Annotated in this window: 101 protein-coding genes, 2 tRNA genes and 2 pseudogenes (2 of these 105 running past the window's edge); 27 read left to right on the top strand and 78 right to left on the bottom strand. The window is 39.8% G+C overall.

What is annotated here, in order from left to right:
- From D9Y29_RS11020 to D9Y29_RS10935, 18 genes and pseudogenes are all read right to left on the bottom strand, one after another.
- A protein-coding gene (locus D9Y29_RS11020; RefSeq protein WP_164735366.1) for a bifunctional DNA primase/polymerase crosses the window boundary here: on the bottom strand, window positions 1-512 show its 5' portion. It extends 454 nt beyond the left edge of the window; 512 of the gene's 966 nt are visible here — the first part of the coding sequence; it begins with the start codon at window positions 510-512; the stop codon falls past the left edge of the window.
- Window positions 487-876 carry a hypothetical protein gene (locus D9Y29_RS11015; RefSeq protein WP_127127982.1) on the bottom strand — a complete coding sequence of 130 codons (390 nt, stop codon included), beginning with the start codon at window positions 874-876 and terminating at the stop codon, window positions 487-489. Before D9Y29_RS11015 ends, D9Y29_RS11020 begins: the two co-directional genes overlap by 26 nt.
- A gap of 5 nt (window positions 877-881) precedes the next feature.
- Complete coding sequence (locus D9Y29_RS11010) at window positions 882-1,241, bottom strand: hypothetical protein (RefSeq protein ID WP_127127980.1); 360 nt, start codon at window positions 1,239-1,241, stop codon at window positions 882-884.
- Between the two features lie 288 nt (window positions 1,242-1,529).
- Window positions 1,530-2,609 (bottom strand): hypothetical protein, encoded by a 1,080-nt coding sequence (locus tag D9Y29_RS11005; RefSeq protein WP_127127978.1) that lies wholly within the window; start codon window positions 2,607-2,609, stop codon window positions 1,530-1,532.
- Window positions 2,610-2,622: 13 nt separating this feature from the next.
- Entirely contained in the window at window positions 2,623-3,450 is an 828-nt protein-coding gene (locus D9Y29_RS11000) for a DUF4138 domain-containing protein (protein WP_127127976.1), read from the bottom strand.
- A gap of 26 nt (window positions 3,451-3,476) precedes the next feature.
- A complete protein-coding gene (gene traM, locus D9Y29_RS10995) occupies window positions 3,477-4,619 on the bottom strand; it encodes a conjugative transposon protein TraM (protein ID WP_127127974.1) in 1,143 nt (380 codons plus the stop codon).
- Window positions 4,600-5,004: a hypothetical protein gene (locus D9Y29_RS10990; protein ID WP_127127972.1), complete on the bottom strand. Its 405-nt coding sequence runs from the start codon at window positions 5,002-5,004 to the stop codon at window positions 4,600-4,602. The genes traM and D9Y29_RS10990 overlap by 20 nt, the downstream gene beginning before the upstream one ends.
- A gap of 10 nt (window positions 5,005-5,014) precedes the next feature.
- Window positions 5,015-5,626, bottom strand: a complete 612-nt coding sequence (traK, locus tag D9Y29_RS10985) for a conjugative transposon protein TraK (RefSeq protein ID WP_127127970.1) — start codon at window positions 5,624-5,626, stop codon at window positions 5,015-5,017.
- A 9-nt stretch (window positions 5,627-5,635) separates the two neighbouring features.
- On the bottom strand, window positions 5,636-6,832 hold the full coding sequence (locus tag D9Y29_RS10980) for a TraJ family protein (protein ID WP_127127968.1): 1,197 nt from the start codon (window positions 6,830-6,832) through the stop codon (window positions 5,636-5,638).
- Between the two features lie 4 nt (window positions 6,833-6,836).
- Entirely contained in the window at window positions 6,837-7,466 is a 630-nt protein-coding gene (locus D9Y29_RS10975) for a TerB family tellurite resistance protein (protein ID WP_241237896.1), read from the bottom strand.
- A 10-nt stretch (window positions 7,467-7,476) separates the two neighbouring features.
- The gene (locus D9Y29_RS10970) at window positions 7,477-8,124 is read right to left on the bottom strand and encodes a hypothetical protein (RefSeq protein WP_127127964.1); all 648 of its coding nucleotides are present in this window, start codon (window positions 8,122-8,124) and stop codon (window positions 7,477-7,479) included.
- Complete coding sequence (locus D9Y29_RS10965) at window positions 8,121-9,026, bottom strand: hypothetical protein (RefSeq protein WP_127127962.1); 906 nt, start codon at window positions 9,024-9,026, stop codon at window positions 8,121-8,123. Before D9Y29_RS10965 ends, D9Y29_RS10970 begins: the two co-directional genes overlap by 4 nt.
- Window positions 9,027-9,035: 9 nt before the next feature.
- Window positions 9,036-9,704 carry a conjugal transfer protein TraI gene (locus D9Y29_RS10960; RefSeq protein WP_127127960.1) on the bottom strand — a complete coding sequence of 223 codons (669 nt, stop codon included), beginning with the start codon at window positions 9,702-9,704 and terminating at the stop codon, window positions 9,036-9,038.
- Between the two features lie 14 nt (window positions 9,705-9,718).
- A pseudogene (locus D9Y29_RS26755) lies at window positions 9,719-12,238 on the bottom strand (TraG family conjugative transposon ATPase).
- Complete coding sequence (locus D9Y29_RS10950; protein WP_127127958.1) at window positions 12,195-12,560, bottom strand: DUF4133 domain-containing protein; 366 nt, start codon at window positions 12,558-12,560, stop codon at window positions 12,195-12,197. Before D9Y29_RS10950 ends, D9Y29_RS26755 begins: the two are co-directional and overlap by 44 nt.
- Window positions 12,561-12,565: 5 nt before the next feature.
- Window positions 12,566-12,910 (bottom strand): DUF4134 domain-containing protein, encoded by a 345-nt coding sequence (locus D9Y29_RS10945; RefSeq protein WP_127127956.1) that lies wholly within the window; start codon window positions 12,908-12,910, stop codon window positions 12,566-12,568.
- 128 nt (window positions 12,911-13,038) lie between these two features.
- Complete coding sequence (locus D9Y29_RS10940) at window positions 13,039-13,593, bottom strand: hypothetical protein (protein ID WP_127127954.1); 555 nt, start codon at window positions 13,591-13,593, stop codon at window positions 13,039-13,041.
- Window positions 13,594-13,688: 95 nt separating this feature from the next.
- Window positions 13,689-14,540: an RteC domain-containing protein gene (locus D9Y29_RS10935; protein ID WP_127127952.1), complete on the bottom strand. Its 852-nt coding sequence runs from the start codon at window positions 14,538-14,540 to the stop codon at window positions 13,689-13,691.
- Window positions 14,541-14,802: 262 nt separating this feature from the next.
- Between D9Y29_RS10935 and D9Y29_RS10930 the strand changes: the two genes are divergently transcribed.
- The 5 genes and pseudogenes from D9Y29_RS10930 (at window position 14,803) to D9Y29_RS10915 (ending at window position 18,511) form a co-directional block, all read left to right on the top strand.
- Window positions 14,803-15,024 (top strand): LytR/AlgR family response regulator transcription factor, encoded by a 222-nt coding sequence (locus tag D9Y29_RS10930; protein WP_127127950.1) that lies wholly within the window; start codon window positions 14,803-14,805, stop codon window positions 15,022-15,024.
- A gap of 146 nt (window positions 15,025-15,170) precedes the next feature.
- Entirely contained in the window at window positions 15,171-15,878 is a 708-nt protein-coding gene (locus D9Y29_RS10925) for an ISL3 family transposase (protein WP_127127948.1), read from the top strand.
- Between the two features lie 167 nt (window positions 15,879-16,045).
- Window positions 16,046-16,132 (top strand): annotated as a pseudogene (locus D9Y29_RS27040) (helix-turn-helix domain-containing protein); the annotation flags it as partial.
- Between the two features lie 192 nt (window positions 16,133-16,324).
- A complete protein-coding gene (locus tag D9Y29_RS27035) occupies window positions 16,325-16,774 on the top strand; it encodes a transposase (protein ID WP_420902510.1) in 450 nt (149 codons plus the stop codon).
- 159 nt (window positions 16,775-16,933) lie between these two features.
- Window positions 16,934-18,511, top strand: a complete 1,578-nt coding sequence (locus D9Y29_RS10915) for an AAA family ATPase (RefSeq protein WP_127127944.1) — start codon at window positions 16,934-16,936, stop codon at window positions 18,509-18,511.
- Window positions 18,512-18,513: 2 nt separating this feature from the next.
- Here the strand turns inward: D9Y29_RS10915 and D9Y29_RS10910 are convergent, their stop codons facing one another.
- Window positions 18,514-19,398: a DNA adenine methylase gene (locus D9Y29_RS10910; protein WP_127127942.1), complete on the bottom strand. Its 885-nt coding sequence runs from the start codon at window positions 19,396-19,398 to the stop codon at window positions 18,514-18,516.
- Complete coding sequence (locus D9Y29_RS10905; RefSeq protein WP_127127940.1) at window positions 19,398-20,852, bottom strand: hypothetical protein; 1,455 nt, start codon at window positions 20,850-20,852, stop codon at window positions 19,398-19,400. The genes D9Y29_RS10910 and D9Y29_RS10905 overlap by 1 nt, the downstream gene beginning before the upstream one ends.
- Before the next feature lie 192 nt (window positions 20,853-21,044).
- Here D9Y29_RS10905 and D9Y29_RS10900 point away from each other — a divergent pair, with 192 nt between their 5' ends.
- Window positions 21,045-22,973: an NACHT domain-containing protein gene (locus tag D9Y29_RS10900; RefSeq protein ID WP_127127938.1), complete on the top strand. Its 1,929-nt coding sequence runs from the start codon at window positions 21,045-21,047 to the stop codon at window positions 22,971-22,973.
- A 12-nt stretch (window positions 22,974-22,985) separates the two neighbouring features.
- Window positions 22,986-23,777: a tetratricopeptide repeat protein gene (locus D9Y29_RS10895; protein ID WP_127127936.1), complete on the top strand. Its 792-nt coding sequence runs from the start codon at window positions 22,986-22,988 to the stop codon at window positions 23,775-23,777.
- An 11-nt stretch (window positions 23,778-23,788) separates the two neighbouring features.
- Here the strand turns inward: D9Y29_RS10895 and D9Y29_RS27030 are convergent, their stop codons facing one another.
- Window positions 23,789-24,034: an HNH endonuclease gene (locus D9Y29_RS27030; protein WP_127127934.1), complete on the bottom strand. Its 246-nt coding sequence runs from the start codon at window positions 24,032-24,034 to the stop codon at window positions 23,789-23,791.
- A gap of 324 nt (window positions 24,035-24,358) precedes the next feature.
- On the opposite strand from D9Y29_RS27030, the gene istA reads away from it, so the two are divergent.
- The gene (gene istA, locus D9Y29_RS10885) at window positions 24,359-25,201 is read left to right on the top strand and encodes an IS21 family transposase (RefSeq protein WP_164735364.1); all 843 of its coding nucleotides are present in this window, start codon (window positions 24,359-24,361) and stop codon (window positions 25,199-25,201) included.
- Between the two features lie 220 nt (window positions 25,202-25,421).
- Here istA and D9Y29_RS10880 read toward each other — a convergent pair whose 3' ends face one another.
- From D9Y29_RS10880 to D9Y29_RS26515, 6 genes are all read right to left on the bottom strand, one after another.
- Window positions 25,422-26,066 carry a hypothetical protein gene (locus tag D9Y29_RS10880; RefSeq protein WP_127127930.1) on the bottom strand — a complete coding sequence of 215 codons (645 nt, stop codon included), beginning with the start codon at window positions 26,064-26,066 and terminating at the stop codon, window positions 25,422-25,424.
- 11 nt (window positions 26,067-26,077) lie between these two features.
- On the bottom strand, window positions 26,078-26,785 hold the full coding sequence (locus D9Y29_RS10875; protein ID WP_127127928.1) for a LuxR C-terminal-related transcriptional regulator: 708 nt from the start codon (window positions 26,783-26,785) through the stop codon (window positions 26,078-26,080).
- 86 nt (window positions 26,786-26,871) lie between these two features.
- The gene (locus D9Y29_RS10870; protein WP_127127926.1) at window positions 26,872-27,351 is read right to left on the bottom strand and encodes a hypothetical protein; all 480 of its coding nucleotides are present in this window, start codon (window positions 27,349-27,351) and stop codon (window positions 26,872-26,874) included.
- Window positions 27,352-27,356: 5 nt separating this feature from the next.
- Entirely contained in the window at window positions 27,357-27,791 is a 435-nt protein-coding gene (locus tag D9Y29_RS10865) for a hypothetical protein (RefSeq protein WP_127127924.1), read from the bottom strand.
- A gap of 46 nt (window positions 27,792-27,837) precedes the next feature.
- Window positions 27,838-28,395 (bottom strand): RNA polymerase sigma factor, encoded by a 558-nt coding sequence (locus tag D9Y29_RS10860; protein WP_164735363.1) that lies wholly within the window; start codon window positions 28,393-28,395, stop codon window positions 27,838-27,840.
- Complete coding sequence (locus D9Y29_RS26515) at window positions 28,374-28,526, bottom strand: hypothetical protein (RefSeq protein WP_164735362.1); 153 nt, start codon at window positions 28,524-28,526, stop codon at window positions 28,374-28,376. Before D9Y29_RS26515 ends, D9Y29_RS10860 begins: the two co-directional genes overlap by 22 nt.
- A 1,245-nt stretch (window positions 28,527-29,771) precedes the next feature.
- On the opposite strand from D9Y29_RS26515, the gene D9Y29_RS10855 reads away from it, so the two are divergent.
- Entirely contained in the window at window positions 29,772-31,112 is a 1,341-nt protein-coding gene (locus D9Y29_RS10855) for a TlpA family protein disulfide reductase (protein WP_164735361.1), read from the top strand.
- 56 nt (window positions 31,113-31,168) lie between these two features.
- Here D9Y29_RS10855 and D9Y29_RS10850 read toward each other — a convergent pair whose 3' ends face one another.
- From D9Y29_RS10850 to D9Y29_RS10820, 7 genes are all read right to left on the bottom strand, one after another.
- Complete coding sequence (locus tag D9Y29_RS10850; protein WP_127127918.1) at window positions 31,169-31,555, bottom strand: hypothetical protein; 387 nt, start codon at window positions 31,553-31,555, stop codon at window positions 31,169-31,171.
- Between the two features lie 151 nt (window positions 31,556-31,706).
- A complete protein-coding gene (locus tag D9Y29_RS10845; RefSeq protein ID WP_127127916.1) occupies window positions 31,707-32,078 on the bottom strand; it encodes a hypothetical protein in 372 nt (123 codons plus the stop codon).
- A 25-nt stretch (window positions 32,079-32,103) separates the two neighbouring features.
- Window positions 32,104-32,580 carry a MauE/DoxX family redox-associated membrane protein gene (locus tag D9Y29_RS10840; RefSeq protein ID WP_127127914.1) on the bottom strand — a complete coding sequence of 159 codons (477 nt, stop codon included), beginning with the start codon at window positions 32,578-32,580 and terminating at the stop codon, window positions 32,104-32,106.
- 463 nt (window positions 32,581-33,043) lie between these two features.
- A complete protein-coding gene (locus tag D9Y29_RS10835) occupies window positions 33,044-34,492 on the bottom strand; it encodes a helix-turn-helix domain-containing protein (protein ID WP_127127912.1) in 1,449 nt (482 codons plus the stop codon).
- Window positions 34,493-35,575: 1,083 nt separating this feature from the next.
- Window positions 35,576-36,214, bottom strand: coding sequence for an RNA polymerase sigma factor (locus D9Y29_RS10830; protein WP_127127910.1), 639 nt, complete (start codon window positions 36,212-36,214; stop codon window positions 35,576-35,578).
- 1,000 nt (window positions 36,215-37,214) lie between these two features.
- Entirely contained in the window at window positions 37,215-38,615 is a 1,401-nt protein-coding gene (locus D9Y29_RS10825; RefSeq protein WP_127127908.1) for a RagB/SusD family nutrient uptake outer membrane protein, read from the bottom strand.
- Window positions 38,616-38,764: 149 nt separating this feature from the next.
- Window positions 38,765-42,286 carry a SusC/RagA family TonB-linked outer membrane protein gene (locus tag D9Y29_RS10820; protein WP_164735360.1) on the bottom strand — a complete coding sequence of 1,174 codons (3,522 nt, stop codon included), beginning with the start codon at window positions 42,284-42,286 and terminating at the stop codon, window positions 38,765-38,767.
- Window positions 42,287-42,597: 311 nt separating this feature from the next.
- Here D9Y29_RS10820 and D9Y29_RS10815 point away from each other — a divergent pair, with 311 nt between their 5' ends.
- Window positions 42,598-42,804 (top strand): hypothetical protein, encoded by a 207-nt coding sequence (locus D9Y29_RS10815; RefSeq protein ID WP_127127904.1) that lies wholly within the window; start codon window positions 42,598-42,600, stop codon window positions 42,802-42,804.
- A 418-nt stretch (window positions 42,805-43,222) separates the two neighbouring features.
- Here D9Y29_RS10815 and D9Y29_RS10810 read toward each other — a convergent pair whose 3' ends face one another.
- Together D9Y29_RS10810 and D9Y29_RS10805 are read right to left on the bottom strand one after the other, a co-directional pair.
- Window positions 43,223-44,443, bottom strand: a complete 1,221-nt coding sequence (locus tag D9Y29_RS10810) for a FecR family protein (RefSeq protein WP_164735359.1) — start codon at window positions 44,441-44,443, stop codon at window positions 43,223-43,225.
- Window positions 44,444-44,605: 162 nt separating this feature from the next.
- The gene (locus tag D9Y29_RS10805) at window positions 44,606-45,196 is read right to left on the bottom strand and encodes an RNA polymerase sigma factor (RefSeq protein WP_127127900.1); all 591 of its coding nucleotides are present in this window, start codon (window positions 45,194-45,196) and stop codon (window positions 44,606-44,608) included.
- 271 nt (window positions 45,197-45,467) lie between these two features.
- Here D9Y29_RS10805 and D9Y29_RS10800 point away from each other — a divergent pair, with 271 nt between their 5' ends.
- The 6 genes from D9Y29_RS10800 (at window position 45,468) to D9Y29_RS10775 (ending at window position 50,062) form a co-directional block, all read left to right on the top strand.
- The gene (locus D9Y29_RS10800) at window positions 45,468-46,052 is read left to right on the top strand and encodes a Crp/Fnr family transcriptional regulator (RefSeq protein ID WP_127127898.1); all 585 of its coding nucleotides are present in this window, start codon (window positions 45,468-45,470) and stop codon (window positions 46,050-46,052) included.
- Between the two features lie 137 nt (window positions 46,053-46,189).
- A complete protein-coding gene (locus tag D9Y29_RS26870; protein WP_277601119.1) occupies window positions 46,190-46,708 on the top strand; it encodes a response regulator transcription factor in 519 nt (172 codons plus the stop codon).
- 22 nt (window positions 46,709-46,730) lie between these two features.
- Complete coding sequence (locus tag D9Y29_RS10790; protein WP_127127896.1) at window positions 46,731-48,074, top strand: hypothetical protein; 1,344 nt, start codon at window positions 46,731-46,733, stop codon at window positions 48,072-48,074.
- Window positions 48,065-48,481: a hypothetical protein gene (locus D9Y29_RS10785; RefSeq protein ID WP_127127894.1), complete on the top strand. Its 417-nt coding sequence runs from the start codon at window positions 48,065-48,067 to the stop codon at window positions 48,479-48,481. The genes D9Y29_RS10790 and D9Y29_RS10785 overlap by 10 nt, the downstream gene beginning before the upstream one ends.
- A 958-nt stretch (window positions 48,482-49,439) precedes the next feature.
- On the top strand, window positions 49,440-49,730 hold the full coding sequence (locus D9Y29_RS10780) for a helix-turn-helix domain-containing protein (protein WP_127127892.1): 291 nt from the start codon (window positions 49,440-49,442) through the stop codon (window positions 49,728-49,730).
- A gap of 2 nt (window positions 49,731-49,732) precedes the next feature.
- A complete protein-coding gene (locus tag D9Y29_RS10775) occupies window positions 49,733-50,062 on the top strand; it encodes a DNA-directed RNA polymerase subunit alpha C-terminal domain-containing protein (protein WP_164735358.1) in 330 nt (109 codons plus the stop codon).
- A gap of 164 nt (window positions 50,063-50,226) precedes the next feature.
- Here D9Y29_RS10775 and D9Y29_RS10770 read toward each other — a convergent pair whose 3' ends face one another.
- Both D9Y29_RS10770 and D9Y29_RS10765 read right to left on the bottom strand, forming a co-directional pair.
- On the bottom strand, window positions 50,227-51,510 hold the full coding sequence (locus D9Y29_RS10770) for a hypothetical protein (protein WP_127127888.1): 1,284 nt from the start codon (window positions 51,508-51,510) through the stop codon (window positions 50,227-50,229).
- A gap of 112 nt (window positions 51,511-51,622) precedes the next feature.
- Window positions 51,623-52,474, bottom strand: coding sequence for a caspase family protein (locus D9Y29_RS10765; protein WP_127127886.1), 852 nt, complete (start codon window positions 52,472-52,474; stop codon window positions 51,623-51,625).
- 149 nt (window positions 52,475-52,623) lie between these two features.
- Between D9Y29_RS10765 and D9Y29_RS10760 the strand changes: the two genes are divergently transcribed.
- Window positions 52,624-54,678 carry a DUF4365 domain-containing protein gene (locus D9Y29_RS10760; RefSeq protein WP_127127884.1) on the top strand — a complete coding sequence of 685 codons (2,055 nt, stop codon included), beginning with the start codon at window positions 52,624-52,626 and terminating at the stop codon, window positions 54,676-54,678.
- A 542-nt stretch (window positions 54,679-55,220) separates the two neighbouring features.
- On the opposite strand, the gene D9Y29_RS10755 is transcribed toward D9Y29_RS10760, so the two are convergent.
- The 11 genes from D9Y29_RS10755 to D9Y29_RS10705 all read right to left on the bottom strand — a co-directional run bounded on the left by D9Y29_RS10755 (window position 55,221) and on the right by D9Y29_RS10705 (window position 63,658).
- A complete protein-coding gene (locus tag D9Y29_RS10755) occupies window positions 55,221-55,541 on the bottom strand; it encodes a DUF6922 domain-containing protein (protein WP_127127882.1) in 321 nt (106 codons plus the stop codon).
- Window positions 55,542-55,606: 65 nt separating this feature from the next.
- On the bottom strand, window positions 55,607-56,053 hold the full coding sequence (locus tag D9Y29_RS10750; protein ID WP_127127880.1) for a hypothetical protein: 447 nt from the start codon (window positions 56,051-56,053) through the stop codon (window positions 55,607-55,609).
- A gap of 80 nt (window positions 56,054-56,133) precedes the next feature.
- On the bottom strand, window positions 56,134-56,970 hold the full coding sequence (locus D9Y29_RS10745) for a hypothetical protein (RefSeq protein ID WP_127127878.1): 837 nt from the start codon (window positions 56,968-56,970) through the stop codon (window positions 56,134-56,136).
- Window positions 56,971-56,995: 25 nt separating this feature from the next.
- Window positions 56,996-59,023, bottom strand: a complete 2,028-nt coding sequence (gene mobC / locus D9Y29_RS10740) for a conjugal transfer protein MobC (protein WP_127127876.1) — start codon at window positions 59,021-59,023, stop codon at window positions 56,996-56,998.
- 32 nt (window positions 59,024-59,055) lie between these two features.
- The gene (locus D9Y29_RS10735; RefSeq protein ID WP_127127874.1) at window positions 59,056-60,270 is read right to left on the bottom strand and encodes a relaxase/mobilization nuclease domain-containing protein; all 1,215 of its coding nucleotides are present in this window, start codon (window positions 60,268-60,270) and stop codon (window positions 59,056-59,058) included.
- On the bottom strand, window positions 60,255-60,656 hold the full coding sequence (locus D9Y29_RS10730) for a plasmid mobilization protein (RefSeq protein ID WP_127127872.1): 402 nt from the start codon (window positions 60,654-60,656) through the stop codon (window positions 60,255-60,257). The genes D9Y29_RS10735 and D9Y29_RS10730 overlap by 16 nt, the downstream gene beginning before the upstream one ends.
- Window positions 60,657-60,739: 83 nt before the next feature.
- A complete protein-coding gene (locus D9Y29_RS10725; protein ID WP_127127870.1) occupies window positions 60,740-61,171 on the bottom strand; it encodes a hypothetical protein in 432 nt (143 codons plus the stop codon).
- A 479-nt stretch (window positions 61,172-61,650) separates the two neighbouring features.
- A complete protein-coding gene (locus tag D9Y29_RS10720) occupies window positions 61,651-62,097 on the bottom strand; it encodes a hypothetical protein (protein WP_127127868.1) in 447 nt (148 codons plus the stop codon).
- 28 nt (window positions 62,098-62,125) lie between these two features.
- On the bottom strand, window positions 62,126-62,365 hold the full coding sequence (locus D9Y29_RS10715) for a hypothetical protein (protein WP_127127866.1): 240 nt from the start codon (window positions 62,363-62,365) through the stop codon (window positions 62,126-62,128).
- 38 nt (window positions 62,366-62,403) lie between these two features.
- Window positions 62,404-62,724: a helix-turn-helix domain-containing protein gene (locus D9Y29_RS10710; protein WP_127127864.1), complete on the bottom strand. Its 321-nt coding sequence runs from the start codon at window positions 62,722-62,724 to the stop codon at window positions 62,404-62,406.
- A gap of 478 nt (window positions 62,725-63,202) precedes the next feature.
- Window positions 63,203-63,658, bottom strand: a complete 456-nt coding sequence (locus D9Y29_RS10705) for a JAB domain-containing protein (RefSeq protein ID WP_127127862.1) — start codon at window positions 63,656-63,658, stop codon at window positions 63,203-63,205.
- 487 nt (window positions 63,659-64,145) lie between these two features.
- On the opposite strand from D9Y29_RS10705, the gene D9Y29_RS10700 reads away from it, so the two are divergent.
- Complete coding sequence (locus D9Y29_RS10700; RefSeq protein WP_127127860.1) at window positions 64,146-65,198, top strand: P-loop NTPase fold protein; 1,053 nt, start codon at window positions 64,146-64,148, stop codon at window positions 65,196-65,198.
- Window positions 65,199-65,313: 115 nt separating this feature from the next.
- Window positions 65,314-65,730, top strand: a complete 417-nt coding sequence (locus tag D9Y29_RS10695; protein ID WP_127127858.1) for a response regulator — start codon at window positions 65,314-65,316, stop codon at window positions 65,728-65,730.
- Window positions 65,731-65,842: 112 nt separating this feature from the next.
- Here the strand turns inward: D9Y29_RS10695 and D9Y29_RS10690 are convergent, their stop codons facing one another.
- From D9Y29_RS10690 to D9Y29_RS10675, 4 genes are all read right to left on the bottom strand, one after another.
- On the bottom strand, window positions 65,843-66,172 hold the full coding sequence (locus D9Y29_RS10690; protein ID WP_127127856.1) for a YegP family protein: 330 nt from the start codon (window positions 66,170-66,172) through the stop codon (window positions 65,843-65,845).
- A 167-nt stretch (window positions 66,173-66,339) separates the two neighbouring features.
- Window positions 66,340-67,662: a site-specific integrase gene (locus tag D9Y29_RS10685; RefSeq protein ID WP_127127854.1), complete on the bottom strand. Its 1,323-nt coding sequence runs from the start codon at window positions 67,660-67,662 to the stop codon at window positions 66,340-66,342.
- 207 nt (window positions 67,663-67,869) lie between these two features.
- A tRNA-Lys gene (locus tag D9Y29_RS10680) sits at window positions 67,870-67,942 on the bottom strand.
- 113 nt (window positions 67,943-68,055) lie between these two features.
- Window positions 68,056-69,660 (bottom strand): hypothetical protein, encoded by a 1,605-nt coding sequence (locus D9Y29_RS10675; RefSeq protein ID WP_127127852.1) that lies wholly within the window; start codon window positions 69,658-69,660, stop codon window positions 68,056-68,058.
- Between the two features lie 107 nt (window positions 69,661-69,767).
- Between D9Y29_RS10675 and D9Y29_RS10670 the strand changes: the two genes are divergently transcribed.
- The gene (locus D9Y29_RS10670; RefSeq protein WP_127127850.1) at window positions 69,768-70,271 is read left to right on the top strand and encodes a YdeI/OmpD-associated family protein; all 504 of its coding nucleotides are present in this window, start codon (window positions 69,768-69,770) and stop codon (window positions 70,269-70,271) included.
- Between the two features lie 224 nt (window positions 70,272-70,495).
- On the top strand, window positions 70,496-72,763 hold the full coding sequence (gene katG / locus D9Y29_RS10665; protein WP_127127848.1) for a catalase/peroxidase HPI: 2,268 nt from the start codon (window positions 70,496-70,498) through the stop codon (window positions 72,761-72,763).
- A gap of 59 nt (window positions 72,764-72,822) precedes the next feature.
- On the opposite strand, the gene D9Y29_RS10660 is transcribed toward katG, so the two are convergent.
- The 7 genes from D9Y29_RS10660 to D9Y29_RS10630 form a co-directional block, all read right to left on the bottom strand.
- Window positions 72,823-73,644, bottom strand: a complete 822-nt coding sequence (locus tag D9Y29_RS10660) for an alpha/beta fold hydrolase (RefSeq protein ID WP_127127846.1) — start codon at window positions 73,642-73,644, stop codon at window positions 72,823-72,825.
- Window positions 73,645-73,905: 261 nt separating this feature from the next.
- Window positions 73,906-74,898, bottom strand: a complete 993-nt coding sequence (locus D9Y29_RS10655; RefSeq protein WP_127127844.1) for a 2-hydroxyacid dehydrogenase — start codon at window positions 74,896-74,898, stop codon at window positions 73,906-73,908.
- Between the two features lie 76 nt (window positions 74,899-74,974).
- The gene (gene nagA, locus D9Y29_RS10650; protein WP_127127842.1) at window positions 74,975-76,081 is read right to left on the bottom strand and encodes an N-acetylglucosamine-6-phosphate deacetylase; all 1,107 of its coding nucleotides are present in this window, start codon (window positions 76,079-76,081) and stop codon (window positions 74,975-74,977) included.
- 11 nt (window positions 76,082-76,092) lie between these two features.
- Entirely contained in the window at window positions 76,093-76,854 is a 762-nt protein-coding gene (locus tag D9Y29_RS10645; protein WP_127127840.1) for a sugar isomerase domain-containing protein, read from the bottom strand.
- A 6-nt stretch (window positions 76,855-76,860) separates the two neighbouring features.
- Window positions 76,861-78,018, bottom strand: a complete 1,158-nt coding sequence (locus D9Y29_RS10640; RefSeq protein WP_164735357.1) for an MFS transporter — start codon at window positions 78,016-78,018, stop codon at window positions 76,861-76,863.
- A gap of 11 nt (window positions 78,019-78,029) precedes the next feature.
- On the bottom strand, window positions 78,030-78,974 hold the full coding sequence (locus D9Y29_RS10635) for an ROK family protein (protein ID WP_127127836.1): 945 nt from the start codon (window positions 78,972-78,974) through the stop codon (window positions 78,030-78,032).
- A gap of 39 nt (window positions 78,975-79,013) precedes the next feature.
- Window positions 79,014-80,801 (bottom strand): glycoside hydrolase family 9 protein, encoded by a 1,788-nt coding sequence (locus D9Y29_RS10630; protein WP_127127834.1) that lies wholly within the window; start codon window positions 80,799-80,801, stop codon window positions 79,014-79,016.
- A gap of 113 nt (window positions 80,802-80,914) precedes the next feature.
- Here D9Y29_RS10630 and D9Y29_RS10625 point away from each other — a divergent pair, with 113 nt between their 5' ends.
- Together D9Y29_RS10625 and D9Y29_RS10620 are read left to right on the top strand one after the other, a co-directional pair.
- Entirely contained in the window at window positions 80,915-81,658 is a 744-nt protein-coding gene (locus D9Y29_RS10625) for a DeoR/GlpR family DNA-binding transcription regulator (protein WP_127127832.1), read from the top strand.
- 254 nt (window positions 81,659-81,912) lie between these two features.
- Complete coding sequence (locus D9Y29_RS10620) at window positions 81,913-82,350, top strand: alpha/beta fold hydrolase (protein WP_127127830.1); 438 nt, start codon at window positions 81,913-81,915, stop codon at window positions 82,348-82,350.
- On the opposite strand, the gene D9Y29_RS10615 is transcribed toward D9Y29_RS10620, so the two are convergent.
- The 5 genes from D9Y29_RS10615 to D9Y29_RS10595 form a co-directional block, all read right to left on the bottom strand.
- A complete protein-coding gene (locus tag D9Y29_RS10615) occupies window positions 82,289-82,939 on the bottom strand; it encodes a dioxygenase family protein (RefSeq protein ID WP_127127829.1) in 651 nt (216 codons plus the stop codon). The two genes, D9Y29_RS10620 and D9Y29_RS10615, sit on opposite strands and share 62 nt — an antisense overlap.
- Before the next feature lie 92 nt (window positions 82,940-83,031).
- Window positions 83,032-83,814, bottom strand: a complete 783-nt coding sequence (locus tag D9Y29_RS10610; RefSeq protein WP_164735356.1) for a LytR/AlgR family response regulator transcription factor — start codon at window positions 83,812-83,814, stop codon at window positions 83,032-83,034.
- A 67-nt stretch (window positions 83,815-83,881) separates the two neighbouring features.
- Window positions 83,882-85,081 carry an ankyrin repeat domain-containing protein gene (locus D9Y29_RS10605; RefSeq protein WP_206513759.1) on the bottom strand — a complete coding sequence of 400 codons (1,200 nt, stop codon included), beginning with the start codon at window positions 85,079-85,081 and terminating at the stop codon, window positions 83,882-83,884.
- Between the two features lie 9 nt (window positions 85,082-85,090).
- Window positions 85,091-86,272, bottom strand: a complete 1,182-nt coding sequence (locus D9Y29_RS10600) for an ankyrin repeat domain-containing protein (RefSeq protein ID WP_127127823.1) — start codon at window positions 86,270-86,272, stop codon at window positions 85,091-85,093.
- Window positions 86,273-86,310: 38 nt separating this feature from the next.
- Window positions 86,311-86,739, bottom strand: coding sequence for a hypothetical protein (locus tag D9Y29_RS10595; RefSeq protein WP_127127820.1), 429 nt, complete (start codon window positions 86,737-86,739; stop codon window positions 86,311-86,313).
- Between the two features lie 340 nt (window positions 86,740-87,079).
- Between D9Y29_RS10595 and D9Y29_RS10590 the strand changes: the two genes are divergently transcribed.
- Window positions 87,080-88,087 carry a terpene synthase family protein gene (locus D9Y29_RS10590; RefSeq protein ID WP_127127818.1) on the top strand — a complete coding sequence of 336 codons (1,008 nt, stop codon included), beginning with the start codon at window positions 87,080-87,082 and terminating at the stop codon, window positions 88,085-88,087.
- 55 nt (window positions 88,088-88,142) lie between these two features.
- Here D9Y29_RS10590 and D9Y29_RS10585 read toward each other — a convergent pair whose 3' ends face one another.
- The 9 genes from D9Y29_RS10585 to D9Y29_RS10545 form a co-directional block, all read right to left on the bottom strand.
- Complete coding sequence (locus tag D9Y29_RS10585) at window positions 88,143-88,949, bottom strand: DNA alkylation repair protein (RefSeq protein WP_127127816.1); 807 nt, start codon at window positions 88,947-88,949, stop codon at window positions 88,143-88,145.
- Between the two features lie 448 nt (window positions 88,950-89,397).
- Window positions 89,398-90,342 (bottom strand): toprim domain-containing protein, encoded by a 945-nt coding sequence (locus D9Y29_RS10580; protein ID WP_127127814.1) that lies wholly within the window; start codon window positions 90,340-90,342, stop codon window positions 89,398-89,400.
- Window positions 90,339-93,587: a hypothetical protein gene (locus D9Y29_RS10575; protein WP_127127812.1), complete on the bottom strand. Its 3,249-nt coding sequence runs from the start codon at window positions 93,585-93,587 to the stop codon at window positions 90,339-90,341. Before D9Y29_RS10575 ends, D9Y29_RS10580 begins: the two co-directional genes overlap by 4 nt.
- Window positions 93,584-94,240: a condensin complex protein MksE gene (locus tag D9Y29_RS10570; RefSeq protein WP_127127810.1), complete on the bottom strand. Its 657-nt coding sequence runs from the start codon at window positions 94,238-94,240 to the stop codon at window positions 93,584-93,586. Before D9Y29_RS10570 ends, D9Y29_RS10575 begins: the two co-directional genes overlap by 4 nt.
- On the bottom strand, window positions 94,213-95,577 hold the full coding sequence (locus tag D9Y29_RS10565) for a hypothetical protein (RefSeq protein WP_127127808.1): 1,365 nt from the start codon (window positions 95,575-95,577) through the stop codon (window positions 94,213-94,215). The genes D9Y29_RS10570 and D9Y29_RS10565 overlap by 28 nt, the downstream gene beginning before the upstream one ends.
- Before the next feature lie 4 nt (window positions 95,578-95,581).
- Window positions 95,582-96,298, bottom strand: coding sequence for a hypothetical protein (locus D9Y29_RS10560; RefSeq protein ID WP_127127806.1), 717 nt, complete (start codon window positions 96,296-96,298; stop codon window positions 95,582-95,584).
- Window positions 96,255-102,518 (bottom strand): P-loop domain-containing protein, encoded by a 6,264-nt coding sequence (locus D9Y29_RS10555; RefSeq protein WP_127127804.1) that lies wholly within the window; start codon window positions 102,516-102,518, stop codon window positions 96,255-96,257. The genes D9Y29_RS10560 and D9Y29_RS10555 overlap by 44 nt, the downstream gene beginning before the upstream one ends.
- 4 nt (window positions 102,519-102,522) lie before the next feature.
- Complete coding sequence (locus tag D9Y29_RS10550; RefSeq protein ID WP_127127802.1) at window positions 102,523-103,218, bottom strand: RloB family protein; 696 nt, start codon at window positions 103,216-103,218, stop codon at window positions 102,523-102,525.
- Complete coding sequence (locus D9Y29_RS10545; RefSeq protein WP_206513758.1) at window positions 103,203-104,516, bottom strand: AAA family ATPase; 1,314 nt, start codon at window positions 104,514-104,516, stop codon at window positions 103,203-103,205. Before D9Y29_RS10545 ends, D9Y29_RS10550 begins: the two co-directional genes overlap by 16 nt.
- A gap of 122 nt (window positions 104,517-104,638) precedes the next feature.
- On the opposite strand from D9Y29_RS10545, the gene D9Y29_RS10540 reads away from it, so the two are divergent.
- Entirely contained in the window at window positions 104,639-106,315 is a 1,677-nt protein-coding gene (locus D9Y29_RS10540; RefSeq protein ID WP_127127800.1) for a recombinase family protein, read from the top strand.
- A 329-nt stretch (window positions 106,316-106,644) separates the two neighbouring features.
- On the opposite strand, the gene D9Y29_RS10535 is transcribed toward D9Y29_RS10540, so the two are convergent.
- Window positions 106,645-106,717, bottom strand: a tRNA-Lys gene (locus D9Y29_RS10535).
- Window positions 106,718-106,927: 210 nt separating this feature from the next.
- Between D9Y29_RS10535 and D9Y29_RS10530 the strand changes: the two genes are divergently transcribed.
- Together D9Y29_RS10530 and D9Y29_RS10525 are read left to right on the top strand one after the other, a co-directional pair.
- On the top strand, window positions 106,928-109,222 hold the full coding sequence (locus tag D9Y29_RS10530) for an FUSC family membrane protein (RefSeq protein WP_127127798.1): 2,295 nt from the start codon (window positions 106,928-106,930) through the stop codon (window positions 109,220-109,222).
- 165 nt (window positions 109,223-109,387) lie between these two features.
- Window positions 109,388-110,356, top strand: a complete 969-nt coding sequence (locus D9Y29_RS10525; protein WP_127127796.1) for a Kelch repeat-containing protein — start codon at window positions 109,388-109,390, stop codon at window positions 110,354-110,356.
- Between the two features lies 1 nt (window position 110,357).
- On the opposite strand, the gene D9Y29_RS10520 is transcribed toward D9Y29_RS10525, so the two are convergent.
- The 3 genes from D9Y29_RS10520 to D9Y29_RS10510 all read right to left on the bottom strand — a co-directional run.
- Window positions 110,358-111,212: an ROK family protein gene (locus D9Y29_RS10520; protein WP_164735355.1), complete on the bottom strand. Its 855-nt coding sequence runs from the start codon at window positions 111,210-111,212 to the stop codon at window positions 110,358-110,360.
- A gap of 177 nt (window positions 111,213-111,389) precedes the next feature.
- On the bottom strand, window positions 111,390-114,092 hold the full coding sequence (locus D9Y29_RS10515; RefSeq protein ID WP_127127792.1) for a GH92 family glycosyl hydrolase: 2,703 nt from the start codon (window positions 114,090-114,092) through the stop codon (window positions 111,390-111,392).
- 15 nt (window positions 114,093-114,107) lie between these two features.
- Window positions 114,108-115,343, bottom strand: partial view of a sialate O-acetylesterase gene (locus D9Y29_RS10510; RefSeq protein WP_127127790.1) — the 3' portion only. 270 nt of this gene lie beyond the right edge of the window; 1,236 of the gene's 1,506 nt are visible here — the last part of the coding sequence; its start codon lies beyond the right edge, outside the window; the stop codon is at window positions 114,108-114,110.

Here is a 115,343-nt window from a genome sequence, read left to right as displayed (position 1 = left end):
TCATTTTGTAAGAACCCATATCCTTCTGTTGGAAATTCAATTGAATATCGACCATTCCCCAAACATTCAATAAGAGGTTTCGATTTACAACCATGATCTATTGCCTTTTCAGCGTTAGTAGAGTTACGTCTTGCCAATAATTCATAGTTGCATGGATTGTAGGTTCGATAAATAAAATGGTAGCCTTGATTCCTTGTGGATGTTACAATTACTTTTTCTATTAGTGCTGGAGCCTGCTGATCTAAATCAATCACAAATTTTTCAAATAGCTTACCAGTTAGATCATATTTAGAATCAATATCCAGAACTTCTAAGCCACCCGATACTTTCCCGCAGATAATAGCAATGCCAAATACACTCGGTTTCGAAAAGGCGGAGATAATTTCCTGATCAGTCATTAATCTACTCTGAAACTCCTTCCAAGAACCAATACTCTGTTTAAAAACATCGACAGGAAAAACTGACAGGCCCAGATCCTTATATTTTTTAGCGTAATGCAGCAGTTTCATCATCACAATCACTTTTAAACAAATCTGATAACTCATTAGTGAAATACCTTGAAATAGGATGCTTTTTTATATAAGCATATCTTCTTAAACAATAAATCAGAAACGGAGTGTTTTTCTCCGTAATCAGAAACTCTGAAAAAGATTTTAAATCTCTATCCACATTTCTTCGCATGTGTGAATAAATTCCCGAGTGTAAAAAGTATGTCCCTTCTAAGAGTTGAAAATATTTTGCAGAAGTTAGTACGCGCTTCAACAGCTCTCTTCTCTCAAAAATGTTATTTGCTTTAATTTCAATGAAATCCAAAAAATCATCTATATCAACAAGAAACAGAATTAGCAATAACAAAATCTTATTTATGTCTTTCATACCAGCTATTTTATTCGGTAATTACTTGCTTCAATTATGCATTTTGATCTTGCCTCATTCATAGAGTAAACTATTTCTTCGTTATAGATTATTTGAAACACAGGCAACTCACCTGATTCTGTTCGCAGTTCACTTTCCCAGACGAAACAACCAGAATTTGGTTGATCAGGAAAAATAGTTGCTCCAAATAGTTTTGCTTTTTTCAGAAACGCGTGAATGTTAGAATTATTTACCGCATGTGCATACTGATTCTCATGCCAAAAACACAGCTTGTGAATTCTAATTCTTTGCTCTGGCAAACTCGTAGAATCAGAGTAAGGAATTACTGTAATAAACTCTTCAGTACTGTTTGTTGCTTTGTTCATAAACATTTTTTTATATTTTGTATGATTATTCTCCCAAAATTGAATCTGCCAATAATGGGGGCGAAAAGAAAGCCTAAACCGCAAGGGCCTCCAGTTGACACAACAAAACCTTAATGAAGGCCGCAAAAAAGGCCCTCGTTCAGGGGCTTTTTTGAGAAGGGGTGGCAAAAGCAAAAGGCGCACATCGTTCATGTGCGCCTTTTGCTGTGTTAGGTTTTGTTGTGTCAACTGGAGGCCCTACATTTGCTTTCCTTTTCGCCCCCAATCTTGACAGAATCAATTTCAGTTCTACCTCACTATCTTGGCAGTATTGTTAGTTTTTATTTCCTTTTTACTCTCTGACACTTTTATTAAATCTTTAGCATTTTTGTTTCCAATTTTTACCACCTCATTAAGCCAATGCTTATCAATAAAATTATTGTGCTTGTCCTTAATTACTAATACATCATTTATTGGGGAAGCAATCACATAGAATTTTTCAATATGCCCATCCACAGTAATCGATAATTCCTTTGTGAAACCATTTTTTACCCCATTTACTATATTATTAAAGGCCATAAGAGACAAGTCCTGTATTGGAAGCTCCCGCAATTTTGACTCTATATCAAACTTACAAGATTGTATACCATTAAGTGTGAGATAATACCAATCATCTTCACCCTTACATATACTTTTACCGGCGGTTAACAAAGCAGCTTCTTTTGCATTAAAAGAAACTTTCGTATCCAATTTGAAAGTGTACCAATGACTTTTTGCAGAAGAAGTGTCAAATTTTGAAATTCGACTGGAAGTTTCAAATTTCTTAAACTGATAAGCGTTTGTTTCAGGAATCTTATTGAAATGGAGTATGTAATTTACTTCAGGGGCCTTAACGTCATAGTAACGAATTGAAAACGAAGGAAGACCTTGCTTTATGGACTTACTTAAACTTAAATCTACATTTTGATGAAACCCGTTTTTCTTTAGAGCTTCAGATAATTGAAGTAGATTCTGTGTTTCTCCAACCTCTCTTTGAAAACTATCGACATAATTCGTATGCCATCTATTATTTTCAAAGGTTCGTCCAAACACATTAGAGAGAAACCTGGCAAAGCCTCCATTTAATAAGTAATTTAAAACAGAGGGGGTAATCTGTACTTTTATTTTTCTAATCTCACTCTTAATAAAAGAAAGGCTCAACTTTTCTCCGTCAAGTTTAGTCTTTCTGAAATGCAGCGCGATATTTTCCAAAGTCTGCATCTTCATAAGTAAAGAATGGCGATCGTTAGCAGCAATAATTGGGTTCAGTATCCGGTATTGCGTATCCTGCTCAATATATAGAGTTAAAGCATCAAGTACCCTGTTATTATGATTGATATTATTATTCACGAATCCTGTTCTACTATAACAATTTGGCTTTTAACAGAAACCGGTTTGGTATTTCTAATTGCAGATTTCTTCCTCCATTCTCTTCATTAATTTCAACTAAGAATTTCTTTTTATCAGGAATGGTCGTTTTCGGAATAACAACTATCCATTTTTGATCACAGTTACCTTTCAATAAAGAAAATGGCTGGCTATAGACAGGAGTGATTTCTATTTGCTGTATTGAGGTTCTCTTTGTTTTTTTTCTGTCTGAAACATACATTCTAAAGTTTGACGGAAGAAAAGACAAATTCGAGAAGTTAGCCAATCTAAACTTTAGAAAAATCAGATCATCGGTTGCATAAATCCCCTCCAGTTCGCATAACAAATCGAATTTTTCTTTTCTTCTATTCAAAAATGACCTTTCACTTTCAATCCGCTCAATATGCCATCTTATTTTCTCTATATTAGAAATATTTGAGGTTAAAGCTTCAGGAAACCCATATCTCGGCATATTCTTTACAACAAACTTTGTTGCCTCCGGTTTCGGCGCAAATGTTATACAGAAGTCATAAATGTCACCATCTATAGTAATTACTTGGAGGCTCGTTGTATCACTAAAGGCTTGAGATGCTCTAACGGCTAATACATTTTCATACCCGGGCATTTTTGCCGCTTCCAACTCAGGTATTCCACATCTTCCCTCCCCAATGTTTACAGGAAAGCTGATAAGACTGGTTGTTGCAGTTCCAATCTCAAGATGAATAGATTTTACAGGTAAGAGCTTGAAATCAGGAGGAGCCTGTGCATAAGCAAAGTTCATGATAAAACAGGCAATTAGTAGTAGGAACTGTATTGTTTTCATGATTCGTTTTTTTAATGTTTAAATGTTTATCGTAAAAGGACTTTAGAGTTAGCCTTAACGGTAGCATTAAGTTTGGTTGTCTTTCGGGCAATAGCGCTTTTAATGCCTTGTATAGCGGTATTGATAGCCTGTGTTGACATTGATTGATCTAGTGAAGCAATATTTAGGGATTGCAAAGCCTCATTCGCAGTTGCTTTTGCTCCCTCGGGCGTAACCAACCCAGGAACATAAATTCCTTCATTGCCGCGCAAATCATAAACCTTTAACCTGAGAGGGAAAAAGACATTATTGTATACAAGTTTATCGATGTTAACCTGAATGCGCTCATTAGCAAATGAGCATTGGCCGTCCAGCAACGTTCCGGCAGGTATTCGCTGGTTATCCAGGTAAATATCCTGCTCCAGCATTAGTGTTATAGTACTGCCTTCATTTAATATTTGGTCTTGCAAGGTTGTAGCCTTAATTACCTTGTTTTGCGTTGATGGAGTTAAAGCGGAAGGTCTCAATCCATAAAACCCATTCGATTGCGTATGTGGTATAGTAGAAATATTCTGCTTTTCGGTAGTAGTCGAATCGGGTTTAGGTACGGGCGGGCTTTTCAATTCCGTTATCATTTTCACTATTCGTTCGGCACGCTTCAATTCCGGATCTTCTTCTGCATTCTGCTGAAGGGTAGCCATCAGTTGTTCCAGCTGAGTCACATCAACTGAGGGTTTTTCCTTTAAATTTTCATTTTCAAATTGATCAAAAGTTTCGGGCATAGGTTGCAACACCTTGTCTAATCTGGCAAGCTGTTCATTCATCTTCTTTTCCTGATTTTTCATCCTTGCAGAAGTAGGCATTGGCCTTTCACCAGGATCGTATTGATCGGCATACACCTGGTCAGGAGGGCCGGGATTGAAAAATCGGGGAATTTGCTCTTGGAGATTATCTTTTGCCTTCTTAATAGAATCATCCTGAGCTCTTAAATATGCCTCCAGCTTACTCCTTGGCTCATCCTCAATTTTTGGTGAAGGAAGCGATTTATTAAATTTGTTTTCTTCGTTTTTTTGTACGTCTTCCTTTCCAGGCATTAATTGGTATATAAGAACACTAATAATAATGGCCGGTACGACACAGAGAAGAGCGAGTGCAATCAACTTTTGTTTTTTAGTTTTTTTTGTTTCCATAACTATTATGCATTTGATGATCTGTTAAATATGTGGAATTACTATCTTGCAAGGGAAAAGTTTGCATTGCATTTTTCAAGTAGTCAATGTTCAAAGAATCTGGAAGAGTTATATCCGGGAGGATCACAATACTATTATGAGCGGGCGTTTTATTACCAGTTTTGAAAATAGATGATTTTAGAAATGTACTGGAACAGATCGCCACCATTATTAAGAAGTACAAGCAGAAAAATATTGTTCTTTGCCTGGCAGTTAATCTTTTTTCGGCCTTCTGCATTACAGAAACAAATTTATTCTTTAGTCTTTCCTCAATTGTTGCTATAGTATTTTTTGAAGATGAATTTCCAAATTGTGCTTTCTTTTTTCTTCTAAAGCGTTGCCACATCGTTATACTTTTAATGATTTAAGTCTTGGTTTTCGATAACAGACCATTTTTCAATTAATAGTCCATGTGGGTTGTCTTCACTGGCAAAAGGCAAAATCCTAATTTCTCCCCTGCTTACGAGTGATCGAACAACTGTACTGGTAGACCTTTTGATAGTAATCTTTCCATAATAAACAAAAGACCAGGGATCGGATGATGTATTCACAACTATGCTATCTTTTTGAACCTGCTGGGTAATATTGGCTGCAACAACATTACTATAGTAACCGCTTTCTTTTAAATTTTCGTAGTAATCCAGAGCTGATTTGTCGGCCAAGGATAATGCATTAGAAACATTACTTGTATTCGCCTTTTCATCAGGAATCAGTGTTAACAAATAAAAATGGAACATTTTTACATGATCTTTGATTTCTATAGGCCATTGTAGCAGTCTGTCTGATTCTATCGCATGATAAACTTTTCCATTGTTAATTACCAAAACCTTACTTCTATCCTTCCTACGCTCATTATGAGTATATAAGAAAATAAAAGTAGTAAGGGAAAAACTACACACGAGGGTTACCAGTGAAAGCATTCTTGTATATTTAAAGGCGGTATTGATATTTCTGAATTGTTGAAACATTTTGTGCTATTAAGAGTTTCCAGATATTTTGCTTTTGCTGTAGCTTTCATTCGTATAAGGTTCAGAGTTTTTTGCATCGGCCATCGAATAATGAAACATATCATTGCCAGGTTTATCCGCACTCATACTACCTCCAGCATATTGGCTTGCTGCATATCCTGCTCCACCACCAGCAGCCGTCATGATCATGGTTCTTCCAGCAGAAGAAAGTTTGTTCACCTTCATTAAGATCGTATTTGCTCCAGAAGCATGTATAATATAGTTGGCGATACTTGGGATACTGAAATAGCCAACAGTAGCTATCAAAAGGAAGATAAGGTATGCTATGTCAGTTGTCCCGAAGGATGTTAAACCACTGTTCTTCATGGCTTCAAGATCCACGTGAAGCATACCTTGCTGAACTTTACTTATCAGTACACCGAATAGATTTGCAATTGGCAACCAGAGAAAAACATTAACAAAACGGGCAAGCCAAACATTCAATACATGCTGAAATCCGTCGAAGATTGAAATGCATAGTACAATTGGGCCAATAATTGCAAGGATAAGAAGGTGGAAGGTTCTAAGCGTATCTATACAAATTACAGCGGCAAAATATACAATTTGCAAAATGATGGATAACATCAATTTTATAAAGAATGAGATTGAATTTGTAAAAATGCTAAACGAAAATGGGTTTCCACCTTTGGACATATAAGGATCTCCTGTCGATCCACTAGGATATGCATATTCATCCCAACGGGTATCTCTTTTTTCCAGCTCACTTGCTAGTTCCTGGTATTCTTTAGTCTCCGAAATAGCAATAGCCCTTTCTGTCAATAGAACTTCTGTTGCAGTATTGCTTTTTGTAACCATTGCTTGTGTGGCTATTTCAATAGGCTCTAATACTCCCCGTACTACTCCTATGGCTAATGGATAAATAGAAATGATAAGGCTGATACAAAATGGCCGAAATAAAGGGAAAAAATCGATTGGCTCAGCAGCGGCAATATGCTTCCAAACTCTATATCCAATATAAAACAATGCGCCGAATCCACCGATCGCCTGGGCTACTGGAACCAGCTCTCCTGACATTTTCATTAAATCCTGATAGATGCCTTTTAGAATTCCCTGGTAACTTTTTATAAACCCACTACCAACTTGGGCAAATAATTTTGTTGGCAGGATGACTGTTAGGGAAGTGATAATAAAATATATTAAACGCATATGGTTACTTTGATAAAAATAATTGGTCAATATTTTTATGTTCCTGTTTTGAATGATCACGTTGCCTTACCAGGAGATACCCCTTCTTGTTAAAGGAGTGCAGAAATTGTAATTTATCTGACATTTGATCATATATTCTATCGATGGCTTCCAACCGTTCAGCATCATTCATACGTAGTTTATTGGCCGTTATTACCATAACAAGCTCATCCATGTTCTCAACAGATCGGTCAAATAAATTCGAAAACACTTGTTCTATATATTGTATTTCCTGAGGATTGAGTGTTGCTGTCTTTCTAAAATCATTTAAAGCATTTTTATACTGCTTAACTATGCTTAACTGAATGTTGATAATCTCAGCGATACGATGGTATTTTTTTACTGTGGGACTTATAGCTAGTAACCCGTTAAGAAAAGTATTATGAAGAGAGAAATTCCCTTGTGAAATATCCTTGATCGTATTGTAGCCTTTTGAAACAATCTGGTATCCTTTATACATTTGATCAAGGATAGCTCTAAGCTGGTTAAGTTTTTCCAGATTTAAAATAAGCTGCTGCAATTCTGCCGCCTGGCAAAAGGAATTTTTTGGTGTGCTGAAGAAACAAATTGTAAGAAGAAGAAATAGCTTAAGCATAATTACACGTTTAAGGTTGGTTGGGAAATAGGAATAGATCTTGTAATTGCTGGATATCGTGATTGCGTTTGTTTTTTTGGTTTACCAAAACCCTGAGCGAATTATTAGCAGCATTCGTTGCTGCTTTTTTATTTTGTACATTCTGGTGAATAACTGCTATCCCTTCAATTCTTTCGTGATCGCTCATTTCTAATTCCCCACTTGTAATTACATTAAGTAGATGTTGGATATCCATTGAAAGGCTCTCTAGCAGGTTAAATTTTACGTTCAGGATGTATGCTTTTTCGTCCGGAGAGAGAGAGGTGTTTGAAAGTGACTCTTTGATATATGACCATGATTGTCTTACCTGTGTAGCTATCCGAACAGTTTCCAGGACGGCGAATGAATTCCTGATAATGGGTTTCACTCTTCTTTTATCACTAATAAATAGATCATGAAGCTGAAACTCTCCTTTCTTAATTGACCCAATAGCGGTTAATCCAGTGTTTAAGATATTGTACCCCTTCTTTACATGTCCCAGGTATACCTGCAGCCTTACAATTTGGTTCAGCAAGTATTTTCGCTGTGTCTTTTTTTGCTTAAACCATTCATCCCATGTTTGGGCTTTGAGTTGGACTGACAGGATCAAAAGGAACAATATGGAAAAACACTTTTTCATTTCAATCTGTTTTTAAATGATGTGTCAGGCTTATGATTTATAAGCTTATTTGCCAAATCGTTTTTTTGTTTTACAAAAAATGATTTAAGATCATTCAGAGAAGGAATAGGTGAAGTGCCGTCATTAGAGTATTCAACTTTTCGGTTGTTCAAATCTGCTCGTATAGATTTAAGTTTCAATTGAAATATATCCTGTATGTACTCATAGTATAGGGTTACCTTCATTTCTCCTTGCGGGCAAAAGCGCGTTGCCTTCAATGAGAAATGATTTGTGGGGCTTTCTTTCTCCATTGACTTGAATATTTCTGCTTGCAACTTCCTGTTCAACTGGCCGTTTTGCTCATACCCTAAATGGCGGAGTCGGCCACTTTCATTTTGAATGACGTCATTTACGTTCCCTTCTAATATTGTAAGATTTTCGTCATGAACTATTATCCACAGTTCTTTGACCCGCCGATACATATCTTGGGACGTCCAGATATCGCTTAATCGATCAATAGTTTGATTAATAGGAACGCCTTTAAATTCTGCCTCAACTTCTTTGAGCGTTATTTTTTGATCTTCAAAATCATAGCTGAACGTAAATCTTACTATATCATCACCATTATTGTAAAAACCAAAATTCTGAACCTGGAATTGGTGAACCCCAATAATTGTTTCATCCGATTCCAACAAGTGTTGTAACTGAGCTTTGAGGTGGCTTTTAAACATTCCTTCAGGTTCACCATTATTCAAACCTTTTTCGTCATAACCTTTTTCCTTTAGTATTTTGGCAGAGTCATAAATTATCGCATCCAATCCTTTGCCATCCCAGACAGTATTTTTATTCGCCTCAAATTCATCATTCCTGTCAAATGACAGATCTGGATCTGGCTGATTACTTAAAAACTCCTTTCTTTTCATAACATGGCTTTAAAACCCGTACAATCCCTTCAACGATTCAATTTCTTGCTTGGATTTTGAGCGTTGAAGACTTACGAGCCAATTATTGTTATTAAATTCCCGAAGATCCAAGAGTTGATTATCCAGTTTGGTGGAAGTTTCATTGATCAGTTTTAAACGATCACCATCTGACATTTGAACAGTGAAGGATTTCATTAGATCCAGTAGATTATCAACATTACCAATGCTTTTTTCCAGGATTCCCGAATAAATAATGTAGATGTATTCAATTTCCCTTTCAGAGAAATTCTTATCCTTTCTTACCCATGAATATGCATCCTGATATTCCTTCAATAGTTGTTTTTGCTTATTTATTATTGAACTGAACTGCCGGTAATAAGCCAGGATTGACTTTACTCGCCAGAGTTCATCAAAGTATTTCTGATAAATCTCCTTTTGCCGGGAAGTCCACTCTGATATTTCATCCAGCTTCAATTTTGACAAGGCATTCTCTAACTGTTTCTGTACATTCTGAAGATCTATTGTCTTATTTTGAATGCGCTGAACTTGTAAGTCAACGGCCCTGATTACTTTCTTGGTTGCAATTTTCAGCGCTTCTACTATTGCTAATTGGGCAGAAGCAATATTAGACACAGCTACAAAAGAGAAACAGAATATTATAATTAGATAACGTTTCATAAATGATTAATTAATCAACCAACAGATCGAATTTCAGATGCCAATACTGAAATGCCTTTCTGAATACTGCCGTATTTTTTTGAATATTCCTGCACTTTCATTTTTTCTCTTTCTTCTGTAGTATAGGCTAGGTATTCCTCTAAAGAAACCTCCGTTCGATAAACCTTTGACAGGACTCCACCGAGACTTATAAAGACTTCTTTATATTTTTTGGTCGGATCATTCGCTTTGTTCATTGAAAGGATTAATGCCTTTTCTTTATCTGTTAGTCCAAGCAACTCCTGTATTTCACTAAATTTATTTTGATACTTACTCTGATCTAGCAAAATTTTACAGTCGCTATTATTGATAATGGCATTTTTTACAATAACTGATTTGATAACATCTTCCACATCTTGAGAAACCAAAAGGAGTTCCCCGAAATATTTCCTGATAGTTTTAACCCAATAGAGAATTGCATTTTCCATTCCTTTCTTCATCAAAGCCTTCCATACTTCTTCTAAAAGCAATTGCTTTCTAATACCTTTTAGCTTTCTCATCTTAGACATGAAAGCGTCCATCAAAATAATTGTAACCACTGGCAAAATTGTGGGATGATTCTGTATTTCGTCCAACTCGAATACTATGAATGGTTGTTCCAGTAAGTTTAGGTTCTCTCTGGCATTAAGTAAATAAGAGAATTCTCCGCCTCTGTAATAAGGCTTTAAGACGTAAAGAAAATTGGCTAAATCAAAGTCAATGGTTCTTACATTATCTCGTTTCAATATTTCCTGAAAGTCACTTTCGACAAATTCATAGAAACTATCAAAGCATGGAAAAATGCTTTTTTCTTGTGATATTTTTTGGTAATAGAATTGTATAGCATTAGAAATGGACACATATTCAGATCTCGTAAAGTCATCTCCTTCTCTCTTCCACAATGCCAATAAGAGTGTTTTTAATGATTCTTTTTTTTCTGTATCAAAAGAATCACCGAATTCAATGTAAAAGGGATTAAAACTTATAGGTCTCTCGATCGAAAAAGTGAAATAGTATCCACCGACTAGTTGACACAATCCGGCATACGAATGCCCTATGTCAACTACCACAATATGAGTTCCCTGCTCATAGTATGATCTTAGTAAATGATTGGTAAAAAAACTCTTGCCTGATCCTGGAGACAGGGTTTACCGGGCCATTTAATTAAAAATAGCCCGGTAAACCCCGCTTGGGCCTAAAATAAATTTGTTTCTATTGCTAATAATGCCATTTTCGCGTGGCTCATCGCTAATATCCACATGAATAGGAAGGCCACTGATTCTATCCCCCAAGCGCACTCCCACAGGAGACAAGGAGCTCCGGTAGTTCGTTTCCTGAATTAAGAAACAGCTCGCCTGTTCAGCAAATGTGTCGAAGCAGTCGTGCAAGGGAAGATCTGCTGCTCCACCAGGCATCCCTGCAAAAAACAACTGGGGGGCGATAACGGTCTCTATTTTGGCCCTGGCATCTATTTGAGCCAATGCACCTGAAACATTGTTACGGATATCTTTCAGTTGATCTTTACGATCCGTCCAAACCAGGAGGTTAAAATGGGCCTTTATAGGCTGCCTTTGCTGTGTGATTGCTTCATTTAAAAACTGGTTTACTGCGTCCCTGCTAATTGAATTTTGCCTGGAGTAAGCAGAAAGAGACTGTAATCGGATTCTTTTCTTCTCTAACTTTTGGATAGTACGGTGTGGCTCCTCGATAATGATATATTGATTGTAAATGTGATTACAGTCCAATAGTTGTCCTAATGGTGCTGAAAAGGAAATAGAGAACTTCGTTTTATCAGTAGAATACTTTTCATAATTAACTCTAGGTCCACATAAAGCCGGAAGATCCTGAACATCCGCCAGTGAAAACATTTGCGTAAAGTATTCTCCAACCTTAAATTCATCATTTAAACTCATATCTCGAATAACAGGCTCTTCTCCGGGTTTAAGCAGGTAACAATAGCGTTCAAGTAATCCTGGATTTTGAAACGTACTTGCTAGTTCATCTGAAGTTAGTCTGCGACATTTCATGAGAGTACTATCTTCAAGAATCTTAATGCATTGACCGGCTTTATCAAAAAAACTTTCCTGCAATAGTGGATCGATCGCCTGCTGAGGGACAAATGATGAAGTAATTAAGGTAGATGAAAGAGCTGAAGCGGTTCTTTTATTGGAAGCCTTGCTGGTAATAAATAGATAAGATTTGTGATCCAAATATGGCCTCTCATTAAAAAAGCGTTCGCTGGATTTAGATAAGAAAGATTTTTCACCATCAAAATCTGCGTTATATGTAGCCTGTAAATACCAATCTTGTTTATGCACGATTGTATTCATTGGCAAGGTTCTGATAGCTTTTACCCAGGTATTATGGAGAGCTTCATAATCTGCTGTTGACATTGTAAATATCTCCGGCAATGTAACTTCATATGCAAGGGTAAAATCTCCTTTATGTGATAACAAACAATCTTTTTCTATTTTAAATACAGGTAAGACATCCTGTAACGACTTGTTTTTTTTCACTTTTCTGATTATTTAGACGGATAAAACAGTTTCGGGACTGACAGATAATATTTCCTGGCAGTTTTGAGTTTGCTATTTTCTTGACGAGCCCATTCTCGCCGTATTTTTTACTGTATTTTGAAACAGTGACAAATAAGAACAAGGCCAATGGGATTACAATACAAAGACAGAGGTAAGAGCTCTTGCTGATTACATATAATATCATAAAAAGTATAAGCAGGACAAGTAACCCCAGAGCCAGGTAAATAATGTATTGTGCTTTAATTCCTTTGAACTCTAAACTTCGATTGACGCCTTTATTTATTTGGTAAACAGTTGCCATCACTTCTATTTAAGTCCGTAGAAACTTTTCAAAACAGTTGCTACTACAACGAGGAAAATACACGCTCCAAACCAAGCCGCTGCTGCTTTCGCGGTATCCTGATCGCCACTACTCCATTTATTGTATACCCGAACAGCACCAACAATTCCTACAATGGCGCCAATAGCATATAAGAGCGTAGTTCCATCATCAAAATAACCGCTCACCATTTCTGCGGCCTTCTTAATGCCCTCATTGCCGTTTTTATTAGATGGAGTCTGAGCCAAAGAGGTTATTGATGAAAGGGCGAAACTTTTGAGACAAAATAATCTTATAAGAAAACTTCTGTTTCCTTTTGAAAAGAGCAACATAATTAAGTGGAATTAATTTTGAGTGAGAAAAGAATTAGGGGAACGTAGAGGCAATAAAATGGCCCGCCTGTATAAAATCAGGATGATTCCAGTACTATGAGGCGGGCCTACAACACCCTATAAACCTACTATGCAGAACTTTTAAACCAAAGAGATTCGATATTAGCTTTTGAAAGCTGAATGCCGCAATCGCGCTCTACGGCCAGCGATATATATGCGTTGATTGAATTGTAGTATTCAGTATCAAAGAAGATGCGATATGGTTGTACAATGGCGCTAACCTTTGATGTAACTTCCTCTGGATTGGGTGGGTTTGATGCAATATGAGCAAGAACGTCCTGAATTTTTTCTACTACGTAATCTGCCTCACGCATGAGGAAAGACACTTCATCTACATGTGTTAATTCTATATCATTCCAATCTTCAGGCTCAATTTCACCTTCATATTCAGTACCCACAGGGAAGTTGGCAGCCATCGTGGACTGAATGGCTGAGCTGAAATTTTCAATTGGATCGATAAGCGAGTATCCTTTATAAGCAATTGGCCTATTGGGTAACGAAGTTCGCTGTGAACCAGCTGTATTTAGTTTAATAATTCTAGCTCTCTTGAGAATCAAAAAATAAATGACAAGTATTAAGATCCCGCCTAAAAGGCATATCTCAAAATGATAGGTTGACCACATAATTCACATTTAAAAGTTTGAGAATTGTATTTCGTCTTCATAATGCAAATATGTGGTTGTGAAAAAGCGAGGTTATAGAGTGCGACTGTAGTGCATTATTTTTTACTAAAATTTTTCTCTTCTATTTTATCAATATACTTTAGATAACCAATTTTATTTTTGTCTTGTGCAGCAGTTGGTCCTTCATTTCTAAACAAGATGTGTTGAAAATATCTTGAATGATTACCCACTTTAATCCCGAATGCAGCTTCAAGCCCTTCGAATATCTGTTTCAGTGTGGCGTCGCCAAAAGTGTTATTACTTTTGAATACGTATCCGTATTCAACAAGCGACATTACGGTGTCTTTCCATTCCAAGCAGGTTTTTGTTTGATTAGGATTGCTTAATGCCTCCAACTCGTCTTCGAGAAATTCCCCCAACCTTTCGTTGGCCCAACCACGCGCAACCACGTAATCGCTAAAGGAAGTGAATTCAGAATCAGAATCCAGGTACTGGGGATGAAAGGAATATTTTGATAGTGCACCTTTTCTTGTAAAATATAATTGGTCTAAATCTGAAGCACCGCTTCGGTAATATTTAGAGAAATCAAGGTGATTTTTATGAAACTCCTTCAGTTTTTGAAATTCTCGATTAAGATAACGAGCAGTTTCTTCTTTTGAAAACTGTGGTTTTTTAAGTAAGATTTCAAATACATCGTTGTAGAAAATTAAGCGACACTGGAAAGACGGCTTAATTTTTTTAAAAAAGTCAATTTCCTGTTCAACTGCGGGGAATTCATTTGTCAAAATATACTCTTTGACCTGCTTCATTACGCCTACACAAATATCAATTGAGAGCCTGGCAACTACAAGTGGCTCTTGTGATGCATTTCCAACTTCGGCAAGTTCTTTTAAAAGCTTCTTGTGCAGATCATTTAGCGGATTTTCCCAATTTCTTACATTTTCCATAGATGTTGATTTAAACGCAAAATTCCTGTTACGCTGTTTAATATGCAATACGACGTTTGGCGCATTTTTCTACGTTTTTTGATAAAACTGAATACGGAAAAAGGCTGAGAGAATTCAAAAATATCTTTGAAAGAACTCCAGTAGCCTGGTCAATTCAAATTCGTTGGTATTGAATTGAAATTTGATGCATTTGCATTGAACTTTGGCTAAAAAATTGTTGTTAATTATTCATTACCAAAACATTATAACAAATTGCTTATCTATGAAACCTTTAAAAATTGTACTAATTGAAGATCATGCGATCATAAGGAGGCATACAGCACAAATGGTTACAAATTATGGGGATATCGTAGTGGGCCAGGCTGGAGCTGTACGCCAAGGAGTAGATTTACTTACAAAAACAAATTTCGACCTACTACTACTAGATATAAATTTACCTGGTGGAACTGGCTTTGACATATTGAAAAAGATTTCCTCCTTGTAGATTCCGGAGCATGGTACCCCCTCGTACCGTTTTATGGTCACCCCTCATTCCGGTAATGGTGGTTCTTCGTCACTTTTGGTGGTTTCGTGTAGTAACCGCAGTTTAAAATCCCCTTTGCCATACATTGAATCCATGAACTATTATCCATGGAAATCAATAGATTAATTTTTGATCAGGGTCGAGATGATTATGAAGTAACTGGATATGCTCTTCAGGATGGTATAGTTGTATTGAATGTCCGTAGCAATCAAAAGGAGTGCGAATGCCCAGCTTGTTCAATTAATTCGAGCAGACTTCACAGTTACTACAATCGGATGGTTCGTGATGTCTCATGCTTTGATAAAACAGTTATGATTCACTTGAAGGCCAGGAAATTTTATTGCCAGAATCCATCCTGCGCGACAAAGATATTTTCTGAACGATTCAATTATCTGACTGCACCTCACCAACGGACTACCAACCGATTGGCAGCAAAACTTTTGAAAATATCACTGCTTGTAGGAGGAAATGCCGGATCAAGATTATGCAATACATTGCGTATTCCCGCAAGTAGCTCAACGTTGATCAGGCAGATTCACAGGAAGAAACTGCCGGATGCAAAAAAGACTACAGCTATTGGCATTGACGATTGGGCGTACCGGAAAGGCTCAAAGTATGGCACCGTAGTAGTTGATCTGGTACAACACCAAATAATCGACCTGTTGCCTGACCGGGAAGCAGCAACTGTTACCGCCTGGTTAAATGCTAATCCAGAAATTGAAGTTGTGAGCAGAGACCGATATTCTAATTATGCTACAGGCGTAACAAATGCCTTGCCTAATGCTATTCAGGTAGAGCGGATCGCTGGCACTTAATTAAGAACCTCGGGGAGGCCGTCAAGCGCGTCCTGCAACGTTGTCAGGGGGCACTAAAACAAAAAGCAAAAGAACAATATCAACTACATCCTCCTAAACTTCTCAAAGAACAGAACAATTCCAAGCCTACGAGAAGTCAGTTATTGTTAAGACGGAAACAGGAGTTGATGGATCAGGTAAAAGAAATGCATAAAAATGGTACAGGTATCCGTGCAATAGCCAGAGAGTTATGTTTGAGTCGAAATACCGTCAGGAAATACTTTCAACAGAATGTCGCTTTACCTAAAAGTGCTCCCTCTAAAACAAACATTTTTTTATTTGAGGATTATATTGTCAATGCGATCTCTACAAGACCAGATATCTTAATAAAAGATATCTACGTGGAGATTAAAGCGCTGGGATACAGGGGAAAACAGACAACTGGATATGCCAGTATTCGTAAATATATGCCTGATAAGGCAAGGGTAATTTATCCCAAAGAATTACCGTTGCAATATTGGCGTCCTGCTGAAGTTAGTCTTCTACTGTATCGGATTCCAGAAGAACTAACACCAAAAGAGAAAAAGCTGGTCAAATATTTACGGCAAGAATCGCCAGAAGTGGCAACTTCCTACAACTTGTTTCGAAAATTCAGACAGATGCTCGCTGATAAATCAGACTCTCAGTTATCATTGTGGATTGATGAAGCAAGAGCGAGTGGTATTAAGGAGATTCACAGTTTTGCAAAAGGAATGCTTACTGACTTTTCTGCTGTCAAGAATGCATTTACACAACCCTGGAGTAATGGACAGGTTGAAGGCCAGGTAAATAAATTAAAAATGCTTAAACGTCAAATGTACGGGCGGGCAAGTTTTCAACTACTACGAAAGAAGCTTCTATTATATGTCTCAGGATAAAACCACCAAAAGTGACGAAGAACCAACATGCCCAAGAATCTACAAATTTCTTTATGACAGAGTGCTAACATCTCTCCTATATTGCAGAAAATCAATTGTTTTTATACATTTAATGGATAATATGTCTCGAAAATTCGTTAAATAATCACCCTTGCATTTATGATTATTAAAAAAATCTCCATCAAGAAATTTAGAGGATTCCAAGATATTGATTTTGACCTAGGCAACTTAGTAACAGTCATAGCAGGTCAGAATGGTACGCAGAAGACCACCATCCTAGGAATGCTAAGCCAGCCTTTCACCATTTCTGAAGCGACAAATCCGATGAAGGATGAAAAGCCTCTATCCGGCGGCTCATTCAAATCAGCTTTTGGTGAAAAATTCAAGTTGTCCGACAACTTCGATAAGCCTAAAGAACACGAGTGGACTTTACATTTAGAAGACGATGAGGAACCTTTTATCGTGGAAAGTATAGCTAGAGGTGGAGGTAAACCTGGAGTGCGCTTTTGGAAAAAAGGAGATCGTTCTAAAGGCTCAGGATATATTCAGCTGCCGGTGATCTTTTTGAGCTTAAAACGCCTATTGCCAATAGGAGAAGACAATAAGCTTCAAGAAAGCACTGTCACTGAGTTGACTGAAGAAGAAAATGAATTCTTCAAAACCTGGCATAAGAAAATACTGATCTCTCAGGAAGAAATTGCCACAGCTCAATACATTGAAAGTCCAGATAAAAATACCCTAGGGATTAATACTGCCAGCTATGACTGGAAACAAAACTCTGCTGGACAGGATAATATCGGTAAGATATTGCTTGCTGTCCTCTCATTTAAGAGATTAAAAGAGAAATATCCGCATGACTACAAGGGAGGTATATTAGCAATCGACGAATTGGATGCTACACTATATCCGGGATCACAAATTCAGCTAATCAACTTTCTAAGAACCTTTGCGTCTAAGCTTAAAATACAGATAATTTTTACAACCCACTCACTTTCTATACTCGAAAAAGCGTGTGAGCTACAAGAACAACTAAAGGAGAAAGAAGCAACTAAAGACCAAGTAAAAGTTGTTTTTCTTCAAAAACGGAATAACAGCGTTGTTGTGACACCGGAAGTGACTTTCAATACAATAATGCACAGGCTAAACGTTACAATTGGAGATGGGCCCAACCATAAGATAGATGCTTTTACTGAGGATAAGGAGGCTGCCATATTTGCAAAAGCGCTTCTTAAAACCAAAGCTAATAAGCTTCGTTTTATAGATTGTACAATAGGATGCGGCAGTCTCGTAGATTTAGGAATCAGGAAGGTTCCATCTTTTATGTTTCCGTGTTCCTTTGTCTTTCTTGATGGGGATGTAAGAGCTCAAAAAGAAACTATGAGAAAAGTCAATCGCCTGCCTAACTATATGGTTCTTCCATTTAGCGAATCACCTGAGCGAATTTTAGCTACATATCTCCATAATCTGCCTGATGACTCTGAAGTATGGGCAACAGTACATCCTGACTTTACCAAGCAATATTGCTTTCGCGACTATTCATTAGCAGAAATTGAAGGGCATAGGGAAAAAGCTAAGCTTTGGTTCAACTCTCACTTGAAAAATTGGGGCACAAATGCTTCAAAAGTCATCAACCCGTGGATGAAGGCAAACAAAAAGGAAGTTGACGAATTCATTAAAACGTTTGTTGAAAAGTATAATCTATTTGCAGATGAGTTAGGTATACCTCTATTGGCATAACCTTACGCAGTTACAAGGTTATTCATACCCTCCTGTATATGCTTCAATGAACAAACAGCAGGTAGTTTTAATCTGTCGCAAAAAATAAATACCTCTTTGCCTTTATATACCTTTGCAGCGGAATATTGAAGGGCATAAAGAAAATGCCTTCTTCTATTATATAATTTCACGATATCAGGCACCCCGTCATACGATAATACCCACTTATGTCTTACCTTCTGAATAGCTTTTGCTAACCTATAATGGTCTTCCTTTTTATAGGCATTAAGGTAAAGATTACTGCCTTGCTCGTAATACGGCGGATCGAAATATACGAGTGTGTTTTGAGGCAGGTTAGGTATATAGTTGTCAATATAATATTCTGCGTCAAAATTGGTTATTGAAATCTTGTCTTTATGTAAAGCTATCGCTTCAATGCGTCTAACCAAATCATTACGTGAGAACCTTGCGTCCATTTTGTAATTTCCTAATTGGTCCAGTCCCCCAATTACGCCGCCGGACAGCACCCCAGAACGATTGCATCTGTTCAGAAAAAACACACTAAATCCTACTTCCAATGTCTTTCTTCTATCACATTTCTTTACTATTTCTTTCCTTCTTTTCCATTCTTCCACCGTCATCGAAGCTGATATTATCATATTACACAATTCTTCCGTTTTGTGCAATACACAGTACCAAAAAGCATAGATACCAAAATCAGAATCGTTCAGGTGTATGTGGCTAACCTTTCCAGACAAAAGGAGTTGAATTCCTACTCCGGCCCCGCCTGCATAAGGCTCCGCATAATGGCCATTCACTATTTTATTCGCGTCTAGTATTTCCTCGATGAATGGAGTTAGACGCTGCTTCCCCCCCGGATATCTTAATGGTGTTTTGAATTGACTCATTAGTTCATAGCTTCTAACAGTAGATAAATATTTCCAAATAGGGTGCAAATATCGCCAGGTAAAACTGAAAAAGATGGATTATGCACTAATTGATTCATAGATGTTACAGAAAGTATTCCATCAGGCTTGCCTATTTCCGTCATCGCACCATGCAGAGTTTTGACCATAGCTGAGTTTGCATTGTTATTTGTCAGGTGCGCAGTGACTGCCCTTAATAGTTCAACTAAAGTCTTATCTTTCCCGCCATTTTTGGTTGTAGAAATACTATGATCCCCACAGTAAGCCTTAGCCGAAATCTCAAACATGCTTCTTAGCAGAAAGCAGAAGGCAATAGGGTTATCGCCTATCTTGAGCTTTTTAATCTCATCACGAAGAGTAACCACCTTTTGTCTGTTGTTGCCTCTAGGACTGAATTTTTTCAAAAGGCCAGCTACATGCTTTGGATCATTGGCTGCATGCGCCCGCGAACCACTCGCTGATCCAGTTGAGCTAGTGCCAGCATTTCCGCTAGTACTTCCAGGGGTATTTGTTCCTGTACCGGTACTTGCGCCCGTGCCTGCTCCTGTACCTGCAGTACCGGTATTGGCATTTGCAGACGATGTACCGCTGTTTGATGCGCCTCCAGTGCTGGCGCCTCCTGTAGTAGTTCTCCCCGGTGTGGGTAATGGAGGTATTCCAAATCCAGTCGGAAAATCATCTTTAGGATTTCTAATGAGCTGAAAACTTATTTGTTCAAGGCCTATGTCCCTTAATATATCTTCAACTTCAGCTAGTTTCGGTATCTGAGGGTATTTTTTTGCAATATCACCAGCATTTTGAAAGCCTAACCTAGGATAGATTTTCCTCATAGCCTCGTCCAAAACTGTCAAAGGGTATTCTCCACCCCACCTGTCTTTTTGTTGGTTATTTAAATTATTGCCTTTTTTGAGATATTTCTCCAATAAGTCTAAACCGGATTCTGTAACTCCTTTTACATCCCTGTTGTGTCTTGCTCTTGCTACCGAGTTCCAAGGGTCTCTACTGGCTTTTTCACCTTTACCATGTGCCAGGGTTACAACGCGATCGGCCTTTTCCACCTCCTTTGCAGTAAAAATTGTACATGGTACTTTCAAATTATCTTTTTTCCAGGCAGCATCAAGTTTGGTTATACTTTCGACAATTGAAGAAGGCAGGTTAAAGTCACCAACTTTATACAAGCCGTGAATTATTTTAAGCGCAGCAATCCTACGATTACCTTCCTTCACCACATTTTTAGTGCCTTCTTGGAGAATGATTATGTTCTCGGTTGGAAGATATCCATCATCAATAATGCTCTCCATGACAGCAAAGAACCTGTCAGCCTTAATAGAAATCATGGCATTGATAGCTTCCTTTTCATTCTTTTGCGGTACTGTTCTAAAGTTTTTTAGGTCGAGACTTAATTTACTAATCTCTAACTGTGAAGTAGTAGGCATAAGACTAAATTATATATAAACGAGGTGCCCTTGTCTCAGTATATTATACTAAGTCTTAAGCATGTGATATTGTATTTCAAGCGGTAAATTAGCTATAAAAGCACTCTACAGCAAGTTATTTGTCATTTTTTTAATACATTAGCTATTCAAAAAGAGAATGACTTGACTGATGATATTTGAAAAAGAAAACCCATGTGCCCTAAAACCATTAATAGACTATCACCTACATCAAATACTATAAAAAAACTTCTACTGCGTTCTGGGAATCGTTGTGCTTTTCCTAGTTGTCAAGAAGTAATATTTACTGATAATGACGAGTTAGTTGCTGAATGCTGTCACATTGAAGCCGCTCTACCAGGTGGTGAACGTTTTAATCCGGCTCATACGAATGAGGAAAGACGGTCCTACGAAAATCTGTTATTTCTCTGTCACAAGCATCATGTTGAGACAAACAATGAAGTATACACCGTTGAGATTCTAAAGGAAATCAAACATAAACATGAAAGCTCATTTCAAGAAAACGCTGTTACAGTAAACGACAAGCATGTCGATCAAGTTCAACATTTTTTTGAAGAATTAGAGAAAAAAATTGATACTACATTAGCGACAGTAACCTTGGTTGGAGACAAACAAGATGAAATATTAAACATCTTAAAGTCAAAAAATTTCGGAGATCAAAGTGAAGTACAGTTCAGTGAATACTTTGGCATACCTCAAGTGTTAGGTTTTAGCGGAAGAACCACAGAGCTGAATCAACTGACTCACGCTTATAACAACAATAATGTTTTTATAGTTGAAGGCATATCAGGTATAGGCAAAACTACAATGATAGCCTATTTTTTATCAACCCAGGATTCGGTTAAAACCTTATGGATTGATTGCGATATCGTGCAATCCAAAGAAGTCTTCTACAGTAACCTGGGGCGATTCTTTAAGCAAGAATTTAACGATGCATCGTTCGAAGTCGCATTGTCCAAAATGAACGATGACGTAATACAGAATTCTTTGCTTTATTCCTTGAGTAAAAACAAGTGTTGCGTCGTCTTTGATGGCCTAAATGGATACAAACATGAGCTAATATCACTGCTAAAGATATTTAGCTCATACCTATCAAATTCGAAGATATTCATATCAGCAAATACTGCTATCGACACCGTATCGTGGACAAATCCTGCTTTCAAACTTGCTCTTTCGGGGTTAGACAGAGCGGCTTTTGCAGTATTACTTGAAAGGTACTTCACTGCCAACGAAGTTGCGGAGTTTGGTACAGTGCTTTTTAATCTTATGAATGGGCATCCCTATTTGTTGAAGATAATAGCCTCTGCGACGTCGTATAAACCCATTGGTCAATTTGTATTAGAATTACAAAATAATAAAACTAACGCGATAGACGACTATATAAAGCAAAAAGCGATTGAATCATTACAATCTGAAGAACAATTGTTATTAAAGGTTTTGAGTTCCTTTATTGTGCCATTTAGATATGGTATTGGAGATTTCGTGCTGCCCGACAACTTTGAAAGCTACTTTCGTGCCCTTAGGAATAAATTCTTAATTGAAAAATATCAGGATAAATTTTTCATAGTTCCAGAATTTATTCGATTATATGTCTTAAAATCACCAATCCCTATACAAAGTCAAAATTCAGCGAAGCATTTTGTAAAGTACTTGCAATCGATAAAGGATGATGTCAGATTTTTTGAACGCGAGGCAATAATCTACCACGCGTTGCAGGCGCAAGAAATAGATATTGCAAAGGATGAGGCTTATCGATTCATGAGTACGCTTATGGGAAACGGTGAATTCTATCTTGCTAATAAAATCTGCGTTAAATTACAAGATGACCCGATTTTAAGGAAATGGAGTTGGCCGTACTACGTACAGGGAAGAACATTGCGTTTTCAAGGAAATTATTCAGAAGCACTATCAAAGTATAACGTTGGCCTGGAATTAGATTCAAATGGAGCCGCATCGGATTCATTTAGGTTTGAAAAGGCTAGTATGCTGACATATTTATCAGAATCGTTAGATGATGAATTGTTCCGCGAAGCTGCAGCTATATATACCGAATTATCAAAATCGTCAAATGCAAATTTAGCAATCCAATCCCAACTTAGTTAGGTTACTCAGCTATTGGCCACAGCCCAATATTCTGAAGCAGAAATTCAGGTGGAAAGCATAATAAACAATCCAAAACTTGATTCAGTAGAAATAAATGTAAAAGCAAGTTGTTGGCAAGTTTTGGGAACAACATACAGTAAAAACAAAAAGCACGAAAAAGCATTTCATGCTTTTGATACAAGCATTGATCTATACAAAAAGGCTATTAAGACGTTTGGAATGAATGTCATTGATGGCCTTTATCATTTATATGAAAGCTATGCATGGACATATTCGGATATCAATGATTACCAACATGCTTCCGAGATTTTTTCTATTTGCGTAAGTTTAGCAACAACATATGATTTGGATGCGAAGCAGGCAAGCGCCTTTTTTGACTATGGCTATAGTTTAATAATGTGCAGTATGTCTGAAGATGCTGTTAAAGTTCTGGCTCAACATTATTCCCTTATTGTTGAGAGAAAGCTAATACCGGAATCAGATATGCCTTTCATTCACGGCAACTTGGCATTCGCGCATTGGTACGCTGGAGCATTCATAGATGCGGTAGAACTTATAGGTCTTTATATTCTGTCTTGTTGGGAAGAAAATATTCGTCCTGTAATTAGTATTTTAGAAAAGTCAGCTCAAAGCGATGAACTAGACACCTTAAAGTTCTTTGAGAAAAGAATGTATGTATTTATTATTCCAGTGGAAAAATCTCTTACTGATTTTGAAAATTGGATCAATAGGACAGTTGCCAAACGCCCCGAATTGAAGGAAGCTTTAAGTGATTTCCACTATTTCAAAAAAGGAGAAAATTAGTGCAATCGATATCATTTTCTTTCTTTCCATCGTTGTAACAAGAACTTTTCATTTGGCTTATTACCATCAAGTCTTTCCAGCAAGCTATTTCCACTTAGCTCTCTATATACAGTGTTAAGAAGACTCTCATGGATGGCAACTTCAAAAGTATTTGGATTTATAGCAATCAAACCATCATCAAAGAGTTTGTGAATATCAACTCTCAATAAAAGACCGTTACATGACGAATTATCCCCACTTTTATAATGCGGCTCAATATGAGTGTAGAGTCTTGGGCATGTTGCCCCATCATTATTTTTTTATGTTGACCCACTGTTCCTGCATGATGACCCACCTGCTGAATCAGCCCTTTTTACTTTGTTCCGGCCTGATTCCTGGATGTTGACCCGTCTTAATTTCCTTTCAGAAGCTTCCTTTTTACGCTCAATTCTTGCATGTTGACCCACCCGGGCAAATATTTTTCGGGATCAATCGCCTGACATTCCTGCATGTTGACCCACCCCACCTGGCAATAAAAGTTCTGCTTGCTGTCTCTTTGCACCCTAAAAACTTAAGGGGCAATGGCGCAAAAACCGATAGCAATGGAACGATTAAAACAGGTTCTTCAACTTCAGGCCGATGGGGTTCCTATACGAGAGATTGCCCGGCGCGTAGGGATCAGCCGTAACAGCGTTCGTAAATATCTTTCCCGACTGAGCTCTACAGAAAGCAATTCTGCTATTGACCTGGCTGATAATGCCTATATTAGTGATCTGCCGGAGCTGGATGCAGAACGGCTGCGGCAGGTAACGGTCCACTTTAGCAACGCGGGGGCAGAACTATCCAGGACCGGCGTTACGCGGCAGTTGCTGTGGCAGGAATACATGGCTCAAAATCCTGATGGCTACAGCTATAGCCGATATTGCTACCATCTGCAACAATACCTCAAAAATCGAGACCTGTCGATGCACCTGGAATACCAGCCAGGCGATATGACCATGATTGATTTTGCCGGTAAAAAGCTGCACTATATTGATCTTGGCACCGGTGAGCAGGTAGCATGTGAAGTCTTTATTGCTACCCTTCCCTTCAGTGGTTTTATCTTTTGCCATCCTTTGCATACCCAACGGACAGTAGATTTTGCGCACGCGATCAACTGCATGGCCAGGTTCTACGGTGGCCTCACCGCTACTATTATTTGTGATAACATGAGGACGGCTGTAAAACGTGCGGATCGCTACGAGCTGCAGTTTACCGATGTCTGCCTGCAACTGAGCGATCACTACACCACCTCCTTCAGTGCTACCCGTCCTTATCATCCCCGCGACAAAGCGATGGTAGAGCGAGCCGTCAATATTGTCTACAATCATATCTACGGCCCTTTGCGTCACCGGCAGTTCACCAGCCTTGCTTCCTTGCAGACCGCCATGCACGAGCACGATTGAAGACAATGGAATTGGTTTTGGTTCTTACGAAACCAGCAAGGCCAAAGCAAACTCTTCAACAATGGTAATAAACGAAAGATTGGCAATTATAGGTAAAAAGTACAGACAGAAGGCTGGTATTACTATCGTCAACAGAATGAAATCTGAGCAGAAAAAGGGGACTATCGTTTATATCGAGATTCCAGTTTTCAATGAATAGCAAATAAATAAGAGATTTTAATTAAATGTCATAAAGCAAATCTTCATAGTATTGATCACTAGAAATTAACTTCTGATAGTAAATAGTGTCTATGTCTTTCATTATCTCAGCTTGTTCCCTGGAGTTGAATATTCCCTGAAAAAGTAACAGAAGACTTTCCATTATTTTTGCAAGTAAATGCTTATCCTCATCCTTGAAAACAGTTCTAAAATTTGCTTTACGCGGAAACCCTAATTTATAGTAGGAATAAAAGAACTCCCAATTATTGCTAAAGATTGGCTTTAAATTTTCACTGTCGCACTTTTTACCTCTTACAAAAAAGTCCTCATAAAAATAAACCTTTCCCTTTGGCCATGACAAGTAAGATTTCGCATGTATTTTTTCCTTTACATTCATTGATATTGTGGTTAATTCTAAACACTTCAGCGACAACTCATTGTTCAATAATTGTTCAAATATCTCATCGATAATTACTGAATTAATGTAATCAAATTCATCACAACCGTAAATTTCAATGGTGTTATTATTAAATTGCTCTTTCATTAGTTCCACTCTCATTACTTTATCTTCAAGCAATATCTTGTATATTCTTTTATAATTGGACATAAGATACTGATGAAAATCTAATGTCCATTTTACAGGATCATAGGCCGTAAGATGTAACATATCATTAAAGTTTAATTATTAATTGAATCCAAATCTTCAAATAGATCCCCTTTGATTTCAGACTTAATCTTGTTGGCTAATTGTATCAACTCTATCCTATTTATGACGCCTAATCGGTTTCTTCCTCTTACAAAATAGGTGGATACAGAGCTGGAGGTTATACCTAATTCGTTGGAAATTTCCTTAATTCTTTTCCCCGCCAATATCCCATTAATCACTTTTGCTTCTTGCTTAGATAAAGAAAGAAAAGGATTAAATAAATGACTTTCTTTTTGTGGTGTCGACTTCCTGATTTCTTTAATTTGATTGGCAATTTCTTTCTGAATGAAGGGTCTTCCCTGTAATACTTCTTTGATACAATGTATGATCAATTTGGCTGTCGCTGTTTTTAGCAACAACCCTTTAACTCCTATTTGCTCCAGCTTAGCTACAATTCGATTTGGAATTTTTGGCCTTATAAAATATATGAATGAAATACCAGGAAAATTCAAAATATATTCAGCAGTTTGAATTGTAAATTCTTCATACAGGTCCGTTTCAAAATCAATAAGACACATTGATAACATTTCTCTTTTCTGCATGAACAGTTCAGTAAATCTGGCAACCGAAGAAGCAGAAAAGAAAGTGCTTCTATGGAAATTTTCATTTATTATTTTACTTGCTCCCATAGTCGCCGGCACCTCCGCCGACAGAAACAAGAAGCATTCGGATAGATTCATGACAAGAGAAGTAATTTACCGGAATCATATTCCAAGCAATTATTGAAATATTCTTAAAAAAAACATTACACTTTCAAATCAATCAGTTATAGTTTTAAGCAAACAGAGACTTTACCCTCAGCGATATTTATTGAAAACTGTAACCATTTAAATGCAAGGAGTAGTTCATCTTCTATTTCTGACAAAGGAAATATTCCTTTTATGAATTTAGTTCCGTTATTTATGCCATAAACTATCATTTGATTTATGATTTTATAAATACAACAATCACATGCAACTGATTTATTACAAATAAACTTTACGATGATTAATTCATCAGTAAGTACATTGTGATAAATAGTAGTTATTATACCTTCCACTTTTTTATTCTCTATGAAAACCTGTAGCTGTAATACAGCGTCATTATTTTTCAAATAACGAGCTAAGACGAACAGATTATTTTCGATTTTGCCGAATTCAATAATTCGATATTCAACCATTCTGTTTTTCTTCTTTGCCTCTTTTCTTATTATGTTTAAATCACCCTCTAATAGATTTGATTGATCGGATATTTTATAATTGACCATTATTTTTAATAGTTTCGATTTAAGTATAATACTGAGATTGGATACAGGAACTCTAATTCATTCCGTTGAGAACTGTTATAGAAATATAATTTAACCAAGATTGCCCCTTGTAGTAAAACTGGGTTACTTTTAATTTCATTCAGCAATACCTCTTTGAAAAAACGAATAACAAAAGGAAACACCGCATCACGCTCAAATGCCAATGTATCGATGGGCACATCTTTCAGGAATTGATTAATTATAAGTGTATCTTTTTTATGTGTAATGGAACCTGTTGTTTGGCTTTGTTGAATAAACTTAGCGGCTTTGTACAATAGCCTTTCATCAAAGACATTTTGTTGATAATAGTTACCGGGTTCAGGAATATTTAGACCATTTCGTTTGCTGCAACTGGATAACGTAACACCCAATATGCACAGGTAAATTATTAGCTTTTTCATAAGTAAGGTTTAATGGAACATTGAAGCGAAATTCTGCTAATTGATGTCAATATCTATCTCTTCCCCTTTTTCTTAGATCTCGCAACTTTTCATTCGCGCTCTTTAATAGATAACGTATTGAAGCGGTATTAGTACCCATTAAATTTGCAATCTTGGAATTATCTACTTCTGCAAAATAATGCAGGATAAAAATTTGTCGTTCGCGCAAAGGAAGGGATAGTAGCCATTTTTCATTTGTCACTAACCATCTTCTATTTTTTCGTGAATTGTACCTATGGTACTTTGGAGGCTTTTTAATACCTGGTATGACGGACCTATTTTCTTCAACAATACGGCTCAGATAATCCCGGCATGTTCGATCTATGGAGAGTATTACGAATGCGTTTACATTATTAAACCCGAAAAAATTCTTTTTTGCCTGCCAAACTTTAGAAAAAGCTTCAAGTGCTACTTCCTCCGAATGAAGTTTGTTTTGTAGTAAATCTTTGGCATAGTTTACCCAGGAAAGGAAATTCAATTGTAGAAATCTCTTAAAGGCCGCCGGTTCACCAGCCTGAAATGCCTTAAGTAACTTTTCATCGGTCAATTTTTGGGAATGAACCATACAGTACTTTTTTTGAATAATAACATTTCTGTCTGGTAGAAGCGGAAGCTCAGTGCCGCCATTTCTACCAGCAGTGGTTTGTATGGTAACGAAGGGAAAGTAATAGCATAATGACGCCATTCCGATTTCATTACCAGATCTAGTTATTCCCAATAATTGATTTTATTTTCCTGCATAGGTGCTGTTGATTGCAGGAATCTAAGCGTACTCCAAAAGCTTAATGGTAGCTTAAGGTATTATGGATGTGAAATACCCAGACAATTGACCCAGGTTATATGTGGCGATTGAATATGATCAAAATGTTCAATTAATTGAAATGAACATTGAAAACATGATTCAGTTTTGCTAAGTAAATGAGTGTAAAATGAGAAATGGGCAATCTTAAAATCACCCCGAACAATGAGGCAAGACTCTTTGATTATAATTATAACACACAGGCTTGAAGTTTTGGTGCTTTCCCCCTGTCTCTTCCTGTGCTAAGACAGATGAATTTTCAGTGAAGAAAATTAGTACACCTCCCGATAGTACTTTCATTTGAACAACATTTAAGAACGGTCTTGTTAGCGTAGACCTGGTAAAAAAAGTCGCTATTAAAGCGGATAACTATTTTGCTGCGAATGCAATATAAATTTTTGAATGAATATGAACAAAGAATAAATGGAAGTTTTATTCTTGAATTTTGAATAGTTAAAATCTATGTTTTGGCGTAGCAAGAGTATGAAACGCCTAATTCTTTGTGAATGAGAATGTAGCAGTTGTGGGCCAAACCTGTTTCACTTGCTGGTCTCTGGAACGGTACCTCGGAAAACAGGTGCCGTAGGATCAATAAGTACAACAGTGATAAAAGTATCTGGAGGGCAATCTGAGCTCCAGACGCCACAAGGACAAATGTGAGAGGTTGCAGGCAGTCCTCAACAGCCCCCATCCTTCCTGGTTGTGAGCTAACGCTATCCTTCGGAGTCAATAAGGCCTCAAAAGAGACGAATAACAGTATCTACCATAGGGGATAATTTTCTGGCACTGCAAAAAATTAGCTGAAAATCGTAGGGAGATTTTGACTGTTGCCGCGTTTTAATAATATAGGGCATATAAACGGCCAATTGTACCTTTTGCCTCGCTTTAGGTTCATGATTGTTTATTTGCCCTACCATCTCCAATAAACCTTTCCTGCGTTTCATTGTAGCTTCTATAGCAACAATTCCAGGCGTAAAGAAATAGATAACGATATTCCGCAAGTGAGGAAAACCACGGAAACAAGTGATTGTGCAGAACTTCGGTATCGTTGTTACTGAGACTAAATAAAATGAATAACTAGAAAAAGTATAGCCATGAGATATCTTCTTTATACCTTGTTTGTGTTGACACAAATCTTGACATTGCAGAAACTGACTGCACAAACTACTGTACTCAACAGTGTATTGCCTAAAGTTTATCAAAATTCATTTAATGCGCCGGCAAAGGTGGGTGATAATGTATCTGAATTATTTTTGGGAAAGGTAATTAATCATCCTACTCTTAATGAAGCTTATGTAAGCAATTTTAGAGGTAAACTTTTAATATTAGATTTCTGGAACACATTCTGCTCAGTATGCATAAAATCATTCCCGAAATTAGACAGCCTACAATCACGATATAAAGACAAACTCGTAATTCTACCTGTAGGTTTTGATGGAATGAAAAAAGGAAGTATTGAGGATTGGGTAAAAAGAAGAATGGGTACAAATTACGGCTTAAGAAGTTTGCCTACAGCTATTCAGGCTCCTGCAGATTCAGTACTCTTCAAAATGTTTCCAACTCAAGGCTTCCCATATGAAATTTGGATAGATTCAAATGGAGTTGTAATTGGAATGACTGACCACACATTTGTAAATTCAGATAATATAAAGAAAATAATAACAGGAGAAGATCCCGAATTGATACCCAAAAGGACAATAAGACATCATATTTCAGGATGCGACTCGAATATGGATAATATTACCATAGATAGAACTACACGACTAGATATTGGTTCAAGACTAACTGGTTATATAGACTCAATTGCAGGAGGGTTTTCTTATTCACTTCAATGCGATTCTGCATTTGGAAGACTATCAAATATTAATCTGACAGTTGTTGAGCTATATAGAAATGCGTACAACATAATAGACTCAAGTGTTCCAACTGATGACGTTATGGAAAAGAAAGTAATAATAATTGAAAATGGGAAGCCTTTTTACAAACGAAGAAAAGATTTTTTTGGAGTTGGCGGAAAAGAAAATTATGAATTCAGAAAAAATAGCCTATACTGCTATGATTTAATACTCCCGAAAACATATTGTACTTATGACGCTGCTAAAATAATGATTCAAGACCTCGATCGATACTTCAATATAAGAAGCTCTGTTGAAAAAAAGCAAATAAAATGCTTGAGTTTAATTCGAACTTCAAGTAAGGAAAAGTTTAAAGCAAAGTTTGAAATTAGGATTCCAGACCCCCAAAATGATCCTGAGGATGTAAAGGTTAGAAGCATTACATCTACTTCATTTGTAGAGTTATTGAACAATTTGATAGATCCAATTGTAGTAGACAAGACTAACTATTATGGAAAAATTGACTTAGATATTAAGATGAATAAAAAGTATTCCTTGAAAGAATTAAAAATAATATTAAATAGATATGACTTAGATTTAATTGAAGAAGTTAATAGTGTCTCTTTCTTGATATTAGAAGCAAGATAGCCTGGATTAACATAATAGAAAAGTCAATCCAGGCTGATATTAGCTAACGAAAATTATTATTCATCTTTTTTGATTACACAAGCTGGGGTTTCGTTTGCTTTGGGTACCCAATAGTACAGTCCATTAATCAATCTAACTTCCAATTGGCTGTCAGCATAGCCAAGTGCACAGAAATAAAACTCTGTTTCAACGCAAGAAGGGAAGGTGCTCGTAATAATTCCTGATCTAGTTCCAGTAGGTACTTCATTGGGAGTTACATCTCCGAATACTGTTTGAATTGGAGTAAGTTGACTAATAGCAGTAAGCTGATTGCTTGTTGATGTTCCGCCAACTGCAAACCAACGAAGGTTAGTGTCACAAGGTGCTTGTTTTTCGGTATTTGCAGTAAATGCAAAGCAAACAATACCTACTAATGCAGCAATAGCGATACGTACTTTTTTCATAACAAAAGGTTTATGATTAATTTCCCCAAACTTTTAAATTGGCATTGAGGTTCTCCAACTGAATTTCGGTTTCAGCGAACCATTTTCCATTATGTTGCAACTTGAAATGGAATATTTTTTATTGATTATTCTAGTTCTGTAAAGAACTCGATTAAAAATCCCTCCAAACTACACAACTTGATGTAGCACCATACGTCGGCCTGAACCAATACAGACCATTTACATAAACTCGTTCTATTTCTGATGCACTTTGATACCCAAGTGCGCATATATAAGTTTCTCCTTCACATGAATAAGGTGGTGTTCCAGGAAACATAGCTTCATCGGGCCAACCATTCCCATTTGAATCAGGAATAGGGTATAAATACACAATTGCAATAGGAATGACAGTTGTACTAATTCCGTGATTCACCTCGAACCAATAGAGACAATCTATTCTTACTTCATCCCTCGTATCACCAGAAAATAAGAATATTGGAAGATCTATCAAAACAAAAATTAATATAATTTTCAGAAGCTTCATCCAATATTGATTTAAATATTTATGCTCACTTACTATCTGGTGATTTTGTTGAAGATTTTCTAGCTAAAAGAACACCCGTTAATGCGAGTAGCGTAAAACCAATGTTAAACACCAAGTGTTGCCGTGGAGAAAGCAGAGTGATTACTCCCCCACAAGAACAAGGCATTTTTGGTGTGAAATAAATAAGATACGCCATGTATACAGTAAAAGCTACCATCATAAACAATGAAAGATAAAGTGCTAATTTTCTTGTATTTGATATCAATAATAAACCAGAAACTAGAATTTCTATGATTGGCACAGCCCAAGACATGAATGTCGCATACCTAGAAAAGACAGGAGATTTAAGTAAAACTGCATAGAAATTAAAATGTTCATAAAGCTTACTAAGGCCTGTATATAAGAATAATACTATCAATGCCCCTGCAATTAATTCTATGACAGCGGATCTTGACAAAGAAAAGATGCTAAGACGTCGAAGAGGAAAAGATATTGATTTCATCAATTACTATTTGAAGATTATTGATCAAAAATATTTTCATAGCAAACTAATTCAGAGCCCCAACCATCATTAACATTAAACTTAAATATGAAATGCTTAATAATCGACACGGATGGCAACCGAGGAAGATGCCGCAGGCCTTCCCCCAATGACCAAGCCTGAATTATGAAAAAGCATTGGCGTTAGCTCATGCAATTGACAAACTTGTTATTCATCGCTGCGTATTATTATGGTCCTGTTGGTTTCTTTGCAAGGAGCCCTGTGAATTATCTTGTTGTCCCTATGTTTGAATTGTCACCCCCAATGATACCAATCCCGATATGTCGCATTGCAGGCCGTCAAAGATACAATTCTGAATACCGCCAGGTGATTGAAGAGGGTAAAGGCGGTATTGTTATTTCTCTACAGCAAATATCCGATCTTATTTTTTATTACTGTTACGTAATCGGGAGTAATTACTTTATTAGCTGGGCATTCTGAAAATAGAACTTAAACTATGCTCACCATAGTAGGAAACATAGGTTTTGTAAAATCCTCCAATGGTTCGGAACTTAGACGACTTTGCAGCTTCTAATAGAGGTACTTGTTTTAACATCAGATTAACAGCATTCTCCAACTTGCACTTGGCTAGAAAGTCACCGACTGAAAATCCCCTACTTTTTAAGAAATGATACCTGATATTACTTACCCCCATTCCATACTTTAGAGCTAATGCTTTTATTGTATTATTTAGTTCCAGATTATTCCTAATAAGGAGTTCAAGCTCAGCAAGCATGGATACATATTGGTCTTTGTATTTCATGTGCCGAACACTCACACCAATTATGCTGTTCTGAAATCTTGTCGGGGGTTGATGAACTTTGCGAACAAAGAAAGATGTGAGCAGTGACGGTAATTTAAAATTCATTTTTGATGCGATTTCGTGAACAGTGTTTCCTTCTATTAGGTAAAATTTAATTCTTTCCACCCTATGTCTTTGGATAACCTTGTTTAGGATCTCACCTTTGTATTCCCGATAACGTTTTCTCAAAGTCTTTACATTTAGCTTAAAGTATGATGCCACAGCCTGGTCGTTTACGATGTTATCTATATTCCTCAATACATATTCATCCACTAGATTTAATATTTGAGTTACTTTATCCAGAAATCGCACCTCATTGATCATTTTTTTCTGCATCTTAAAAGCACTGCCTGTATGCAGAACCTGACCTTGAATGCTCTGTAGATACTCACCTGGAGTGATACCTGTAATAGTTTTGAAGAATACAATAAAGGAAGATAAATAAGAATAATTCATTATTACACTAACCTCATTTAAGGAATGCCCGTCTATCAATAATTGTTTTGCTCGTTCAATCCTTCGTTGATCAATGTACTGGGCTAAATCTACCCCTTCGTATTGGAGAAATAAGTTCTTTATCGTCTTTTTAAAGTGATGGAGTGTCTCGGAGATCCGCGTAGCAGACAACCGGTTATCAATATGCCGAGCAATGTATACTTTTACTTCCTCTATTATTGACAATTGCTTTTGTGATGCCTTTCCGGTCTCTTGAATGATTTCAGATGGAGTTAATCCAGTTTTTTTAGTAATAAGTCGGTTAACAGATGCCTGAGTAAGACCGATAGCCTTAGCTACATAGAGGGTATTAAATCCAGATTTAAGCAATTTTTCAGCAAGATCAGCTTTGGAGGTTATGACATATTGTTCGATGGTCTTTTTATGCTTTCTTTTGAAATAATATTTGATTGAAGGGAAATCCGATTTGTAAATTTCCATGAAATATTGAGTAAACTTTTTTTGTGTAGGATGGCTATTTATATAGTCTTCGATTTGTAGTAATTCTTCATTAAAATTACATTTTGGCTCGATTTCCTTTATTTGCGCACTATATTTTTCAACAGTGATTAGCATATTAGTTCAACAATTTTAAAGGGTAGTAAGTCAATTTACGACTGATGGTTCTTAACCACTTTTGTAATTGGGATTATTTCTTTCGTGATTAGACAGTCATATCCGGCAGAAATAGTCACATTCAAGTACTTTGTCGGTGTCAATTCTGAATTTGGTCTTCCGCTAGGGTCCATTCTGAGAGTCACCAGCGGGACAGCGTGGGAAGTACAGATAATCACCGGCGCCCATTTCCCGGCGCCAAAAAATTTGCAGTAATTAAAGTGAAATAGCCTAATTTAGTCTAATTGCCAAATCATTTTTTCCAACCCTTAGTTAGATATACCAACCTTTCCAATAATAACCTTATCATTCGATTTGCTGAAATATGCTCATGCCAGATTACAATACTACCATCAAGTATCAATTAGAGGATATATATAAACAGAAGGAAGCTTAACTTCTTTTTTAGTAAAAATTGGAGAAGTTTAAGGCAATGGCTTGACACGTTTATTCAGACGGCAATTGAATAAGTCAATGTTCGGCTCACAACACAAATACCTAATTCCAAAGGGATATTAGCCGAATTACAATCAATAGAAAACAAATTCCAGGAGAAGGACTTTAGTATACTCATTTATCAGGTAGATAGTCTCATAATACAATATGTAGCTTTTATTCAGGAAATAGAAATAATAATTGAAGCATAAAAGCGAGGTCGATTTCCAAGCCTTCATATGAGCGCTTTTATTCTTAAAGCGATCATAGAAGTGCAATACGATATTTTGAGAATCATTAAGCGCTACAATTACAAATCTTCGAAGGAAACTTCGGAACTAGCAAAAGAACTCAGCAAACGTGCATTAATTTCGTTACAAGCTACGGCTAAGGGGCGTAGTAATTTGTAGTTTCTAATTCCTCAACCTCTTCATAACAGTTACACTTTCATTCTTTTCTGTCTCTATGATAGCCTAGATATGGTCACTGCGGGGTCTGGCTCCGTTGTGGTCTGCCCTGCGACCTCGCTTATTCATTGTAGTTTCTGCTGGTGTCTATAAAGAGCGGTATATCCTTACGTTGGTGCCTTCCGTAAGAGTCCCGCCCGCATCACCAGGTTGTAAAAAAAGATCTAATCTTCTTTCTTAAAGCTGTGATACCGCGCTGTTTAATGGCTCGGACAGTAGATTCTTTTAATTTCATTATTCCTGCAACTTCCTTAATGGACTTTCCTTTTGCCAATAATGAAAGTGCAGCCTTGGGTTGGGGAGGTAACTTTTCTATTTCCCTCCAAAGCTTAATTAAAAGATAATCATCGCCACCCATATCAATTTCTATCGCTACAGTTAATTCTGTTTCCGAATGAGCATAAGCATTTAACGTCTTTTTTCTTCTATCTGTCTTTTTTTGACTATTGAGACTTTTATTTTTCACAACTTTGAACAAGTACTTCCGTATAGATAAATCTGAGAAAAATCCTGATCTTCTTTGCCATAATACAGTAAAAGCATCTTGAACAATCTCCTCCGCTTCTGATTTGCTTTTTGTAATCCGCAAAGAAAATTTTAGTAACTCATCATAATAAAGCATTATCAATATTGGAATGGATTTAGGATTACCCTTTTGAAACATCTCAATGAATGCCGGAGAGTGTTGGTGCATAGGAAAGAAATATTTTTCGGATTGAATTATAGCAGAACCAAAGGATAGGCTTATTCGGGAAGTAAGTGTTTCATAGATAACTGACACCGCCCAAATTGTTTTGTGCTATTTTTACCAATATTTTTCTTTAATTCTACGCAGAATTAATTATTTCAAAGAACTACAAAATGTGCTGCCGTAGGCGCCGGTTCAGTATAATAGACCCGGCGGTTATCCGCAGAGGCTTCTCTACAGGATGCTCTTCCTACGATATGTTTAATGTTTGTTTTCCTCACACTTTAAAGCGTGGCAAAAAGTGAATGTTTCGTGTCCCTTGTAAAATCATATCTCCGTCCTTGCTGTGGTTTGCATATGCCCCCCCGTAGCTGTTTTTCACAGGTCCTTCTTTCGCTTTTGCGATAGTCTGCAAAGCGACCTCGCAGCATTTCCAAATCATAATGGCGACCTCGCAGTCTTTGTTTACTGCTCCGCGGTCAACGAGTGAGACCCCGGAGGAATATTCTAATAAAATCAGGGTGTAGAGAACACCCTGATGTAAAATTGGGAATAACTATATTTCACCTATTCAAAAAAACTCGTTGACTAATATTGAATGAACCTGTAATTGATTTTCGCAAGGTCTTGTTCAGAAATCTCCAGAGGGATATAGTTCACCCTCGCTTTATATTATGCCTGGTACTCTGACAAGTACTTTTCAGATCCAACAGGTACGATCTGCAATATGACTGCAGAAGTAAAAAGGTTGTATTCTTATCTTCCGCCGGGGTACATTAAAAGACCACCAGCGGGAGAATTTTTAAGAAAAGGAGCAGCGTGCGCTGCCCCATGTTTTAAGGGCGAATGGAAAATGGGAACTGCTTAGTATTGACCTTCAGAGTTCGTTTTTTGTCTCAATGGTTATTTGCGTTTGTAGTACTCGCAGTTATGAATTAGCCAATGCTCTGATCCAAGGACCATCAAGTAGACAGGTCCTTTTGTCATCCTCAGGTTTGCTTGCTACCCCAGTCCATTTTATCTATCTTCCTTCAAGGTCAATAAGTGAGCACTAAAGGAACTTTTGCCACGTAAATCTTAATAGGTAACTATATTACCTTTTGTTTTGTTCAATTTCAGGATTAAGCTGAATAACATCTGGCGGAATTAAAAACGTATAATGCAAACTGTTGGGAGGCAGAATTATTTCCGAACCATTTACTATTCGTTTGATTGAAATATTTGCCCCTTCCAGGTTCAACCTTCTAAGATCGCTCCAACGAATACCGCGGTATAAAAGCTCTTTTCTCCTTTCAATAAGAACTTTATCTAATGCCTCTTGGGAACTGGTAGCAGTAAAGGGAACAAAATTTTCTGTTTTTCTCCAACGCTTTGCCATTAATGTATTGAGATCGTCCATTGCTTTCTCTGTATTATTAAGTCGTGCATTACACTCAGCGCTAATTAAATACATCTCATCTGTTGCAACTCCACAGAAAGGATCAGCAGAGCCATCATATGACCCCCTGAATGAATATGCTTTTGGACCATTCGCTGCTTCTTTTCTAAAAAACAAACCCTTCCTTAAATCATGAACATTATATGACTGCTGCAATGCTGTGTCAACTACTGTTCTACTTCTAAGAAGTAATAAATTGTCCAGAACACTAAAATTGCATGAAAAAATCACTTCATTATTAAATCGAGCGAATGGATTTCGAGTTGCAGAATCAATATAATTATAGTCAAGCAATTCATTGTAGACCCCAAGCGATTTGTTGGCATTAGATAGTGCATTATTATAATCATTCATAAACAAAAACGTCCTAGCAAGTAACCCATAAGCAGCGGCTTTAGAAGGGCGGGTTTTGAATGCAGGATGGTCGGGCAATAACTCAATTGAGCTTTGCAGATCATCAATTATCTTATCATATGTTTCTTTTAAGGTACTTCGTTTTAAATTCTCATTAATATCACTCGTTAGTCTTAAAGGAAGTCCAAGTGAGCTTGATGAAGTTTGTTGATCATATGGTGGCGCAAATACTTGAGCTAATTGCAGAAAGGCATGTGCCCTGTGAAATAGACCACTCCCTTTAATACGATTATATTCAATTTCGTTTGAAATATCTTTTTTGATTTTCTCTATAGATTCTAAAACTGTATTTGCATAAAAAATGGCTCTGTAAGCATAACTATATCCATAATATTGAGAAGGTGCACTATAAATATTGTCATTCCAAGAATATAAATTGACGCTAAGTGCATCAAAATTGTCTAACCAACGCTGTGGGGTGTAATGATCATCACAAGCAATTTCACCAAATATGGGCATTAACCCATCAGTACTGAGGCCATTCATCACCCTATCATTATCTAGTATCAAATCCATGTCTTGTAAAGTCTCAGGAATTATCAATCTATCCTCTGGCTTTGCATCAAGAAAGGATGATTTTTTGCAATTAGCAATACTTGCGATAATAGCAAGCAAGATTATGTATCGATATAAGTAGTTCATAACTTGAAATATTTTGTCGTGCTACTAAATAGTTTTGTCGTGCTACTAAATAGTTTTGTTGTGTCTCTGCGGCGGTCTGCAAAGCGACACCGCAGTTTCGCATCGCCGGGGTCCTGTTCCAGAGACCACCAGCGGTACTGGAAACGTTCCTAGAACCCTACATTCAATCCAAAGGAGAACATTTTTCCAGGAACAATTCCACCATTAAAATAAGGGTCTATTTTCTCCTTGTTTGCCAACCATAGCGGACCCAAGTTCGTTGCGTTTACATAAAATGTAATATTGTTGAATGGTAGGCTTCTCCTAGATGAAAGGTCCAAGTTGTACCTTAATTGAATATCGTCTAACCTAATATGATCCCCTTTTTCAACAAGTACTTCAGACTTTGCATAAAAGAAATCTCGGTTTGGATCGGGAGGAAACTGAAATGAAGGCACGCTTGTACTTCTTTCATCCCCAGATTTTCGCCATCTCTGGGCATAATCATTATGACCTGTCCATGTTTGAATTAGTGATGCATAATTTATGGAATTACGCCTGAAGAAGTATCCCAGTTTGTAAGAAATATTGATGGAAAGTTGAAACCCTTTATATTGGAAAGTGTTAATAATTGACCCGAAATATTTAGGTTGCAAGGGACCATGATACTTCAGACTATCAATTTTAGTTTTATTAATAATATCAGAGTATGCTTGAGATGTATTCTTGCCTAAATATCCGATTGGAGATCCTGTAATTGAATCTAATCCAGCCCACCGATAGCTGAACACACTGTATGCGGGGTAACCAATAAGTGGATTTATAGTTCCCTCCGAAAGATAAAGTACTGTATTCTCACTTGCAGAAATTAAATATTCAGAAACCTTCATTAAATTGTAACTAAATATGTAATTGGTCGTCCATCTAAATTTATTATCAATATTTTTTATGTTTATCTGAAACTCAAGACCATTTCCTTTTACAGAGGCAACATTGGCGAAATAATAATTGTTATATCCATAAATTACTCCCAAGGTTGGATTTGCTGGCGTTGATGCAATTAAGTCTTTAGAATGTCTTCTAAAATAGTCAATTGAACCTGAAACAATATTGTTTTTAGATTCAAAATCTATTCCAATATTAAACATGCCAACTTGCTCCCAACGCAATTTTTTGTTTGACGGATTCAGAATAGTGGCAGTAGGTAATCCAACAGAATTATTGTATCCATCATAAGCCATAGATAATAATCCCTTAGCAGATCTAGAATAATTTCCGCTATTTCCATAAGTGGATCTAATTTTCAACAATGGAATCAAAGGGAAATTGTAAAATTTTTCATTACTTAATAACCAACTAACTCCAGCAGACCACAAAGGAACGCCCCTTTGATTCGTTTCTACTCCGAATAAGTTTGCGGCATCTTGCCTCCCACTTGCAGACACAGTTATTCTTCTATCGAAAGTATATGAAGCATTAGCATAATAGGAAATAAATCTATCCAATGTTTTTGACACGCTTTGAATATTGGGTATTCGAGCATTTGATCCTATGTATACAAATTGAGGAAATTGGGTTACAAAATCCATATTTGGATTCACGGTGCTACCCATTTCATTATAACCATATTGGGTATTTACATTTCCTCTATTTACTAGATTCTTAATTTCCCAACCAGCAATCACAGACACATCATGACGCTTCCAAGAGTTGTTGTAAGAAAGCTGAGCTCGACCTTGATGAGAAATAATTTCAGATAATGTGTTGTTTAAAATACCTCCATAAGGAACAGGAAATTTAATATTTGCAAATGGTTGATAAAACCTGTTTACAAGATCCCGTACATAGTAGGATTCTTTAGAAGAAAGAGAGCTAGAAATAATTGTAGAAGTAAGGTATTGATACAATACTTCTGCAGTTAACTTTGATCGAAAGTTATATCTCAACGTAATATTAGCTTGCTGAGTCTTATCATTATATTGATTGGATGCAAATCCAATTTCATCATAAGGCTTATACTGCCAGTCGTTTAGTACTCCTTTTCCAATTGTATCTGTAAATGGCTGTCTAAAATCCTTAACCAAAGCCAATGAACTTCCTAAATCATCAACCAAATCAGCATATGGATATAGCGACTTCCCAGCCCCACTGCTTATACTATACCCAAGATTATTACCAGATTTGTTTATGGTTTGTGTCAAATAAGCTCCAGCTTCAATCTGGAAATTTCTTAGAACTTTGAAAGTATTCACCGTTCTTAAAGTAACGCGGTCGTTAGTGGCACCAACCAATTCTGGCAACGCTCGATCATACCCCATAGACAAGAAGTAATTGATTGAATTACTATTGCCGCTAACATTTATAGAGTTCTGTAACCTTACCGGATTTCGATAGAAATATTTTTGGACATCATTCCTGGCATCTTGTTGTTCAAACTTTTTTATTATTTCGTCCCCCTGTGCTTGCGTCAATTCACCTGAGCGTACTTTGACTAAAATCTCAACAACTGGAGTTAAAGGAGCTGGTGCATCCGTTTGGCTTAATATTCCATCATATAACCCTCGTTGAAAGAGGTCTCTTTCAAGCCCTATAAAATCGGCACTTGAAATAACAGGCAGTTTCTGCAGGTTGGGTTTCTTCTGTATAGTAACGTTTGAATTAATTTCAACAGTCGGCTTTTGTGTTTTTCCCCTTTTAGTGGTTATCACTATAACCCCATTGCCAGCCCTTGCTCCCCAAATGGAGGCGGCCCCAGCGTCTTTCAAAATAGTTATATTTTCTATATCGTTGGGATTGATATTGTTTATGTCGCCATCGTATGGAAAATTATCAACTACTATTAGTGGGTTCACATTGGAGAAAATCGAGCTCCTACCCCTTATCAAAATGCCATCATTTGCGTTGCGGAATGAAACACCAGGTGAAAGGTTTTCAATCCTGTCCAAAATGTTGGCGCTTACTCTACGGTTCAGCATTTCATTGTTAACAGAAGAGTAAGAGCCAGTTGCTCTTTCGGGCGAAATTTTTTCGTATCCGGAGTTTACTATCGTAACTTCTTTCATTTGTTGAGCGGATACACTCAATTGAACAACTATGGATGACTTACCATTCACTTGGACAATTTTCGGTTCATAACCCACTGAGGTTATCAATAAGGCAGCATTACGTTTCACTCCACTCAAGGAAAATGAGCCATCTGCTTGTGTTGATGTAGCAATGTCACTTCCTTTTATTGTTACGGTAGCACCGGCTACAGATTTATTATCTCCTCCTAATACCTGACCTTGAATATTAATTAATGAGTCAGGGAGGAGTATTTGTTTTTCGTTAAGAGTAATTTTCTTCGTTCGCTGGATAACAATATTCTTGCCATCGATGGCATATGTTAAGCCATGCCCTTTTAAAATGATGTTGAGAGCTGTTTCTACTGATACATTTTGAAAGGTGGCCGAAACTCGCATTCCAGAAAGATCTGCGGCATTGTATAGAATATAGACGCTTGCCTGGTTGGCAACCTCGTCCAACACTTTTTCTAGAGCCATGTTTTTTACGTCAATTTTTACTTGCGCCTTAGTATAAGCGCTAACCTGTAAGCAGCCTACCAATAATATAAAAGCAGTGATTTTCATTACCTTAACAGCTTTTTTACGTGTGCTAAATACACCCCGCTCACGGAATTTACTTAATTCCATAACTTTGTTGAGTTTTGGTTTAACAATTGTTTTCCCGAACATTTAATGCCAGAACATCACGCAGGAGGTGGGTAAGAGCCATCTCCTGTATTTATGTTTAGGCGAAAAGAACATAACAATTATGCTCTTAACACTCCGATGAAATGAGTACCTGACAAGACAGGTTCTTACATAGGATTCATCCCAATAATATTAGAGTGTTGCTACCAGAGCTTATAAACCACTTTTGGAATTAAGGGGGAAATGATCAGCGACTAAGATTAGTCTGTGATACATTATGGGTGTATAGGTAGGTTTGATGGCTAATCTATATGAACAGTAAAATCTCTGGAGGTTCAAAAGGTGGAACTTTAAAAAGTTCTTCCGAAAAAATGAGAGAATTTATTTCGATAAATGAAATAAATAAGGAGGAGGTTTTAAAAATGAAATTTACGTTATCAAAACAAAAACCGTTTCCACAATTTTGTCTACTATTATCTACTTCTTTAAATATTGAAGTAGATTTTTTATTGTGGTAACTAAAAACGTCAACTATACCCTTATTGGGTATGCGATTTTTAAAAATCGAATTGCTAAGTAATTGAAGAGAGGATGTAAAGTAAGAGGAAGGCTTATATAAACAGCAATGGTTGGCAGCTATATTAAATAGTGCCACAATTATGATTAGTGCTACTATACAGAGTTTACCGTTCACGTTCTCATGGTTTAGTCCATTCCAAAATGTGACAACAGCTAAATAGCAACCCGGGCTTTATAATGCTAACGGGAGGTTCGCCCGGGCTTGCTAAAAATTGTGTCAAGTTTCAATACCTTAAAGCAGGTTTAATGGAATGGTGTAGTACGGGATTTCACAGGAAAATGTTTTTCGTTAAAACACTTAGAAAATTCAGAACCACGATTGATTGTAATAAATTGTAAATAGTTGCAATCGCATTATTAGCGATTACTTACTACTATTGATTTATCATTTAAATTAAAGTTCAGATTCGTTATTTGCCCCAGTTGTGATAGTAACCAACTTAGTTTCCCTGTTCTTGCGAACTTGCCTTTTATTAAGGCAGTTGATCGTGTTCCCAGTTTGAACTTCACATCCACATCATACCACCTCTCCAGTTCAGTCATTACTTCATGTATGGTAGCATTATCAAAGGAAAACACGCCGTTTTTCCAGGAGATGTAATCCAACGCTTTCACATTTTCCACTTCAATTTTTTTACTCAATTCAGCTATAGTCGCCTGTTGACCAGGAATCAATTCTACCTTTGAAGGAATAGTCGCAGCATTGACGCGAACAGATCCCGATATTAACGTAGTCTGCATTGGTTCCCTACCATAATTTTTTACGTTAAAACTAGTACCGAGTACTTCTACTGTTCCATATTCTGTTTGAACATAAAAAGGCTTTTGAGCATCACGCGCCACTTCAAAATAAGCTTCGCCTTTCATTAGTACTACTTTGCGGTAGTTGCCAGAAAATGCTCCTGGGAACGAAATTGTAGAAGCTGCGTTTATCCACACTTTAGTACCATCAGCCAGTGTTAGGTGATAATAACCTCCCCTGGGCGTATTCAGAACATGTATACCCGCAGATGGTTTACCAGAAGTATTGTTGTAAACGATATTGCCATCCTTTTTTACAATAGATGCTGAACCGTCCCGCGCCACCTCTCCATTTTGTATACTGGAAAGATCTATTACCCGATTATCCGATAACGTAAGAGTAGCACGCTCCATCGCAGGCATTACTTCTTCCCCTGTTGTTCTGGAGGGAACAAGTTTTGCCTGCTGAGATCGTGTATTTTGTGCAGCAAAATAAAAAATTGAAAGGCCGACAACTGTAATTATGCTGGCAGCAGCAGCCCACAGCATCTTTCTCTTCCTTGAGGATCGGTTAATGGTTAATATGCGGTCTCTATTAATATTTTCTTCCATTGAAGAGAAAACAAGTTTGGGAGGATTGGAATTGATTCTTAATTGGTAATATTCCAGGAAGTTCTGAGCAAAAACATCCTTGTCCATTAAACGTATATAAAGGTCTTTATTAACCTGATGCAATTGCAACCAGGAATCTAATTTGGTTTGTTCCCCTATGGTTAAATCTTCATCGTTAATTTTCTTCAGAAGAATGCTAACAATATCATTCCGATGCTCAGCCATAATCCTCATTTTTGTTTAATATCAGTTGGCAGGACTTAACAGAAAAGTCCTTACTATTATATAGGAAACGCAGTAATTGCAAAAAATCGCCGCGCTTAACGAAATATTTTTTAATTTTTTTTGAACCTTTTGGGGAAATCCAGGCTCGCTGAGTAGAATTCTTTAAAAAAAGAACAGTATAGTAAGAATATTTTTCGATTGCATTACGCTTCGAAGCCTTATTAATGCCTTATATTTTGTTTTATATAGGGTATCTGCATTTATGTTTAGTTCAGCACATATTTCTTTGGCATTTTTCCCTTTCACCAGGAGCTCGACTATTGCTTTTTGTTGGGGAGAAAGATGAAGAAGCTCTTTGTAAAGCTGGTCCAATATGTCAGCTTCTATTATTTGCGCCTCAGCTTCAGATTCATATTGCCTGTCAGGAAATTCATTGGTATAAACAGTACGTTTAGTTTGAATTTTTCTAAGCACACTCAAAGCCTCGTTTCGGCAAGTAATATGAAGAAAAGAGCGCATATTGCTGATTGAGGGGAAATTAATACGCCTGTCCCATAGCTTCATAAAGCTTTCAGAAATGATGCCATTGGCCTTTTCCTTATCGTTAAGGAGTTTGGATGTAAAATACAGTAGTTCATCATAAAACCGGGTATAAACAACGCCAAAAGCTTGCTTGTCGCCATCATGAATTTTGGCAATTAAATCTTCATCAGGTAATTTATTAAACGAGTCAGCCATAGCAGTGTTCGGCACAAATGTATTATAAATTTGTTCTCAATTAGAGTGCTTAAAGATTTTCTTCAAGATCTGTAAACAAATTGACTTTTAAGCAAATATCCAACAGTTTTGAAAGCTCGAAATACCTGTATTGGCTCATTTTCTAAAATTTGCTAATTTTAAGATTCCAGCCCGCCCGACTTTAGTAGCCACAATTAATTTCCATTAAATAAAAATATCACAACAGTTTCGTTGTGCCTTTGTGGTATTTGTTCAATAAAAGACAAAAGCAAAAACTATTCATGCTATGGAACAGCTATTACTTTACCTCGATCTCATCGCTCCCATGTCGCAAGCGCTCAAAGAACATTTAGCTGTTATTATAAAATTCAAGAACTTTTTGCGAAATGAATATTTATTGAAACCCGGACAGTACGGAAACGAAATTATGTTTCTTGATAAAGGGCTGGTTCGCTGTTATTATGTAAAGCAAGAGGGAGAAAGGGAAAGAGAAATTACCCGATGGTTACTTAAGGAGAGCGATGTAATTGTATCGCTTAATAGTTTTTATACCAATAACCCCAGCATGGAATACATTCAAGCCATCGAAGAAACCCATGTAGGATTTATCAAGCGGGCTGAATTAGAGTTTATCTATGACAATTATCCGGAATTTAACCGACATGGAAGACTTCTTTCCATAAAATACCAATTGGTTTGGGATCATTTTATCTACGGGCATGTGATGCAGAACGCAGAGGAAAGATTTGAATGGTTGCTAAAAACTCATCCTGACTTGATAAATCGAGTCCCAGGCAAATACCTTGCCTCCTATCTGGGTATGGACGAGGCTACGCTTAGTAAAACCAAAAAGAAAATTCTTCGTCAATAGAACATTTGGTGTTTTTTTCTTGACATAGACCAATTTTTTCAATCAGTTTCATTGCTAATTTTACTGTCGAGCACAAATTACTTCCCCGCACTAAGCCATAGAATATTACTCAGTCATCACTCCCAAACAAGGCATCTATGGCAAACAGTAAATTCTATTCCTTCTCCACTCAGCTCATGCAAGAACTGCGACTGAAACTTTTGCAAGTTGACGAAAGCAATGCAGTCGATAAGAAACGAGCAAGTATTAATGCCTGTTATGCAGCGTTAAAGATATTGAACGACTGGCTTCTGGAAAACGCAATGGATACTCACCTAACTATGGAACAATTCGAAGAATGTAAAAACATCTTTTACAAAAAGATTTCATTTATCGCAGAATCCAGTATGGACTTATACCAGTTTGAAGAAAAGTACTCCAATTTGCAAAGTAACAGTTCGGTCAAAATTCACACAGATCAGCTTCAATCACTTACCAGGCGAGAGAAAGAAGTTTTTGAACATATTACAATGGGCAAAACATATAAGCAAATTAGTAGTGCACTTTATATCGCGCAAGGAACAGTAAAAAAACATATTGAAAATATATATTCCAAGCTGGGCGTATCGTGCAGATTTGAATTATTTAAGAAGTTGGAAGAAAATTCGACAAACTAAGCGTTTACCAAATCCCATATATATGAAACCTACGTTAATGCTATTATTTTCGTGTTTATTTGTTCTTTCATGTAGGAAAGAAACAGTTTATAACAATGAAAACAACTTAATACAGGATGCTATTAAGTATTACCAGGCGAATGAAGACCACACTCCTTCTACTTCAAGCAACCTTCCCAGGCACAACCTTAAAAGGATTCCCAATTGGCAGAAGGCCAAAGTAATATTGAATGGAATTACACATACAGTTCTTGTGCCGGTGAATTTTGAACAAAACATTTTAGTTCGCAGCAGTTTGAGGAACGATTTGTTTTCTTTAAATGATATATCATACATCACACTTACCCCGCTTGAAAATGACAAGTATCTAATAAAATGGATAACGGTAATACCTTCTCTACAAAATAATTCTTCCAGATTTGATGGTATCATAAACATCGAGAATGAAAATAAAGAATTTGAATATGCAATGAAGTTTGAAAACAATAATAAATACATCTCCATTGCAAGAAATTCACCCGTCAAAACAGATGGAATAATAGGATGGGAACATTACCTGGAAGGTTATAATTACTCACCAGATGACCCGAGTAGTGGATACGCATGGAGAGAATACATAGGCACCACTTACGTGAACGTTCCTGACGGATATAGCTATAGTGGAGGTGGTACAACTAATTCGGGACCTGGGATGGATTTGGACCTTGGGGCAATAATGGACGATGCAGCCAATACTTCTACTACAAACTTTGTAGTACCTGCAGGTGATGATAAAATACTTGACATAAATGATTACACAAAGTGCTTTAACAACAAAACAGGTAGCCAGTACCAAGTAACCATTTATGTTCAACAACCTTTTCCGGGTACAAGATCCACCTGGATTCCCTTAGATGCTACGGGAACCAAAGTGCATAAATCCCCAGTGTTTGTAGGTCATACTTTTATTTCCCTCAAACAAGTTTCAGGAAATGAATCTATCACCCGAAACGCAGGATATTATCCCAGTACGGCTGTAAACCCTATATCCCCAATGACAAATGGAGAACTAAATAATGATCAGAACAAGCGATATGATATTTCACTAAGCGTAGATATAACTTATGAAGAATTTTCTCGCATAATAGCTTATCTTAATAGTGGAATTCGATATTACAATCTGAACACATTTAACTGTACTACTTTTGCTCTTGAGGCGCTTTCAAAAGGAGGAATTAATTTACCACGAACTGAGGGAAGTTGGCCCAGCGGAAGTGGTCTAAATCCAGGCGACTTAGGTGAAGATATTCGGGATATGAAATTATCTTCAAATATGAGTAGATCAACCACTGCAACAGCGCACAAAAACGAAGGCACATGCAATTGAATAAAATACCATCTAAAATTGTGGCAGTAATTATTGCAATAGGTTTCTTTTCCGGTTGTAAATCGCAGGAAAAAGCAAACTGGAGCGAAGCGAAGGAATGGAGGCTTTACAAGATAACAGATGTACGTTCCTTCAGCATATCAGAAAAGGAAATGAAGAAAAAGGATTTTATTAGTGCCGATTCCTTACACTATTTTCTTCAAGATGCTGCTCCATTAAAGGTTGATGACCCAGTATGGAAAAGCTTCTTTTTTACGTCATGTCAGATAAATGGAAAATTCAGGAAAGTAATTATAAGTAACTATGGAGGTTTTTTTTATGATGCAAAGTCAAAGAAATATTATGAGATAAAGGAAGAAAACAAAAAGTGGGTGATTGAATACCTGGAAGATAAATTGTTTGAATAAGATATAAAGCCCCAATTCTATCGCGGCTTTTACGATTTTCCGACAATCCTTGATAGATCAAGAAGATGCCCGTTTTTGCGAATAAAATCAAGCACATTACATCAATCTTTTGAACATTTGGACAGGTATGTGATTAGTTTATGATCTTGTAATAGCCGTCTCCTGAAACTAACAGGTGCTTTTCAACCTTGTCTCCTTTGGCAATTACCTGGTCGATTACAGCACTTTCATTTTCGTTGTTGAAAAACTGAACCTCACCATCATCTCCAGCTATATCCGTTCGCAGTAATTATACAAGCAAAGGTAACTCCATGTGCGTGAGTTCTTCAATAAAAAGTAATAACAATTTACAGAATAGATATAAAATCGCCGGCATGAATACCGGCGATTAATTTAGTGCATCTTATTTTACACTTCATTACTTAGAGCAACTGCAATTACAAATAAAACTAAAAGGAATTCAGTTGCTGGCCAATTGAACCCGGCATTTGCTGTGTGCCGTACACCCATAATTCCTTTATTTAGCAAATAGAAAGAGAGAACATAGCTTACCTAAAAAGAAGAAGCGCGGGTCTCTCATCTTTATTCGGCGCTGGAGCCCTCGGAAGGCGTGCAAACGAACAAGAGAGAGCCCACGCCGTAGCATGAGCTCAGTACTTATCATCTCGTTTGCACCTATTTGAAAACTTTCCGAGTATTCCAGCGGCGCGAGAATCAAAGCGAGCTTCTAATATTTTATGAAGTCGCGAATATATTGATATTCAAACAGAAATTTGCTAATTCTCTTTGGCAAATGGACTACAGTAAAACAAAACAAATATAAGATATATACTACCCTTTATAGCATTTTTAATATTATTTATTATACTTATAGTACTATTTATATTACTTATAGTCACCTTTTCGTTTAATATTCAATCATTTATGAAAAACTATATTTGTCTGTATCGCATTCACAATGAAAATATTTCATCAAAACAGATTAGCTGTTGTCTTAAAGGAGCTTCGAATTAAAAATGTAACCCTTGCCAAAGGGTTAGGCGTAACTACAGGTATGGTTTCGAGGTGGTGTTCAAATATTAGTCAGCCTACATTACCCAGGCTATATGAGATTTCAGAGTTCTTAAGAGTTGATCAAAGAGATTTATTAACCTCTACAATTTGGCCGAGAGATCAGCTATCTCCTGCCGAAAAACTGCAAAAAGAAGAAAAGGAAGCTAAAAAAATTGTAAGAAAGAAGAAAAAATAATTTTGAAACTACCTCTGACATTCGACATAGATTCTCTGTCCATAGATCAGCAGAAAAAACTTTACGAATACCTTAAAGAAAAGTTTGAATCTACTCAGGCAGATTTTAAAATAAACATTACCCTTTCACATGAGCTAATTGAGAAAGACATTAAAACACTTCGGTTATCTAAGAAATTAGACTCCATATTACGCACAGCCAATATTAGCACTTTAGGTAGTCTATGTATTAAAAGCAGGTCAGACTTATTAGAAATAAAAGCTGTTGGTAATCGCTCAGTTCTGGAAATAGAATCTGCGCTTAATGAATGGGGACTGAAATTAGCTGAATAGAAAGGAATAACCTTTGGGCAACGTGGGTTATCTTACTGCAAAAGGTAATCGGTAACACTACTTTCCAGGATATCCAGTTAGGGGTTGATACTATATAGTAAGGGTAGGCAATTAGAGAGATTTCCGTATTTTCAGCTACAATATACTTAACTATAATTTACAGATTAAATTAGCTCAATGAATGCGTCTTGACTGGCACTAGCATCAGAAATATATTGCCAGTATGAGATTGGAAAATTAACCGACCTAGCTATTCGAGTCAAGTAATCATTTTCATCCGCCGGCAAAGCTGTTGGTGCCACAATTACTAATTTTTCAATTTTTATGTTGGGATACCAACAGGCATAGTCTAGCAATTGCCCAATAGCCGCCCGGATATTGGGCCTACAAAAGAGAGAAGTCTTAACCTCCATTATCGTTATTCTTTTATTGCTATGCAAAAGGACTACATCAGCTATGTTATTGCCGAAAGCTGTTTTCTCAACAGACAGATTATTTTTATTTTTTGAAAATTTAGGTGCCAAGTAATCTTCAAGCGCCTTGGTTATTTCAGAATGTTTTCGCTCAATAACAATGGATGCTCCTGTATGCGTACGTTCGTATTTTTCACTTGATGAGGCAATCCCTGGAACAAAGGAAAAGCCATTTGAAGGCACAATACTACCAATTGTTACTTGTAGTTCAGTGTCAACTTTATAGGGAACAAATCGCCTGAAATTAGGCCCTTTAAGCACTGGAGCCGGCAACATGGACTCAAAGAGCTCCTGCCCCGAAATTTTGAAACGAACATTAGGTACTAGAGGCATTTCGGATAGAATACCAGGATCAGCACCGACTTGGTTTAATTCTTTGACTACTTCATCTTCATACCTATTAAATAGATTTTTGGCTTTATTTAATAATAAGTCGTTATTTTGTATTATTTCCAAATTCTGAATTTTTCCAACTAAGAAATATTCCCGCGATTGCTGGTTAATCGTAAACAAATGTGCGGTTTGAATTATGCTAACCGTATTTGGAAGATCCTGAACTCCACGGATAAAACCATACTGGTAGCCGTCCAAATGATAACGAGCATTAAAAAGCCATTCTTCACCACCAAATCCCGCCTGATTTTCAAATGCAATATTCCTGTTACCTTGGTTAGATTTTTTCCATTTATGGCTAATCGGCCTTTGCCACCCATTAGTGTTCCATGTCAATCGAAAAAGCCGATTTACAGATTGCGTATCATCTCTCAGCGCTATTTTTCTGTCTTCAACTTGGAATAACTGCTGGTAATTGTTCACCCGAGCGCTTATTTGACTAGGCCCAGGAGGTTGATTATCTTTCTTCCTTAGCCATAGACTATTTTCTCTAATAATACTTGCTATTTCAGTGGGTTTCAAAGAGCGGCCAACTGACCGAATAACCTCAGCAATTACTTCATGCAGATTTGGTTGTACCATAGAAATATGATTTTTAATGCGCCAAATTCAGAGACAAATAAACTCCATCCGCGGTTTCATGCCAGATAACTCTAAATCTTTGAACCTGCTTAATGTTCATTAATAATTATTTCTATTTACTAATTGCTGCAATTACGAACAAAGAGGCCAATACAAGAAGTAAACCATTTGCATTGTGGTTTTCTACAGAAGTAATATGAATAGGAAGATTTGTATTTTCAGTGCGCTGAATAAATTCTGGAGAAATTAGGGCAAAAGGTACTGTTTGGAAACCATCATAATAAAAAACCTCTGGCTGTTGATCTACATTTCTGTTTTTCAATACGGAACCAACATAAGGGAATAATTTATGAACTGGTAAGATGGCAGTTTGTGAAGTTTTATTTTGCAAGAGTTGTACTGTGTCGAGTAATGCAATTGTAAACTTCCCGCCTGAGCCTGATGGGGCTTCGTATGCTGGTTTATTATGAGCAGTGGCATGAACAATAATTTTTCCAGCTGGCGATTGAAGGATACATTGATTAAACCATGCCCTTGCTTCTGAATATCCAGTAGCATAATCGCACTTTTCCTCAGGCCATTTAATTCCTCCTATTGTAGCTCCCCGTTCGAGCGTTCTGCAAGCATCGATCATCACAAGTTGTCTCTGGCTGTTATTTAAAAGATCTAGGTCGCATAAATTTCCTTCTGAAAGACAAATCATTCTTTGGCCTATGGTACTCGTATAACCATGACCTGAAAAGTAGACAAAAAGATAATCAGCAGTACTTTCCCTTACCACCTGGAGCACTTTGGTAGCAGCTGGATTTTTAAGAATAGTAATTTCATGGTCCAAAAAGCTACCACCATTTGGCGATATCAAAAATCTTCTTATTTCAGCAATATCCTTTTCAACACCTTCCAGATAGGAACCGCTAGTTGTCTGGGAATGTATAAGTATTGCCTTTCTTATTGGGATGTACATGGCAGTTTGTTTCCTGTAATTTACTGAAAATCAATTGACTCTTTACAAAGTAAAAGACAACTTTCACTTTTAGGTTCCCGTTAGGATTTGATCGCATATAAATATCTGATTATAAACCATTTGCAGCTTATATTTATGTAATTTAGTTTATGGCAATATTTGACAAGCCCCAAATAGATCAGTCCTCAATAAATTCTACCGAAAGTGAAAATGCGCTGCTTGCAATACTTTCAGAAAAAAATGGATTTATTACAAGGAAGGAGATCCCTGACAAGGGGTGTGATTTTATGTGCGAATTGATTGAGGATAAGGGGGCCACCGGACAGAAATTCCCTATTCAATTAAAAAGTATTACAAATATTAAGTTAGTTGATAATGAAAAGTACATTTCATATCCTATACTAACCTCTCGAATAGGTTATATAATTGGCCACTTACCAACAACTGGGATAATTGTCTTTTTTGATGTCCAGACTGGTTTGCTTTATTATGATACTGTAGACGCTATTTATGATAGAATAATGTCCGAGAAGAAGTCTGATGATTGGACAAATAATGGCCATGTTTCAATTAAAATTCCTATTGATTCCAGGTTAACAAGGGAGACTGCTAGTGAATTGCATCAAAACTTTCTTAATCGCTTTAATCAAGCGACAAAAATGCAAATTGCCAATGGCAAAAAATACAATCTGCCAACGATTAATCTATCGCAAGAATTTCAATTCGACTTCAATAATATTGAACACTTAAAGCTGTTGTTAAAGCAGCATGGATTCGAATTATTAGGTAACTATGATTTAGATATTATTCATAAAACTATTGCTAAGTTAACCAATGACGAGATCAATTCAGATAAAGGGATTCTGATTTTGGCAGCAATTACTTTTTGTGAAATAGGTAAACAGTTGGAGTCAGATCTGGCTATTAGAAGACTTAAATATCAGTTTGATCTTACTGATGAAGAGAGTGTAATGATAGAGCATGTTGGATATAAGAATCAAGTTCTACTTGGTTTGATCGACCAAAATACGTTTCGGGAAAAATTATTATTACTCAAAGAAAAATCAAAAGGAGATAATATCACAATTGATATAAATATTCTTAAGTACACTTTAATGGATATTTCAACTGGTTCTCAATTTGAAGAAGCTAAGATTACATTAAAGAGAATATTTTCTTCAATAAATGAAAGTTCCAATTCGGTAATCAGAAAATATTTATACACTGTATGGAATGCAGAAAATGAATCTATGCTTAGTCTGCATGAGCTTTCCAATAACTTAGCATTAATTAAGGTTAAGGCGAGTTTAGAAAGAAATATGTCGCCAGATCAACAACGAGAATTCCTGAATAGTTTTTTAACAGATGAACTTCGATTTCTTAATCGATTAAACGAGATATATCAAAAAGCTGTTGAACTAGATAATAAGCATATTCAAGCGGTTTCCTTAACCGCTCTCACTACTCATTGTGTGCAAAGAGCGATAATCAACTTAACTCAAGGACCTGTCAATATCATATTTATTGAATCGCAGTTTACTCGAGTGGCGGATGTTGCATATAAGGCATATAAGCTTTATATTGATCTAGGGTTATTAGCTGATGCCCATTTTTGCATAACCAACGCAATAGAAATATTAGATGCGAACAAATTTATTTTCAAATCAGACGTTGATGCGAATGCTGATTTCTTCATTTCTATAAAAAACGAACTTGAAAAAAGGCTAATGATACCAAGCTCAAGGCTTGTAATTAGAGAGATTATTGAAGAGAGAAAAAAAATGGAGAATGAAAAGGATATTTTTCCTCCAATGTATTCATTAAAAGACAGGACTGATAAGGAGCTTGAACTTTATGCAGGAATGATGTTGCAGTCTCTCGATGTCCCTTCAGAGCGAATGGCAAACATAATGGAAGAATTAAAGGCTATCAGGCAATTTTATAATCGATGCAATGATTTTAGTTTTGTTATACTTCTTAATAAACATAATGATTACAAACTCCCAGTAAGATTTATTTTAAGAAATGTGAAGACTTTAAAAGACACCCACGATAGTGCTGATATGGATGAATTATTAAAAGCAATTGGGTTAAAAGACTTTCTAAAGGAATGTGAGACTCTACAGGTTGGCGCTGCATCGTCCGAATTTAAACTTCCTTATTCCGGGGCTAAAGCATTACTTATAACGTACCAAATTAATTAATTCTTTAACTTGTGTTTTACATGACGTGTATTTTCCAGATTTTGATTTCCCAATAACAATACCATTACCTGGCATTGGAATAATTGATCCTATCTGAAAGAAACAATTATATTATTTGACAAACCCTTCTTTGTCAATTAAAAGAACATCCCCATTTTTGAATTGTAAAATTTCAACTAAATGACTTCATTTTTTGCCAATCAACTCATTCAGATCAATTAATGTGAATCCTTTCGGCATAGGAACATTTTTTAGTTTTTATCCTGTGCGCAAATAAGAATAACAGAGACTCCTACCAGTTTTTGTTCCTTGTCTTTTTTTTTCATTAAAGTTACTTTTAGAATAGAACGAATTATTTCCAAAAAGTACCTAGTTGTAGGTTGAGAGTAATATCGCTACAAAAAGCACATCCCCTTCCCCGGCACCCCCACATCATGCTGGAATGCATTCGCCCCCGTAAACGGCCATCCTTGGTTGCCTGAAAAATAAAAATGAATGATTTTACAGCATTCACCTCTTTCGACGGCTCAAATCCTCCGATATTAAATCCAGTACCCTTTCCTCAACTTTTTCCTTTTAAAACAAAGCATATCTCCCTGCTCTATATCAAAATACAGAACAACTTTATCAATAGCATAATCCGGCAGATACACAATTTCGCATAATAATGCATGCACAATTCTAGGCTTTCCATAAAAGCGAATTAGTTCTTCTATTTCTTCATCAGTCCCACGCTCAATAACCCTGGCAATCACACTTAGATACGTTGCTTGCCAATCGATGTCTTCATACTTCCAATCCCAAAATAATCGTTTATCAAGGTTGGGCTTTGCCACCTTTGACATATTTAAGCTTTCGTTCATTACACAAAAATAAAAATCGTACATAGTTAAGAAAACGCTCTTATTATAACTTCCAATTTAGAAATTTATATAGATTTTCGTTTGCGAATTTCCTGATCATTGATACTATTACCTTTTTTAAGCAATCTGCCAGTAACTTCTGCAAAACTATTCATTTGATTTTTGCCTAGTAAATGCAACTTTTGAAGCTCTAAGATGATTTCCTCAATATGTTTACCTTTCTGCCTGAATAACTGAAATACTTTTAGTTGAGTCATTCCATCATTGGGTATTAATATTGCACGTATTTCGTCCAAATAGTACCTAAGATCCGTTGGCCGGGATGCATTCCTTTTAAATTTAAAATCAAACCGAGCTTCTCCCACTTCCAATGCGACCTTTTTTGTACAAATGAAAAATGGAGTACCTTTTTCGATCTTTTGTCTTAATTCAGGAAAATCAGATTGTTTTATACCCAATGAAGGAAGAACTATATTAACCAGGTAATGGTAATTTTCATCAATAAGTGACATAAACTCGAATTAAAAAGGAAGCAGGGAAAAATCCCCGCTTCAATTTATTTATGAATACACTGTATGGAAGAGGGAGTATCTTAACTAACCTTCTTACCTGGCTTGGTCTCTTTTTGGGGATTATTTTTCTTTGAATCGGCCTTATTAATCAGGGCCTGAGTAGCGGGAGTTACTTTTGTTTCTTCTTTCTTAGGGCTTTCAGAGACGGGGTTAATTTTTGGTCCACTTGACAACACCTGCATTCCTTCGCTAAATCTCAACCTATTTCCTTCCATGTCTTTAGCTAATACAGCACCAATCTTAGGATGAATTTCCAACTTGGCCTTTTGGATTGACCCATCCGGCATTTTAACCTCAACGGTTGGAGGGAAACCATGATTCACGTCATGAATCATTTTCTCCTTCTGTTGTTGAGTCATTTTATGAAGAGGAATTTCGCTTAATTTCCTAATAAGATTGAAATTTGTTGTAGAATTTGCATAAAGCTTTAATTCTCCTACTGCATCTAATTGCAAATATCCCTCGTACGGTTTATTTTCTCCTTTTTTAAAGTAGTCATAACTGACTGGATTACCATTCAATAAGCCCAACATTTTCTCCATGTTTACAAAACGCTGGCTTATCACTTTGAATTCTTGCTCAACCTCAATGGTACCATCCTGGGCTAAAGTTATTCCTTTAGCTTTACTGAAATAGTATTTTGGATCATCCGGGTTAGTTTCACTTTTTGAAAATGTATATTCTGCATTTACTTTCTTCCCTCGAATGGTATCATCAATTGACAATGACCATTCGATAGGATTTTTCATGATATTTTCTTTAATCAGCATATCAAGGCCATCTATGTCAATACCAAGATTTTGATTAAATATATTATTGTAAATGAATTCAAAATTACTTTGTTGTTCTTTATTCATATTTACTAATTTAATTATTCGTTAATTAAAAACTCTTAATGCTTCCTTTTTTGCTTCTTCTACGAGTAGGTTTCTTAGGGGAGTTTTCTTCAGATTTGTCTGTACTTCCTCTTATTCTTTCCAATTCTTTATCGACAAGGTTTTTAATATCATTCTTAATTTGATAGAAGTTTTGCATTTTTGTATTATCATCTACGTTTCTAATTACATCAAAATCCACGAAAGACTGTTCTTCCATTGCAATTGTGTCATGATCATTTATTACTTCACCATATATCGTTTTGAGTTTTATTTTTTGAGACGGTGTATCTGCAACAGCTCCCACGAATTCCCCGGAACTAAGATTTGAAATTTTAGCCGGAGGTATGGCTGATTCAAGATGGAAAGATTTACTAATAGAGGTATCATTGCTATTGATGGAAAGAGATTCGCGTTCCTGCATTATTTTACCTATTCTATCAGAAAGGACTTTTGCAGTATCTCCAAGTACCTGACCTGAAATAATACTCCCGCAAGTATTAACTATTACATCTGCTTGTTCTTTGCCGTAATCTCTTCGTAATTGACTTAAATCTTGGATACCGAGGGTTGTTGCACATAAACGACTTCTTGCAGTAGCAATATGATTATCTATATTGTTCGTATATAATGTAGGAAATTCGTCGAAAACTAAACTGCTCTTTAATTTCCCTTCTTTATTTACAAGCTTCAACATTCGTTCTACATACAAACTAAGTACAGCTCCATAAATTTGTTGCCGTGCTGGATTGTTACCAACTACCACAATTTTAGGCTCATCCGGATTGTTTATATCGAGCGTAAAATCATTTCCACTGAGCACATAATACAGAGAAGGAGAAGCTAATCTCCCCAAGCAAATTTTTGCACTTGCAATCTGTCCTTCAAGCTGTTCTTGGGCGTTATTCAGAAACGCGGAAAAGAAGGGATTGACCAAAACTTCAATTTCTCTTTCCAGGCTTAACACTGGAAACAATCTATCGTAAGGTTCTTGCGAAAGTTCTATTACATGAGGGAGAGTACAATATTTACCGCCTTCATATTTTTTTAAAAACCAAAAAAGAGATGTTGTGAAATTGATTGGGGACTCGACAAAAAAATCACCTTGCTTTTTTTTCCACTCAGGATTTAAAGCTAACATTATAGTTCTGCTACCTTCAGTTGCATCTGCTATATCTATCATTGTCTCCGGTGGAATACAGTTACATCGATGCGTTCTGTTTAAATTATCAAAATTGATAACGTAGAATTTTACAGGATTTTTATACTTATCTATATTTTTTAGTGCATGGTTATATACTAATCTAGCTAGATCAGGAAACTTATAGTCATACACAAAAAGGGTATATCCTTTTGCTAAACTTTGAGTTATAATATGTCGGATAACGAAGTATGTTTTTCCAGAGCCAGGTGTACCACAAACCAATATTGCTCTCATTGGATTAATTAAGTTAATCCAGGATCTTCTGATCTTTCCATTTAGTTTATACTGTGCAGGTAAATTGAAGGAAAATTCATTTTCAATTAATCTTTCTTCTTGTGGGAAGGTTTCTGCCGCATCGTTAAAAATATCTTTCTGAAGCCGATTTTTAATAAATCGACTAATTTTAGTGCCCCCGGTAAGTATCAGGATGTAACCTGTAGAAGTGATAGAAATATAGATTCCCGAAATAATATCAGGCTTGGCATTAATATGCAAAAATAAACTAGAAATGAAGAATAAGAGTAGGCCGCAGGTAATGTAAAGAGTTATTGGTTTAACGGTAAGTTTATCATCTTTCTTTCCTTTTACACCTAAAAGTGAGATAGACAACAAAAAAAGTACAGTTAACTTTTGCTTAGTTTCCCCATCAAGACCAGGCACATTTTGAGTAAACCCATAAACCAATTTATCAACGATTGGCACAGCCAAATTTCTCTCATGGATTGACTGATAGCAGATACAATAAAAATGAATCAGTAATACCAAAATGCTGGTAAACCTGATCAAATCCAAAATCTTGGACAAAGCTTGTATGTTATCACCCGATTGCATATCAGATAATTCAGTTAAAAATTATGATTGTGCTATAGTTGGCTCTTTTTCTTTCTCTTTTTCTTCTTTTTTAGAAATTCCGAAGACAACTCCATTCTGGCACTTTCAGGAGAAAGGAGTACGTCAATAATCTGTGAAGTGATAGTAGGATACGATGTGTTGTGAGTGGGATTAATTCGAATATCGATAGGTGGTCGTATTGAGGTCTTCTGTTGATTTAAAAACTGTTCAGGCTTTAACCTGTTTGTAAATTCAGAAGTGGTAATTCCGAAATGCTTACATGAAAAAACCGCCTTACTAAAATGATCTACAAATCTTATATCTTGGATATTTCCGCCTGCATCTGGCAAAAACTCACAATCAACTTTTTTTGACCTCATCCATGCTAAAAATTGATTTTGGGTAAATGAACCTGGATGAGTAAAAAAGGAGCTCAACACTTGTTCCAGGTATTTTTTCTTATCCTGGAGAAGCAACTGAGATTTCTCAAATTTCTTTTTTAGGGTGGCAAGGGTAGGTTGAGTATAAATTGCACTGGCTTTGATTGGAACACCTTCTCTCTTCTCAAACCGATCTATTTTGGAATAAACCAATCCTTTATATTCATGCATCCGGGAACCTGGCAATCCAGGATCAGCGAATATTCCTTTCTTTTTTAAGATCGCATTGAAATCATCTAAAGTGGTAATATGATATTTAGCAATAACATCTCTGACAGTGTTTGTAATAAATGATTTTGTGTTTTCAGAGCTGTAACTGTATTCTTTTTGATTTTTCATCGATTCTGCCGGAATTAAACCAAATTCATCCTCAATGCCCTTCCTGGCTGGTTCCGATAATCTTTTTGCAAAATTGTGTAAATAGATAGGGCTGCCATCGGGACGGATAGTGGTGGAAACTATGTGCAGGTGGGGAACATTGGTATCGTTATGTAAATACACCAAATATGGTTGATCTTCAAAACCTATACGCTTCATATAATCATAAGCCAATAATTGCAACTTTTCATTTGAAAGTACATCAAAGGGGGAAAAACTTAAAATTATATGTGCGGTGTTCTTTTGAATTTCAGGATTAAATTGAATTATTCTTTCAAACCTTGTGAGTTTTTCAGAAAAATTTAGGTCGGGTATATCGCATGAGAATCTTGACGCAAGAATTAACTCTGCATCTTCTTTCCGTAACTTGTTTTCGTTATAGGAAAGCGCATTTTTTATTGATTCGCCAAAACTCACTCGCGCAACCATTTTTTTCCAAGTTTTGAAATAAGGGACAAAACTTCATCTACTTTGCTTTCAAGCCGCAGATACTCCTTGTAGCCAATTTTTGCGTAAAAGGCTTTTATCTGTGGTTCAGTATATGTGTTGAATAATTTTGCCATTTGGTTAATATTTATACCGATTGCTTTTATTTCTCCTCTTATTGCCGCCAGCTGCTCCATCATCAAATCCATCGATTCATCATGCACAAAAACTTTTATAGGCTTGTTTTCCAGGATATTTCTAATAACAGTACTCATATCAATATTCCTAGAATTTGCCACAACTTGTTTTAATTGCTCAAATCGTTTAGGAGAGATTCTCGCCTGCACCTGTTTTAATGCCTTGTTTTCATCTAGCTTTTTTCTACCCATACTACCCGTTGTTGTATACAACTATACATCTTGCTCCGAGCAAAACGAGGCTCGGTCATCGGCTGTTAAATCCACTATATTATTTATATACCCAAGCTCCTCCCTATATTTCTTTTGGCTAATTCTATCTTCGCCAGCCGTTCCTTTATTTCATGTATCCTTACACTTTCATGAATACCTTTTTTAATCTTATCAATATCTGGCAGCGGTCCGTCCTTTTGAAAGTACTTTTTTCCCAAAAAACCCACTCCCTCAGGTATTCCATTTGATTCTATTTGAATTGAGGTTTGAATAGAATGAATTATCCATTGATCAGGAGCAGTTTTACCTACTATCAGCGAACAATCTGCATCCAATTGCAATTCATCAAAAAAATGGCATAGGATATGCCCATTTTCTATTTGTGGATCTTCCTTTGGATTTCTTTTTAATACAATTGCCTTGCTGAGCATTTCTTCATAATCCATAAATCCCAATTTCTGCAATTGTTCCTCTAGTTTTTTGCTTTCAATCATTTCGAAGCATTTTCATGGTTCAAATTTCGACCTGGTTATTTCGATACTCCGCACTTGGTCCGAAAACACAGAAAGCACTTTTTCATCGGCAAGACTAGGAAATTCTATTTTCAGCTTTGCAACTTCCTTTTCAGTCAATAACCTGCTTCCATTGGTAACATCGTCATGAATTGCCCACCCGTTGGAGAATTTTTTGATATAGTACATAATTTGCCTTTTAGTTCTTTTCACTTTTAGCGGATAACTTCGTAGAATTGGTTTTTGGGGGTATTTTTGAAGGTGTAAGAAGTTTTTTGGGATTAATTGTATCCACACCTATAAAATCCATCAGACCATTAGAAACAAGTTTGGGGAACCTTTTCTTAATAAGTTCCACTTCTGCAGCATCTAATGGCTGATTACTATGATCGTCAGAATCCATTACGGACCATGTATCAGAAAACTTACAGATATAGTACATTACATTAGTTTATTGATTATTACTTGATTCTGTTCTTTAGGGATTGATTCTTCTGTTCGGAGGCAGTCTTTATTTTTGTATCAAGTTCCCGTGCAGCTGTGAGACCTGCTTTCTTCTTCTCCGCTTTCAAATGGATATTGTAGTAGTCCAACGCCGTAATTGCGGAAAAATCTAAATTTCTTTTTCCATTCTTATTCTTTATTGGCAATCGTCTATTGATAAAATCGAGTAATGATCCTTTATCAGAAAGATTCTTCAGGTTTTGATACTTCCATTTCCCTTCCTGGCAAAAGATTCTGATCTTTTCATTTTCGCCTTTTACATAGGTAATTTCATCAACCTTTGTAAAACCTGCTCGTTGTAGTGCGAGAGGAAATACATTAGTCTGGTCAACTTTATGTTGAATTCCTTCAACCTGTTCTTCGGTTAAATATCCAAGCTTATATTTCGGTTTATCACTTTGCATATCGAAAAATGTTTTGGACACAGTTTCATTAGTGAATTGTTTTATCAAACAACCAGGGTTTTTCCTTCCAAACACTCACCACCCATTGGTAAGCCGCACTTTTCCAGTTTTTGAGAAAATTACCAGTTTTGCTTTTCCATTGCTTTTTCTCGTAAAAAAGAAAAAATGTATTTGCTTCAGCTTCTTCAATACCTTTTTGAGAAAAGTAAATTCTTACTTCCTCAACCCTCGGTGGCATGTTTGCTGCAAAACCCACAATTGCTTCCATAAATAATTATTTATAAAAAGTGATCAATCAATGAATATTCACGCTCTTCGTTGTTTCAAAAGTTCAATTACCTTATTTATTTCTTCGGGATCGTAATAAAGAATACCTCCAATGCGGCTAAAGGGTATGGTTCCATTATTTCTAAGCGTTTGCAACGTTCCTGCTGAAACATTTAGCAGTTTTCGCACTTCATAAGTTTTTAGCCATTTTTTGCTTGCTTGACTATTTTTATCAAGAAGGAGATTTTTAAGGGAAAGCATCAAATCAATCTTAAATTCTTCTAGGTCGCCCAAAGTGACTAATTGATCCCTATAGATGTACTTCTCAGGATTAGCCAATATTTTCCCTTTGTTTCTCATTTCTCGATCAATTGAAAAACAAATATGAGGGTGCGAAAATGGAAGATTGTAGAGTGTGACTGTAGTGCGAGAGGAAAATTTATTAAACTATCGGCATGTTATGAGAATAAAAAAAGGTGCCTGGATCGCCAAACACCTTACTCTATTGCTAATATTCGGTATTATTCACAATCCCCGTGTCCTACCTCAGCACGTTTGCCTTGAGGATGAATTGAAATATTGTTTGCTTCTAGCCCGCCGGCTGTTTTCATTTTTCTAGTTGCTTATATAATTCACGGGGGGGGCTCGACGAAGTAGGAATTTGACCTGGAACGTAATTAGGCAATTGTATCCATATCCCATTCCTAAATAAAAGCACTATAGGCATCTCGTGAACATTTAATACCTGATTGAGTGATTAAATCAACGGTAGGAGTATAAACCAGTTTTAACCTGGCGATTTGACGTTCTTGCATAAAACATATTTTTAGTTAGAAAATTAGATCAAACCGTTATCAGAAAATGAGTAATATCCTTCAGGAGAAATAATCAGGTGATCTACCACTTCAATATCCAAAAAACTACCAGCTTCCTTAAGCTTCTTAGTAATCTTAATATCTTGCTCACTTGGAGTTAGATTTCCACTTGGATGATTATGGCAAAGAATAAGCTGATTTGCCGGAGAAACTAATGTAAGAGCGAATACAATTCTTGGATCTACTATAGAACCTGTTACTCCTCCAATGGAAAGGGTATGTATACCTACTACTCTGTTTGCTCTGTTCAGCAGCATCACCTTACACTGCTCTGTCAAATAAATAGTGGCTTCATCCCAACTTTCCAAGAAAATTTTATACGCATCTTTAGATGAAGTTATTTTTTCCCGATCTGAAGGTTTAACTTTTGGCGAATAAGATAATTTAAGCTCTGACACCTGTTTTAGTACTTCTTTCATAAAAATATTTTGGGTGAAGAAATAAAGCACCCAAAACGGGGACTAAGGCGCACTAAGGCCGGGAGCGAGGATTAAATGGCGTGGATTACAAAAGACCAAAACCAAAACAAAAGCCAAAGCAGGAACCTGATGCTGAAAGCACTTACAAATGCGTTTATGCCGCAGCGACCTGGGACGTGTGCGACAGGTCCCGATCTTTGCGGCATAATTCAGCCAAAATATTGATTATTTACTTGGCGTCAATACTTTTCAGCATAATGTAGATGTGGTAGTTGAAGTACCGGAAAAAGGTAAGGCAGTTCAGATGGGCCGGTTCAACCAGGGTGGGGAAATGGAGATTTTCACCAGCGGCCAGGCGGCGTGACTAAACCGATAATAATTATGTCGAAAATTCGACATACCAAGGCATTGCTAAGAAAATAATTGATTATTTTTAATGTATAACGCTCAAATACATATGATGTCCACAAACAGCCCCTTCGTTTTTTTGGATCCCGTTATTCCTCCTTTATTTGCCGGAAGAAAGAAGGAGATGGAATATATTAATAAGGCCCTGTTCCAAACCAGGGAAAGTCTTATAATATATGGCAATGATGCAATAGGAAAAAGCAGTATTCTAAGTACTGTTTATACAGAAATGAAAAAACGAAATAATTCTAAAATATTTCCTGTTCGCATAAATGCATTTGATTTTGTCAAAGCAGTTGAAACAAATTTCTTGGGAATGGTTGTTCATCAGATTTGTGCTGAAATATGGACAAAGCTTCTTAAAAAGAATTACTCAGAATTGATAGAGGACACTATGTTAAATGCCAGAGGAGATGTTTTTAACGGCCAGGAGGAAAAGGCAATCAAAAGAGTTTTTAAAATTGTTAGTAATGAAAAATTAACTAGCTCAGGAAAATTAAGTAAAGAACTTGGCGGTCGCTTATTTTTGGAAGGGCGAGTTTCACAAGAAAATGATTTTTCTATTGAAAGGAAGGAATTAGCTCCTTTCGAGTTTTTACATTTATTAGATGAACTTAATTCGATCATTCAGTCATATGGTTTTGATTCGATCTTGATTCTGTGTGATGAATTAAATCATTTTCCAGAAAAAACTAATACGGACATCTTAAGAAATTATTTTAGTATTTTTCTTTCAAGTAAGATTCAATTTGCCATTATTGCAGTAAATCCCGAGGTTGCAAAAAGGGAGGAAGCAAAGAAATTAATAGAATCATTTAACTGTCGGTTAGAAATTGGGACTTTTTCAGCCCATACTGATGTAGATGAATTGCTAGCTAACTCCTATACTTTAGCGGATGGAAGTTTTCTTTTTGAAAATGGAGCCAGTGAATTACTCTTTACGCTGGCAGATGCCCACCCATGGTGGATCCAAAAAATTTGTGATGCTTCATTCAATCGAATTGCAGGGAAGGATCATGTAATTAGTCATAAAATAATTGAATCTGCCTTTAAAGATTTTTCCGAAGAAATAAAAATTTATAAGAGCCGGATTTCAGCAGGACTTCCTTTTCGAAAGTATAATTTAATATAGAATGGTTATCATATGAGTATAATTAGGGTTGACTTATCGATAATCATCAATTGATGCTAGGAGCTTTAAAAGCAGGTCTGCTAAGGAAGGATTACATGTTATAACAGTGTTTGTAATGAAAAAAATTTATGTGGCGCATGCTGATGATCATAATCTATTTATTAGAGGAGTAAAAACTGTTTTAAAACCATTTGAGGAAATCGAAATTGTAATTACTGCCAATAATGGCAAAGAACTTCTAATTGCTCTTGAAAAATCAATCTATATTGATATAGTATTACTAGATATACAAATGCCGATTCTGGATGGTATTGCTTTATTGCCTATTTTAAGAGAAAATTACCCCAAAATAAAAATCATAATGCTCACGATGCACAATGATTTAAGTATAATAAAGAAATGTCAAGATTATGGAGTAGCCGGTTATTTAACGAAAAATGCCTCTGTGTCGGATATAGTATTAGCAATTGTTGCAGTGATGGAAGGTCAATTTTTCTTTCCTGACACTTTACGAATAGATTATTTGTATTGACCTGTTTGATTGAAGAGATTACAGCAAATCGACATAACGAAATTGGGCGAAGTAATAAGAGAATACAGAGGAAAACTAAAGCGGCCCGAAAGCCGCCTTTAATATAGCTAATTTACGATTGATCTTCTACTGTCGCCTTAGGAGCGTTTTCTTTTACAGAGGCAATCCCATTATTCCTGCCAGATTCGGAATCATAAATCTCGCTGGTTCCTATAACCTGACCGTTGGTCGCTTTAAGGTTAAAATACAGCTTACCGTTAGTTGCCGTTTTTTTCTCATATTTAGAATCATCCTGGGAATTCTTTCGGACAGATTCTATTCCATTATCACAATTTTGCCGAGTTGTATACCCTTCGCTGGTGAGAATGACTTCTCCGTTTCCTGCTTTTAAATTGAACTGAAATTCCCCGTTAGTACGTTTCTTAATGACAAATTTTCCCATAGTTTATTGATTTGATGACCTTAAATATATTTAATAATTCGAATAAGCCTTCGGTTTAGAGCTTGAAAATGCACCCTTCTCGGTCAATTCTAAAGCGTTTATGCCATAGCGTCCTGGGACGTGTGCGACAGTCCCCGGCCTTTGCGGCATAATCCAGTCAATGCTATTTATGCTGCGATTGACCTTGCATATGCCTTTTCGAGAAGTTCAGCAAAGTTTCCAGAAACAATTTTTGCCCCTTTCTTGGTAAACAGTATTTGTTCAAGTTTCTGCATGTTAATGGAAATATTCCTCTGTGAAATTTGGGCGTAGATCTGGGTTGTCCGAATACTCTTATGCCCCAGAAGTTTGCTTACAATTTCCAATGGAACACCGTGATCTAAACAGATTGTAGTAGCAAAAGTGTGGCGGGCAACATGCGTAGATAGGTTGAATTTAATTTCACAGATATCTGCTATTTCCTTTAAATACCCATTGTAATTCTGGTAACTTTTTACTGGAAGCAGCTTGTTGTTAGCAATACAATAGGGATCATTTAAATACTTATCAACAATAGCAGCTGGAATTGGTAGTAAAGGAAGGCATTCTGGATTCTTTGTCTTTTTGCGGTTAATTCTGATCCATCGTTTTCCGTCAATTCCGACAAAAATATCATTAGGAGTTAAATTCAGCACTTCCTGGAAAGCGAATCCTGTAAAGCAGGCAAATAGGAAAATATTACGCACATGATCAAGCCTTTCAATTAACTTCTTTTTGAAAATAGTTGCAATTTCCAATAGAGAAAGATACTTCCGTTCTGGTTGGTCATAGGCGATTCTAACACCCCTCCACGGGCTTTTATTGATCCACTCATTATTTTCTGCAATTGTGAGTATTTCCCGGGCATTCTTTAAATATTTCGCCGCCGTATTTTCTTGAAGCTTATCCTGTGTCAATAGGAAGTGCTGGAAATCTTCCGCAATGGAGAATTTTACTACAGAAAGGGGAATATCCCATTTTTTGAATTTGAACTGCAAAAAGAGGCGAATCTTTCTTTTGGTCGTCCTCCAGCGGCGTAAAGTAGTGTCCGATCTTAGACCTTGCTTGACCAAAGCCGCAAATTTGCTATACTTATAATTACATGCCTTACAAAAGGTCATTTCTGCAACTTGCGGGGTAGGGTTAGCAGTATCAGGCCCTTTAAATTCATTCTTATAAGCTGCTTTTAGCATGGCCGCAGTGACATAATCGTGTTGGGCAGATAAAATCAGTTCAAGTTCTTGCAGCCTTGCTTTCGCTCTGGTAATAATTTTGTTGATTCTGATTGAATCCGGGCCATTAGCTTTCTGGGCGGCCTGATCCCAATGCTCATCCAGTACTTTTATACCCAACGACATTTCTTTCCTTGGCCCATTTAAGGTTATTCGCGCATAAATAGGCGCTTTCCTGTCCTTAGTTTGTTCAGATTTCTCCCGAAGAAAAAGAATAGATAGTTGTTCACTAACTCGCATACAATAGTTTTTGCGTTGATTAAATGCGGCTAAACGATTCTGCAAGTAAGTTGCGAGGGTAGGATAAATGTACTGAGGAAAGATACCTACCCGAATACCTACCCTCGGGAATTGAAATGAATTGAAAAGTCTTGATATAGAAAGTTAGACCAGAAGCGGGTTTTCATTTTGTATAATGAAAAAAGCGTCCGATTTGGACGCTTTCTGTGATCCCGCTGGGACTCGAACCCAGGACCCATACATTAAAAGTGTATTGCTCTACCAACTGAGCTACGGAATCTTACCCATGATCCTCTTCCAGAGAATCGAATCAGGCTGCAAATGTAAGGCTCAAAACAAAACAACACAAATGTTATTGCAATTTTTTTCTCTCACACTTCAGCTAAATGTATTTTATATTCCTCTGTCGAGGAATTTCCCAGGCACTTCATACTTTCCATTCACGCTGCCAATCACTACGCGTTCCAATGGCAACACATGATAAATGCGGCTCGCAGGAATGATCACCAGGTCATACCAGCCTGTTGCAACTTTTTTCCGGAAGAACCATTTTGTTTCGTTCGCTCTTACCAGCCCTTCATGATTTTCGTAAGAATCATTTGTAACGATGTCAACCGGCGTCAGCAGTCTTTCTCCGGAGAATGGAATGATATCATCCCATGAAACGCTGCTTCCCATATGAGTGATACCACCTGCAATCACAATACCTGCAGCATTGCCGCCCATCCGGACCAATTTGTTGAAGTAACCGGAATTTCCATACATGCCGCCACCACCGGCGTGCAATCGGTAATCGATAAGCTGCCAGTTCCCGTTGGAATATCTGAAAGCCCATACATCGCACCAACCCGAAAAAGGAGCGCCTCCGCTTTCACCGCGATTGGTAAAAACTGCAAAACTGTACAGGCTGTTATCCTGTTGCAGGTACAGCACGGTATCCAATGCCCGGTTAACCACTTCCGTTACATCGTTGCCCATTTCTATTTTCAGGGGAACGGTATCATATACAGGTTTGGTCAATTTCTCAATTGTTTCCGGCAACAAGACTGTTTCACCAGCTGACGATGGGATCTCCGTAGAATACAGCAGATCGATCTCGCGGACCACCTTCCGTTTGAACTCAGGCAACGATTTTTCGTTTTCCAGTTTTTCAAGGAACCACCTGACTATTCCGGCAGCAGTGGAATTACCGTAGCGTTCCAGAAAAAGCAGGTATTCCTTCCTGTTATCCGGCAGCAGGCTGCTGATATCATCGATCCCGGAAAATGAAGGCGTATTGTCTTCTCCCAACAGGTAATCACGCAGATAACGCTGGTAATGTTCTCTCGCTTCAATCCAGAACACACTATTGGGAAAATTGGTTAGGAATCTTTCCCAGCTCAATACCCTAACCCCTACCATTTCCAGCGGAATGATGATGCCTGCATCCGCGCTGTACAGAACAGTATCTTCATCAGCCCTGATTTGTAAGTACTGCCGGTAATCTGCCGGAAGGGATGATTGAAAGATACCGGTATAAAAGCGGGGAACAGTTCGCAGGTCAGTCATGCCCTCACCTATTGGCCAGGGTTCAAGTCCGGCAGTGGCCAGCAGATCCACCCGTGACTGTATCGTTACAGGCAGTACTATTTCTTTCTTCCTTTCATCGTAATAGTTCACGTATTCATCCAGCCAGTTGCCTTCATTCTTTGTTATGCCGGTGATCACCGTATCCATGAACAAGACAAGCGACTGGTATAATTGAACAGCAACTGAATGGCTGATACCCGGAAGCTGCTTTTTGATCGCCTCCCTCCTGTTGATAAGATTGGTCACATAATGCTCAGTGCTCAACTCAGGCATTTCCGGTTCCTTTCCCGCAACAGATTCTACGCGGGCAGAATCGCCGGATGAATTGTTTTGAGAGGTTCGGGACTCATTATTACAGGCAAGGAATACAGAAAAAAGAGTAAAATGAATGAGGATGTTTTTACCAGGATGCAGGATGCTGTTTTTCATTGGGGGCTTTAATGGATTAAATGGCGATGAAGATAATGAAAGAACCTTTACTGTTCATTTATTACTGGCTGGCCGGAAATGATCATTAAAAGACATAAGTTTACAGGATGCAGCACGGAAAGCAATATTCTTTCAAGGCAATCATCGATATTATCGGCATCAATCCATTTGTGCCGGTACCTGAAAAGGTCCTCACCGCCATTTTCAAACAGGCTGGAAAAGGCCGTAGCCCTATTCCTGTAAAGGGCAGCATCAACAATCATCCATACAAACAGAACCTCGTGCGGCACCTGGGTGTGTGGCGCCTTTACATCAACACCACGATGCTTAAAAAATCGCCTGAAAGGATCGGGGAACGGATCAGTATCGATATCACATTCGATCCTGAACCACGCACCATCAAAACGCCTCCCGCTTTCACAAAAGCGCTGAAAGCCAACAAAGATGCCGCAAAGGTTTATAAACAGTTGAACAACTCCACGCAAAAGGAAATCATAAAATACCTGGCGAAACTGAAAACACCGGAAAGCCTCGAAAAGAATATCAGCAGGGCCATCAGGTTCCTGCTCGGAGAAGAAAGGTTCATAGGCAGGGAGAAACCCGGACACTAATAATGCCAGTCCCAAAATTCAAGTATATTTGATCAGCAACAATGCTCCCCTATTTTTCGCACACGTAGGAACAACATTTCTGAAACCGCCCGGTCACCCTGATAGTTTTTAGCTATTGAAGTATAGAATTAATCGATAACAACTATAATTCTGAAATCATACTTTTATGCCCTGCACCAGTTACCGGTGCTTCCAAATTCATTCAATACCATAAACTGATAAAAATGGAAAAAGAAAATAAAGACCTCAGCAAATGCCCTTTTCATAATGGCAGCCTGAAGCCGAACGTTGGTGGCGGCGGGACCAGGAACCGCGACTGGTGGCCCAATCAGATCAAGCTGAACATCCTTCGTCAGCACTCTACAAAATCAGATCCGATGGATGAAGATTTCAATTATGCTGAAGCCTTCAAAACCCTCGACCTTGAAGCAGTAAAAAAAGACCTGCATGCACTCATGACCGATTCGCAGGATTGGTGGCCCGCAGACTTTGGGCATTACGGTCCTCTCTTCATCCGTATGGCCTGGCATAGCGCCGGCACCTACCGCGTCTTCGATGGCCGTGGCGGCGCAGGTTCCGGTCAGCAAAGATTTGCTCCTCTCAATAGCTGGCCCGATAATGTGAGCCTCGATAAGGCGCGCAGACTCTTGTGGCCCATCAAACAGAAATATGGCAATAAGATATCCTGGGCAGACCTGCTGATCCTTACGGGGAACGTAGCACTGGAATCGATGGGCTTTAAGACATTCGGTTTTGCCGGTGGCCGCCCTGATGTTTGGGAACCGGATGAAGATGTATACTGGGGATCCGAACAAACATGGCTTGGTGGCGATATCCGCTACGCACATGGCTCTCCCGGTGCTGTGGAAGGGCATGGAGTAGTATCCTCCGATGATGATGCCGATGGTCATATTCATGGACGCAACCTGGAAAAACCACTCGCTGCTGTGCAGATGGGACTGATCTATGTGAACCCTGAAGGGCCTGATGGCAATCCCGATCCCATTGCAGCAGCTAAGGATATCCGTGACACTTTCGGAAGAATGGCGATGAATGATGAAGAAACAGTGGCATTGATCGCAGGCGGTCACAGCTTCGGCAAAACCCATGGCGCTGCACCTGCAACTCATGTTGGCAAAGAGCCGGAAGCGGCAGGACTGGAAGCACAGGGCCTCGGATGGAGCAACAGTTTTGGTTCCGGAAAAGGTGCTGACACCATCACCAGCGGCCTCGAAGTTACCTGGACCACCACGCCGACCAAATGGAGCAATAACTTCTTTGAGAATCTCTTCAACTTCGAATACGAGCTCACCAAAAGCCCGGCCGGTGCGCATCAGTGGGTGGCAAAGAATGCAGGCGATATTATTCCCGACGCTTTCGATAGTTCCAAAAGACATCGTCCAACCATGCTCACCACCGATCTCTCACTGAGATTCGATCCCGTGTATGAAAAAATATCCAGGCATTTCCTGGAGAACCCTGATGCATTTGCAGATGCATTCGCACGCGCCTGGTTCAAGCTCACGCACCGCGATATGGGGCCCCGCGCTCGTTATCTCGGGCCGGATGTTCCATCTGAAGTCCTGATCTGGCAGGACCCGCTTCCTGAAGTTGATCATCCGCTGATCGACAACAACGATATCGCATCACTCAAAGCAAAAATCCTTACTTCAGGATTGAGCGTATCCGAAATCGTATCCACCGCATGGGCTTCCGCTTCCACTTTCCGTGGCTCCGATAAACGCGGCGGCGCCAACGGTGCGCGCATCCGTCTCGCTCCGCAAAAATACTGGCAGGTAAACAATCCTTCACAACTGCAGAAAGTACTCACAGCGCTGGAAGGCATTCAGAAAGAATTTAACGCTACCGGAAAAAAAGTATCACTGGCAGACCTGATCGTTCTTGCAGGTTGCGCAGGCGTTGAAAAAGCAGCAAAAGATGCAGGACATTCTATCACTGTTCCGTTTACTCCCGGCCGTACGGATGCCACGCAGGAACAGACAGACGTTGAGTCTATCGGTTACCTGGAACCGTTAGCAGATGGGTTCCGAAACTACCGCAAACACAGATCGCATGTATCCACCGAAGAATGGCTGGTAGACAAAGCACAGTTACTCACACTTACAGCTCCCGAGTTGACGGTACTTGTTGGTGGCTTGCGCGTATTGAATACCAATTTCGACGGGTCCAAACATGGCGTATTCACTTCCCGCCCCGGACAACTCACCAACGATTTCTTCATCAACCTGCTGGACATGAGCACTGCATGGAAAGCAGCATCGCCAGACCAGGAACTCTATGAGGGCACCGACCGCAAGTCAGGCGCAGCCAAATGGACTGCCACCCGCGCGGATCTCGTTTTCGGTTCCAATGCAGAACTGCGCGCCATTGCTGAGGTATATGGAAGTGCAGACGGAAAGGATAAATTCGTGAGGGACTTTGTTGCAGCCTGGAGCAAGGTAATGAACCTGGACAGATTCGATATTCAGTAATAGGAAATAGCAAATATAAAAAGGCGCGGAACTCCGCGCCTTTACTGTTTTATACTTTCCTATGATTTGATCCAGGCCAGCAGGTCCTTGTTGATCGTTTCATGTTCCGTGGTTGGCATGCCATGCGGGAAGCCGGGATAAGAGATGAGCTTACCGTTCTTCGCCAATTTGGCCGACTTAGGCGCAGAATTCGAATAAGGAACGATCTGATCGTCTTCTCCGTGCATCACCAGCACAGGAATGTCCACACCTTTCAGGTCTTCCGTAAAATCCGTTTCAGAAAATGCCTTGATACAATCATAATGTGCTTTGATTGACCCCATCATACCCTGCCTCCACCAATTGTCGCGGATACCCTGTGAAACCTTTGCCCCTGGCCGGTTATAACCATAGAACGGGATCGTCAGGTCCTGGTAAAACTGCTGGCGTTGATTAGCCGTATTGTTCCTGATATCATCGAAAACGGAAATATCAACGCCATCGGGATTGGCGGCGGATTTCACCATTACAGGCGGTACGGCGCTGATCAGCACGGCTCTTGCGATTCGCCCCTTGCCGAATTTGTTTGCATACCGGATCACTTCTCCGCCACCGGTAGAATGCCCCACATGGATCGCATCTTTGAGATCAAGCGCTTTAACCAGCTCTGCAACATCAGATGCGTAGGTGTCCATTTCATGTCCGTTCGGTGTTTGAGTTGATCTTCCGTGACCTCTCCTGTCGTGCGCTATCACCCTGAAACCGTTTTCCAGGAAGAAGAACATTTGCGCATCCCAGTCGTCAGACGACAATGGCCAGCCATGATGGAAAACGATCGGTTGACCGGTTCCCCAATCTTTGTAGAAAATCTCTGTTCCATCTTTTACTTTGATCTTGCTCATTTGATTAGTTTTTTGAGTTATGACTATGGTTGAATAAGTCGTTTCACATAGCAAGACGAAGCAGTTGTTTATATTGGAGGACGGATAAAAATGCACATAAATTTTCCCGTTGTATCACAGGAATCAATACAGGACTGAATTATGGCTTGCAGGGATAAATTTTCAGCGTTTATGAGAAGGGGACAATGAAGGTAAAAAAAGAGAACGATATAAATGGAATATTTTTTTTCTACCTTCTATGACCAGCAGGTCCTATACTTTCTATTTTACCATAACGTCTGCGGGTATGCGACCGTTTCCCAGTTCATTCACCGATTGAAGCGTGGTGGCAGCGATCTGGTCCAGGGCCTCAGCCGTGAAAAACGCCTGATGACCTGTTACCAGTACATTGGGAAAGCTCATCAGTCGCTGGATCAAATCATCAGGAATGATCTCGGCAGAAAGGTCCTTGAAGAATAGTTTCTCTTCCTGCTCGTATACGTCTATCGCCAGGTTGCCGATTTGGCCGGTTTTCAATGCTTCTATGGCATCCCTGGTATCGATCAATGCACCACGACTTGTATTCACTATCGTCACACCTTTTTTCATTTGTGCAATAGTTCCCGCATTGATGAAATGATGATTATCCGGCGTCAGCGGGCAATGCAGGGAAATGATATCCGATCTTTTCAGGAGTTCTTCAAGTGAAGTAAATTCAATATCCGGCATCAACTTTGGGTCAGCATAAGGATCATAAGCAATGACGGAACAACCAAAACCATTCATGATATGACAGAAAGCCTGTCCAATTTTTCCGACGCCGATCACTCCAACCGTTTTTCCATACAGGTTGAAGCCAAGCAGACCGTTCAGGGAGAAATTCTGTTCACGTACCCGGTTATAAGCTTTGTGTATTTTTCTATTTAGTGTAAGCAACATCGCTACAGCATGTTCTGCAACAGCCTGGGGAGAATAAGCAGGAACACGGCACACATGAATGCCTGCTTCCTGTGCAGCTTTGAGGTCAACATTATTGAATCCTGCACAACGCAGCGCAATGATCTTTACTCCTTTTGCCGCCAGTACTTCTATCACTTCCCTGGTGAGGCGGTCATTTACGAAAACACAAACAGCAGTAGTACCTGGTTCAATGGCATTCACAATATGCGGATCCAGATTGGCTTCCAGGAATTGCAGATCGAAATTGAAAGCTGCATTGTGCTTGTTGAAGAATTGTATATCATATGGTTTGGCGGAAAAGAAAAGGATTTTCATACAATGAATATACTACAATAATAACATTGCAAATCTCCGGTTCAACGACATACGGGCTGTTCACATTTTCATTACATTATTCCTGTATTTCCCCTTCCAGCCAGACCTTTTTCAATTCCAGTTCTTCATTCAGCATCACCAGGTTCGCTTTGGCGTCTTTCCGGATCCTGCCTATATCCGTTGCCCCCATTACCTCCGCAGGGTACAAACTGGCCATCCGCAGCGCCTCATCCAGCGTCACGGCTCCGTACCTCACCGCATTGCGCACACCTTCCACCATCGTAATACAGGAACCCGACAAAGTTCCATCGGGCAATGTATAGCGGTCTGGTTTACGCACATGCATATAAGGCCCCTGCAATACTTCCTGTACTGCATCGGTAATGAAGAACAATCTTCGTCCCATCATTTGCTTCGCAATTTTGAATGCCTGCCAGTCTACATGCACCCCATCGGGAATGATGCTGGCATAAGCATGGTCCGAAAGGAAAGCTGCTCCGGGCAGTCCGGTATCACGGTGATGCAGCGGGCTCATGGCATTGAAAAGATGGGTAACAGTACGGATGCCGTTTGCAAATCCATGCATCGCCTGGGAGAAAGTAGCATTACTATGACCAGCAGAAATAATCACACCATGATCAGACAGTAAACGAAGCACTTCATCACTGGTCACTTCCGGCGCCAGCGTCATCATCTTCAGCGTACCGCCGGCATCGCCAAGCAAAGCATTCACTTCCTGCGCCGTTGGCCTCCGGATAAGACCTTCAATATGCGCACCGCGTTTCTGCGGATTGAAATACGGCCCTTCCAGGTGAATGCCTGCCAATGCGGGATGAGGATTTTGCTGAACGATCTCAAAACTTTTGAGATAGATATCCATCTCATTGGTGGCGAAGGTGAGCATATACGTAGTGGTGCCGCTGCGAACGATCGCATTGGTCACTGCCTGCAACGCTGCCCCGGAAGGTTCATTGCTGAAGAGATAACCACCCGCTCCATAGATCTGGAGATCGATGAAACCCGGACTGATCAGGTGGCCGGAAGCATCGATAACAGAGGTATCTGCGGGAACTGCATCCGGACTAACGATATCGAGTATACGCTCATTACTGATGAGCAGGCTCTGCTCCTGCAAAACCTGCTCGCCGGTAAAGATAGTTGCATTGTTGATTGCTGTGATCATTCATTTCAGGTTTAAACGCCAGCGATGCGTCTCTTGTATTCTGCCAGCGCATCTTCCAGCCGTTCACGCGCCGTGGTATCTCCCGGCACATTGTGGGATGGATGGATATGCAGCTTCACGCCTTTCTCCACCAGGATCTCGGCAACTGTTATAACGGTCATCCATACACAGGTGATGAAAGCCATTGTAGATACAGGTCCCAGTTTATCCTGGTGGTCCTTGATGGCTACGGAAGCATCCCCGATCGGCGCACAGGTATCCACTACAATATCGGCCAGTTCAAAAATGGTCTTGCCGCTGGAGTGACGTGTTTGTTTCCCTTCAGCTTCTGCAGCCGAACCAAAAGCGATCACTTTCATTCCCTTCTTCCTGGCTTCAATGGCCACATCGATATTCACATTATTGATACCCGAATGCGAGAAGAGCCACATCGTATCGCGGGAGTCGAAGGTATAACCTTTCATGATCTCTACGCCATATCCTTCCACTCTTTCCAGGAAAACGAACTGGTGAACGCCCATTTCGCCGGTAATGCGGGTAAAGAAAGTAAGCGGCAGCTCCACCATGGGATGGAACCCTACAAATCCCCCGATGCGCGGATACATTTCTTCGATGGGAATAGTGGCATGGCCGCAACCGAAAGTATGCACCCATCTTCCACACTCGATACTGGCAGCCATCACTTCGGCGGCTTTCCTGATATTATCCATCTGTGTTTCTTCGATCCGGGTCATTACATCCCTTGCATTTGAAAGCCATTGTTTTGCTAACATAATTGTTTATTTATTGATAGTAGATTGATTGTTACGAAAAAGTACCAGACTGACGATCATCATACAGGCGATCACCAGATAGGATACGGAGGTAAGATGGGCGATGCCATATTCATGCACCACCACACCCATCAGGTAATTGAGCAGCATATTTCCTACTAACGCAAAAGCAAATACGAAGCTGAATGCCGTACCACTTTGCTGTGGGAAGCGCTCCCCCACGATGCCCAGCATCACGGGAAAACCTGCCGCCACTCCAGCCCCTGAAAGAACGAGCCCGGCAATCATCAATGGCTTGTAATGCCCGTACTGCATCAGCAGCACACCAATTGCCAGTAATAACAGGCAGGTATAGATGCTGGTCTTTGGCGATACATTACTCAGTATGCTTCCGTTCAACAGGCGCATAAGCACCATGCCTGCCACATGCAGGGTGAGCGCAAAGAGCGCAGCCCTTTCATCCATCCCTCCTTTTTCAACCAGGTAAGTGGTAGCCCAGTTATTGATGATGCCTTCGATGCTGCTTTGGAAAAACAGGAAAAATGCAATCAGCATCAAACTGCCGTTCAGCAATTGTTTCCAGGCAGGAAGATTTCCGGGTTCCTTTGGTTTTGCGCCGGGGAACCTGATGAACATATAAACCGCAGCAATAAGCGCAGTGAATATGCCTACCCCGGCCACTACCTGGTCGGCCGCAAAGCGACCTGCCAGTAAACCCAGGAGCAGGGGCATTCCCAATGCGCCTATGCCGAAGAAAACGCCCAGCAGGCTGAGGTCTGCGCCTTTGTTCCTGGTGCTGATATCTGCCACTACCGCATTGGTGGCGCCATTCACGATGCCACTTCCCACCCCAAACACATACACACTGAGTTTGAGCCAGGGTAAAGATCCCGCATATGCGATCCCTTCAAACCCTGCGAACATACCAAGGCAAGCCAGCACCAGCAGCCATTTGTAACCGTAGCGATCGCACACAGGCCCGAATACCAGTGAGCCGGTGAGGATTCCAATTGGCAACAGCGAAAAAATAGTTCCGGCGGCAATCCCATCCAGCTGGAATTTCTGTTTGAGAAATCCGGCCACAGCGCCAAGTGTGATCAGACTAATGCCAAAGAGCAACATGCCCAGACAGGCAGCCAGGAAAACAAGGTTCTTTTTATACATGGAGCTAATCGTTATCGGGCAGCTTTCGCCTGAAGCGCCAGCAATCCTGCTCCCCAGCAACCGGCCACAGGCCCGAGTTGCGAAGGCACAATCTCCACCCTCTTTATACTCAGCGGCTGCGCCCATTTGGCGGCCTCTTCATAAATAGAAGGGATCAATGGAATGGCCGGCCCGAATACACCGCCACCCATAATGATCTTTTCAGGATTGAAGATACTCACGAGATTGGCTACAGCCATTCCCCACCATTCCACACATTGCGATATGATCTGTTTCGCCAGCGGGTCTCCCTGCTCCCAGGCAGCAAAGACAGCCGCGGCATCTGAATTCGTTTGTAGAGGACCGTTATAGGATGGATCAGCATCCATCATTTCGCGGGCCACTTTGGCAATGCCGTCGCCGGAAGCAAGGGTCTCAAAATGCCCGCACTGCCTGTATTTGGGAAGCCAGGGCTTATCCATCGCCATCCACCCGATAGCGCCGGCAGTATCATTCCTTCCCCTGAGAAAATGTCCATCAGCCAGTATGCCCGCGCCAATTCCGGTGCCTACGCCAATGAAGATGGCATCGGTACAGCCCTGTGCAGCGCCCTTCCAGGCTTCGCCCATTATATAACAGGTTCTGTCGCTATCGATGGCAACAGGAATACCTGGCGCCACCGCGGCAATTTCCGCCTCCAGGGGATACTGTTCCCAGCCGGGAATATTCGGCGCCCATACAGTTCCTTCATTTCGGTTACTGATGCCTGGTATGCACACGCCTATCGCGGCTACAGGATCTTCTTTTTCCTTTTGCTCCTGCACCAGTTTCAACACCCGGGTTGTCAGCAATTCACCCACCGCCGCGCCTGTACGCTTCTCCAGGGGAATACTTTCCCTGCCCAGCAATTCAGCTGCTTCAGAGAAAACTGCCATTGCCAGTTTTGTACCACCAAGATCGATCCCTAATAGCGACATACCATTTATTTCAGATCAGTGAAAAAGATTGTGTCGAAATCATTTTCCTGCGGCCCATTGAAAGGCTGCCAGCAGGTAGATGAGCGAAGCCGTTCCGTCCATCGTTGGTTCATTGGTGGAATAATCCCCGTAGTCGTCGTGGTATACAGCCAACTGACTTTGAAAAGGCGCATAAGTATCGGGGTTATTCAGTTTAATGCCGATTAGATTATTATAGATATTGCCATAAACCGGACCATCTACCAGGCCGCCATCGATGGGCGCTTTCATGAGATGTGTGAAGGCGGCATGCGGATCAACAGGCGTATCGCCATGTGCCGGTAATCCATACACCATCGAAGTACCCCAGGGATTGCAACCAAAGAGCCAGTCGAAGTTGGCCTGCTCCAGTTCTCGGAATTGCTGATCATTGGTTAGCTGCCTGTACCAGTAGCACTGGATCGCGAAGGAAGTGGTGAGATTGTTGCTGCACCAGATAAAAGGAATGCCGCGATAAAAAGCATTGGCCTTCGCCTTGTTCCAAACACGAACGATACCGGTACGATAATATTGAAGTACGGAATCCCTTTGTTTTCCTTTGAGGTTCCTGCCCAGTTCATAATGGCCGAGGTTGATGAAAGGATACCATTGGTAATGTTTGGCGGTATCGTCGCCGAGCCAGGGTGTAACCGGCTCCTGCCTTGCATAATGCATGGCCTCACTGTTACGCTTCAAGGTAGCGGCTGCAAACTCCATATCATCCACCCAATTGTCCTCCGCATAGATATAAGGAGATTTCACGGAAGCCGTTTGCGTAACGCCGGGCTTACGCAGAGCGAACCGGTAAGCAGTGCCGGCTTTGTATTTCATTAATTTACTAAAGTCGTTATCAATATTTTTGTAAATACCGGATGCAATGGCGAACGCGCTTGCAAATTTGCCAGCCGTACTGGAGGTGCCGGTAGTATTGTTCATGAATTTGCCCCTCACCTGCGGCTCGCCACTGATAAAGTAAACCGGTCGCTCATAGCCACGGCCGTACATGCTATCGAGGCCGGGTATACGCATCCCTGCATGGTCCCTGTCGTCCGCAACCTGGTTGAACATCCACTCATCTTTCGGATGCATTTTCAGAAGCCAGTCGAGCCCCCATTTAGCTTCATCCAGCACATCGGCAATGCCGTTGCTGCCGGGCAATCCATTGGCGGCATGATGATCGGTGAATACGGAAGGGAAATCTCGCCAGGCCATCAGCAAATGCGAGGTGGCATTGGCGGAAGTAGTGGAATACTGTAAATAATCACTGGCATCATGCCAGCCGCCACTCACCGGAACGAAGGTGCTGTCCGGCATCGGGCCGTATAAAGTGAAGCCATCGTACATATGACAACTGTCATTAAGAAAAGGGTTGAAACCCGATCGCTGCTGTCGCATATAACGCAAACAGAAATCGGCCGCTCCATCGTATACATCTTTTCCTATCCTGAAGAAGGGCGACCTGGTTTTGCCAGCCTGTATATAATAAGTACCGGGCTTGGTGAAAGAAGAGAAATTCAGTCGCCATGTCTGTTCAAAAGGACCATAAGCGCCCATTGCCTTACCTGCTGTTTTACTGAGCAATCTTTTACCGGTGGCAGAATCAACCAGGTGGAATGTGCTGATGGAACTTGTTCCTTTGCTTCCATACACAGCAACTTTTACACCGGCCGGCGTGTAACCAAGCTGATTGATGCGGACCCAGGCAGAGTCGGCATCCTGGGCTATGGCGGCAGTAAACGGGAATAATACAGGCAAGATCCAGGTAAAACATTTCTGGCTGCCCCTGAGCGGATATATCTTATGCAACATGCTGTTTTTTGCTGTTTTGATAGGTGTAAATTATAAATAATGCACGAATCAGCAAAATAAAATCAAATCTGGTTTGATACAGTTTTTATATTTGTTGAACAATACTAACAGCCATGCTTCAGGAAGAACGCCAGAACATCATCATCAACCAGATCAACCTGCATCATAAAGTTCTTACAACGGATCTCAGTAAGTTACTGAATGTTTCGCTTGATACAGTGCGCCGCGACCTGCATGAGCTGGAAGAAAGCGGCCGTATTGTGAAAGTGCATGGCGGTGCGGTATCCAAATCGTTCCATATCCCTTTCCAGCAGCCCAGTGTATACGCCAGGGAAGAGAAAAGGGAAGTTGCACATAAGGCATTGTCCCTTTTCAAAGATGGCATGAACATTCTTATGGGCGGCGGCACCATTATGCTGGAGATGGCGCGCATCATTCCCAAGAACCAGAAAGGCACAGTATTCACGGTGAGCCCGCTGGTTGCCCTGGAAATTGCACAGCGTTCAAACATCCGCGTTATACTGATAGGCGGCGAAGTATCGCACGACGCCTATGTTTGCACAGGCCCCACAGTGATCAGCCAGCTATCTGAGCTGCATGTGGATATCGCATTCATTGGAGCGAATGGATTGTCTGCAAAGGAAGGATTAACGGACCACGACTGGGATGTGGTGCAGGTAAAGAAAGCACTGATGAAAGCTGCCGGTAAAACGGCAGTGATGTGTATTTCAGAAAAACTGGACATTCCCCAGAAGCTGGTGGTGAACCCGCTTCACGCTATAGATGTACTGATTACCGAACTCTCCCCAACGGACAAACGATTACAGAAATATGCCAAAACCCTGAAAGTGTTATAGCCGGAATTTCGGAGAGCCGGCAGTCGCTCGCCTCTGGCGAGTGACTTGTATTTAGTCGCCTCCGGCGACGCAGTGTTCGCCGGAGGCGAACAAATAACCGTCACTCGCCAGAGGCGAGCGACTGCTCCCTAAGTAAATACTTCAGATTTTCATTCAAGAAAGAATTTGGCAAAACGCCCAGCCAGTTTTTGCAGGAGCTGAAGAAATAGCGCTCCCCTGGCACCGCATTTGAAGTATCTCCTTAAAGATATCTTATGAATGCAGTACAGGAACCTAAGGTTTATCACAGGACTCTGAAAGTAAAAGGCCTGGATATTTTTTACCGGGAAGCCGGTGATCCTTCCAACCCTGCCGTTTTGCTGATGCATGGATACCCTAACTCCTCTTTTTTGTACAGAAAATTATTACCGGCGCTGGCCGCAGCAAATTATTACGCAATTGCCCCTGATTTCCCCGGAATGGGTTTTAGCTCCTATCCTTCCGGAGATGAATTTCCATATACCTTCAGGAATTTTGCAAACATCATTGCTGCTTTTACAGAAAAAATGCAGCTCAAGAAATTCGCTATTTACCTGCATGATTATGGTTCATTGATCGGCATGCACGTTGCGCTGATGCATCCTCCTGCCATTATTTTCCGGGCGGATAATCCGGGATATTCTTTCCTAAGATTATATCTCTTTCAACAATGAGCATTCCATTCACCACCCTGGGCTTCACAATTCCTGACCCGGCCCGGTTTTCCAGGTTTTCTCTTTTAGATTGCGTCAATAGCGGATCATCAGCAAAAAGATATTCATCGATATAGTATTCGTTCTTATCAGCCTCCTTTACGGTAACATGAATATGCTCAGGCTCACTCCTGTCAGGATAAGTGGCCGGCCTGAAAGTATAGAAAGTATATTTTCCATCTTTCCCGGTTTTTATCCATCCCCTGATAAAGCCATGTCTTTTTGCCCAACCGGTTTCATCGCCTCTCTTTTGATAGATACCATTCCTGTTGGTATGATAAATATACACGATAACATCCTTTGCCGGTGTTTTCCCATCTTTCATGAACACCGTCCCCGAAATCTTCATCTGGGGTTGGTTGTTCTCAAATTCGGGCAAAGTGTCGATGGGACCAAGTTTTTTATTCCCATACTCATAAATGGCTTCGCAACCTTCGCAGCTGCCACCTACATGCCTGGATGGCGCCTGCCTGGTTTGTGCATTACAGGACGCACAAAACCACAGTACAATAAATAGGTTTAACTGAAGTGTAATAGTCCTGACATTCATAGTTTGTGGTATTTAATAATTGAATGATCACAAAACTATCGCTCATGAAAGAGGGAGAAATGCCGGATATTGTAAGCTGATGAGTTTATTGGCTAACCTGATGACCTTGACTGAATCGTTTTCTTGAATTCCGCTGCATACGTTCTGCTTAACCTGACAATTTCACCTGTGGTCATTTCCAGGTCGTAGTCTCCGTTCAGCCTTGACCTGAAAGCGCTGACCTTGCTTATGTTCACCAGGGCGGATTTGTGTACTCGGACAAACAGTTTATTGTCCAGTTGCGCAGCAACAGATCTCAGGGTTTCTGAATGCAGGTATTTTTTGTTTTCAAGATGGATATAGATATAGGGAGTAGCTGAAGTGATTTGAATGATCTCATCGGTATTCACCAATACATTGTCTTTTCCGTTATTGATGACGATGGTTGCTATACTGGTATTGATTTGCAAATCGTTTTTCCTACGGTCAGGAATCACCCAATACCGGAACCCCAGTACAAAGATCGAATAAACAAGGAACAAAACTGTGAGATGGTTGATCAATGTATAACTGAAAAACTTGTAGAGGTCATATCTCCCGGCATAGAACAGCTCCGAGAGCACCAGGTTAATCAGTGGCAGGCAAAAAAGATGGACCAGGATGGGCGTGACGATGAAAATGGCCGTTTGAGCCGCAGTTCTTAATGACTCCTGTTGCAACCTGCGATAAAGAAAAGCCAGCATTGGAATAAATAAGGGCCATACTGTTTTGTACAACAGGGATTCATTGAAATAAAATGCATTTCCATTCCTTTTCGATTCCAGAAAATCCTGCAATATAGCCAGTGCCGCAACCGACAGGAATAGAATGGAAAGTAGGAACAGGAGTTTTCTCATATTAAGGGAAAACCCGGGATCCCCTTGTTTGTTTGTAATGGAGGCGGCCATATGTATAAAACTGGTTTTAACCCTTTATATCAGGACTGGTTGTTTGTTGCGGCTTTGCGGCCAGCAGCAGAACGGCAATTTCATTCAGACCTTTGATAGTGGCGTAATCGATCGCCTTCTGCTCTTTAGCATTTACAACAGTAACATCTGCACCTTGTTCAAGAAGGTGCTTTACTACGTCTTTTTTACCTGCAGAAGTGGAATAATGTAAAGCCGTATTACCGGACTCATCCTGGATGTTCACATTGGCCCCGCGTTCCAGCAGGAGTTTCACCATGCTCAGGTGTCCGTTCTTTGCCGCCACATGCAAGAGGCTTTCGCCGCCATAACTGTAGCTGTGATGAAAATTGAAGCTCGCCTCCATGGAAAGATTGTTGGCAGTCTCCACCCAACTGAGATAACTATTCATACTTTCTGAACTTCCGGATACGGGCTGACTGAAATCCACGCTTACGCCATTATCCAGGAACAGGGCCACGATCTCTTTTTGATTTTTGGCACAGGCATACCAGATGGGCGACAATCCTTCTTTGGAAGTGATCAGCACATCCGCGCCCTGTTGCACCAGCAGATTGGTAAGCGCGCGGTTAGCATCATAGCAGGCGATCAGCAGGGCGGATTCACCGGCATGGTTTACATGATTGAGGTTAGCACCGTTTTCCAGCAGGAAGGAAACCATTGGCTGGTTCTTTGTGCGAACGGCCATCAGCAGCGCCGTGTCTCCGGCTTTATTGGTGGCATCCACATTGGCGCCCTGGCGAACAAGCAGATCAGCCACCTCTTTCGAGCGGGCAGCAACGGCCATCATGAGCGGTGTTTCCGATTCATTGTTTTCCAGGTTTACATCCATGCCCAGCTCCAGCAGCCTGGTCACCACTTCGCTTTGTCCGGTTCGGGCAGTGAGATGCAGGAGGCCGTTACCCTGGTTATCGTTTATATCAGTACGTGCGCCTTTATCGAGGAGATAAACGGCAGTTTGTTTCTGCTTTTGCAGACATGCGAAATACAAGGGTGTTTCGCCGTTATGATCTTCATAGTCGATATCAGCACCGGCCTCTGCCAGCAGTTTCACGAGATCGAGATAGCCACGGTGTGCGGCATAATGAATGGCAGTACGGCCTTTTTCATCTGTATAGCTGACATCCACTTCATTATTGGCGAGCAGTATTTCAGCAATCTTCCGTTTGCCGCTTTCGCAGGCTATGATAAATGACATCGACATTTTTTACACTTTTTGTTTGAGCAATAGTTCAACTGTTTTGGCTTTGAGATTGTCTTGTGCGGCCAGCATCATTGGCGTTTGGTCCTGGTCGTTAGTAGCATTGGGATCAGCGCCTGCCGCGATGAGGAGTTTTACTTTTTGATACAATTGCCGCGCAGCATCCTGATCATAGTTGACATTGTATGCGCATACCTGGTGGAGGAGCGTATTACCCTCATCGTTCCGGCGATGTACATCGGCAGCGCCGGCAGCAAGAGCAGCATTCAGAAAGCCCGATGGTTTTTCGCAGATCCAGTCGAGTGCAGATTTGGCTTTTCCGTAATGGGGTGAGGTCTGGTACAGATCGGCGCCATCTTCTATGAGGGCGGTCAGCAGACCAGCTTCTTCCTCATTGCCGTTGCGACGCATGCGCACAGCGCCGAGCAACAGCGTTTCGCCATCCCTGGTAGTTCGATCGAGATCCGGCGAAGCAAATGCAGTGAGCCACCTGTAGGTTTCAGAATTGCAGACCTGGTGTACAACGGCACAGTAAAATGGCGTTTCACCTTTGGCGTCCGGCTGATTCAGGTCTGCACCTTTCTCCAGCAATAACCGGATATAAGGCTTCTTATTTTTACTGATAGCCAGGTGCAGGGGCGTTTCACCTGCAACGTTGCCATCGTTTACATCGATACCTTCATTTAACAGGTATTCAATGTACTGCAATCCTCTCTCCTCTTTTATATTAAATTCCTGCACCACTTTATAAAGATGGCTGGCCTCGGCATTGTTCTTACGGTGCAGGTTACAGCCCGTATCCACCAATACCCCGATAACGGCAAGGGGTACCTGCAAAGCAAAGGCGATATCCAGCAGGGTTTTGTCCTGCACTGCATCGCCAACATTATCCAGCCTGGAAAGGAAGTCGCGCAGGAATTGCAGTTTGTCATCATCTTCATTCACCCACCGGAATAGTACTTCGAACACACCGTTTTCAAGTTTATCGTACTCATAGATATCGGTTTCGATCAGGCCGTCACTGACGAGGTTCAATAACAACGGGTATGCCTTAGCCTGCAGAAGGTTACCGAAGAGTTGCCTTACTTCATAATCAGGCAGGTTGCCGGGTAGTTTCTCTCCCTGGCCGGCCAGGGTGGCCGCCAGTTCCAGGTCACGGGTCTTTAATGCATTCAACAAAGCGGTCATGACTATTATAATGGTTTGATTCAACTAAGGTAGAATATTTAGCTTTCGCTCACGATCAGGTCTTCTATATCAAAGTCTGTGCTAATCTGGCAATAGATCAGCATATCCGGATATTCTTTTTTTGCTTCCAGTACGAGGGAATACATTTCATCCGGGTAAAACCTGATCTCTTTCAGCGTTAGTTCTTCCTGGAGACCTTTGTAATCATCAGCTCCCGGCTCATAATCCGATCCGGCATAAGCTGAATCAGTCAGCTCAATCGCCATTTGCCGCGTCAAATCTTCCAGCACTTCCTTTGTAAGTGTTTGGGTCCAGGCACGCGCTTCTTCCACCAATGCGTTGAAATCTTCCAATGCAGGGGCCTCCTCTTCCAGGTCGAACTGTACTGTAATATTTCCGGTAATTCCGGAGGAATAATTCCCAATTAACAGTTCCTCCTCCAAATGCAAATTTTCAAAATCGGGCATAGTAATACTTTTAGTGTGTGCATCAGGGTAATACAACCAGTACTGCAATGTTTTCAGAGCTTCCTGGGATGCGTGTTGATGAAGTTATATGATTTGACGGATTAATTGATCGTTCAGCCTGCCCGTTTTACGGGTAACCACATTTTTCGATCACATAATCTTTTAATTGCACTGCTTATATTAACTATATTGTTTTTTCTATTTATATTTATTTCCTGGTTCTCTTTTCGAAATAGCAACTCATAATTTGCGGTTATTTTAACCACAACTCCCTCTTTTCCCTTTACTATTTTTCAGCGTTTGGACATACGGGCATAATCAATCATTAAACCTAAATACTATGAAAAAAACAATTTCAGATCAGGAGTTCTATTCCGGACTGGAAGGTCTTCCGGAAATCAAATACCCATTTCAAGACGAAATCCATCCTGATTATCAAAAAGCACGTGAGGAATATTACGAATGGATTGATGATGAATACAGCTTTCACAGTATGGAAGCCCGTGAGAAACATAAAAAGCATCATTTCGTGGATATTGCAACCCGTGGACTACCTTTTTTAAGATCGATAGAAGAAATTCGTCCCTTGTCGGTCTATACCGCTAACGGATCTATGATGGATGATTTTTTTGACCGATGCACACTGGAGGAAATGTATAAAATAAGTGCCCGGATAGATGACATCTTAACTGGCAGAGAACCTGATGAGCCGAAAGAGAAAGGTATTTTCCATTTTTACTGGCAACTGCGGCAATTTGCTATAGAATGTGAGCTCCCTGAAACCTTATACAGGAGATTTGTAAAATCCATACATGCCGTGTTTGATGGTTACGCTGAAGAAAAGACCTACTGCAGAGCAAACACAACCGCACCACTGCCAGTGTATACGATCATCCGTGCAGATACCAGCGGCGTTCTTCCATATTGCATTTACGTTGCCCTTCAAAAAGAATACCGAAAAATTCCGGATGAAATTTTCGACCAACCTCTTATTCTGAGGATTCAAGCATTATGTGCTTATATGATCGGAATACATAATGATCTCATCTCCTTGCCCAAAGAACTTCACAGAGAAGGTGACACCATGAATATTGTAAAAGTGATGCAACATGATCACAAGCTATCTTTGCGTGATGCCTATATGAAGTCTATTGAACTCCATGATCAATATTTGGATGAATTCTTAATTCTGCAAAAACACCTTCCATTTTTTGGTGAGTTTCAAAACCTGGTTGAAGGTTATGTACATGATCTTGGAGTAATGATAGCGGGCATATATAAATGGCATACTGCAGATACTACACGTTATGTGAACGGAGGCTATGTAGAGGGAGAATATGTAAGTTGATCTTACTGGACCTGCTTCATCTTAGCTCAGTTTTTTGGGGCTTTCGATTTATTTTCTATTGCTTATTGATAGTTCTCAATGCTTTTTTGATAATGTACTTAGTCTCTTTTGTTCCACTTTCCTTATCCCAACGCCCGCAAAGTTCCTTTACGAAATCGGGGCAGGTTTTGCTTGCGTCATTCAGCCAATTACCCACGCTTTCCTGTACATATTTTGCAGGGTCGGATTTCAACGGCTCTAAGATGGGTAACGCCAATGCAGGGTTCCGTTTCAAGGGTTCAATATGTTCACACCATACGCCACGGGGACGGATTGCTTCCGTAGCGAACCGTCTTATATTTTCATCATTACTGGTTGTCCATTCTGCAAGAATGGCAATGCTATTTTCTAAATCCGCGGCTATTTTATTCCTAACAGCCATCCAACTGATTTCCCTTACCCCAAAATGTTTGTCTGCCGAAAAGGGCAGGATCTCATTGAGGGCTTCGGTTATATTCAGGTTTTCATTTTTCCCGATGGTGTAGGTGGTCCAACAACGAATAAGGTCGGCAGTATGATTTGACATAATTGCCAAAAATCCTTTATCGTCATTTTGTGTCACTTGCTCAAAAAGTCCTGTTCCGATAGCTTCGTTTATCGTGTTTACGGTCTGCTTTTTAAGTTGGTCAATTTTAGACAAAACAGGTTTTAAATAACCTGTTCGTTCATGCTGTTTCAGCAAATTTTCAAGCAAAAGTCTTTGGTCAACTGCCAACCACTCAACAAGGTTGGCAGTTTCGATTTCACCACGGTTTAGCTGTGCTAAAATGTCTATTGGAATATCCTTTGTACTTCTTGCCCCTTTTCTTTTTACTTCGTTCATGATTGTTCAATCAGTTCTTGAATATCTATCCTGTTCATATAGTTGGCACCTACAAACCTGTATGTAAAATTACGATTTGTATCTATTGCAAAAACCGCAGTGATCAGTTTCCTTTTTTTAGACGCTCCTGTAAATCTACGGTTTCATCATTTGTGTTTGGCAGGCTGTAATCGGGAAATGGAAAACCCAGATTGTGTGTGGCGTATAAATGAGGGCGAAAATTGCAGAGCAAAAAAATGGGACAAATCTGTTATTTTCAGACTTGTCCCATGAGGTGAACCCTGTGGTACAAAACTCGAACCACTTTTTAGCGGATTTAAGACTATTGAGTGAATTGTAAATAGTTGGAAAGCTCTACAGTTAGTAGTAATCTTATTAAATTCTATTGTGGTAAATCTATTAAATCATGCAAAACATATTTATATAATATGATCGAATATAACCAGATTTAGCTGGTAACCATGCCTATTAAATCCAGCGACTCTTCTTCTATCCACTTATTATCTTGTATTAGCCGTTTAATGAGATTAATGGCTTCATCAGAAAAGTCCTCCTGCTTTAAGCCCGATAGTCTTTTATTAAAATTCCATCTGCTCTTATGATGTGGCGAATCGATTGGAAGCGCAATTTCGTAACCATCCGGAATTAATAAGTTCAGTTCATAACCTTTAGATTGGATTTTAAGTTTTATCCGGGAATAAATGGATAAGCCATGAAAATCCCAATCACAGCAATAATAAATAGGTAGGCGTAATTTGTCTGGATCAATGAAATCTATGATGCCTATATTATTTCCACCAACGTACCATAATTCCAAATTGGCTTCCCGCGCTTTCCATGGATTTTTTAGTCGATCGAGGTTCTCGCACAAGACAATAGATTTAGGGCTAATACAATCCGTTACAAATCTCCATTGAAGATTTTGGGGATCCTTCTCAGGGAAGTCTGTTATACCTAATATTTTACAAACGGCATTTTTTAATCCCGGTTTATTTTCTAAGTACTTAGAGCCTTTATCTTTAAAAATCTTCCCTGAAAATGTCTTAAGAGTTGTTAGGTTCCTAACTAACTCTTCTTTTTGTTCTACTATGAACATTAACGACTGGATATCATCTTCGGTATATTTTCTCCTCGCATCATCCTCCAGATTGGCAGATTGTAAAAACCGAGCATATTGCTCGAAATCCTGTTTGAAATTCTCTTCGTAAAAAGCAGCATATTTAGGTGCAGCTTCGAGTATTTTATTATTACCTGGTTTGAATTTCAGTAATCTTTTTTGTGCCATTAACACGTTAGCGATATAGCCGTTGTCTGTAATCTTAGCATCGGTACGTTTATCAACGTACAATTGATTTAATGCTTTTAAATGCCGCCATGTCAATGCTGTTTTCATATTTCAATTTCGTTCTGTATTGCTGATTTATCTGCTTCACATAAAATAGCCATCGGTGTATAATTTACGGCCGCTTCTTCTTCCATATTTTTATGGAGTATGTAGAGGTACTGTTCCCCATCTTTAAATTTGCCTACCGGACCAATGGAAAGTGAGATAATCTGGTAGTCGTAAAGCTGGGCAATGTCGTGCAGCATGTCGTAGTTTGAACCTAATCCTTCTGCTTCATCAATAGGCATTATTCGTACTGCCGGTTGCTGTTTTTTTCCTTCTTCATTATCCATTACAGAAAGCCTGGCGATGCACAGTAGTGCGATAGCTGCGTATGTTTGCCCCGTGCTGCCTTTATTGATCCTGCCTGTAGCTGATTCCATTTTGAATTCTACTTCGTAATAAACAGAAGGGTCTAATAGCTTTTGTGCTGTTACCTGCATCCCCGCATGTCCGCCACAATCCAAGAATGCGGTTATGATCATATTTTCCAGGTCTATTTTTTCAGCCAGCCTACCAGTAAAATTATTGGATGTGTCTTCCAGGTTCTCCTGAAAACGGCTCATCCATTCTTTTGGGAATAAAATAGAAGTTGTTTTTTTTAACCTGGCTTTGTACCCTCCGGTAATGCTTGTTTCATCCTTTAGAAAATTGTCAATTCTGCGGATAATGTTTTCCTGTTGTGAGGCAGCAACATCTACATCATGCAGTAGGTCTTTTATCTTTTGTATTTTCCGGTTGTTTAATTGCCGGTTTTTATCATTAATACGGTGCAGGTAATTTGCTATTGTTTCTATAATGGTCTCTTCGGATTGGTCGGAAAGAACCGCATCGTGAAACGCTTGCGGTAACAGACTTTTTGCCAACTCGCTTAAATTGTCGTCTTCTTCTAATCTATATGCCTCCGATGGAATATACTGCTGAATGATCTTTTTATAACTGCTAAAATATTCTGTGTCTGCTATTATAAATGCATCATATTCCTTGTCAGGGTTAGGAATATAAGTATCCGAAATTATATTTTCGGGCAACTCATTGTATAATCCCTGGTATTGATGCTTTACCTTTTCGAGCTTTGTTTTCCATTCCTCATATTCTTTAATCTTATTTTGAATACCGGAGATAGCTGACAATTTAGGCAGTATATCATGCTGGCTGTCCTTTATAAATGCGCCTTTGTCTAAAGCCTGTTTAAATGTTGCCTGAACATTGCCTTTAGTCAGTTCATATGTTCTGGCTATTTCCAAAATTATGCTCCCAAATTCATCGTTACTTTCTAGTTGAGTAGTAAAATTATCTGTAGCGTTGTTAGCAACGCCCTGATATGACTTGAACACACCTAGCTGGGTTTTGCTATCCGTAATCTGCTCCCGAATCTCGTCCAGCTTTTGCTTTGCCTCGTTGTAGCCATCTTCAATTTCGGATTTGTTTTTATATACCTCTAAGGCTTTGGCAAAATCTGTCTCCCCAACCTGTAAAGAATCTATCAGCTTGTAGGCGGTCACTCTTTCTTTATCATTATAAGCCGCTAATGCTTCTGTTGGATTGGGGAGGGTTAGCAGTATCGTTTGTATTGCGGGATAATCAGCCAGCTTCTTTTTGGCATTGGTGATATCCTTATCAAGCGAGGTGGAATATGCCGAAAAATAGGATGTAATGGTTTGCGTGTCGGTCGTATCAAATATTTGTTTGGGCGTGTATAGCACAAATTTTCTTATGCCTTTTAAGTTTATCCAAAAGCCGGTCGCTTCTTTTTCAACTATCTCCAAGGCATCGATAAACTCTTTGGGAGACGGCAAATAGTCTTTATTGTTTGAGGGCTTTTTCCTTGGTAGATTTTGAAACCCGATGATGGCGCTTTCTTCTTCGAGCGTAAATGCTCTTTTTTGCGCTATGGCCCAGTTGGCAAACGAATCGGGGTCATTGAGGTTTGAAAACCGCTTAAGTATTTCTTTAGTTTCAAGTTCAATTTTTAGCGCTGCGATTGTATCGGTTAAAAACTGATTGAGCGATTCAATAGTATCTTTTACTTCAAGCTGGTCAAATGCTGTTTCAAGATTTTTCGATTTTAGTTCTTTTGTCAGGTTTTGAAGATTTCCCTTTTTTGAGCGAACCAGGTTATTTTCTTCATACTTGTCACGAAGCTGTTCTAATGTACAGTTAGCCTCCTGTAGCCATTTTTGCACCTTCCCGGTTTCTCTGTAAGTCAGCAGGCTTTCATCGTATTTATTACTTAAAGCTTGTTTTTCTATTTCTAATTCAGGGATTGCTGATTCAAGATGAGTGATTTCTGCTTTCAGCAGCTCGTGAATAATACTGTAGTGTTGTTTTGCTTTTGCAAACTCTGTAATGATATCAGTTATTTCTCTACGAAGTGTATGGGTCTCCTGGTTTGCATACAATAGCTGCTGGTCTATCCATATTTTTTGATACTGGTCCCGCTCATCCCGATTCTTTTTAAGTGTCAACAGGGCGGCTTCTTTTTCGGTTACACGGGCTATTTCCTGAAGGTTGGAGCCGTATTCTCCTATGGTTGCCTCCATGTCTTTTACTGCTGTCTTATACGTTTCGTAAATACTGTTGGCCGTATCTCTACCGAATAAAAAGTCTTTAAGGCTACTACTTCTTTGCGTATCTAAAAGTTTGCCTCTTGAAAACGACTGCAGGATTTCGGCATAGTCTTTCAGTTGCCTGTCGTTGGCTGAAAGGTCTATAGGTAGAATGTTTTGTTTGTACAGCAGCTCGTGGTATTTTTTTAACCTCGACCATGATTGGCAAAGCAAGCCCTTGTCTGTTAAAATATCTTTTAGCTGATCGAGTGGCTGAATATTATCATCCACTACAAGGTCTTTATGCAGTATTGGCTTGTCCAGGTAAACTATCTCATTTTTGTCAAACCCTTGTTGGATAATAAATGCCTGCACATTTCTATTGCCTGTTTCTATATAAGCACCTGCAACCAGGTATTTGTTGGGTTGCATTTCTATATTCAACAAAGCATAGCCCATTGTTTTGCTATGCCCACCTTCAGTGAGTACCATTCCTTCCGGCTCTCTTTTCCCTGTTGCTTTAGTAGCCGATTCAAAGGCATCGGATCCAACAAAAATGAGTTGTATCAGGTCGGCTATCATGCTTTTGCCTGAGCCGCTTTCGCCTATGAAATCTGTACGGAAAGGGTGGAATAAATAGTCAAACTCTTGGTGGTGTATTAACCCCAGAGTGGATAAAGAATATATGCGGGGATATTGCTTCATTTGGTTGCTTCTATTTTAATCCATTCGTCAATATTGTTGATATAATCGGCATACAGTTTTGGCAATCTTTGGAATGATGGTAATACGTCAAAATTGTCTTCCTGCAATTCAACCCATCCTATTTTTTCAAACGCCTTCATTGCATTTGCTACCACAGCATCCATTTTCTTTTCTGTCATTTCTGTAATTTTTAGGTTCTTTGCCTTTGCCAATACCCGGAACAGACCTTCTTTAAACTCTTCATAATCCTGCCTGAGCATACGCTGGAAGGCTTTTACTGAGGATAGTTCTATGTAGTTATCAATAAAAATGGCTTTGTACAGCATAAAGCCAACAATTACATATTCGTTCTGCAGAAAATGCCTGTTGTCAATCGGTATGTTTCCTCTTGAATCGGGCATAAAGTCGAGGTAATAATATTTGTCGTTTGCTTCTCCTCCATGCTCCAACTTAACTCCAAAGTAGGTGCGGTAGTATTGTTTGATACTCTCTTCATTATTGGCAATAAAACGGAACCACCAAGCTTGTTCTTTCCATTGCTGGATATGCCTGCCGTTTTTGAGCGCATAGTCTACCCTGGCAAAATAATTCTCAGCCTCACTGTCCTCCAGGAATGACCAGGGCGTTATTTCTGTTGTATTGTTATCTGCCATAATGTTGTTTTTATTCCCTGACGACTTTTTGTAACGGCTGGGTTTATTGTTACGCTATATTGCTGCTGCTGTTCGTACCGTTTTATTGCTCGATATAGTACTGAAATTGCCAGGCCTAATGTGTTATCTCCTTTTTCCTCCTGAATGATCCTGAAAAAACAATCGGATAAATCCACTTGCTTTTCTTCTGCCAATTGTTTTGCTATTATACCCAACCATCGTGTTACATCATCTTGTTGAAATACCTGGCGGATGGTTGTTGCAAATGCTTTTTGTTTTAGCTCAGGGGTTTCTACAGCTACAATGCGTTTTTTAGGTTTGACAGGAAACAGGTAGGTCTTTCGCTCTACAATCGTGAAGTTTGAGATGGCAAGACTGGTTATTGTATGATGAATGCCAGCCGGCAATGACAATTCCTTTTTACCTTCTACATTCGTTTCTGTACTGTTGCGGATTAAGTAGCCCAGAAATTTCTCTATCCTTACATTAAAGAGTGGTTTATTTAAATTGCTGAAGAGTTGCTTTATCCGGGGTTGTATCCGGTCGAGCCTTTTATCAATCAATAATAGTACGTGGCGCATTTCCTGAAAAAAGGAAATGGCACCATCTGTGCCTCTATGTATTTCGTCGCTGTCGTATTGCTCTGCATATTTGTTGAGCAGCCTTCTTATTTCCTCTGTTGCCCGGAAAGCGGTTCGCAATTCTTTATTTTGGCTACGGATGACTTCAAAGCGTTCGTCAATCTGGCGTAACGTATCTAAAATTGTTCCTTCCTGTAAGCTGAGTTTTTTATTTTCTCTTAGGTCCGCTACGGATTGATCAATCTGCTTATCGAGGTAATCTAATTGGTTTTTTAAGCGGGGTTTGAAGGCTGAAAAATCCAGGTCAAACCACTCCTGTACTTTTTCTTGTGTGCTGCAGCCGATGAGTTTATCACGGAGGTTGGTGCAGATTACTTCAATTTGTGTGGGGTCGAAAAATGACTTGAGTGTTTCCTTGGCATGCCTGCAAAAGTTGTAGGCATATTCCTTAAAGCTGTATTGCTGTTTGTCTTCATCATAGCGCAGGAAATATTCCTGTAAATCGCTGATCATGGCATTGTATTGCTCTTTTAGGTGGTATTGCCCGTTGTTTAGATTAACGGAAGATACTTTTAGCAATGCATCGTGTATATCGGACTCTTTAAAGAATTTGTCGGGGAAAGCACCATTCTCCAGCTTTTCATACAGCAATATTATCGCCATGCCTGCTTTTGCATCGGGAAAAAGCAGGCGATAGGTATGTTCCTTTGCGATTTCTGCAAGGAAATCGAAGTTTGTATGGTTAGGTAAAGACATGCGATTAATCTGCTTCTATAGTTGCCAGGTCTTTTCTATATTTTTCTAACAGAACTTCATTCAACTTTGAAAATCTTTCTAGCTCTTCAATTCTCTTCTTCAATTTTTCGCTTTGGTACTTCTTTTGGACATTACCTTCTTTGTAGTTTTCAAAACTGATGGCGGGGTCACTGTCTAAAACTATTCTTAAAATCCTTGCATCATCATTGTCGCGGATGTTTATTGAATTATCAAGGAAGGAGTCTGTTTTTTCATTTTTAGCTTTTAAAGCAGCCTGACTCAAAACGAACTCTATCCAAATTCTGGCTGCTTTGTCAATTTGCAAAGCCATATCGGTATAGTCTGTTATCTCTTTTAGATCCGGGTTGTTTTTCTCCAGTTCAGACAATTCATGATCTAACGAATGATAAAAGTACGGCTCCTGTTCCTCGTGATTAAGCCGCTCAAGCGTTTTCAGAATGGGTTCAAATTCTTCCAATGGTCGTTTACGGGAAGGCAGTAACCATCTGTGTTTCCACAATGCCAGAATAGTTTCGAAGCATTCTCTTTCTGCTTCTTTCTTATCCTCATCGGACATGGCCTGTTCCGCTATTTTCATCTTTTCCGCTATATAATGAGCCATCCACTTAGAAAAAGTGTCGCTGCATGGATCTAGTTTTAGCTCCTGCACAAAGAGTTTACCCAAGTTGATAATTTGCTCCTGTAGTTCTGAGTTTTCCATCTGCTGATAGTATAAATATTTTGTGTTGTGGTTTTGTATATTCCCTATTCTCCCGATCATACCGATAGCTTATATCTCTTTTAATGCCAACGTCGAATATTAAGTCGCAGCCAAGCGTTGAACAGAGTCCTTTTAAAAATGAAAGTTTAGCTTTCAATCGCATTCCTGATTGATTGGGTTCTTCATCCCGTCCTTCTCTATGGCTGCTCCATGTTTCGCAAGACAATGCAACTTCAGCGCTATGAGCGATTTGCCAGGTCTTACCATCCGGATCTGGTGACAAGCCTAATTTTTCAGCTATCGTGCTACCCAATGAGTATGGGGGATAGTCTATTTCATCCGCGTAAGGATCAAATTGATCCAATTCCTTTGAATTGTGACGTTCATTGATCCAGCCTTTAAGTTGAAATGAGCCGGACTCAACTTCCATATCTTCTTCATCAAAAGAAGGTAGCTTATAATCATATGGATCGCTGCTAGTCGCCAGTGCCCGTAAAAGAGCATCTGAGGTCTTAGGTGACACAAGTGCCGTTGAAATAGAAACGGTTTCTTTTCTTTCGTTATTCTTTTCATGCCAGCCTCCTTTTACATTGACCCACAATTCCCCGTTTATTTCTGCCTGCATGTAATTCAAAAAATCTTCTTCTGTGATTTCAGTTTGCCAGGTATCTTTTTTTTCTTCTGAAACCCACAAGGGCCTGTTTGGTGGCAACGGGTCTCTACAATCTGCCAACCACTTGCCATCGGGACGTGTCAGTAAATGCCTCGATAGCCAGTAAGACCATGGTTCATCGTCAGAATCATCTCTTGTTATGATAACGGGCATTTTTTGAATTAGTCTTGCTGCAACAACAAGCATAGCGTGATAAGACAAGTAAAAATCTAAATTGTCGGTTCTAGGGTAGGTTCCGTGATCATGGCATGTTTCCCGATCATTGTTGGAACGGTTCCAAAGAATAACCCTTGGATCATCATTAAATCCATTTTTATCACCCAGCCCCCACTCATTTACAATTACATTCGCAGCTAAATCTTCAATTTGGTTTTCAGATACATGAAACACTCTCCCAAGTGGTTCATACCAATAGCTGTCAATATCTAAACCGAAATGAAAGTCAATGTCTGATTTAACTTCTCCTTGCTTATGCCAATAACTGTCGGTAGAATATTGATATTTTTCCACCTGAACTGGCAGGTTACTTTTTCCCAGATTCTTTGCTTCCTCTAAAACCTCTGCTTTATAAGTATCAGGGAATGTACGTTCAAGCGCTACAATGATGTCTGAAGCGAATTTTTGGATAATAACGTGATCCTGGGATAATGCATAATGCAAAAACAAATCGCTATGCTTATGTAATATGGAAGGCTTTTCAATAGCTATCCTGGCAAATGCAATCAAAAGGTACTGCCTTGCATGAAGGTTATAGAATGGAAACTTATGGTGCCCAAACGCACCTACTTTATCTTGTTTCAACCAATGGACTAAAGCATCAATGATATCGTTACAGTTAAAGTCTGCCAATTTTCTGACACAATGCGCTGCATTCCATCTCATTGCTGCTCTTGGCGAACCGAGGGCCGACCAAATAAATCCTGCAATGTTTGTGCTGGCATCACTTGTAACATGTAAATCCTTACCCCATGTACTATCACCAAAATCTTCTTCGATGTGCAATTCAAAACGGGACAATGAATAATCGGTTAACTCAGCGGCATCTTGTTCGCTGATGTAGGATGAAACCAGAAATACAAAACCGAAAAACTGTTGCGCATCGGAGACCTCATCGCCATTCGCTAAGCCGGATGTGATTCCTGCAATCAATTTCTCAGTTAAACGCTCATCAAGATTTACTGCTTTTTTGAAAGAGTTAAAAGAATATTCGTTTGTCAATTCATGTGCATAATGTTCTCCGAACTTATAAACAACACCTGGAAACTTGGCTTGATAACTCACCTTGCCTTTCCATGCCTCAGGCATAGAAGAAAGGAGATCCTGAACATCGTAATGATTAATGTCTTCAGAAAGGAAGATCAAATCAATGAAGGGCCAAAATGAGTTTTCTTCCAGCCTGGCTATAGCTTCTTTTAATAAATCTCTCAAACGCCATCTGAAATCGTCTTTTCCCTGCTTCGATTTAAATCTCTCTATTAATGCAGCAAAGCCTTCAGGTGTTGCAATGTTTAGGTCCTTGAAAAGGTCGTCCCAATCTTTTTTAGATTCCTGCTTTTGCTTATTGCCTGATATATCTTCAGGACTTTCAGCTTCTTTCTTTTGTTGCGTATGAAAGCCCGTAATTGTCTTTAGTACTTCATTGCTAACGTTATTCTTAACTGCAATTTCTTCCAGTTCATCCCATTTTGTATTGCTTGTGCCTTCTATTTGGAGTAAGTAAATAGCATCAGCAACTAAGCTTTGCCGTGTACTGTCAGATGGCTCATTTTCTAAGCAGATTGTCAGGAGTTCGTTCAATTGATGATAAGAAAAAAAACGGTTTAATGCCCAGCCTGTACTGGCTGAGATTGTTTTGGAACCGACTAATTCCATCAACAGTGCTTCAAGCTGATATTCAAAGCGGCCTATATCCCTATCCCGCCACCTGCTGAGGGCTGATAGGGCTATGCCTGGCGACATCCTGGCGCAAACACGCATTGCTTCGCTTCTGCTCCAATGCTTTTCCCTGGAAACATTTTCTCCCACTAACTCAGCACATCTGATGAAACGATACCCCAATTCATCAGATACTGTTTGCTTCACACAAGCTCTTTGAGCCAGGGCCACAATTGCTTCCCATCGAGGCACAAGCTCTTCTCCAAATTTAGAAGCGATCTCTATAGCTTTATCAAAGTATACACTGGAATCATTATGTGAAATGACCAAAACCGCACGTGCAATAGCAATGTATCTACCAGCAATTTCATCAGGTCCATCGTCATGATTAGTTTTCGTTAATTCATAGGTAGCCTGTTCTAATGGCTGTCTTATATTTAGTAAATGAGGAGACCTGCAGGCTGCACGAAGAAGTTGGGATTTGTCCTGTAATCTGAAAGCTTTTTCATTATGCAGAAACCTTTGGTAAAATTCGATTATCTCTTCGTTGCCGCCTTGTTGATAGAAGATCAATATACCGGCACAGATTTCAGCAATTTCGTAAGGAAGCATATCATAGCTTCTGTATCTACTGGTTCGGGCCTTTATTGTAGTACCATTGACTGAACCAACAACATCAAGAAGTTTTATTTGTTTGTCAAATAGAATCTGAACCCTTAACAAATACCAGGGAAATAAGCCATAGATTACTTCTTTAAATTCTTTAAAGTCATTATCCAACTCTTGGTTTTTCTTCTTGCTGGAAAATTCATCTGGTGAAATAGCTTCTATATCAACTTCTAGCTTGTTCAATAATACTGCACGTATGGCAAGCGCCTTAAGATAGATGGACCTTTCACTTAACGAATGAGCGCTATAAACCATTCGGTTAGCCTTGAGTGGCACGTAATGATTTAAAGCCATCAATATCTTTAACCTGGGCAACCCCCGATACACGCATGCTTCCAAAAAAGAAATAATAGCCGGAGTTATCCTGTCATTGAAAAATCCTTTCGATTTTCTAATTCTACTTTTCCGGAAGCAGAGTAGATTTAGACATGTTTCTATTTCATTCGATTGAGGAAATCTCCCAATTTCTACTAGCCTACTAACTGTGGCAACCAGATAATAGGGTTCTTGAACAAATCGGCCTATTAGATCATTTATCTCATCAAATCTCCCCAGGTCAACAAGCCTTCCTGCTAAATCCTGCACAGTCCTGAATAGGGCTTCTTTGGGTTTTAAACTAAAAAGAAAGTCAGTACAACCACTTACACCATGAATGTTTAGATGTGCATAGGCAAGTTCCAAAATGTCATCATCCTGAACAACATCTTGGTTATAACGATCATCATTTTTTCTCTGCTCCTCAAATTGAATGTGCAGCCAATTCATTGCAGCCCGCAGGTAGCCTCTTCCTTCTCCTTTATAATCTGATATTCCAGAAAGTAATGAAGCGGAATATATATTTTCAGAACCATCCCACCTGCTGCTTAATAATCTTTTAAAAGCAATTTCCTGAACTTTTTCCTTGCTTTGGAGCGTTGCAAGTAAGTCGATATTTGACCTAAAAAGCCCTATTTGCCGCTGATTTCCTGCAATCTCTTCACCGGCTCTCATTGCCAGCTTAATGGCATCTTTAAAATTTTTGAGTTTAAGCGCTGCTTTAAAAGCAAATTGTAAACGATATACGCGGATATTGCGGGCATCAATAGGGTTGTTTTCAGGCAAAAAGTCGTCTGAAAGTGCAATGGCAATTAATTTATTGTATTGCCCCGCTTGCAGATATAGCTGCGGCAAGACCTCCGCCACATACGGCAACTGATGAGCGAGTGGCTCTAAAGCTGCAATATATTCTTCGTAGTTCTTTTTAGTAACGAGGAATGTATTTCTAAACCAGGTTTCTGTTGGCTCATCTCTGAACTGTATAGAAGTGTCATACAACCACAAAGAACGACCAATGTCGGAAACAAAACTTTTTACATGATCGACACTGACGTTGGCCACTTTTGACAAAACATCAATGGGAATGTGAGGAGGCAAGCTGGCTAAGCCCAGGCATATTGAATTAATTTGATGATGATGCTCCTGTGGGATCAGGTCTCTCATTTTTGATACAGCAGCATTTAACTGATGCTCTATTTGCTTTTCAACAGAGGTTCCTGACGGTCCTAATGAGGCTAATAACTTATGAATTGAGTCATGTTTTACATCCAAAGCATTTGCCTGAACTCGCGGATTGCCAAACGTTAAACGATGGAATTCAATCCCATCCTTTTCATTCGCATCGGGAAACCATTTTTTTAAATTTGCCAGAGTTTCATCCTCTGAAAATGGTTCCAGCTCTAATTGACTAATAAAACTTTGCGGTTGTAATAAATGGATGCGTTCGGTTCTGCATAATAGCACCAGCTTGCATCCATCCGGCATAGTCTCACGTAATAACTCATGAGCAAAACAGGATTGCGTATATTCGATGGCTGCCATCTCTGCATTGTCTGCAGCGTCAACTAAAATGAATAATTGGGCTTCCTTAGCTACTTTTTTTAAAGACTTAACAGAGGCTTCAATTCGTTGAAGGAATTTCCGCATAATATCCTCATCCAGTGTTGTATTCTGAACGATCAATGGATCACATAAACCTTTGGAAGCAAGTTCATTTACAATTTGCACCAATGCATCTCTATGTTTATGCCGGGATTCACTTCGATTTCTGTAACTACCTGCACCAAAGCAATCGTAAGCAATACCTAAAGATTCTTCGGGCAAAGAATTGATTAGCTGGCGACAGAAAACGGATTTTCCTACGCCGCCGGCTGCATGTACGATAACAGGATGTGATAAGCTCGCAATACTGTCTTTAAGAATTGTATGTTGCCTGCGCTCGATTATGTTAGTAAGCTCATCCCATTTAGCTGGCGCCGGATATAGCTCTTTTTCAGAGGTTATGCCAAAGCGCTTTAAAACATCTTCCCGATTAATCCTACCGTCTGTATCGGGCAATACCTTTTCTTGTACTAAGGCTACAAGATTTTCAATTTGTGCATTTTCAATAGAACCCGCAATCAGTTGAGCTAATTCTATTCTTAATTCATCTTTTTGAATGTTGTAGTTTCCTTCACCATCCTCTAAGTAGAGCATGTTGCAGAATGACACCAGATCATCTCCAGAGAGACTAGTATAGCTTTCGATTGTTTTCTTAAAAACAGAATCGACCTTTTCCTTTTTTATGATTGCCGATAGGTTTGCCCTGAATGAGTCTGCAACTTTTCTGTTCGTAATTACAGTAAAGGAAATGGAAACATCCGGGTTATTCTCATTTTTATGCTTGATATATCTTGCAGCAAAACCGATAAAAGTATCTTTTAAGTCACTTATGGTAAATGGCTCATCTTCCTGGACAGTAGTATGCTTCAACTGATAGTAGTCTATCTTTTTCTTCCCTGCATCTTCAGTACTATATTCCGAAACGTCTATTACATATTCTCCAGCTTTTCCTGTTTCGGGTGAACCTTCAATATATACTCCTGTCAAACAAGAGTTAGGGTATATAAGCCTTAGGCAGCGCCTGGCGGCCCACCTGTAATGAAAAACATCTCCTGCTCTTGAATATGCTACTAAATCGTTTGACATAGGTTTATTCTTCTTCTTTTAATTTTAATAACTCTCCCACCAGTTTATAGACCATAGTGCAAGGATTATGATTGGCATAATCTTGCCTTCCGGCAAAATTTCTTTCCAGATTTTTAGCGTTTCGAATGGCGCCTTCGATGCTGCCATGCTCTTTAAGCAAGGCATACATCTCTACACTATTTTTTTGATAGCGATATTCGTCACCTAAAAAGGGCTGCAGGTTTTCTTCTATCAAATCCTGGTAGTCTTTTCGGCTGATAGCATTATTGTAATAATGAAAATGCAGCAGATACCATAACTCGAATGCTTCATTGCTCCAGGCGCAGCCAATTGCATGTGCTTTGCAATAGTTGATGGCATTATTAAAACTTTCGGCATCAAAACTGTCTTTGTCAAATACTACCCATAGTTTATCTATTGCCCGCTCTGTATTTTTTTCATACACCGCTTTTAAACGTTCAGCCTCTTCTACCAAAGACTGTGTGTTTCGCCCCGTGCCTTCTATATCAATCTGGTAGGCTGTAAGTACACCTTTGGGAAGATCCTGTTTAAGTCCTTCAAAATAATTAGGCTCAGTTTTTGCTCCTTCACACACTATAAGATAATACATACGCTTGTTACGAACATCCTGCTTTCGCTTCTGTTCCTGCCTTGCATAGCGTTTGAGGTGTTCATTGGGTATCTTTATCTTTCTTGCCATTCCTTTACAACATTTGAAAGATTTCCAATGAAAGGAATAGCTCCATAACGACCTTCGATATAGTCTTTCTCAAAAGAACGGTCTTTTCGAATGGTTTTACCTTCCTCCTTGTATTCAACTAACGAGTACATTTCGGATGCACCGTATTTATTCTTCTCTACAAAATAGATTTGATCTCTGCGATAGTTCCCATAATTCAAAAGGTTTGTATCATGCGTAGCAAAAATCAGTTGAGCATTTTTTTGATTGAATTCTGCAGAATTGAACAACTTCGTGATAGCAAGTGTCAGCAAAGGGTGCAAACTGGCATCAAGTTCATCAATAACTAAAACGCCCCCATCATTCAATACATCGAATACAGGTCCTGAGATATTGAATAGCTTGTTCGTTCCGGAAGATTCTTGGCTTCGCATATCAAACTCCACATTCCCTGCAACCTTATTCTTTGCATCATACTTTTTGTGGATGGTTCTGATATCAATCCGGAAAGAATCTTGAAGGTCTGTTATGAGTTGTTTCACCAGGCTTTCAGGAATATCTTCAGGTAGTTCCTTGGGATCGAAAGGCTTTTTATCCGTGGTAATATCATCAAATCCTAAATCCAGCTTTTTATAAAAATCCAATAGAAGAGGCCTACTTTTTTTGTCCTCTAGCAGCCCAAAAGTCACAGCTTTATAACCTTCATGACTTAACCCTGATACTGTAATAAAATTGCTAAACCATTGCATGATCTTCTTTGCTGTTTTTCCATTGAATTGATCAATGACTGCCAAAAAAAGGGCGTTATCTCTTGTTCTTTCTTCCAGATCTTTTCCCTCAGGAAAAGATTTTTCCATTACCTCAATTCCATCCTTTTCGCGAATAAATAGCGGTTTTTCTGATTGCTTGATTGCTTCGTATAACCACTCGGCATGTATAGCCGTATCGTCTACTTCAAATCCATAACGATAACGGATATTGTCAATAAGAAAAACTACCTCAAATAAAGAAGGAGCATTTTCTGTTTCAGTGTTTAAAAGAAATGGCGTGATTCCTAACTCTTCAGTGGAAGATTTTTCAAAAGACAAAAGAACTAGCCTTCGCATAGTGGACATTGCCTTGATAAAATTGCTTTTCCCACTGGCATTGGCTCCATATAGCACAGCCCCTTTCAGCAGATCATGTCTTTCTGTGGAAAATATATTCTTATCCTTATGCTCCTTAATTGAGGTAGAAAGAAGGCTTAAAGTCGTTTTGTCCTTGAATGACAAATAATTAGCTACCGAAAACTCTATTAGCATTTTGAGAAAATTTCTCAAAAATACAAATTTTTATTAGGAAATGAGAATATTTCTCATAAAATTAGAATTGGCTCAATAAGAGGATAATAGCTACATCCAGTAATTCCAAGATTAAATTAATTGCCGTCAAAAATAGCACAATGAAGACCGCAGATTTATACATTCGCGTAAGCACAGACGAGCAAGTTGAAAAAGGATTTTCAGTAAAATATCAGGAAGACGTGTTGCGTCGACATTGCCTGATAAATAGTATCCAAGTTCAAAATGTCTACTTTGAGGATTTTCCCGCAAGGAATTTCAAACGTCCAACATGGTCCTCTTTATTGATGGGTTACAAAACCCACAAAGCCAATAGACCGGATTATGTTCTTTTTACTAAATGGGACAGGTTTAGCAGAAATATAGCCGAAGCCTACCTGATGATTAAAAAGCTTCAGGATATAAATATCATTCCGCAAGCCATAGAACAGCCATTGGATATAAGTATTCCTGAAAACAAGATGATCCTGGCAATTTACCTGGTAACGCCTGAAGTAGAAAATGATATACGTTCCTTGAATGTAAAGGAGAAGATGCAAAAAGCGCGTGCGATGGGTAGATGGATGGGAAGTGCTCCTATCGGATATCGAAATACGCAATCAGCCACCGGAGAAAAATATATAGCGATACAAGAACCTGAGGCGACATTGATGCGGGAAGCATTTGAACAGGTTAGCCTGGGATTATTCAGTATCCGCGAAATCCACCGAATGACTGTAAAAAAGGGTCTGGTTTGTTCTCTAAATAACTTCTGTCAGGCACTTAGAAATCCGGTTTACTGCGGAAAAATCATCATAGATAGGAAACAGGTTATACCACAGACGGTAAGTGGGAAACATGCAAAAATCATTTCGCAACTGCTTTTTGACAAAGTACAAGATGTCCTTAAAAACAAAAGCAGAATAATAACGAATGTAAGCAAAAAGATAGCGAATGAAATGTTACCCTTCAGGGGATTTCTTTATTGCCCTCGTTGTTCTCAAAGATTGACAGGCAGCAGATCAAAGGGGAGAACGAATTGGTATTTTTATTATCACTGTACTTGTGGCTTCAGAGTAAGAACTGAAAAAGTGCATGATTCCTTTATCAGCATAATAAAATCATTAAAACCCAATGCCGAATACAATGCATTATTCCAGTCAATTCTTAGAAAAAATTACAAGGCTTCTTCCTTCTTGACCATGATCAATCAACATCGCACTATCAAAAAGATTGAAGAGTTAGGGGATCACATGATAACAGCACGCTCACTACTTCTATCAAGGGATATTGATGCGTCGGAATATTATAAACTCAAAAAAGAGTGCCAGATAAAAACGGGAATGCTGAAACGTAAAATCGACAATGCTTCTATTTCCCTAAAACTTTGGGAAGGAAGACTCGACGCAATGTCAGAAGCACTGTCTTCCCTTGATTACATATACGAGAACGCAAACATTGATCAAAAAAGACGGCTAATCGCTTTACTGTTTAGAAATCCGATATTATGGAATGAGAACTGCTTTAGAAATTTGCTTGAAAATAGTGTAAAGATCATTTATAATCATCTCATAAAAACGCCAGTAACTAATGAACCCAATTTAGTAGAACTGAATGAACTGTCATCAGAATATAAGCTGATCATCGAAATAGAGCGACGAAGAGAAATGCAGCCTTCGGCTTTGCTGGTTCAGCATACGTTGTTATTCTTATATGACCTCGCCAACTTTACAATTGAGTTTTACAAAGGTCAACTCTCTCTTAATAATACGGATTTATCCTACAATCATTACGATTAAGTGGTTCGATGTAAATTTCAAGTATCTCGAATTTTCTCATCAAACTTAGTGTCAATTAATGATTTAGAACGGTTCGAGTCCCAGGTGGTCATCCCTGTGGGACTATGGACATAAATGTGTTTTTTGGGCTCAGAAAATTCCTGTAATGGGCTTGTTTTAAGTCAATTAAGATAACTGGCAATTACGGATTTTGGTTCGATGTATGAAATGAGTGTCATTGAAAGTTATTCATTACAAAGGGAAATAAGAAATATAAAAGTATCTGGCAATTAGGTATTTGCTGAAAAGCAAAAGGGACAAAATGAAAAATTTCATTTTGTCCCTTTTCGTGATCCCGCTGGGACTCGAACCCAGGACCCATACATTAAAAGTGTATTGCTCTACCAACTGAGCTACGGAATCTTCCACCTTCATAACACACAACTCTTTGATCTTAAACGACCTCTGAGACATTTGTGCGTTTGTCGTTGGGAGTGCAAAAGTAAGTGAAAAACACTTCGCACCAAATTTTTTATTCCTTTTTTTAAAGATTTTTTCAAACCATCTCCTTCTGGCTCAATTGATCATCTATTTAAAAAGCATTTAAACTTAAGTTTGTATTGAATTGGAGTTATGGATTATGCACAGGAGTTTCGGAAATTTATCAGCAGTCAGTACCTGTATACCGGCGTTCGTATTACAGCAGGGGCAGTAATTCCTGCGCTCATCCTCTACCAATACGGTTTACTGGGTTCAATGATGGCCGTACCGCTCGGCGCGCTCTGCGTTGGCTTCACCGATAATCCAGGCCCCATCCAGCACAGGCGCAATGCCATCTTCCTCAGCATCGGTTTCAATTTTGTGGCGGCCCTGATTGCCGGGCTCAGTCGCGGGCATTCCTGGATGATCGGGATCGAGCTGGTGGCCTTCAGCATGTTCTTCTCACTGTTAGGCGTATACGGAAACCGCGCCAACTCCATTGGCTCTATCGCATTACTGGTTTTCATCTTCAATATCGATGCCCACCTCTCTCCTGCCGGCAACGATTTCAGGGATATCCTCATCAATGCAGGCTGGTTCACCGCAGGAGGCCTCTGGTATGCTGTACTCAGTCTCCTGCTCCATACATTGCGCCCCTACAAGCTCATTCAGCAGCTCCTCGGCGAAAGCCTGATGGAAACTGCAAGATACCTTGATGTAAAAGCCGCTTTCTACCAAAAAGGTCCACAATACAAGGAACTGTACCGCTCCCTCATGCGTCACCAGATAGCTATTCACCAGCACCAGGATGAGCTGCGCGAAATGCTGTTCAAAGCGCGTAGTGTTGTACGTGAGTCTACCAGTAAGGGCCGTGTGCTGATGCAGATGTTCCTTGACAGTATCGATCTCTTCGAACGGATCATGACCACCCAGCAGGATTATGAAGCGCTGCACAAGGAATTTGAACAGGAGGAAATATTACAGGTCTATCACCGTACCATACTCGAAATGGCGGATACACTCAACGATATCGGCCTCGCCATCCAGGACGGACTTCCCTACCGAAATGAAAAGCGGATCGACCGCCTCATTGAGAATGCCAGGGACGCTTTCTTTTCCATGCGCAATAAAAAACTCAATGCAGACAATATCGAAGGGTTCATCAAACTCAGGCATATCCTTTTCAGCCTGCAGGACCTGGCGGAACGTATCAAGGTGCTTTCGCAATACACGAGCTACGACCGATCCATCAGCAAGGCATTGAAGAACCAACCGAAAAGGGAAATGCACCTGGACCGTTTCATTACACGGCAGGAACTGGACCCCAACCTGCTGTTCGACAACCTGTCGCTTGAATCCTCTACTTTCCGGCATGCCGCCCGCCTCACACTTGCGCTGATAGCAGGATACGTGATCTCATTATTGTTCCCGCTCGGGCACGGATACTGGATCCTCCTCACCATTACCACCATCCTGAAACCCGCTTACAGCATTTCGAAAAAAAGGAACGGGCAACGGATCATCGGCACCATTACCGGCGCCCTGCTTGGCTTTGCCGCCATCTTCATCACGGAAGACACTACTATCCTGTTCATCATCATGCTGCTGGCGATGATCATTTCGTACAGCATGCTGAAACTGAACTATCTTGTCAGCTCTGCAGGCATCACGCTCTACGTGATCATCAGTTTTCATTTTCTCAATCCCAGTGGCCTGGGTGTGGTGCTGCACGATCGTGTGATAGATACGGCCATCGGTTGCATGATCGCATTCCTCGCATCTTCGTTTGTGCTTCCCGTTTGGGAAAAAGAACAGATAGCCACTTACCTGGAACAATCCATTTTAGCCAACCGGTCTTATTTCAGTACGGTGTCCAAAGCCTTTACCGGCAACGGTTTCGATATCACCAATTATAAAGTGGCGCGAAAAGGCGCTTTTGTGGCCCTGGCCAATATGTCTGACCATTTTCAACGAATGATGTCTGAACCCAAAAGCAAGCAATACAATCTGGAAAACTATCACCAGTTTGTTGCCACATCTCATTTACTTACTTCTGGCATTGCATCATTATCCTACTATGCGCATCGCTCAGGGCAACAATATGGTTCGATGGATTTTCAGCCGCTCGTAAACCAGGTGGAAGCACAGTTTGAACTGGCAACGGCTATCCTGGATAACCGTACCAGTTCCGTTGCAAAACAAAAACTGATGGAAGATCCTATCCGTCAGAAAGTACTGGAACTGCTCGGGATCAGAAGAGAAGAAATGAGTGGCAAAAAACTCGAAGAAGATGAACAGCATTCCGTTCGCAAAACACTCTCCGACCTCAAAGCCATCACGGACCAGTTCCAGCTGATCAGCACCATCACGGCAGAACAGGTAAAGATACTCGAAAAACTCCGCGAATTCTCCAGGACCCGCGATGCTGCTGAGCCACAGGCATCCTGATATTCGTTCTGCTTTTCCATCATATCTCTAACCAACACCTTAACCAGCCAACACTACATTCCAGGCCGGGCTTTCCAACATTCCGGCCCATTTTAACATATCCCCACCCAACAGTCCACCCAATTTTGTTGTCAGGTATCCACTTAACAAGCATAACCTGATTGTATGAGACAACTACCTGATCAACTATGTATCGCAATCTGCACACTGGTGATAGCTTTCACCGGCTCGTATTGTAAAAAAGATAAAAATGAAAACCCGCCGCCACCCAAGGACCGATGGGAAGCCATCAACAGCGGCCGGGAAAGGAATATCGGAACGGCCAAATGGAGTTTCGTGATCAACAACAAAGGCTTTTTCGGCAGTACTGACGGAGACCTGCATATCTATGATTTTTCGCGAAAGGACTGGACAGGCACTTTCACCTTACCTGCCGGCTTCGAATCACGATGGGCCTGCGCGGTAGCCGTATACAACAACAAAGCCTATGTTGGCAACGGGCGATATGGAGCAGGCATGTTCCTTAGCGACTGGTGGGAATTTGATCCGGAAGCTTCCAATCCCTGGCGTAGATTACCCGACTGCCCGGTTGCAGGAGGTGATGGCACAGCGTTCATTCATAATGGAAAACTGCACATTACTTTACAGATCGATGAAAGACAGGGGAACGAAACCATCCAGCGACGAGTGTATGTATTTGATCTGACTACAGAAACCTGGAGTCAGAGCTATAACCAGGTTGGCGCCAATTGCGGCAGCAGTGGATTTGCATTCCTGCTCAACAACAAACTCCATTTCGGAGCAGGTTACAATAATTATGTACCAGGCAGCGTGTTCACCAAAGACTGCGCAGTTTATGATCCCGCCAATCAGCAAACAACCAACATTGCGCAGTTCCCGGTTGAAATGCAAAGGGCTGAAAATGCCATAACCTTTACGCTTAATGGTAAAGGTTATGTATTGGGTCAGCATAAAGAATTGTTCGAGTTCGACCCAACTGCCAATAAATGGAGAGAAATGAACAAAGTACCCGAGCAGACAGCATCAGGCCCCATTACATACCTGCACAGGTACAACGACAAAATTTTCGGTTTCACCACAAAAGGAAAACTGTACGAATATATTCCAGGCTGATCTAGCTCCAGAGACAGGCGGCGCCCATGATGGCAGCATCCTCCCCCAGCACTGCAGGCCGGAGGTTCATATTTACGCCCTGTGATTCAAAATACTGTTGTGCTACGGGTATGAAACAATCCCATGCCTTTGCAATATTGCCACCGATCACCACCACATCCTGTACAGAAGGCGGGTATTTCATCAGCAATACTTCGCCCAGGTGCTGCCCGAATACATCAAATACTTTTTTCGCATGTTCATTCCTGTGATCTTCCTGCATCAGATCTCTTACACCTGAAATGTCTTTACCGGAAAGTCTTTTGTATTCCTGGACCACCCACCTGGTGCAGAGATAATCCTCTGCCCTGGATGCTTTGAATGGCGTACACCAGAGATCGCCATCCTGTAGATTATGAAAGAAATAACCGGCAGAACCGAGACCGGTACCCAACGTGATGCCGGCAGCATTGGCAAATCCTTTACCTGCACCACCTTTTATCTCTCCCAAAAGGAAGGCAGAAGCATCATTGATGAAGCGGATTTTATCAGCACTGATCTGTAAGGCATCAGCCAGCAATTCCTTTACATTAAGCCCATACAGTGATTCAAATTTGTGCAGACCGGTTATCAGGCTAATCCCATTCTCATAATCGAATGGACCGGGCATGGCAATCCCGATATAACCCACAGGCTCACCCGCTTTTGCAAAACTTCCTTTAATTGCAGCAGCCCAGGCGCTGATCAAGGTTTCAGAAGAACCTGAAGGATCAACTTTTTCGTGGACTTCCGTTTCCCTTAAAAAACGGGCATCGTCCAGCTCCACCATGCAGGCGCTGATATGTGAACCACCAATATCTATTCCGAGGACTTTCATAATTTTTTTCAATTGCATTTAACCGGGGAGCAGTCGCTCGCCTCCCGGCGAGTGACTTGAATTTTGTCGCCTCTGGCGACACTGTGTTCGCCGGAGGCGAACAAATATCCGTCACTCGCCGGAGGCGAGCGACTGCCAGCTCTCCGCACTTTTTAGTCAGCCCCTGTGTTCCATTATTTAGTTACCCCAACTTCTGTTAGGCTGATCTCCCAACCAAATCTCCAGCTCTCCTCCATTCGCAAACGCTTCATGCGGGAAGCTCACCTGTTGCTGATTGGCGCCATTCAGCGTTGCGCGCTGAATATAGCAATTCGCAACACTGTTGTTATGCGTTCTGATCACAAACTGTTTGCCTTTATAATAACGGCTATCAAGTTTGATAGTAACCTGATCGAAGACAGGCGAAGTAATATCATAGGTGGGCGCTATTGCCTCATTACCTGTAAGACTGAACAAACCGATAGCCATCAACGCACTCACGCCGCCCATTTGTCCCTGGTCCTCATCATGCCCCCCATATCCCATATCAGGTGTAACGCCGCCATAGGCCTGCTCCTTCACCCTGCGCACCCAGTACTGGCTGAGCCAGGGCTGGCCGGCATGATTGAACACATGGGCATTGGAACAGCCAGGCTGATTGGCATAGCTGACATAACCATCGTTATAGGCAAATACAAAATCACTGGCAGCAGCTTTTTCAAACGCGTGGTTAAGTTTCTCACACAACACATTTCCCCCTCCCATCAATTTTGCAAGGCCGGCAATATCATGAGACACGCCAAAACTTCCCTGCCAGGCATTGGCTTCTACCCAGCCATCTCCACTGAGAGGATTGTTATGGAGAAACTTGCCATTCGCATCTTTCGGGAACAGCAATTTCTGTGTTGTATCGAAGCAGTTCTTCCAACTGGTGGAACGCTTCATGAAATAATTGTAATCTTTTTTCTTTCCGAGTTTCTGCGCCATCTGCGCTGCGCCCCAGTCCTGGAATGCAGCTTCGATTGTAATGCCTGCATTGCCGGGCCACCATCCTTTTTTGATATAGAATTCCACATCCTGCGGCCTTCCGCCGGGACCGCCACCCAGCATGCCGCCGGGCATCTGGTTGCGTTTGATGATCTCGTAGGCTCTTACAGGATCTGCTTTGGTGAGCAGTCCTTTCATGTAAGTACTTACGATCAGGCTGGCGGCAGGATTGCCCGTCATGATATATGAATACCCCCCACCTGATGGACCTCTTGGGAGAAGTCCTCCATTATTCGCATATTCGATCATGCTGGCGCTCATTTCATCCTGCACTTCAGGCCATGCAAGCCCCCACAATACATTCAGGTTCCATTGTGTGAGCCACCAGGCATCGGAGTTGTACATATTGAACTTCAGACTGCCATCGGTATTCTTCGGTACTGTTTTTATTTTGAATACGGCATCGGTGAAAGTACCGTCGCGCTTACCTTCTGTGCGATCAGGATAATCCCCTGACACATCATTGATCTTATGTCTGCCCAGCAATACATGCCAGAGATCAGTATAGAATTTCACTTTTTGCGCAACAGTTCCGCCCTGCACATCCATCCTGCCCAACCACTCATTCCATATTTCCTGTGATTCTTTTTTCACTTTATCAAAATCCCAGCTACTGCATTCTGCATTCAGGTTTTTCCTGGCATTATCGATGGTTGTGTAAGAGATGGCGATCTTCATCTTCACCTGGTCGCCGGCCTTCACGTTGAAGGCGGCAGTGTACCCTGCGCTGTCGCCTTGTATCCTGCTGATATCTTTTAAGGCTTTACTTCCCTTCCAGCCATCGAGCTCGCCGATTGCTTTATCGAATTGCATCACAAAAAATATCTTCACATCTTTGGGGCCGCCCCAATAGCGATTGACGGAACTGAATGAACCTTCGATCTCATGATCATTCACTTTCCTTACATCCGCATTGGCCATGGTTGCACTGCTCACATGTGTACCCAGGTTGGTAAGTATGCGCGCTTTCATATCCTGCGTCCATGTAAATCGATAAAAACTCACACGATCCGTGGAAGTCAGCTCCACCCAGGATTTCGGCTCATGGAGGAATACACGCTGATAGCCAGGTTGTACTATTTCATCATCGTGATTGAAGCGGGCTTTCCAGGCAGCGGGGCCTTGAGTGGGATCAACTGATGGAGCTAACGGCATCACATCAACGCCGGACAACATCCAGCAATGGATCTGACCAAATCCAAGGATATGATCTTCGTTGTAATTATATCCACCACCGTTCTGGTTCTTATTGCGTGTATGCGGTGCAGCTCCTACCATACCGAATGGCCTGTTGCCGGTGATGAAGAAAATATAACGGCCGCGGTTGGTTTCGATATAAGGATCCACCCAACTCACATAATCTTTACTTTGTACAGGCGATTCATACACTTCTATTTCGGAGAAACCAAGATCACTTCCATTGCCATCCGTAACAACAAACTTTACCCATGAGATTGTTTTATCCGGGAAAGAAATGGATTTTCCCGTACCATCATTGGGCAGTTGGTTCACCCAGATCCGGCTGCCATCACTGAATTCCAGCCTGCCTCCGGCAATATGCTCCTTCAATGAAGCACGATCATACAGCACTATGCGGTTGATCACCTGCGGCGTTTTCCATTCAAGCTGTACCCAGGGAAACCGGATATAGCCCCAATCTGTAGTAACACCTTCACAGGCCCATTCGCCAATGCCATCGATACCGATCCGGCCATCTGTTACGTTTCCACTTCCGAAAGGCCCATCCTTTGAAGTAGAAACCGTAACAGTGGCGTTCGGAGCGATATTGCCAGGGCCGGCCATCAGAACCTCAACCAAAAAACTTGCAATAAAAAACAGGAAATATTTTTTCATGGCAAACGAAAGAGTTTATTGTCTGGATGATTCAGGCCAGTTATCTGTACGAAACGGATAAGCAGGCCAACCTTCCTTGTTACATAAATTGGTTACCGGGTAATTGGTAAAAGCGTATCTGACAGCAACTGGTTTGGGAACAGCTGCAGCCCTTACCCATACTTCATTTCCGTGGATCTCCGCTTTGGCAGGATGGAACTGTTTGTTTACACCTGCAATATAAAAGTGTAATGGCGCTTGTGCATCATTGGTAGTAAGCCCTGCATTTGTGGCAAACGTGATCTTCACCCAATCCCCTTCCACACGCATGCTTTTGTAAGCAGGCCCCTGATGTACGCGCGACTTCCTGTATTGATTGTTCAAAGCCATCTTAGCCAGACGGACCCCCACCTGTTGTTTGTTCCGCGGATGGAGGTCATCGGCCTCACCCAGGTCTAGGATCACAGCCATATCAGTATTCTTCTGCCGGCCACGGACCTTATCCTGCGCTTCCCGGAAATAAGCGTAGTAGTTGGTCCAGGTAGTATCGCCCTCCCATTTGAATGGAGCCACCTGCACGTAATAGAATGGCAGATCGCCCTGTTTGAAAAGTGTTCGCCAGTTGCCGATCATGGCGCCGGTGAGCTTTGTATAAGATTCCCTTTCAAAGCGGTTACTTTCGCCCTGGTACCAGAGAAAGCCGCTGATGCTCAGGTGACGCAGCGGATAGATCATGGCATTATAGAACAATGTGGGACGAACCACTTTCTCGAAAGTAACTACGGAGTCCAGCGGCTCCTTAGCGCGGGCGCTGGTATCGTATGGGTACAGATATTTTTGATTCAGTTCGGGATCAGTCTCCATGGTTTCCCTGCTGGTCCATGCCTGGCAGCTGGAACCGCCTACACTGCTTACCACGAGACCTATCGGCATGTTCAATTGCTGGAACAATTCCCGGCCAAAGAAGTAGGCCACACCGCTAAAGTCCGCTGCAGTTGCAGGAGAACAGATCTTCCAGGAACCATTCACACAATCACGCTCCGGCTTCGATTTAAAATCAGTTCGCACATTGTACAACCTGATCGCGGGGTAATCTGCATGTTGGATCTCCTGTTCGAAATTCACTACACCGCGGAGCCAGGGAATGAAGGGCTTCAGTTCCATATCCATATTGCTTTGTCCGCTGCACACCCACACTTCCCCGATCAGAACATTCTTTAGCCAAACAGTATCCTTACCTGAGGAAATGCGGATGGTATGCGGCGTAAAATC

Source organism: Pseudoflavitalea rhizosphaerae, assembly GCF_003991355.1.
Classification (GTDB): domain Bacteria; phylum Bacteroidota; class Bacteroidia; order Chitinophagales; family Chitinophagaceae; genus Pseudobacter; species Pseudobacter rhizosphaerae.
The sequence above is the reverse complement of the archived record's forward strand: the minus strand, read 5'-3'. Positions and strand labels throughout refer to the sequence as shown.

Bases quoted from the DNA above. Each gene is read 5' to 3' on its own strand.
- D9Y29_RS11015 (WP_127127982.1), bottom strand. From the start codon at position 876: ATGAAAGACATAAATAAGATTTTGTTATTGCTAATTCTGTTTCTTGTT.
- D9Y29_RS11010 (WP_127127980.1), bottom strand. From the start codon at position 1,241: ATGAACAAAGCAACAAACAGTACTGAAGAGTTTATTACAGTAATTCCT.
- D9Y29_RS11000 (WP_127127976.1), bottom strand. From the start codon at position 3,450: ATGAAAACAATACAGTTCCTACTACTAATTGCCTGTTTTATCATGAAC.
- traM (WP_127127974.1), bottom strand. From the start codon at position 4,619: ATGGAAACAAAAAAAACTAAAAAACAAAAGTTGATTGCACTCGCTCTT.
- D9Y29_RS10990 (WP_127127972.1), bottom strand. From the start codon at position 5,004: ATGTGGCAACGCTTTAGAAGAAAAAAGAAAGCACAATTTGGAAATTCA.
- traK (WP_127127970.1), bottom strand. From the start codon at position 5,626: ATGTTTCAACAATTCAGAAATATCAATACCGCCTTTAAATATACAAGA.
- D9Y29_RS10980 (WP_127127968.1), bottom strand. From the start codon at position 6,832: ATGCGTTTAATATATTTTATTATCACTTCCCTAACAGTCATCCTGCCA.
- D9Y29_RS10975 (WP_241237896.1), bottom strand. From the start codon at position 7,466: ATGCTTAAGCTATTTCTTCTTCTTACAATTTGTTTCTTCAGCACACCA.
- D9Y29_RS10970 (WP_127127964.1), bottom strand. From the start codon at position 8,124: ATGAAAAAGTGTTTTTCCATATTGTTCCTTTTGATCCTGTCAGTCCAA.
- D9Y29_RS10965 (WP_127127962.1), bottom strand. From the start codon at position 9,026: ATGAAAAGAAAGGAGTTTTTAAGTAATCAGCCAGATCCAGATCTGTCA.
- D9Y29_RS10960 (WP_127127960.1), bottom strand. From the start codon at position 9,704: ATGAAACGTTATCTAATTATAATATTCTGTTTCTCTTTTGTAGCTGTG.
- D9Y29_RS10950 (WP_127127958.1), bottom strand. From the start codon at position 12,560: ATGGCAACTGTTTACCAAATAAATAAAGGCGTCAATCGAAGTTTAGAG.
- D9Y29_RS10945 (WP_127127956.1), bottom strand. From the start codon at position 12,910: ATGTTGCTCTTTTCAAAAGGAAACAGAAGTTTTCTTATAAGATTATTT.
- D9Y29_RS10940 (WP_127127954.1), bottom strand. From the start codon at position 13,593: ATGTGGTCAACCTATCATTTTGAGATATGCCTTTTAGGCGGGATCTTA.
- D9Y29_RS10935 (WP_127127952.1), bottom strand. From the start codon at position 14,540: ATGGAAAATGTAAGAAATTGGGAAAATCCGCTAAATGATCTGCACAAG.
- D9Y29_RS10930 (WP_127127950.1), top strand. From the start codon at position 14,803: ATGAAACCTTTAAAAATTGTACTAATTGAAGATCATGCGATCATAAGG.
- D9Y29_RS10925 (WP_127127948.1), top strand. From the start codon at position 15,171: ATGGAAATCAATAGATTAATTTTTGATCAGGGTCGAGATGATTATGAA.
- D9Y29_RS27035 (WP_420902510.1), top strand. From the start codon at position 16,325: ATGCCTGATAAGGCAAGGGTAATTTATCCCAAAGAATTACCGTTGCAA.
- D9Y29_RS10915 (WP_127127944.1), top strand. From the start codon at position 16,934: ATGATTATTAAAAAAATCTCCATCAAGAAATTTAGAGGATTCCAAGAT.
- D9Y29_RS10910 (WP_127127942.1), bottom strand. From the start codon at position 19,398: ATGAGTCAATTCAAAACACCATTAAGATATCCGGGGGGGAAGCAGCGT.
- D9Y29_RS10905 (WP_127127940.1), bottom strand. From the start codon at position 20,852: ATGCCTACTACTTCACAGTTAGAGATTAGTAAATTAAGTCTCGACCTA.
- D9Y29_RS10900 (WP_127127938.1), top strand. From the start codon at position 21,045: ATGTGCCCTAAAACCATTAATAGACTATCACCTACATCAAATACTATA.
- istA (WP_164735364.1), top strand. From the start codon at position 24,359: ATGGAACGATTAAAACAGGTTCTTCAACTTCAGGCCGATGGGGTTCCT.
- D9Y29_RS10880 (WP_127127930.1), bottom strand. From the start codon at position 26,066: ATGTTACATCTTACGGCCTATGATCCTGTAAAATGGACATTAGATTTT.
- D9Y29_RS10875 (WP_127127928.1), bottom strand. From the start codon at position 26,785: ATGAATCTATCCGAATGCTTCTTGTTTCTGTCGGCGGAGGTGCCGGCG.
- D9Y29_RS10870 (WP_127127926.1), bottom strand. From the start codon at position 27,351: ATGGTCAATTATAAAATATCCGATCAATCAAATCTATTAGAGGGTGAT.
- D9Y29_RS10865 (WP_127127924.1), bottom strand. From the start codon at position 27,791: ATGAAAAAGCTAATAATTTACCTGTGCATATTGGGTGTTACGTTATCC.
- D9Y29_RS10860 (WP_164735363.1), bottom strand. From the start codon at position 28,395: ATGGTTCATTCCCAAAAATTGACCGATGAAAAGTTACTTAAGGCATTT.
- D9Y29_RS26515 (WP_164735362.1), bottom strand. From the start codon at position 28,526: ATGAAATCGGAATGGCGTCATTATGCTATTACTTTCCCTTCGTTACCA.
- D9Y29_RS10850 (WP_127127918.1), bottom strand. From the start codon at position 31,555: ATGAAAAAAGTACGTATCGCTATTGCTGCATTAGTAGGTATTGTTTGC.
- D9Y29_RS10845 (WP_127127916.1), bottom strand. From the start codon at position 32,078: ATGAAGCTTCTGAAAATTATATTAATTTTTGTTTTGATAGATCTTCCA.
- D9Y29_RS10840 (WP_127127914.1), bottom strand. From the start codon at position 32,580: ATGAAATCAATATCTTTTCCTCTTCGACGTCTTAGCATCTTTTCTTTG.
- D9Y29_RS10835 (WP_127127912.1), bottom strand. From the start codon at position 34,492: ATGCTAATCACTGTTGAAAAATATAGTGCGCAAATAAAGGAAATCGAG.
- D9Y29_RS10825 (WP_127127908.1), bottom strand. From the start codon at position 38,615: ATGAACTACTTATATCGATACATAATCTTGCTTGCTATTATCGCAAGT.
- D9Y29_RS10820 (WP_164735360.1), bottom strand. From the start codon at position 42,286: ATGGAATTAAGTAAATTCCGTGAGCGGGGTGTATTTAGCACACGTAAA.
- D9Y29_RS10815 (WP_127127904.1), top strand. From the start codon at position 42,598: ATGAACAGTAAAATCTCTGGAGGTTCAAAAGGTGGAACTTTAAAAAGT.
- D9Y29_RS10810 (WP_164735359.1), bottom strand. From the start codon at position 44,443: ATGGCTGAGCATCGGAATGATATTGTTAGCATTCTTCTGAAGAAAATT.
- D9Y29_RS10800 (WP_127127898.1), top strand. From the start codon at position 45,468: ATGGAACAGCTATTACTTTACCTCGATCTCATCGCTCCCATGTCGCAA.
- D9Y29_RS26870 (WP_277601119.1), top strand. From the start codon at position 46,190: ATGGCAAACAGTAAATTCTATTCCTTCTCCACTCAGCTCATGCAAGAA.
- D9Y29_RS10790 (WP_127127896.1), top strand. From the start codon at position 46,731: ATGAAACCTACGTTAATGCTATTATTTTCGTGTTTATTTGTTCTTTCA.
- D9Y29_RS10785 (WP_127127894.1), top strand. From the start codon at position 48,065: ATGCAATTGAATAAAATACCATCTAAAATTGTGGCAGTAATTATTGCA.
- D9Y29_RS10780 (WP_127127892.1), top strand. From the start codon at position 49,440: ATGAAAATATTTCATCAAAACAGATTAGCTGTTGTCTTAAAGGAGCTT.
- D9Y29_RS10770 (WP_127127888.1), bottom strand. From the start codon at position 51,510: ATGGTACAACCAAATCTGCATGAAGTAATTGCTGAGGTTATTCGGTCA.
- D9Y29_RS10765 (WP_127127886.1), bottom strand. From the start codon at position 52,474: ATGTACATCCCAATAAGAAAGGCAATACTTATACATTCCCAGACAACT.
- D9Y29_RS10760 (WP_127127884.1), top strand. From the start codon at position 52,624: ATGGCAATATTTGACAAGCCCCAAATAGATCAGTCCTCAATAAATTCT.
- D9Y29_RS10755 (WP_127127882.1), bottom strand. From the start codon at position 55,541: ATGAACGAAAGCTTAAATATGTCAAAGGTGGCAAAGCCCAACCTTGAT.
- D9Y29_RS10750 (WP_127127880.1), bottom strand. From the start codon at position 56,053: ATGTCACTTATTGATGAAAATTACCATTACCTGGTTAATATAGTTCTT.
- D9Y29_RS10745 (WP_127127878.1), bottom strand. From the start codon at position 56,970: ATGAATAAAGAACAACAAAGTAATTTTGAATTCATTTACAATAATATA.
- mobC (WP_127127876.1), bottom strand. From the start codon at position 59,023: ATGCAATCGGGTGATAACATACAAGCTTTGTCCAAGATTTTGGATTTG.
- D9Y29_RS10735 (WP_127127874.1), bottom strand. From the start codon at position 60,270: ATGGTTGCGCGAGTGAGTTTTGGCGAATCAATAAAAAATGCGCTTTCC.
- D9Y29_RS10730 (WP_127127872.1), bottom strand. From the start codon at position 60,656: ATGGGTAGAAAAAAGCTAGATGAAAACAAGGCATTAAAACAGGTGCAG.
- D9Y29_RS10725 (WP_127127870.1), bottom strand. From the start codon at position 61,171: ATGATTGAAAGCAAAAAACTAGAGGAACAATTGCAGAAATTGGGATTT.
- D9Y29_RS10720 (WP_127127868.1), bottom strand. From the start codon at position 62,097: ATGCAAAGTGATAAACCGAAATATAAGCTTGGATATTTAACCGAAGAA.
- D9Y29_RS10715 (WP_127127866.1), bottom strand. From the start codon at position 62,365: ATGGAAGCAATTGTGGGTTTTGCAGCAAACATGCCACCGAGGGTTGAG.
- D9Y29_RS10710 (WP_127127864.1), bottom strand. From the start codon at position 62,724: ATGAGAAACAAAGGGAAAATATTGGCTAATCCTGAGAAGTACATCTAT.
- D9Y29_RS10705 (WP_127127862.1), bottom strand. From the start codon at position 63,658: ATGAAAGAAGTACTAAAACAGGTGTCAGAGCTTAAATTATCTTATTCG.
- D9Y29_RS10695 (WP_127127858.1), top strand. From the start codon at position 65,314: ATGAAAAAAATTTATGTGGCGCATGCTGATGATCATAATCTATTTATT.
- D9Y29_RS10690 (WP_127127856.1), bottom strand. From the start codon at position 66,172: ATGGGAAAATTTGTCATTAAGAAACGTACTAACGGGGAATTTCAGTTC.
- D9Y29_RS10685 (WP_127127854.1), bottom strand. From the start codon at position 67,662: ATGCGAGTTAGTGAACAACTATCTATTCTTTTTCTTCGGGAGAAATCT.
- D9Y29_RS10675 (WP_127127852.1), bottom strand. From the start codon at position 69,660: ATGAAAAACAGCATCCTGCATCCTGGTAAAAACATCCTCATTCATTTT.
- D9Y29_RS10670 (WP_127127850.1), top strand. From the start codon at position 69,768: ATGCAGCACGGAAAGCAATATTCTTTCAAGGCAATCATCGATATTATC.
- katG (WP_127127848.1), top strand. From the start codon at position 70,496: ATGGAAAAAGAAAATAAAGACCTCAGCAAATGCCCTTTTCATAATGGC.
- D9Y29_RS10660 (WP_127127846.1), bottom strand. From the start codon at position 73,644: ATGAGCAAGATCAAAGTAAAAGATGGAACAGAGATTTTCTACAAAGAT.
- D9Y29_RS10655 (WP_127127844.1), bottom strand. From the start codon at position 74,898: ATGAAAATCCTTTTCTTTTCCGCCAAACCATATGATATACAATTCTTC.
- nagA (WP_127127842.1), bottom strand. From the start codon at position 76,081: ATGATCACAGCAATCAACAATGCAACTATCTTTACCGGCGAGCAGGTT.
- D9Y29_RS10645 (WP_127127840.1), bottom strand. From the start codon at position 76,854: ATGTTAGCAAAACAATGGCTTTCAAATGCAAGGGATGTAATGACCCGG.
- D9Y29_RS10640 (WP_164735357.1), bottom strand. From the start codon at position 78,018: ATGTATAAAAAGAACCTTGTTTTCCTGGCTGCCTGTCTGGGCATGTTG.
- D9Y29_RS10635 (WP_127127836.1), bottom strand. From the start codon at position 78,974: ATGTCGCTATTAGGGATCGATCTTGGTGGTACAAAACTGGCAATGGCA.
- D9Y29_RS10630 (WP_127127834.1), bottom strand. From the start codon at position 80,801: ATGTTGCATAAGATATATCCGCTCAGGGGCAGCCAGAAATGTTTTACC.
- D9Y29_RS10625 (WP_127127832.1), top strand. From the start codon at position 80,915: ATGCTTCAGGAAGAACGCCAGAACATCATCATCAACCAGATCAACCTG.
- D9Y29_RS10620 (WP_127127830.1), top strand. From the start codon at position 81,913: ATGAATGCAGTACAGGAACCTAAGGTTTATCACAGGACTCTGAAAGTA.
- D9Y29_RS10615 (WP_127127829.1), bottom strand. From the start codon at position 82,939: ATGAATGTCAGGACTATTACACTTCAGTTAAACCTATTTATTGTACTG.
- D9Y29_RS10610 (WP_164735356.1), bottom strand. From the start codon at position 83,814: ATGAGAAAACTCCTGTTCCTACTTTCCATTCTATTCCTGTCGGTTGCG.
- D9Y29_RS10605 (WP_206513759.1), bottom strand. From the start codon at position 85,081: ATGTCATTTATCATAGCCTGCGAAAGCGGCAAACGGAAGATTGCTGAA.
- D9Y29_RS10600 (WP_127127823.1), bottom strand. From the start codon at position 86,272: ATGACCGCTTTGTTGAATGCATTAAAGACCCGTGACCTGGAACTGGCG.
- D9Y29_RS10595 (WP_127127820.1), bottom strand. From the start codon at position 86,739: ATGCCCGATTTTGAAAATTTGCATTTGGAGGAGGAACTGTTAATTGGG.
- D9Y29_RS10590 (WP_127127818.1), top strand. From the start codon at position 87,080: ATGAAAAAAACAATTTCAGATCAGGAGTTCTATTCCGGACTGGAAGGT.
- D9Y29_RS10585 (WP_127127816.1), bottom strand. From the start codon at position 88,949: ATGAACGAAGTAAAAAGAAAAGGGGCAAGAAGTACAAAGGATATTCCA.
- D9Y29_RS10580 (WP_127127814.1), bottom strand. From the start codon at position 90,342: ATGAAAACAGCATTGACATGGCGGCATTTAAAAGCATTAAATCAATTG.
- D9Y29_RS10575 (WP_127127812.1), bottom strand. From the start codon at position 93,587: ATGAAGCAATATCCCCGCATATATTCTTTATCCACTCTGGGGTTAATA.
- D9Y29_RS10570 (WP_127127810.1), bottom strand. From the start codon at position 94,240: ATGGCAGATAACAATACAACAGAAATAACGCCCTGGTCATTCCTGGAG.
- D9Y29_RS10565 (WP_127127808.1), bottom strand. From the start codon at position 95,577: ATGTCTTTACCTAACCATACAAACTTCGATTTCCTTGCAGAAATCGCA.
- D9Y29_RS10560 (WP_127127806.1), bottom strand. From the start codon at position 96,298: ATGGAAAACTCAGAACTACAGGAGCAAATTATCAACTTGGGTAAACTC.
- D9Y29_RS10555 (WP_127127804.1), bottom strand. From the start codon at position 102,518: ATGTCAAACGATTTAGTAGCATATTCAAGAGCAGGAGATGTTTTTCAT.
- D9Y29_RS10550 (WP_127127802.1), bottom strand. From the start codon at position 103,218: ATGGCAAGAAAGATAAAGATACCCAATGAACACCTCAAACGCTATGCA.
- D9Y29_RS10540 (WP_127127800.1), top strand. From the start codon at position 104,639: ATGAAGACCGCAGATTTATACATTCGCGTAAGCACAGACGAGCAAGTT.
- D9Y29_RS10530 (WP_127127798.1), top strand. From the start codon at position 106,928: ATGGATTATGCACAGGAGTTTCGGAAATTTATCAGCAGTCAGTACCTG.
- D9Y29_RS10525 (WP_127127796.1), top strand. From the start codon at position 109,388: ATGAGACAACTACCTGATCAACTATGTATCGCAATCTGCACACTGGTG.
- D9Y29_RS10520 (WP_164735355.1), bottom strand. From the start codon at position 111,212: ATGAAAGTCCTCGGAATAGATATTGGTGGTTCACATATCAGCGCCTGC.
- D9Y29_RS10515 (WP_127127792.1), bottom strand. From the start codon at position 114,092: ATGAAAAAATATTTCCTGTTTTTTATTGCAAGTTTTTTGGTTGAGGTT.